The organism is Thalassospira sp. CH_XMU1448-2 (assembly GCF_037027285.1).
In the GTDB taxonomy this organism is placed as follows: domain Bacteria; phylum Pseudomonadota; class Alphaproteobacteria; order Rhodospirillales; family Thalassospiraceae; genus Thalassospira; species Thalassospira profundimaris_C.
In genome coordinates, this window is record NZ_JAYMEA010000007.1 from 1 (window position 1) to 115343 (window position 115343).

General features: G+C 54.5%; 98 protein-coding genes, 2 tRNA genes and 2 pseudogenes (1 of these 102 running past the window's edge). 55 read left to right on the forward strand and 47 right to left on the reverse strand.

What is annotated here, in order from left to right; genetic code table 11:
- From WA318_RS19180 to soxR, 7 genes and pseudogenes are all read right to left on the reverse strand, one after another.
- A pseudogene (locus WA318_RS19180) lies at nt 1-1874 on the reverse strand (hypothetical protein); the annotation flags it as partial.
- Nucleotides 1875-2020: 146 nt separating this feature from the next.
- Entirely contained in the window at nt 2021-3376 is a 1356-nt protein-coding gene (locus WA318_RS19185; protein WP_336083745.1) for an HlyD family type I secretion periplasmic adaptor subunit, read from the reverse strand.
- Nucleotides 3373-5514, reverse strand: coding sequence for a peptidase domain-containing ABC transporter (locus tag WA318_RS19190; protein ID WP_336083747.1), 2142 nt, complete (start codon nt 5512-5514; stop codon nt 3373-3375). The genes WA318_RS19185 and WA318_RS19190 overlap by 4 nt, the downstream gene beginning before the upstream one ends.
- The gene (locus tag WA318_RS19195) at nt 5511-7232 is read right to left on the reverse strand and encodes a peptidase domain-containing ABC transporter (RefSeq protein ID WP_336083749.1); all 1722 of its coding nucleotides are present in this window, start codon (nt 7230-7232) and stop codon (nt 5511-5513) included. The genes WA318_RS19190 and WA318_RS19195 overlap by 4 nt, the downstream gene beginning before the upstream one ends.
- A gap of 202 nt (nt 7233-7434) precedes the next feature.
- Complete coding sequence (locus WA318_RS19200; RefSeq protein WP_114098252.1) at nt 7435-7848, reverse strand: RNA-binding S4 domain-containing protein; 414 nt, start codon at nt 7846-7848, stop codon at nt 7435-7437.
- A 91-nt stretch (nt 7849-7939) separates the two neighbouring features.
- Nucleotides 7940-10804, reverse strand: coding sequence for a helicase-related protein (locus WA318_RS19205; protein WP_336083752.1), 2865 nt, complete (start codon nt 10802-10804; stop codon nt 7940-7942).
- A gap of 184 nt (nt 10805-10988) precedes the next feature.
- The gene (gene soxR / locus WA318_RS19210; protein ID WP_114098250.1) at nt 10989-11450 is read right to left on the reverse strand and encodes a redox-sensitive transcriptional activator SoxR; all 462 of its coding nucleotides are present in this window, start codon (nt 11448-11450) and stop codon (nt 10989-10991) included.
- Nucleotides 11451-11566: 116 nt separating this feature from the next.
- On the opposite strand from soxR, the gene WA318_RS19215 reads away from it, so the two are divergent.
- Both WA318_RS19215 and WA318_RS19220 read left to right on the forward strand, forming a co-directional pair.
- A complete protein-coding gene (locus WA318_RS19215) occupies nt 11567-12157 on the forward strand; it encodes an NADPH-dependent FMN reductase (protein ID WP_336083755.1) in 591 nt (196 codons plus the stop codon).
- Complete coding sequence (locus tag WA318_RS19220; protein WP_336083757.1) at nt 12154-12480, forward strand: putative quinol monooxygenase; 327 nt, start codon at nt 12154-12156, stop codon at nt 12478-12480. The genes WA318_RS19215 and WA318_RS19220 overlap by 4 nt, the downstream gene beginning before the upstream one ends.
- Before the next feature lie 156 nt (nt 12481-12636).
- On the opposite strand, the gene WA318_RS19225 is transcribed toward WA318_RS19220, so the two are convergent.
- Nucleotides 12637-12963, reverse strand: a complete 327-nt coding sequence (locus tag WA318_RS19225) for an HPF/RaiA family ribosome-associated protein (RefSeq protein WP_033067024.1) — start codon at nt 12961-12963, stop codon at nt 12637-12639.
- Between the two features lie 283 nt (nt 12964-13246).
- On the opposite strand from WA318_RS19225, the gene htpG reads away from it, so the two are divergent.
- The 3 genes from htpG to WA318_RS19240 all read left to right on the forward strand — a co-directional run bounded on the left by htpG (nt 13247) and on the right by WA318_RS19240 (nt 16853).
- Entirely contained in the window at nt 13247-15127 is a 1881-nt protein-coding gene (htpG, locus tag WA318_RS19230; RefSeq protein WP_336083761.1) for a molecular chaperone HtpG, read from the forward strand.
- Nucleotides 15128-15284: 157 nt separating this feature from the next.
- On the forward strand, nt 15285-16619 hold the full coding sequence (locus WA318_RS19235; RefSeq protein WP_258548694.1) for a deoxyguanosinetriphosphate triphosphohydrolase: 1335 nt from the start codon (nt 15285-15287) through the stop codon (nt 16617-16619).
- A 3-nt stretch (nt 16620-16622) separates the two neighbouring features.
- Nucleotides 16623-16853, forward strand: coding sequence for a hypothetical protein (locus WA318_RS19240; RefSeq protein WP_336083763.1), 231 nt, complete (start codon nt 16623-16625; stop codon nt 16851-16853).
- 97 nt (nt 16854-16950) lie between these two features.
- On the opposite strand, the gene WA318_RS19245 is transcribed toward WA318_RS19240, so the two are convergent.
- From WA318_RS19245 to WA318_RS19265, 5 genes are all read right to left on the reverse strand, one after another.
- Nucleotides 16951-17148 carry a YqaE/Pmp3 family membrane protein gene (locus WA318_RS19245; protein ID WP_114098245.1) on the reverse strand — a complete coding sequence of 66 codons (198 nt, stop codon included), beginning with the start codon at nt 17146-17148 and terminating at the stop codon, nt 16951-16953.
- 30 nt (nt 17149-17178) lie between these two features.
- A complete protein-coding gene (locus WA318_RS19250) occupies nt 17179-18027 on the reverse strand; it encodes an OmpA family protein (protein WP_114098244.1) in 849 nt (282 codons plus the stop codon).
- A 473-nt stretch (nt 18028-18500) separates the two neighbouring features.
- Nucleotides 18501-19343: a hypothetical protein gene (locus tag WA318_RS19255; RefSeq protein ID WP_336083766.1), complete on the reverse strand. Its 843-nt coding sequence runs from the start codon at nt 19341-19343 to the stop codon at nt 18501-18503.
- 196 nt (nt 19344-19539) lie between these two features.
- On the reverse strand, nt 19540-20337 hold the full coding sequence (gene xth / locus WA318_RS19260; RefSeq protein WP_114098242.1) for an exodeoxyribonuclease III: 798 nt from the start codon (nt 20335-20337) through the stop codon (nt 19540-19542).
- 76 nt (nt 20338-20413) lie between these two features.
- Nucleotides 20414-21100: a fumarylacetoacetate hydrolase family protein gene (locus WA318_RS19265; protein ID WP_336083769.1), complete on the reverse strand. Its 687-nt coding sequence runs from the start codon at nt 21098-21100 to the stop codon at nt 20414-20416.
- Between the two features lie 257 nt (nt 21101-21357).
- Here WA318_RS19265 and WA318_RS19270 point away from each other — a divergent pair, with 257 nt between their 5' ends.
- On the forward strand, nt 21358-24078 hold the full coding sequence (locus tag WA318_RS19270; protein ID WP_336083771.1) for a cation-translocating P-type ATPase: 2721 nt from the start codon (nt 21358-21360) through the stop codon (nt 24076-24078).
- 56 nt (nt 24079-24134) lie between these two features.
- On the opposite strand, the gene WA318_RS19275 is transcribed toward WA318_RS19270, so the two are convergent.
- Nucleotides 24135-25121: a 2-hydroxyacid dehydrogenase gene (locus WA318_RS19275; RefSeq protein WP_114098239.1), complete on the reverse strand. Its 987-nt coding sequence runs from the start codon at nt 25119-25121 to the stop codon at nt 24135-24137.
- Between the two features lie 201 nt (nt 25122-25322).
- On the opposite strand from WA318_RS19275, the gene WA318_RS19280 reads away from it, so the two are divergent.
- The gene (locus WA318_RS19280) at nt 25323-25838 is read left to right on the forward strand and encodes an SH3 domain-containing protein (protein ID WP_336083773.1); all 516 of its coding nucleotides are present in this window, start codon (nt 25323-25325) and stop codon (nt 25836-25838) included.
- 124 nt (nt 25839-25962) lie between these two features.
- Here WA318_RS19280 and WA318_RS19285 read toward each other — a convergent pair whose 3' ends face one another.
- Both WA318_RS19285 and WA318_RS19290 read right to left on the reverse strand, forming a co-directional pair.
- Nucleotides 25963-27006 carry a flagellin N-terminal helical domain-containing protein gene (locus WA318_RS19285; protein WP_336083775.1) on the reverse strand — a complete coding sequence of 348 codons (1044 nt, stop codon included), beginning with the start codon at nt 27004-27006 and terminating at the stop codon, nt 25963-25965.
- A 260-nt stretch (nt 27007-27266) separates the two neighbouring features.
- A complete protein-coding gene (locus WA318_RS19290; protein ID WP_336083777.1) occupies nt 27267-28655 on the reverse strand; it encodes a class I SAM-dependent RNA methyltransferase in 1389 nt (462 codons plus the stop codon).
- Nucleotides 28656-29048: 393 nt separating this feature from the next.
- Between WA318_RS19290 and WA318_RS19295 the strand changes: the two genes are divergently transcribed.
- The gene (locus WA318_RS19295; RefSeq protein WP_336083779.1) at nt 29049-31673 is read left to right on the forward strand and encodes a bifunctional diguanylate cyclase/phosphodiesterase; all 2625 of its coding nucleotides are present in this window, start codon (nt 29049-29051) and stop codon (nt 31671-31673) included.
- Between the two features lie 137 nt (nt 31674-31810).
- Here the strand turns inward: WA318_RS19295 and mgtE are convergent, their stop codons facing one another.
- From mgtE to WA318_RS19310, 3 genes are all read right to left on the reverse strand, one after another.
- Nucleotides 31811-33214, reverse strand: coding sequence for a magnesium transporter (mgtE, locus tag WA318_RS19300; RefSeq protein ID WP_114098234.1), 1404 nt, complete (start codon nt 33212-33214; stop codon nt 31811-31813).
- Between the two features lie 157 nt (nt 33215-33371).
- Nucleotides 33372-35663, reverse strand: a complete 2292-nt coding sequence (locus WA318_RS19305) for an NADP-dependent malic enzyme (protein WP_114098274.1) — start codon at nt 35661-35663, stop codon at nt 33372-33374.
- A gap of 388 nt (nt 35664-36051) precedes the next feature.
- Nucleotides 36052-36138, reverse strand: a tRNA-Leu gene (locus tag WA318_RS19310).
- A gap of 127 nt (nt 36139-36265) precedes the next feature.
- Here WA318_RS19310 and lipB point away from each other — a divergent pair.
- The 3 genes from lipB to WA318_RS19325 all read left to right on the forward strand — a co-directional run bounded on the left by lipB (nt 36266) and on the right by WA318_RS19325 (nt 38818).
- Nucleotides 36266-36928, forward strand: a complete 663-nt coding sequence (lipB, locus tag WA318_RS19315; protein ID WP_114098233.1) for a lipoyl(octanoyl) transferase LipB — start codon at nt 36266-36268, stop codon at nt 36926-36928.
- A gap of 65 nt (nt 36929-36993) precedes the next feature.
- Nucleotides 36994-37941, forward strand: a complete 948-nt coding sequence (locus WA318_RS19320) for a diguanylate cyclase (RefSeq protein WP_336083783.1) — start codon at nt 36994-36996, stop codon at nt 37939-37941.
- Between the two features lie 337 nt (nt 37942-38278).
- The gene (locus WA318_RS19325) at nt 38279-38818 is read left to right on the forward strand and encodes a hypothetical protein (RefSeq protein WP_336083785.1); all 540 of its coding nucleotides are present in this window, start codon (nt 38279-38281) and stop codon (nt 38816-38818) included.
- Between the two features lie 361 nt (nt 38819-39179).
- Here the strand turns inward: WA318_RS19325 and WA318_RS19330 are convergent.
- From WA318_RS19330 to WA318_RS19340, 3 genes and pseudogenes are all read right to left on the reverse strand, one after another.
- Nucleotides 39180-39335, reverse strand: a pseudogene (locus WA318_RS19330) (GTP-binding protein); the annotation flags it as partial.
- A 92-nt stretch (nt 39336-39427) separates the two neighbouring features.
- Nucleotides 39428-39760, reverse strand: coding sequence for a DUF4169 family protein (locus WA318_RS19335; protein ID WP_336083787.1), 333 nt, complete (start codon nt 39758-39760; stop codon nt 39428-39430).
- Between the two features lie 140 nt (nt 39761-39900).
- The gene (locus WA318_RS19340) at nt 39901-41019 is read right to left on the reverse strand and encodes a hypothetical protein (protein ID WP_114098229.1); all 1119 of its coding nucleotides are present in this window, start codon (nt 41017-41019) and stop codon (nt 39901-39903) included.
- A 336-nt stretch (nt 41020-41355) separates the two neighbouring features.
- On the opposite strand from WA318_RS19340, the gene WA318_RS19345 reads away from it, so the two are divergent.
- A tRNA-Arg gene (locus tag WA318_RS19345) sits at nt 41356-41432 on the forward strand.
- 86 nt (nt 41433-41518) lie between these two features.
- On the opposite strand, the gene WA318_RS19350 is transcribed toward WA318_RS19345, so the two are convergent.
- Nucleotides 41519-43174 (reverse strand): methyl-accepting chemotaxis protein, encoded by a 1656-nt coding sequence (locus tag WA318_RS19350; protein WP_443082652.1) that lies wholly within the window; start codon nt 43172-43174, stop codon nt 41519-41521.
- Nucleotides 43175-43883: 709 nt separating this feature from the next.
- Here WA318_RS19350 and WA318_RS19355 point away from each other — a divergent pair.
- Entirely contained in the window at nt 43884-44405 is a 522-nt protein-coding gene (locus WA318_RS19355) for a glycine cleavage system protein R (protein WP_114098227.1), read from the forward strand.
- Between the two features lie 56 nt (nt 44406-44461).
- Here WA318_RS19355 and WA318_RS19360 read toward each other — a convergent pair whose 3' ends face one another.
- Nucleotides 44462-45622, reverse strand: a complete 1161-nt coding sequence (locus WA318_RS19360; protein WP_336083793.1) for a GGDEF domain-containing protein — start codon at nt 45620-45622, stop codon at nt 44462-44464.
- A gap of 381 nt (nt 45623-46003) precedes the next feature.
- Here WA318_RS19360 and WA318_RS19365 point away from each other — a divergent pair, with 381 nt between their 5' ends.
- Complete coding sequence (locus WA318_RS19365; RefSeq protein WP_114098225.1) at nt 46004-46990, forward strand: HpcH/HpaI aldolase/citrate lyase family protein; 987 nt, start codon at nt 46004-46006, stop codon at nt 46988-46990.
- Nucleotides 46991-47052: 62 nt separating this feature from the next.
- On the opposite strand, the gene WA318_RS19370 is transcribed toward WA318_RS19365, so the two are convergent.
- Complete coding sequence (locus WA318_RS19370; protein WP_114098224.1) at nt 47053-47892, reverse strand: NAD(P)H-dependent oxidoreductase; 840 nt, start codon at nt 47890-47892, stop codon at nt 47053-47055.
- A 95-nt stretch (nt 47893-47987) separates the two neighbouring features.
- Here WA318_RS19370 and WA318_RS19375 point away from each other — a divergent pair, with 95 nt between their 5' ends.
- A complete protein-coding gene (locus tag WA318_RS19375; protein ID WP_336083795.1) occupies nt 47988-48902 on the forward strand; it encodes a LysR family transcriptional regulator in 915 nt (304 codons plus the stop codon).
- A 100-nt stretch (nt 48903-49002) separates the two neighbouring features.
- Here WA318_RS19375 and WA318_RS19380 read toward each other — a convergent pair whose 3' ends face one another.
- Nucleotides 49003-50025 carry a zinc-binding alcohol dehydrogenase family protein gene (locus tag WA318_RS19380; RefSeq protein ID WP_336083797.1) on the reverse strand — a complete coding sequence of 341 codons (1023 nt, stop codon included), beginning with the start codon at nt 50023-50025 and terminating at the stop codon, nt 49003-49005.
- Nucleotides 50026-50203: 178 nt separating this feature from the next.
- Between WA318_RS19380 and WA318_RS19385 the strand changes: the two genes are divergently transcribed.
- Nucleotides 50204-50572 (forward strand): winged helix-turn-helix transcriptional regulator, encoded by a 369-nt coding sequence (locus tag WA318_RS19385; RefSeq protein WP_114098221.1) that lies wholly within the window; start codon nt 50204-50206, stop codon nt 50570-50572.
- Here WA318_RS19385 and WA318_RS19390 read toward each other — a convergent pair.
- Nucleotides 50569-51063, reverse strand: coding sequence for a GNAT family N-acetyltransferase (locus WA318_RS19390; protein WP_336083801.1), 495 nt, complete (start codon nt 51061-51063; stop codon nt 50569-50571). The genes WA318_RS19385 and WA318_RS19390 overlap by 4 nt on opposite strands.
- A 159-nt stretch (nt 51064-51222) precedes the next feature.
- Between WA318_RS19390 and WA318_RS19395 the strand changes: the two genes are divergently transcribed.
- From WA318_RS19395 to WA318_RS19430, 8 genes are all read left to right on the forward strand, one after another.
- Nucleotides 51223-52179 (forward strand): acetyl-CoA carboxylase carboxyltransferase subunit alpha, encoded by a 957-nt coding sequence (locus WA318_RS19395; protein WP_114098273.1) that lies wholly within the window; start codon nt 51223-51225, stop codon nt 52177-52179.
- A 131-nt stretch (nt 52180-52310) separates the two neighbouring features.
- Nucleotides 52311-53129, forward strand: coding sequence for an ion transporter (locus WA318_RS19400; RefSeq protein WP_114098219.1), 819 nt, complete (start codon nt 52311-52313; stop codon nt 53127-53129).
- Nucleotides 53130-53261: 132 nt separating this feature from the next.
- Nucleotides 53262-54041, forward strand: coding sequence for an MBL fold metallo-hydrolase (locus WA318_RS19405; protein WP_258548692.1), 780 nt, complete (start codon nt 53262-53264; stop codon nt 54039-54041).
- A gap of 89 nt (nt 54042-54130) precedes the next feature.
- On the forward strand, nt 54131-57346 hold the full coding sequence (locus tag WA318_RS19410; protein WP_114098218.1) for an ABC transporter transmembrane domain-containing protein: 3216 nt from the start codon (nt 54131-54133) through the stop codon (nt 57344-57346).
- A 29-nt stretch (nt 57347-57375) separates the two neighbouring features.
- A complete protein-coding gene (locus tag WA318_RS19415) occupies nt 57376-57618 on the forward strand; it encodes a hypothetical protein (protein WP_336083802.1) in 243 nt (80 codons plus the stop codon).
- Between the two features lie 117 nt (nt 57619-57735).
- Complete coding sequence (locus tag WA318_RS19420; RefSeq protein ID WP_336083803.1) at nt 57736-58584, forward strand: class I SAM-dependent methyltransferase; 849 nt, start codon at nt 57736-57738, stop codon at nt 58582-58584.
- A 202-nt stretch (nt 58585-58786) separates the two neighbouring features.
- Nucleotides 58787-60274, forward strand: coding sequence for an NAD-dependent succinate-semialdehyde dehydrogenase (locus WA318_RS19425; RefSeq protein ID WP_336083805.1), 1488 nt, complete (start codon nt 58787-58789; stop codon nt 60272-60274).
- A 42-nt stretch (nt 60275-60316) separates the two neighbouring features.
- Nucleotides 60317-61717 (forward strand): aspartate aminotransferase family protein, encoded by a 1401-nt coding sequence (locus WA318_RS19430; RefSeq protein WP_336083807.1) that lies wholly within the window; start codon nt 60317-60319, stop codon nt 61715-61717.
- A gap of 121 nt (nt 61718-61838) precedes the next feature.
- Here the strand turns inward: WA318_RS19430 and WA318_RS19435 are convergent, their stop codons facing one another.
- Together WA318_RS19435 and WA318_RS19440 are read right to left on the reverse strand one after the other, a co-directional pair.
- On the reverse strand, nt 61839-62192 hold the full coding sequence (locus WA318_RS19435) for a hypothetical protein (RefSeq protein WP_114098215.1): 354 nt from the start codon (nt 62190-62192) through the stop codon (nt 61839-61841).
- Nucleotides 62193-62375: 183 nt separating this feature from the next.
- The gene (locus tag WA318_RS19440; RefSeq protein WP_114098214.1) at nt 62376-62984 is read right to left on the reverse strand and encodes a TetR/AcrR family transcriptional regulator; all 609 of its coding nucleotides are present in this window, start codon (nt 62982-62984) and stop codon (nt 62376-62378) included.
- 227 nt (nt 62985-63211) lie between these two features.
- On the opposite strand from WA318_RS19440, the gene WA318_RS19445 reads away from it, so the two are divergent.
- On the forward strand, nt 63212-63592 hold the full coding sequence (locus tag WA318_RS19445; RefSeq protein ID WP_336083811.1) for a hypothetical protein: 381 nt from the start codon (nt 63212-63214) through the stop codon (nt 63590-63592).
- 120 nt (nt 63593-63712) lie between these two features.
- On the opposite strand, the gene WA318_RS19450 is transcribed toward WA318_RS19445, so the two are convergent.
- Nucleotides 63713-64732, reverse strand: coding sequence for a TRAP transporter substrate-binding protein (locus WA318_RS19450; RefSeq protein ID WP_114098212.1), 1020 nt, complete (start codon nt 64730-64732; stop codon nt 63713-63715).
- 219 nt (nt 64733-64951) lie between these two features.
- Between WA318_RS19450 and ehuR the strand changes: the two genes are divergently transcribed.
- From ehuR to WA318_RS19495, 9 genes are all read left to right on the forward strand, one after another.
- A complete protein-coding gene (ehuR, locus tag WA318_RS19455) occupies nt 64952-66349 on the forward strand; it encodes a MocR-like ectoine utilization transcription factor EhuR (RefSeq protein ID WP_114098211.1) in 1398 nt (465 codons plus the stop codon).
- A gap of 155 nt (nt 66350-66504) precedes the next feature.
- A complete protein-coding gene (locus tag WA318_RS19460) occupies nt 66505-67086 on the forward strand; it encodes a TRAP transporter small permease (RefSeq protein ID WP_258548691.1) in 582 nt (193 codons plus the stop codon).
- 13 nt (nt 67087-67099) lie between these two features.
- Complete coding sequence (locus WA318_RS19465; protein WP_336083817.1) at nt 67100-68383, forward strand: TRAP transporter large permease; 1284 nt, start codon at nt 67100-67102, stop codon at nt 68381-68383.
- A gap of 106 nt (nt 68384-68489) precedes the next feature.
- The gene (locus WA318_RS19470) at nt 68490-69293 is read left to right on the forward strand and encodes a maleate cis-trans isomerase family protein (RefSeq protein ID WP_114098208.1); all 804 of its coding nucleotides are present in this window, start codon (nt 68490-68492) and stop codon (nt 69291-69293) included.
- Entirely contained in the window at nt 69290-70279 is a 990-nt protein-coding gene (eutB, locus tag WA318_RS19475; protein WP_336083820.1) for a hydroxyectoine utilization dehydratase EutB, read from the forward strand. The genes WA318_RS19470 and eutB overlap by 4 nt, the downstream gene beginning before the upstream one ends.
- 5 nt (nt 70280-70284) lie before the next feature.
- The gene (gene eutC / locus WA318_RS19480) at nt 70285-71277 is read left to right on the forward strand and encodes an ectoine utilization protein EutC (RefSeq protein WP_336083822.1); all 993 of its coding nucleotides are present in this window, start codon (nt 70285-70287) and stop codon (nt 71275-71277) included.
- Between the two features lie 57 nt (nt 71278-71334).
- Nucleotides 71335-72516 (forward strand): ectoine hydrolase DoeA, encoded by a 1182-nt coding sequence (doeA, locus tag WA318_RS19485; RefSeq protein WP_114098205.1) that lies wholly within the window; start codon nt 71335-71337, stop codon nt 72514-72516.
- Between the two features lie 109 nt (nt 72517-72625).
- Nucleotides 72626-73624: a N(2)-acetyl-L-2,4-diaminobutanoate deacetylase DoeB gene (gene doeB / locus WA318_RS19490; protein WP_114098204.1), complete on the forward strand. Its 999-nt coding sequence runs from the start codon at nt 72626-72628 to the stop codon at nt 73622-73624.
- A gap of 2 nt (nt 73625-73626) precedes the next feature.
- Nucleotides 73627-74118: an Lrp/AsnC family transcriptional regulator gene (locus WA318_RS19495; protein WP_114098203.1), complete on the forward strand. Its 492-nt coding sequence runs from the start codon at nt 73627-73629 to the stop codon at nt 74116-74118.
- Nucleotides 74119-74186: 68 nt separating this feature from the next.
- On the opposite strand, the gene WA318_RS19500 is transcribed toward WA318_RS19495, so the two are convergent.
- The 11 genes from WA318_RS19500 to WA318_RS19550 form a co-directional block, all read right to left on the reverse strand.
- Entirely contained in the window at nt 74187-74372 is a 186-nt protein-coding gene (locus WA318_RS19500; RefSeq protein ID WP_114098202.1) for a hypothetical protein, read from the reverse strand.
- On the reverse strand, nt 74372-75724 hold the full coding sequence (locus WA318_RS19505) for an amidase (protein WP_114098201.1): 1353 nt from the start codon (nt 75722-75724) through the stop codon (nt 74372-74374). The genes WA318_RS19500 and WA318_RS19505 overlap by 1 nt, the downstream gene beginning before the upstream one ends.
- 12 nt (nt 75725-75736) lie before the next feature.
- Nucleotides 75737-77158 carry a TRAP transporter large permease gene (locus tag WA318_RS19510; RefSeq protein WP_114098200.1) on the reverse strand — a complete coding sequence of 474 codons (1422 nt, stop codon included), beginning with the start codon at nt 77156-77158 and terminating at the stop codon, nt 75737-75739.
- 57 nt (nt 77159-77215) lie between these two features.
- The gene (locus WA318_RS19515) at nt 77216-77788 is read right to left on the reverse strand and encodes a TRAP transporter small permease subunit (protein WP_114098199.1); all 573 of its coding nucleotides are present in this window, start codon (nt 77786-77788) and stop codon (nt 77216-77218) included.
- 101 nt (nt 77789-77889) lie between these two features.
- Nucleotides 77890-79047: a TRAP transporter substrate-binding protein gene (locus WA318_RS19520; protein ID WP_336083829.1), complete on the reverse strand. Its 1158-nt coding sequence runs from the start codon at nt 79045-79047 to the stop codon at nt 77890-77892.
- Nucleotides 79048-79255: 208 nt separating this feature from the next.
- Nucleotides 79256-80221, reverse strand: coding sequence for a 2-hydroxyacid dehydrogenase (locus WA318_RS19525; protein ID WP_114098198.1), 966 nt, complete (start codon nt 80219-80221; stop codon nt 79256-79258).
- A gap of 531 nt (nt 80222-80752) precedes the next feature.
- Entirely contained in the window at nt 80753-81916 is a 1164-nt protein-coding gene (locus tag WA318_RS19530; RefSeq protein WP_114098197.1) for a Gfo/Idh/MocA family protein, read from the reverse strand.
- Nucleotides 81917-81975: 59 nt separating this feature from the next.
- Entirely contained in the window at nt 81976-83031 is a 1056-nt protein-coding gene (locus WA318_RS19535; protein WP_336083832.1) for a sugar phosphate isomerase/epimerase family protein, read from the reverse strand.
- Nucleotides 83032-83135: 104 nt separating this feature from the next.
- Entirely contained in the window at nt 83136-84092 is a 957-nt protein-coding gene (locus WA318_RS19540; RefSeq protein ID WP_114098195.1) for an ABC transporter substrate-binding protein, read from the reverse strand.
- A gap of 65 nt (nt 84093-84157) precedes the next feature.
- Nucleotides 84158-85171: an ABC transporter permease gene (locus WA318_RS19545; RefSeq protein WP_114098194.1), complete on the reverse strand. Its 1014-nt coding sequence runs from the start codon at nt 85169-85171 to the stop codon at nt 84158-84160.
- On the reverse strand, nt 85164-86717 hold the full coding sequence (locus tag WA318_RS19550) for a sugar ABC transporter ATP-binding protein (RefSeq protein WP_114098193.1): 1554 nt from the start codon (nt 86715-86717) through the stop codon (nt 85164-85166). Before WA318_RS19550 ends, WA318_RS19545 begins: the two co-directional genes overlap by 8 nt.
- A gap of 176 nt (nt 86718-86893) precedes the next feature.
- Here WA318_RS19550 and WA318_RS19555 point away from each other — a divergent pair, with 176 nt between their 5' ends.
- Nucleotides 86894-87928, forward strand: a complete 1035-nt coding sequence (locus WA318_RS19555) for a LacI family DNA-binding transcriptional regulator (protein WP_336083835.1) — start codon at nt 86894-86896, stop codon at nt 87926-87928.
- A 29-nt stretch (nt 87929-87957) separates the two neighbouring features.
- Here WA318_RS19555 and WA318_RS19560 read toward each other — a convergent pair whose 3' ends face one another.
- Nucleotides 87958-88446 carry a VOC family protein gene (locus WA318_RS19560; protein ID WP_114098191.1) on the reverse strand — a complete coding sequence of 163 codons (489 nt, stop codon included), beginning with the start codon at nt 88444-88446 and terminating at the stop codon, nt 87958-87960.
- A gap of 617 nt (nt 88447-89063) precedes the next feature.
- On the opposite strand from WA318_RS19560, the gene WA318_RS19565 reads away from it, so the two are divergent.
- Together WA318_RS19565 and WA318_RS19570 are read left to right on the forward strand one after the other, a co-directional pair.
- Nucleotides 89064-90161, forward strand: a complete 1098-nt coding sequence (locus WA318_RS19565; RefSeq protein ID WP_114098190.1) for a carboxynorspermidine decarboxylase — start codon at nt 89064-89066, stop codon at nt 90159-90161.
- Nucleotides 90162-90237: 76 nt separating this feature from the next.
- Complete coding sequence (locus WA318_RS19570; protein ID WP_336083838.1) at nt 90238-91485, forward strand: saccharopine dehydrogenase family protein; 1248 nt, start codon at nt 90238-90240, stop codon at nt 91483-91485.
- A gap of 188 nt (nt 91486-91673) precedes the next feature.
- Here WA318_RS19570 and WA318_RS19575 read toward each other — a convergent pair whose 3' ends face one another.
- On the reverse strand, nt 91674-92111 hold the full coding sequence (locus WA318_RS19575) for an Lrp/AsnC family transcriptional regulator (RefSeq protein WP_114098188.1): 438 nt from the start codon (nt 92109-92111) through the stop codon (nt 91674-91676).
- Nucleotides 92112-92325: 214 nt separating this feature from the next.
- On the opposite strand from WA318_RS19575, the gene WA318_RS19580 reads away from it, so the two are divergent.
- Entirely contained in the window at nt 92326-92559 is a 234-nt protein-coding gene (locus WA318_RS19580; RefSeq protein ID WP_114098187.1) for a hypothetical protein, read from the forward strand.
- A gap of 132 nt (nt 92560-92691) precedes the next feature.
- On the opposite strand, the gene WA318_RS19585 is transcribed toward WA318_RS19580, so the two are convergent.
- Both WA318_RS19585 and WA318_RS19590 read right to left on the reverse strand, forming a co-directional pair.
- The gene (locus WA318_RS19585) at nt 92692-93834 is read right to left on the reverse strand and encodes an alpha-hydroxy acid oxidase (protein ID WP_336083840.1); all 1143 of its coding nucleotides are present in this window, start codon (nt 93832-93834) and stop codon (nt 92692-92694) included.
- A 4-nt stretch (nt 93835-93838) separates the two neighbouring features.
- Nucleotides 93839-94456 (reverse strand): helix-turn-helix domain-containing protein, encoded by a 618-nt coding sequence (locus tag WA318_RS19590; RefSeq protein ID WP_114098185.1) that lies wholly within the window; start codon nt 94454-94456, stop codon nt 93839-93841.
- Nucleotides 94457-94863: 407 nt separating this feature from the next.
- On the opposite strand from WA318_RS19590, the gene WA318_RS19595 reads away from it, so the two are divergent.
- From WA318_RS19595 to WA318_RS19675, 17 genes are all read left to right on the forward strand, one after another.
- A complete protein-coding gene (locus WA318_RS19595) occupies nt 94864-95898 on the forward strand; it encodes a TRAP transporter substrate-binding protein (protein ID WP_336083843.1) in 1035 nt (344 codons plus the stop codon).
- 135 nt (nt 95899-96033) lie between these two features.
- Entirely contained in the window at nt 96034-96552 is a 519-nt protein-coding gene (locus tag WA318_RS19600) for a TRAP transporter small permease (RefSeq protein ID WP_336083845.1), read from the forward strand.
- 8 nt (nt 96553-96560) lie between these two features.
- Nucleotides 96561-97865, forward strand: coding sequence for a TRAP transporter large permease (locus WA318_RS19605; protein ID WP_336083847.1), 1305 nt, complete (start codon nt 96561-96563; stop codon nt 97863-97865).
- Nucleotides 97866-97895: 30 nt separating this feature from the next.
- Nucleotides 97896-98795 carry a 4-hydroxy-tetrahydrodipicolinate synthase gene (dapA, locus tag WA318_RS19610; RefSeq protein ID WP_114098180.1) on the forward strand — a complete coding sequence of 300 codons (900 nt, stop codon included), beginning with the start codon at nt 97896-97898 and terminating at the stop codon, nt 98793-98795.
- 82 nt (nt 98796-98877) lie between these two features.
- Nucleotides 98878-100236: an FAD-binding oxidoreductase gene (locus tag WA318_RS19615; protein ID WP_336084052.1), complete on the forward strand. Its 1359-nt coding sequence runs from the start codon at nt 98878-98880 to the stop codon at nt 100234-100236.
- 292 nt (nt 100237-100528) lie between these two features.
- The gene (locus tag WA318_RS19620; protein WP_336083849.1) at nt 100529-100990 is read left to right on the forward strand and encodes a (2Fe-2S)-binding protein; all 462 of its coding nucleotides are present in this window, start codon (nt 100529-100531) and stop codon (nt 100988-100990) included.
- Nucleotides 100991-100993: 3 nt separating this feature from the next.
- Entirely contained in the window at nt 100994-103162 is a 2169-nt protein-coding gene (locus tag WA318_RS19625) for a xanthine dehydrogenase family protein molybdopterin-binding subunit (RefSeq protein ID WP_336083852.1), read from the forward strand.
- A gap of 83 nt (nt 103163-103245) precedes the next feature.
- Nucleotides 103246-104241: an XdhC family protein gene (locus WA318_RS19630; protein WP_336083854.1), complete on the forward strand. Its 996-nt coding sequence runs from the start codon at nt 103246-103248 to the stop codon at nt 104239-104241.
- A 12-nt stretch (nt 104242-104253) separates the two neighbouring features.
- The gene (locus WA318_RS19635; protein WP_336083856.1) at nt 104254-104862 is read left to right on the forward strand and encodes a nucleotidyltransferase family protein; all 609 of its coding nucleotides are present in this window, start codon (nt 104254-104256) and stop codon (nt 104860-104862) included.
- 92 nt (nt 104863-104954) lie between these two features.
- Complete coding sequence (locus WA318_RS19640) at nt 104955-105635, forward strand: response regulator transcription factor (RefSeq protein WP_336083858.1); 681 nt, start codon at nt 104955-104957, stop codon at nt 105633-105635.
- A gap of 5 nt (nt 105636-105640) precedes the next feature.
- A complete protein-coding gene (locus WA318_RS19645; protein WP_336083860.1) occupies nt 105641-106981 on the forward strand; it encodes a sensor histidine kinase in 1341 nt (446 codons plus the stop codon).
- Between the two features lie 18 nt (nt 106982-106999).
- A complete protein-coding gene (locus WA318_RS19650; protein WP_336083862.1) occupies nt 107000-107965 on the forward strand; it encodes a LysR substrate-binding domain-containing protein in 966 nt (321 codons plus the stop codon).
- A 176-nt stretch (nt 107966-108141) separates the two neighbouring features.
- Nucleotides 108142-109302, forward strand: coding sequence for an ABC transporter substrate-binding protein (locus tag WA318_RS19655; protein WP_114098172.1), 1161 nt, complete (start codon nt 108142-108144; stop codon nt 109300-109302).
- A gap of 225 nt (nt 109303-109527) precedes the next feature.
- Nucleotides 109528-110517 carry an ABC transporter ATP-binding protein gene (locus WA318_RS19660; protein WP_114098171.1) on the forward strand — a complete coding sequence of 330 codons (990 nt, stop codon included), beginning with the start codon at nt 109528-109530 and terminating at the stop codon, nt 110515-110517.
- The gene (locus WA318_RS19665) at nt 110514-111485 is read left to right on the forward strand and encodes an ABC transporter permease (RefSeq protein ID WP_336083866.1); all 972 of its coding nucleotides are present in this window, start codon (nt 110514-110516) and stop codon (nt 111483-111485) included. Before WA318_RS19660 ends, WA318_RS19665 begins: the two co-directional genes overlap by 4 nt.
- Nucleotides 111475-112290: an ABC transporter permease gene (locus tag WA318_RS19670; protein WP_336083868.1), complete on the forward strand. Its 816-nt coding sequence runs from the start codon at nt 111475-111477 to the stop codon at nt 112288-112290. The genes WA318_RS19665 and WA318_RS19670 overlap by 11 nt, the downstream gene beginning before the upstream one ends.
- Before the next feature lie 35 nt (nt 112291-112325).
- Nucleotides 112326-113753 (forward strand): gamma-aminobutyraldehyde dehydrogenase, encoded by a 1428-nt coding sequence (locus WA318_RS19675; protein WP_114098168.1) that lies wholly within the window; start codon nt 112326-112328, stop codon nt 113751-113753.
- Between the two features lie 63 nt (nt 113754-113816).
- Here WA318_RS19675 and WA318_RS19680 read toward each other — a convergent pair whose 3' ends face one another.
- Nucleotides 113817-115037, reverse strand: a complete 1221-nt coding sequence (locus WA318_RS19680; RefSeq protein WP_336083871.1) for an amidohydrolase family protein — start codon at nt 115035-115037, stop codon at nt 113817-113819.
- On the reverse strand, nt 115030-115343 hold the 3' portion of the coding sequence (locus WA318_RS19685; RefSeq protein WP_336083873.1) for a branched-chain amino acid ABC transporter ATP-binding protein/permease. 2251 nt of this gene lie beyond the right edge of the window; only the last 314 of its 2565 coding nucleotides appear in the window; its start codon lies beyond the right edge, outside the window — the gene reads right to left on this strand; it ends in the stop codon at nt 115030-115032. Before WA318_RS19685 ends, WA318_RS19680 begins: the two co-directional genes overlap by 8 nt.

A 115343-nucleotide genomic window follows, 5' to 3' on the forward strand; every position in this document is an offset into this window, starting at 1 on the left:
AAGGAACCGGAATAGTCATCGGCTGGCGTGATCGTCAGACCTTCGAGGTCTGAGGCCGAGAGTGTCCAGGTGCCGTCGCCATTATCGGTACCGGCAGACAACTCGGCGCCATCCGGAACACCGGAGATCGTGATCGACAGAACTTCCGACGCATCAGTCAGGCCCGCGTCAATATCAAGGGCAATTGAACCCTCTTCACTACCCGAAGCGTCAGAGACTTCCAGCGTCGGCGCATCCGCGACACCTTCAACATCAACGGTGATTGAGCCCGATGTAGTTGCGGTATCATCGCCATCAGTCGAGGTAACGGTGACACCCAGATCGAACGAACCGGAATAATCATCGGCGGGCGTAATCGTCAAACCTTCGAGATCAGAGGCAGACAGTGTCCAGGTGCCGTCACCATTATCGGTCCCTGCTGACAGCACAGCTCCTTCGGGCACGCCAGAAATCGTGATCGACAGAACTTCCGACGCATCGGTCAGGCCAGCGTCAATATCGAGCGCAATTGCACCTTCTTCACTGCCAGACGCATCCGACACTTCAAGCGTCGGGGTGTCGGCGACGCCTGCAACTTCAACCTTGATGTCTTCCATCACCACGGCTGTATCATCGCCATCCTTGGTGGAGACGAGTACAGACAGATCAATTTCACCGCTGAAGTCTTCAGGCGGGGTGATGGTCAGGCCTTCGAGTTCGGAAGGATCAAGGGTCCATGTGCCATCGCCATTATTGGTCCCCGCCGACAGTTCTGCACCATCGGGAACACCGGTGATGGTGACTGAGATGCTTTCACTGCCATCAAGAAGTTCGGTGTCGATATCAAGGGCAATCGCGCTATCCTCGCGGCCCGATGCATCGGACACATCAAGTGTTGCACCATCGGCAACACCCCCGACCTCGACCGTAAAGCTTGATGAGGTTGTGCTTGTGCTGCCATTGGCCTCGCGACTGGTCGCGGTTACCGAAAGGGTGAAGCTGCCGCTATAGTCATCCGGGGGCGTGAGTGTCAGTCCCGATAGCTGCCCGGCAGATACGGTCCAGGTGCCGTCGCCATTATCGGTTCCGGCAGACAATACCGCACCATCGGGCACACCTGAGATCGTGATCGAGAGTGTTTCACTGCCACCATCAAGATCATTGAGTGCGGCGGAAACATTAAGCGAAATCGCGCTGTCTTCCGATCCTGTTACATTACTGACCTTCAAATCAGGCGTATCGGCAACCTTGGGCGCCTCGACAGTTTCTTCAACCGTCTCGGTTTCTTCGATGCTTTCGTCTTCTTCGATCAGCTCCAGAATCTCGGTTTCGGCTTCTGGCGTCTGTTCTTCGGGCGGGATGAAGTCCGGGCCACGATCATCACGACCATCCCCGCGGATATCTTCGCGATCACCACGCAAGGCATTGGTATCGTTCGTCGAAAGCGGAATTTCAGGCAATTCGATTGTGCTTGGATCGGATTGCAGCGAGATGTTATCGGCACCATCATTACCGATATTGGTGTCAACGGTGTCGGCACCGGTATCAAGATTGTTCTGAATCTCGGCCGCTTCATTCTGGGCGATGGTTTGCTTTTCGGTCGCCTCTTCGGCCTCGACACGTTCCTGACGCTGGGATGCAGCATTCTGGCGGCGGAAGGCCTGCTGCGCTTCGCCCTGCGGGTTGAAAGCCAGGTTTCCGTACTGGACCGAACCGATTTCCTGTTCGGGCGGTGTGCCAGATTCGTTCTGACCGCCCTGGGTTTCGACCAGTTCGTTCGTTTCGCTGTCCTGCTCGTCCGCGCGCATCAAATCGTCCGATGCAGCGCCCTGATTGAGGTCGCCGCCATCACCGTCACTGCGTGAATTTTCCGTATCGCGAGGATCGTCCGCCATCAAACCCATTCTCCGTAAAGTGCGAGAAGGGTTTCGCCCAACTCACACATCTATACATTAGTATAGAATCCCTAGTTTACACCAGAGAATTGTGCGGCCAGGCAGTAGAAATGACATGATCATTTCCAGCGGGACCAAAAATACGCTCATCGTTCCTTAAACGCTTGATCAAGCGAGACATATACCGGCTTCAGCAAATACTGAAGAAGGGTACGCTCCCCGGTCTGGATGTCCGCCTGGACAGTCATGCCGGGTATGATCTTCTGAGCAACTGCCCCCTCTCCAACCGTGTCAGAATCAAGGGCAACCTTGCCTTTATAATATGGACGTCCCTCTTCATCAACAAAAGTAGATGCAGAAATCGATACCAGTTCGCCGGAAATACCACCATATCGTATAAAGTCAAATGCGCTGACCTTGACCGTCACCGGCTGGCCAAGATGCACATGCCCGATATCCTCGGTTGATATCCGTGTTTCAGCAATCAGATCGTCATCTGCCGGCACCAGCTCCATGACGATCTGGGCCGGGGCTATCACCCCGCCAATTGTCGTGAATTGCAGTCCCTTGATATAACCGCGTGTCGGCGCAACAATTTCCAGACGTGCGACACGATCACGCAGTTTGCGAAGGGCCTCGCGGGTTTGGGCAATTTCACCTCCCAAACGGCCAAGCTCGGTAATGGCTTCTTCACGCTGGCTTTTTTCAAGCTCATTCAAACGCAAATTTGCCTCGGCGATGGTTTCGCGTGCGCGCGCCTGTTCGGCAACAACCCCGGAAAGATTACCCTGTGCCTCGTTCAGTTCGCGCTGGATGTTCAGGAACAGCACCTTGGAGTTCAGCCCCTGTTCATAGAGCGAACGGCGCATGGTCACTTCCTGATTCAACAGATCAACCGACTTGCGCAAGGTGGCTTCCTGTTCGGCCAATTGTGCAAGTTCGGCGTTACGTTCCTTGATCTGGACCTGAAGGATTTCGGACTGGTTATTATCAAGCTCGGTCTGGATGTTGTAAATTTCCTGCTGGTTGCGCGCCAGTTCCGGATATTGCGCAAGCAGGGTTGCAAAATCCGGTTCGCGACCTTCGGCCAAGGCGCGATAGCGTTCGGATTCAAGCTGCAAATTTCCAAGTTTGGTTTCGGTTTGCGAAAGTTCGGCCTGTGCACCATCGGCCTTAAGCCGCATCAAAACCTGTCCCGGCTCAACAAGGTCACCGTCGCGCACCATGATCTGTTCGATGATGCCGCCTTCAAGATGCTGGATCTTGTTCACCGCACCGGTTGGCATCACCTGACCAAAGGTGATGGCGGTTTCCTTGATCTGGGTGGTGGCAGCCCAGGCCACAAGTGCCAGAAAACCAACCGATAGCAGCACCATCGCCGCCCGGACAAAGATCGAAATCCCGCCTTCTTCAAGCAACACCGCGTGCGAAAGATAACGTGCCATGCGCCGGGACCGGCGGAACCGTTCAATCGCAGTATTCTGCACAGCTGCATTGCTCATAGGTAGCCTCCGTCTATCACTTGTTGCTTGATCCGTGCGGGCGGCGCATCACCGCGCAACTGCCCTGCATCAAGAACAAGAATGCGGTCGGCCAGATCAAGGTGACTTGGCCGATGGGTAATCAGGAATATCGTCGAACCGCCGCGCAGGCGGTTGACGGTATGCTGGAAAGCGCGGTCTGCGCGCTGGTCCAGACCATTGGTCGGTTCATCAAACAGAATGATCGGTGCTTCGCGGACAAAGGCACGCGCCAGTGCAAGGCGTTGCAGGAAACTGGCCGAATAACGCGATGAATGCTGATCGCCAATTCGCGTATCGAACCCCTCAGGTAGCGATTCCACTTCCTGCAAGATACCTGCCGACATGCAGGCCATGCGAAGGTCGTCCTGCGATGCCACGGGGTTTGCCAGACGCAAATTCTGTGCAATCGACCCACGGAAGAATTCAATATCCTGCGGCACATAGGAAATCGCCTGCCGCAAGGCTTGCGGGTCCATCTGACGAATATCCGCCCCGTCAATCAGAACGGCACCGGCTTGTGGCTGATACATCCCGGCAATCAGTTTGATCAGGGATGATTTCCCCGCCCCGTTCGCACCGACAACAGCAACAACCTGCCCGGGTTTTATATCGAAACTGACACCGACAAGAGCCGGATCAGAATCCGCCGTATAACGGAAGCTGACACGCGAGAACGTGATCGCACCATCAAAGCGGCGTTGCTCGACCGAGCGCGGCACAAGATCGCCTTCGGGCTGAAGGTTCATCAGACGATTGATTTGCCGGACACTGCCGCGCAGCTGCGCCAGACGCGGCAAGCCAAGAAACGCCTGATTGATCGGCCCCAAAACGCGCCAGGCCAGCATCATGGATGCGACAAGCGCACCGACACTCATCTGCGCATTCATCACGCGATCTGCACCAAATGCCAGAACCAGCGCGCCGGACGTGATCATCAATATCTGTGCGGATGTATTGATCACGTTATTGACCATCGAAACCCGGAAACCGGCATATGCCGTATCAGCCGAAATATCACGGAACCGCGCCAGCCAGCGTTTTTCCGCTGCGGTGTATTTCAGAACCGACATCTTGCCGACAGTTTCCACAAGGAATTCCTGTCGGTTGGCACCATGGCGGCCAAGTTCCGCAACCCGCCGCGACACCACCGGAAAGGTCACAATCCCGATCAGCAAAAAGACCCCGATCAGAGCGATCGGTATAAGGGCCAGCCACCCGCCAAGATAAAACATGACAATCAGGAAGATCGGCACAAACGGCATTTCAAGCATCACCAGTGCCATCGGCCCGGTGAAGAATTCACGCACGCTTTCGAAATCGCGAATACGCGAAATCTGCACACCGACCGGTGCCCGTTCGGTAAAGGCAGGCGGAAGCGATAAAAGGCGTTCGAAAATTGCGCCACTGACAAGCGTATCAAGTCGCGCCCCAAAATGGCTGACGATCTGACTGCGCAATGCGCGTAATATCCAGCCGAGCAAAATGACGATGCCAATACCGATGGAAAACTGGATCAGCATTGGAATCGACCGCGTCCCGATCACCCGGTCATAAATGCCCATGACAAAGATCGGGGTCGCCAATGCCATGATGTTGAGCACCAGCGTCATCAACAATAGCTGATAGCCAAGCGACGAAAATCTGTCGGCGATCCCGCCAAACCATCCGCGTTTGTCATCTTCGAAATAGCGCGCTCGACGATCAGCAGTTGTAAACTGGTAAACCTTCCCCGTCAGGGCCGATGAACGGATCACCATTTCACGGTCCGTCCCGCCGTCAAAGACGCGAATGCCGTTATCTTCGGGGCGAATAACAACCAGTGCCGTGCCGTTATCTGGCACAAACAGGCAGGGCATCATGCGTTCGTCGATCTGGTCAAGGGTCGCAATGATTTCACGCGACTGATAATTCAGATGCGCCAGAACGTTACGAAAATCGGTCAGATCAAGCGCCTGATCCATATGCGGCAAGGCCTCGGCCACCTGACGGGGCAGGCCGCGCCATCCCAGCGCCTGCAGCAATGGCCACAAACATGCGTCAAAGTCCGACTGGGCATCCGTGCTGGCCAGCCCCATGCGGTAGCCCAGCGCATAGTTCATATTCTCAAGCTTTTTCATTCTGCCCCCGTCTCGACTGGTGCGCCGAACGCTGATTGCGCACGCGTGATCCGTGCGTTACTGCGTTTCAGAACAGGGACAAGATGACGATCAACGATCCGGTATTGTTTGTTCGCCAAGGCAATCAGGGATGGGCGATGGGACACCATCACCAATGTGCAGTGTTTTTTAAGTTCAAGCATCAGGCTGGCCATGATGTTGTCACCGGCCATATCGAGTGAACTGTTGGCTTCATCAAACAGGACAATCCGGGGATAGTCGATCAGTGCACGTGCAACGGCAATGCGTTGTTTGACACCACGCGGAAGCGTTTCGGATGCCTGTCCGCCAACTTCGGTGTCATAGCCCTCGGGCATGCGCATGACGATGTCATCAAGACCAAGACGCCGGGAGATTTCAATCACCCGTTCGACCCCGATCTCCTTGCGGAAACCGGTGATATTTTCAAGGATGGTTCCCTTGAACATCACGCCATGCTGCGGCAGATAGGCGATCTGTCGACGGGTTGATTCGGCGCTGTAATCCTTGGGCCTTTTCCCATCAAGCAAGATGTCGCCCTCATCCGGGTGCAAAGCCCCCATCAAAAGCCACAGCAAGGTGGTCTTGCCCGTGCCGTTATCGCCGGTAATGGCAATCGAATCACCCGGTTCAATCACCAGATCAAGCCGGTCGAAGATCTTTTTGCCATCCGCATGGGCGAAACCAAGATTGCGCAACTCGATCTTGCCATTCAGCAATGGCATTTCAGGTGCACCGGGCTTGTCTTCGGGATCAATTTCAAACAGTTCCCTGACGCGCTGGCGGGCAACACGGATGTTCTGGAACTGGGTCCACAGGCTCATGGCACGTTGCAGCGGCTGAATGGATCGTCCCGACAACATCGTACAGGCCGCAAGGCCACCAACGGTAAGCTGCCCTTCAATCACCAGCACACTGCCAATGGCCGCAACCAGCACCATGGTCAGCATCGAAAAGGTTGCACTGGCATTTACCGCGGCGTGCGCTGATCGAGCTGCAAGCTGGTCATCACCGGAACATTGTTCCTGAAGCTGTTCATGACGACGCACCATCAGGTTTTCCATCGCCATCGACTTGATGGTGTGAATACCCGTCAGCGTTTCGATAATGAAATTATAGCGCCGTTCGTCAGACTGGCTGCGCTTGTCGAGCGCATTGCGCAACTGCCGACCAAGAATTGATGCCGTGACAAAAAATGCAACAAGAATGCCCAGCGGCACCGCGACAAGAACACCGCCAATAATGGCAATCAGCGCAAGAAACAGGATGATGAAAGGTAAATCGACAATCGCGCCGATTGCCTGCCCGGCATAGAAATCACGCAACAGGTTCAAGCTGTTAAGCCGTTGCAGATGAAGACCCGGCGCGGTCTTGTCATAGTCGATCAAACTTGTTGAAAGCAGATGGCCAATCGCCCTTTGCGAACTTTCATGTTCGAACTTTGCCGCGGACAGGGAAGATATATAGGCGCGCCCAAGACGCAGCATTGCCTCAACCAGCAAGGCTCCAAGCACGCCAAGAATAAGAAGCGTCAAAGTCGGGATCGAATTGTGCGGCAACACACGATCATAGACCTGCAGCAGGGTGATGGGCAGGGCAAGCGACAGCAGGTTGATTACCAAAGCGGCAATCAAAAGCGAAAAACGGCCTGCGCGCAAATGCGACAAAGTCCCGATATTCAATCCCGGCCGGCGTGTCATAAAACGAGAATGCTCCAGCTCATACAGATCAACACCATCCAAAAGAGGGTGAATTATACCATTAGATAGGATGCATAACGGATCACTAAACCCGGCGCAAGAAATTCATGCACAATTTACAACCTGATGACATTCAGATTCACGCCATCCTGGCTTTGAACCACATAGCTTCCGGTCACATCAGAACAACCTTGATAAAGGTCTATCCAACATCCCCGTCACCACGCAATCGGTCGAGCGCCCTGCGCTCGGCTTTGGTCGGCCGTCCGGCACCGGCTTCACGTTCGGCAACCGGTGCGGTTCGTATATCAGACGCCACTTCTTTTTTGGGCATTCTTGGCGGCGAGTGATCCACATAAAGTGCCTGTGCCTCAGGGGCCGGGCCGCGGCGTTCGCCAAGTGCGACAACCTCGACTACTCGCAGATGCGGCCCCTGAAAGAACTGAAGCCTGTCGCCCGCAACGACTGAAACACTCGCCTTGGAAACCGACTGACCGTTCAGAACAATGTGCCCTGACTGACAGGCCTTGCTGGCAAGCGATCTGGTTTTATAAAACCGTGCATGCCACAACCACTTATCAATCCTGAGCTTTTCAGTCTGTTCCTTCACAGCCATTCGCATCTCATAACCGTCTGATTAACTTACATTTGGAACGCAGAACGGCGACCCGCAAGGATCGCCGTTCAACAGATCAAATTTGCTGCAATCAGCCTTTGGCTGCCAGCATTTCCTTAAGCTTGGCAAAAGGCGAATCTTCGTTGATCTGGTTGTTCTTTTCGGGCGCCTGACCACGTCCGCCCGGCTTGCCACCGCGGCCACCCTTGCCGCCCTGGTTCGGACGATTATTGCCGCCCTTGCCTTTGGGGCCGCCTTTGCCACGCGTTTCCTGACGCGGGCCGCGCTGACCGCGACCGGCACCACCACGTTTGCGACGATCAACACGGACGAAGAATTTGACTTCGACCAGTTCATCACCATCGGCGTCGGTTTCGACTGCGTCGGTTGCATCAGCCGCGTCTTCGGCCTTGGCCGGTGCTGCTTCTGATGCTTCTGCCTCTGCAGCCTCTGCCGGTGCAGCTTCACTGCTTTCAGCAGCCGGTGCTTCTTCGGCTTTGACTTCAGCTTCTGCCTTGGCGGGTTCTTCGGCCTTTTTCTCGGCTTCCTTGGCAAGAAGTTCGGACTTCTTGACCTTGGTTACCTCGGCGCGCCAGCCAAGTGCGGTAAAGACGCCCTCGGCCTGTTCGACGGTGCAGCCCAGAAGCGACAGCAGATCAGGGTCCGGACGAACCTTGCCATCATTTTCACGTGCCTTCTGACGCAGAAGGGCCGCGAAACGTTCAAGCATGTCCACACGTGCGGCAAGCGGGCCGACCGGCATGTAACCGGCAGCAAGATAGAAGCCCTTGGAATTTGCACGATCATTGGGAACCGAGGTCCGGCCCGCAGGCGGCAATTCCGGAAGCGCATCGAGTTCGCGGGCAACCGCCCACAAAATACCGCGCAGCTCAACCGGATCAGGTTTGAGCGCGTCAAGCACATGGACGGTTTCAACACCAAGACGCACGCCAAGTTTGGCAAGCGCCTTGCGGTCTTCGTCCGACAGATCCTTGACCAAGCTTTCGAGTTCCGAGCGCGGAACGCAGCCCAGACCTTCGTTCAGCTGGAACAGAAGACCACGAATCGGCCCCGAAAGCTGACAATCGCGCAGACGGGTCAGCATTTTAAGGCGGGCTTCGATGTGGGCATTGACGAAATTCTGAAGACGGGTACGAACCCGTTCGCGTGTAGGACCGTCAAAGAACTCGCTGTCGATCACCTGAACGTCGGGTGACAGAACAGTGTCACCTTTTTTCAGCACACCAACCTGCGCGCCGTTCCAGAGGACATCAAGCTGCCCATTCACCGCGAATTTATCGTCTTCGTCGGTTTCAAGTTGTTTGACGCGCTGGGCGATTTCGCCAGTCAACGCGCGGCGTGCGGCACTGGCAATAGCCTTGCCTTCGAAAGCAGCATCGGTTTCATCAGGGATGAAACGGAATCCATCAAGACGGCCGACAAATTCACCTTCGACCTGTACTTCACCATTCGCAGTGATGGTAGACATGAGTTCAGACTTGTCCTTGAGACTTTTCAATAAAACCGAGGTCCGTCTGTCAACGAACCTTTGGGTCAGGCGTTCATGTAGCACATCTGAGAGCTTATCCTCAATGGCCCGCGTGCGTTCCTGCCAATGATTGGCATCTTCGAGCCAGTGATGTTTGTGCGATACATATGTCCAGACGCGAATACCTGCCAAACGTGATGACAACTGATCGATATCACCATCATAACGATCCAGACGCAAGACTTGTTCACCCAACCAGTCGATGGGCAGCTTGCTTCCGGGTTTCGCGAGATAGCGATAGATAGATGTTAGCAGTCTTGGATGGGCATCGGTATGGATATTTCTGAAATCGGGAATCTGGCAGACTTCCCACAATAACTGGACCCGATCGGGCGCCGTTGCGATCCGTGCGACATCTTCGTTATGCGAAAGATGATCAAGCATGATTTCATCAACCGGCTCACGTGCCAGAATAAGGGTCGGATCATCGGACCGGCGACGCAGAGACTTCTGCAACGCATCGACTGACCGGAAATCAAGTCGGGCATTGCGCCAGAAAACTTTGGCAAGCGGTTCGAACTCATGTGCTTCGATCTGTTCGATAATATCGGGATCAACCCCCGACAGGTTTCCGGTAACACCAAACGTGCCGTCATTCATGTGACGGCCAGCACGACCGGCAATCTGTGCGGTTTCCGCCGCTGTCAAACCACGATTGAACTTGCCATCGAACTTGGTCAGCGCCGCAAAGGCCACATGGTTCAGATCAAGGTTAAGCCCCATGCCGATGGCATCGGTCGCAATCAGATGTTCAACTTCGCCATTCTGGAACATCTCGACCTGGGCATTGCGGGTGCGCGGGCTGAGCGCGCCAAGAACCACGGCTGCCCCGCCCTTCTGGCGACGCACCAGTTCGGCCACGGCATAGACTTCCTGTGCAGAAAAAGTCACCACCGCCGACTGGGACGGAAGACGCTGAATTTTCTTGGACCCGTTATAGGTCAGTGTCGAAAAGCGTTCGCGTCGATCAAATTCGACATTCTCAACCAGCTTGCGGATAACCGGCCGAATGGTTTCGGCCCCCATGAACATGGTTTCGGAACGTCCGCGTGCATGCAACAAACGGTCGGTAAAGACATGCCCGCGTTCCGGATCAGCACACATCTGGATTTCGTCAATCGCCAGAAAGTCGACCTGCTTGGCAACTGGCATGGCTTCGACGGTACACAGGAAGTAGCGTGCCGTTTTCGGAAGGATGCGTTCTTCGCCGGTGATCAGGGCCACAGCCCCCTTGCCGACCTTTTCCACTGCACGGTCATAGTTTTCACGTGCCAGCAATCGCAACGGGAACCCGATCATCCCGGTCGTGTGCGCCAACATCCGTTCCATGGCCAAATGGGTCTTGCCGGTGTTGGTCGGCCCCAATATGGCAAGGATACGGGGACCGGTTCGGGTTGAAATCTGCATCAAACTTTTCCAATCGACAGCCCAATGATCCGGACTGTCGCAATCTTTGGGCCTTTCAACACGCGAACCGGCGGGATGTCAAGCATTCTGCCTGTGCCCGGCCATGCGCAAACTGCAGAACTGTACAAGATTTCACAGGTTCAGCAATTCAGTTGACCGGGCGATCAACGCGATAACCGGGGTCTTAATGTTCTTCAAGTTCAAGCAACCGCGCACCGGGCCCATCGACGGCAAGCTCGTCGGCCGGATTGCGCAGCGGACAATCGGAGATCGACAGGCACCCGCAACCGATACATTGCCCAAGCTGATCACGCAGCCGGGTAAGCTGTTCGATCCGCTCGTTGAGGTCATCGCGCCACTGCGATGACAGCTTTGCCCAGTCCTTGGCCGTTGGCACGGTGTTGGGCGGCAACTTGTCAAATGCATCGCCAATTTCCGAAAGCGGAATCCCGGTTTTCTGCGCGACCTTGATGATGGCAAGTTTACGCAGCACACCACGGTGAAACCGGCGCTGGTTCCCGTCCGTACGGATCGAACTGATCAGTCCCTTGCGCTCGTAAAAATGCACAGCCGATACAGCAATTCCGCTGCGACTGGCGACTTCCCCGACACTCAGATAACGCTGTAAAACGCCGCAACCCGTCATTTTCCCCCTCCTGCATTGCGCCTTGTCACCGACATGAAAATTCACCCTTGACCTTAATATTGGTTGAGGTTTTAGAAACTTACGCATTGAAGAGAAATTATCAAGGAGTCAAATCCATGAAAGAGACATTCAATGTCGCCATCATCTATGGCAGCGCACGTGAAGGCCGGTTTTGTGACGTTGTTGCCCGGTGGGCGATCGAGACACTCAAAACCGATCATGACATTTCAATTGATACGATTGATCCGGCCACCCTTAACTTGCCAGCTTTCCATGTCGGGGCACAGCATCCCGCTGTTCAGCATCTTCATGTAACACTGGCAGAGGCCGATGCTTTTATCGTCGTCACACCGGAATACAATCACAGCTTCACGGGCGAGTTGAAGCTTCTGATTGATGCCGCCAAACAGGAATGGAGACGCAAACCGGTGGCCTTTGTTTCCTATGGTGGAATGTCTGGCGGACTGCGTGCTGTTGAACAGCTGCGACTGGTCTTTGCCGAATTACAGGCCGTCACAATGCGCGACGTCGTGAGTTTCGCCAATGCATGGGACCGCTTTGACGAAGACGGACAGCCCCTGGAACCGGTTGGTGCCAAGGCAGCACTCCATAACATGACAACTGACCTGAAATGGTGGGCAGGCGCATTGCGCGAAGCCCGCTATCCGCAAAGCAAACATCAACTTACGGAGGCCGTGGCATCATGACGCCAACCAACCCGCCAAGTGACGAAGTCATCACACTTAGCAAGGTGACGCCAAAGGCCGGGCAGAAAGACAGCTTTGTTGAAATCCAGACACAATTCCAGCAAAGCGTCGCCCCGGAAATCGAAGGCCTTATTGGCGGGCGGTTTTATGCCGCCGAAGACGGAGAATCCTTTGTCATTATGTCGCGATTTCGATCCCGCGACGATCTGGACAACTGGACCGGCTCCCCGCGCTTTGCCGAACATATGAACCGCGTGCGCCCCCTTCTTGAAGCAGCAAAGCCCGGCCGCTTCACCGCGCTGTATCAGTCCGGAACTGTTTGAGCTCCCCCGCCTCCCCCGCAGCAGTTTCGGGCTGATACATTCCCTGCACCTCCCTTTGCGCCACCCTTTGCGCCACCCGTGCAAAAGTGATTTCCAAACGCAAAACGGGGCGACCATCCGGTCGCCCCGCCTGCCTTTCCATATCGAACAGGAACCTTAGTGATTACGCATCTTGTCGGCATATTCCTTGAGCTGCCGACGCGCCGCCTGGAAACTGTTTTTCAGCGCAATATAGACATCCTCATGCGCATGATCGGCGCTATCACGCTTCACCATGATTTCCTTGCCAGGCACATTAATGCCGAAATGCACGGCAAAGCGGTTTCCATGGTTATGGGAAGCATGGGGTCGTTCCACCACGACATGACAACTTGTCATGCGATCGAAGGTTTCTTCCAGTTTTTGCACCTTGAAACGGATACGCTCGTCAAGCGCATCAGACTGATCAACATCACGGTAGGTGATTTGAACGGGAACCTTCATGATACGGCCTCCTGTTTAAAGCCTTGGACGCAAAGCAGGGCGTTGCACCCTGCCGTTCACCCCCGAAACTTTTACCGTTCCGGGATTTTTAGGGGCGTTATTGTCTGGTTTGTACGCCCCTGATAAAAACCGTCTATATTTATACTTAGGATACAGGACTTGCGCTGCAAGGTGCGTTGACGCATATCAAGCTCGGTCGAAACCAGACCATTGCGTTGGTTGGCCTTCTGCCTCATCAGGGGAAGGTCCTCAGATCATTGAATTACAGGAGAAAAAAGAGGTCATGACGGAAGAAAAAATGCGGTTCGAGGCCGAGGTCAGTCGACTGCTCGATATCGTTGTCCATTCCCTTTATTCGAACAAGGACATCTTCCTGCGCGAGCTGATCTCCAATGCTTCTGATGCGTGCGACAAGCTGCGTTACGAAGCAATTGCCAAACCGGAACTGCTCGCTGGCGACGCTGAATTCAAGGTCCGCCTGCTTACGGATAATGTTCGCAATGTTCTGACGATTGCCGATAACGGGATCGGGATGAACAAGGAAGACCTGATTGACAATCTTGGCACCATTGCCAATTCGGGAACCGCGAAGTTCCTTGATGCCGTATCAAAGTCAGACAATCCCAAGGATGTTGACCTGATTGGCCAGTTTGGTGTCGGTTTCTATTCCGCCTTCATGGTGGCAAGTCAGGTCGATGTCGTAAGTCGAAAGGCTGGCGAGGATCAGGCATGGAAATGGTCATCGGACGGCAAGGGCGAATACACCATCGCCGAAACCGAGATGGAAGGCCGCGGCACACAGATCACCCTGCATCTGACTGACGAATTCAAGGAATTTACCGAGGAATATCGCCTGCGCCACATCGTCAAAACCTATTCCGATCATATCGGTATCCCGGTTGTCCTGATGAAAGCCGACGGAGACGAAACGCTGAACGAGGCATCCGCCCTTTGGACGCGCCCGAAATCAGATGTCACCGACGAGCAATACAAGGAATTCTATAAACACAATTCCCATGCCTTCGACGATCCCTGGAAAACCATCCACTATCAGGCCGAAGGCGCGATTGAATATACCGGTCTTCTGTATCTGCCGACCATGCGCCCGTTTGATCTTTATGATCCGCAGCGCAAAGGCCATCTGAAACTGTATGTTCGAAAGGTCTTTATTACCGAGGGCGCAGACGAACTTCTTCCGCCGTGGCTGCGCTTTGTATCGGGTGTGGTCGACAGTCAGGACCTGCCGCTTAACGTCTCGCGTGAGATGCTTCAGCACAATCCCGTCCTGACCAAGATCAAAAACGGCCTGACCAAGAAAGTCCTGTCCGAACTTGAAACCGCTGCCAAGAAAGACAGTGAAGGGTTCGAAAAGTTCTGGGAAAACTTTGGTGCCGTCGTCAAGGAAGGCCTCTACGAAGATCAGTCGAACCGTGCCCGCATCCTCAAGATCGCCAAATTCCGCTCGACCAAGGGTGATGGCTGGACCACGTTGGCCGAATATGTCGAACGCATGAAAGAAGGCCAGAAGGCCATCTATTATATCAGTGGCGAAGACATTGATGCGCTTAAACGCAGCCCGCAGCTTGAAGGCTTTGCAGCCAAAGGCATTGAAGTTCTGCTTCTGACTGATCCGGTTGATGAATTCTGGATGCCATCGGTTGGCCAGTTTGAAGAAAAGGACTTCAAATCGGTAACCCGTGGTGGTGCAGACCTTAATGACGTCAAAGCCGACGACAAGGATGATAGCAAGGATGCGAAAAAGGACGAGGCGGCAAGTGATGCATCACTTGATGCCCTGATTGCATCAATCAAGATCGCCCTTGGCACCGGTGTTAAGGATGTTCGCGAATCTGATCGTCTGACCAGTTCGGCCTGCTGCCTGATCGCCGATGAAACCGGTATGGATTTGCGCATGGAACGCCTGATGAAACAACACAACCGTGTTGACGAAATCAGCCCGCGCATTCTTGAAATCAATCCGAAACACAGCCTGATCAAAAAGCTGTCTGACGTTGCGATCAAGGATGCCAAGGCACCGATCCTCAATGACGCCGCTTTGCTTCTGCTGGATCAGGCCCGCATTCTTGAAGGCGAAGCCCTGCCCGACCCGGTCAGCTTTGCCCGTCGCCTTGATCTGATCATGGAAAAAGGTCTGGGTGCCTGACACCTGATAGACGACCCGACATTATCAACGGCGCATCAAAAGATGCGCCGTTTTCTTTTGGGAAATCGCAAAATTTAAAATGCTTATTTACCAACAACGGGCATAAAGGCCCCACATGTGAAAGAACCTGTGAACGAACGGGAAGGCCCGATACACCATGACCGCGATGATGAACTGGCAAAAACTGTTGTCACCCGCCCGGCTTGGCACCCGTCATTCCAGTGTCGGGGCGTTTGGTCGATCCGACTTTCACAAGGATTATGACCGCATCATCTTTTCTTCAGCTTTCCGCCGCCTGCAACGCAAGACGCAGGTTCATCCGCTGCCGGAAAATGACAATGTCCATACCCGCCTGACCCATAGCCTTGAGGTCTCATGCATCGGACGTTCGCTGGGCTTGATGATTGGTCATCGTTTACATGAAAAAGGCAGTCTTCCCGATACGATTGATCCCGACCATATGGCCGCGATCGTTCAGGCCGCCGCGCTGTGTCACGATATCGGCAACCCGCCTTTTGGTCATGCCGGGGAATATGCAATCCGCCAGTGGTTCATTGATGCCGATCCTTCTTTTACCCGCAGCCTGACCGCCGAACAGTTCGCTGATCTGACCACCTATGAAGGAAATGCTCAAGGGTTCCGGCTTCTGACCAACAAACGGACTGGTCTGTATGATGGCGGGATGCGTTTGACCTATGCGACACTGGCAAGCTTCCTGAAGTATCCCTGGTCTGCATCGGGCAGCCCCTTCCCGCAGAAAAAGAAATTTGGCGCCTTCCAAAAGGAATTTTCCCTGCTTGAAGAAGTCGCCGACGCCACGGGCCTGATCCGCACCGGTGATCAGTCATTTTGCCGCCATCCGCTGGTTTATCTGGTCGAGGCCGCTGACGATGCTTGCTATGCCCTGATCGATATCGAAGACGGGGTGGAACTTGAACTGGTCGATTTCCGGGTTCTTGAAGAAATGCTTCGTCCCTGTATCGCGGGTGATCTTCCGGCGGAATATGACCGCGAACCCAATGCCAGTCGCAAAATCTCGTTCCTGCGTGGCAAGATCATGACCGGGATTCTTGCTGCGCTGGTGGATGCCTTCGTCGCCAACGAGGACGCCCTTCTGGCAGGAGAGTGGAAAGGTGACCTTCTGGCCTGTGCAAGTGGTCCCTATAACGAGCTGATCACGACAGCAAAGTCATTCTCGGAAAAGCAGATCATTCTGAACCGCCGCAAGGTTCAGATTGAAGTGGGGGCCTTTGCCCATCTGGAAACCCTGCTTGATACCTTCTGCAAGACCGCGCTTGAGGTTCACAATGCCGGTTCCGAAGCGGACCTTCCATATCGTGCCGGGCGCGTACGCGAACTGATTGGCAATGACGCGATGCCGGTTGGTGCATCGCTTTATGATTTGTATCTGGTGATCCTTGATTATGTGTCGGGCATGACAGATGATTTTGCGGCCCGGCTGGCGCGCGACATTGGCGGCGGACAGCACTAACTGATGTGGATGCTTGGTCCCTTTATTGCCCGTTATCGCAGAAGAACAGCCTTCTTTGCCGCAACCGCAATTGCCGTTGTGGTTTATGGGCTGGTTGAACAAAGCACCCGTCCCGAGGTCGCCGCATGGTATTGGCCCGCAATAGCCGGTGCCATCAGCTTCACATTGACCCGTTTTATCGTTTCACGGCTGATTGCGCGCTTTGTGGGCGGTGTTCGCCGTCACCTGCGCTAAGGTTTAATTCAGTCCCTAAAATGCAAAAGGCAGGCCCCAAGGCCTGCCTTTTACCTGGATTTCATGTCCGGCTGCCACGCAGCACAGACAGTGTCAGTTATTCCTGACCGCCACCCATGGCACTGCTGATTTTCTTGTCAGTATTATACTGGCTAAGAGAATAGACCGCCCAGATCGCAGCCGGAACCCAACCAACCACAGTTATCTGCAAGATGAGGCAGATAATGCCTGCAATAGGACGTCCGATGGTGAAGAACAGTAACCAGGGCAGAAGAAGTGCGATCAAAAGACGCATGGATGTGATCCCCTTGTTGCTTGGACGCGCTTACATGCCGTCGCTAAAGGTGACAACGACAACACGGTTGCCCTGCTCGGCAACACCGTCATCGGTGGAAACCGGAACATTGGCTTCGCCGCTGATGCTAATCGCAAGCTTGCTTGCCGGCACACCGCCGTCACGAAGTGCTTTCACAACGGCATCAACACGCGATTTTGCAAGGATGTCGTTATACATCGCATCGCCTGCACGGTCGGCATAGGCAACCAGGCTGATCGATGCCGGTTCATATTTGCCATATGCCTCGACAATACCGTCGATGACCGACATGCCTTTGGTGTCGATTGCAGCGCTGTCAAAGCCGAAATAGACATTCATCGGAACCGGCATCGGCATTGCAGCCATCGGGGCCGGTGCGGTGTCGAGTTCAGCCTGAACGATGGCGAGTGCCTGATAGAAAGCAGAACGGCAGTTGTCGATGTCTTCCTGCTGAATGTTTTCTTCAAGTTCCTGCAACCAGCAATCGAAGCTTGACTGTGCACGCGCAGCGGCCGTTGCAGCCTTTTCACGACCACCGGCATCAAGTGCTGCCATCAGGTCGCTACGTGCAACTTCCACTTCGCCTTCGGTGCCTGCTGGCAGGGTACGTTCGGAAATCATCTGCGGGCCGGTATCCTGGCTCATCGCAGCCATTTTCGAACGGCTGGTGAAGTAACGTGCATCGCTCCAATCGGCTTCGTCATACTCGGCCTGTGCGAGATCAGCGTAATTCTGGTGAAGAGCTGCATCAAATGCCGACCCTTCGTCAGCCATGTCACGCACCCCTGGAATGTTCATATTCGCGCACGCGCTCAGAAAGGCTGCGGCGGAAACAACGGCGAGCAGTTTAGCTTTCATCGGTGTTACTCCTTGTCTGACCGACATTCTTTATCCCAATCCCAATTTCGTTTCGGTGGTTATCATCAAACCGGACTTCAATGGATTATGACGACCACCAGACAGGTCATTTTTTTGCCTGTCACTTGCACCATATCGTTGTTGCAGTCGATCAGATCACAGACCTGACCCCGAATTTTGACACGTAACTTGCACTCACGCCCCAATGCCCCAAAACGATATGAGGGGGATATAATTACCCCTATCCAAGAATATATAGAAGTCAATTTCATGAAAAAAAGCAGTGGGATAGAGAAAATTCATAATCTTTTCGGTTCCAATCCCTGCGCAGGTGCCCGCACCGCAACGGTTTAACGGCCCAATCATCGACCGGAAAACTACAAAACACTGCGCGACCAACACGAAAAAGGCCTGATCAGACTTGCCACCTGATCAGGCCCCGGATTTTCAACGCTCAATGGTGATCAGACAGATCAATCAGATGATCCGCCAAACAGTCCTTTGACTGCTCCACCAAGTGCTTCGGCACCATCCTTGACCGACGAGCCACCAGTGCTCGCAGCGCCCCCAACAGCACCAACGACACCTTTGCCAAGATCGCCAACGCCCTGCAGCAGACCGTCAACATTCAAACTCGAAACGGCCTTGAAGACTGACGCGTTGATGGCGGTCAGAATTTCACTAGCAACTTCTGCCGGAGTTGCACCGCCATCGTCCTTACCAACATCTTCAAGATGAATTTCCGGAAGGCTTGCTGAAAGCTTTTTACCCTGCAGCAAAGCGGCTGACACACCGACATTGCCGTTACGAACATATACGTCATCAATGATAATTTTGGTGCTCGAACCGGCGTCTTCGCTGGCAGCTGTATCCGTCGCCCCATCTGCACCACCTGCGCCGGTCGGTCCCGAAACACGCTGAACAAAACTTTCAACATTGCGCTGAATGGTTGCGATGTTCGAGCTGCCATTGCCAAGCTCATAGGTAACACTTGGCGCATCGACAACGACTTCGATAATACGAATGGTATCACTGGTCAGCGTTGTTCCGTCAAGGCGCACCGAAATATTGCCTAGCGAGAAGGCATAATCCGTTTTGAACCCGTCGGGATTACCAACAACCAGCCCCGTGATGCCTGCCGTATTTTGTGTGGGTTCGATCGTCACACCATCGACGGTCACTTCCGCCAGGGTCACACGTGTTCCGGCCTTTTCGATGGTCGTTTTGACGATATCGTCGAGATTGACATAGACATATACAAGTCCGCCCACGACCAGAACGATGATCGCTGCCAAACCAATCAGTATCTTTTTCATTGCCCGTATCCTGCTTAATTTGCCACCAAAACAATCCGACATTGTCCACATGGGTATATGTTTGGTTGCGTTCAAGCAAAAGAGTTGCGCCGATCAGCACAACAATCAAGTTATTTTGCCAAGTTATTTTACATGACAAAACAGCGGACTAGGTTTCCCCGGCCCGCTGTTTTCACTCAATCGAAACGCGATCTGGTTACAGGTTGAATTCCACAACCACCGGCGCGTGATCGGATGGTTTTTCCCAGTCACGTGCAAGGTCATAGACCGATGCAGTCCGGACCGTCCCGGCCATATTCGGGGTCATCCAGACATGATCCAGACGACGTCCCTTATTACTGCCGCGCCAGTCACGAGAACGATAGCTCCACCAGCTAAACAGCTTTTCGGGTTCCGGAACAACTTCGCGTACTGAATCAATGAAGTCGCCTGACTGGCGGAACTTCTCAAGAATTTCGACCTCGATCGGTGTGTGGCTGACGACCCGAAGAAGCTGCTTGTGCGACCAGACGTCGTTCTCTGACGGGGCAATGTTGAAATCGCCAACCAGAACGGCCTTGCGGTTCGGATCAGCAGCACGACGGTCGGTCCACCAGGTGGTCATCTCGTCGATAAAGGACAGCTTGTGGGCAAATTTCTCGTTGATCGCCGGATCGGGTTCATCACCGCCCGCCGGGATATAGAAATTGTGCAGCTCGACACCATTTTCGAATTTCGCCATGCAGTGACGGCGATCTTCCTTGCCACAGAAATGCTTGATGTCAGTTTCGACGAAAGGCATTCGTGAAACAATCGCCACCCCGTTATAGCTTTTCATACCGTGGTTGTGACGATGAACATAGCCAGCAGCCTCAAATGCCTCATGAGGGAAATGCTCATCAGGGCATTTCAGTTCCTGAAGACACAGCGCATCGGGTTGCTGATCTTCAAGAAATTTGATGACCTGCTCGATGCGCAGGCGGACGGAATTGATATTCCAACTTACAATTTTCAAAACGGGCTCCGTTCAAATCCTGTTCGGGAAAGGCCCCTGCCCCACGACCCCGGAAATTTTCGAAAAGTTCTGACGTCTATTTCAACGTCACTGACAGTCTAGCGACACCCTCAATCGCCAGATCCATGCGGTCACCGCGAACCACCTGACCAACGCCCTCGGGCGTTCCGGTAAACAGCAAGTCACCGGGTTTCAGTTCGATCAGGGTCGATAGATGAACAAGCGCATCAATCACCGGCCAGATCATCTTGGCTGTGGTGTCGTTCTGACGGACATCGCCATTGACCGACAGTTTCAGACTGGTCGCATGCGGATTGCCTGCATCTGCTTTGGGCTTAAGCGCAGAGATTGCGGCACAGCCGTCAAACGACTTGGCCATATCCCACGGCAGACGGCGTTCCTTGAGGCCTGCCTGAACGTCACGGCGGGTCATATCAAGACCAGCGCCATACCCGAAAATCGCATCCTCAACCGCGGCACGGTCAAGATTTTTGCCCCCCTTTGACAGGGCAACGACAAGTTCACCTTCATAATGCAGATCTTCGGTTGCTGACGGATAAGGCAGATCACCATCACCGACCACCAGACAACCGGTCGGTTTCATGAACACACATGGCGGCGTATCAGACGGGTCCGATCCCATTTCACGAACGTGATCGGCATAGTTTTTTCCGATGCAGAAAATGCGGTTAACCGGGAAAAGATCGTCGGAATCCTGAACCGGAATGGTCGTCGGTTCGGCAGGCTGGAAAATCAAACCCATGATGGCTCCTTGAAACTAACGCTGTTTGATAACAGTGATAGCCAAGCTACCCGCAAAAGAAAATGACTGAGATGTAAAACCCGGTCACAAAACGGATTTCTGTTTCTGCATTCGGGTTGGTTTTCCATCCTCACGACAGCTGTCTGACATATGGTCGCCATTCCAAATCACTTGACCACGTCAGACGCAAACTGAAAGACTGGCAAAGCCATGCCGCACGACCACCGCCCGGACCATGGTCTGCACAAGGGGTATCGATGAAAAGCTCTCCCTATCTCCAAACGGCTCATCAGGTTCTTGATACTGAAAATGTTCGTCCGGAAAACGGTCTGGGCAAAAAGGAAATCGTTGAACGCCGAAGGAGATTTGGCCGCAATGTGCTTCGACGAAGCAAGTCACGATCTGTCTGGAACATTCTGATTGATCAGTTCACCGGCCTGATTGTCTATCTTCTGGCCGGGGCAATGCTGCTTTCCTTTTATCTCGGTGACTGGACCGAAGGCAGCGCGATTGCAGTTGTCCTTGTCCTGAACGCTGCCATCGGATTTTCATCCGAATATCGCGCTGTCCAGTCAATGGAATCTCTGCGCAAACTTTCGCAAGTCAAAGCCCGTGTTCGACGCGATGGCATCGCAACCGTCATCCCGGCAGAAGATATCGTTCCCGGTGATATTGTTCTGCTTGAAGCGGGCGACATTGTTCCGGCCGATATACGCATCGTTGATTGCAACAATCTGCAATGTGACGAATCCACACTGACGGGTGAATCCCTGCCAATCGCCAAAACCAACGATGTTCTTTCTGGTGATGACATCGTTCTTGGCGACCGGTTCAATATGGTTTTCAAGGGAACGGCAGTTACCCGCGGCGATGGCTTTGGGATTGTTACCGCAACCGGGATGGCCACCGAACTTGGTCATATTGCCGATCTGGCCGAAACGGCAGATGCCGAAACAACCCCGCTTGAAAAGCGACTGGATAAGCTTGCCGGTCAGTTGATCTGGGTCACACTCGGGCTGACCCTTTTTATAACGCTAAGTGGCATCTATGCTGGCAAGGACTTCCTGCTGATGGTCAAAACCGGGGTTGCCCTGGCAATTGCCGCTGTTCCCGAAGGTTTGCCGATTGTGGCAACGGTTGCCCTTGCGCGTGGTATGGCGCGGATGGCGCGGCGCAATGCCCTGATCAAAAATCTGTCAGCCGTTGAAACGCTTGGCGCGACCACCGTCATCATGACTGACAAAACCGGTACACTTACCGAAAATCGCATGACAGTTGTCCGCCTGCGCACAAGCACAGTCATACTTGACGAGACGAATGCATTCGGGACAACCGGGGCGACCAGACCGGTTGAAACACCTAATGATCCGACACAAGAAATCGCCTTGCGAACCGCGATGTTGTGTAACGATGCAATCCTCATTTCACCAGCATCCGCAACCGGTACAAAAACGAACATATCATCCGCGCCAATTGGCGATCCGATGGAAATTGCGTTGCTCGAAGCCGTTACAAGGCAGGGATACGATCAGAAAACCTTGCTCGAAGATTTTCCACTGGTTGCGAAGGAAGCCTTTAGCGCCCAGACCCGGATGATGGCGACCTACCATCATCAACCAGACAATGACGCCCTGTTTGTCGCGGTAAAGGGCGCGACCGAAGCGGTGATTGACTGTTGTACTGATCTTCTCACGATCAATGGCAAGGTGCCGTTCGATGACAAGCTGCGCCATCAATGGACGGCATTTGCCACGGAGATGACCAGCGAAGGATTAAGGGTTCTCGGCCTGGCAATGAAAGAGGCAAGGTCGGAGGACACCGCTCCTTATGAAAATCTCACGCTTCTTGGATTGATCGCCTTGCTTGATCCGCCAAGAAGCGACGTCGCAAGTGCGATCAAGGCCTGTCACGACGCCGGTATTCGGACTGTTATGGTCACCGGTGACCATGCCGGAACCGCCCACAATATCGCCCGTCAGGTCGGCTTATGCAGATCGGACGCCCCGGTTTTGGAAGGCCGCGACCTTCAGGATGTTGGCAACGCTGCTGAACATAAACGCGAGGCCATTCTCGCGACCCCGGTTCTTGCCCGCGTCAGCCCGGAAAGCAAACTTGATCTTGTATCTCTTCATCAGGAAAGCGGCGCTATCGTTGCGATGACAGGGGATGGTGTGAATGACGCACCGGCCCTTAAGAAAGCCGATATCGGCATTGCCATGGGTCAACGTGGCACCGAAGTTGCCCGCGAAGCCGCCGACATGGTTTTACGCGATGATGCATTTCCATCCATCGTTGCCGCCATGCATATGGGCCGGGTGATTTTTGCCAATATCAGGACATTCGTGATTTATTTGATGTCTTGTAACTTCAGCGAGATCCTGATCGTCGGTCTGGCTGTTTTAAGCGGGCTTCCCCTTCCTTTACTGCCATTGCAGATTCTTTTTCTGAACCTTGTTACCGATGTATTCCCGGCCTTCGCGCTTGGTGTTGGTGAAGGCGCAAAGGGTGTCATGAAGCAACCACCACGCGACCCGGCAGAGCCGATCCTTGGTGCTTTGCACTGGATGCGGGTGATCATCTATGGCGGGCTGATTACGGCAGGAACGCTTGGTGCATTTATTCTGGCCCACACGGTCTTTGCGCTGGGCGAACAGGAAGCCCTTTCTGTGTCATTCCTGACATTGGCCGCCGCCCAGCTTTTGCACGTATTTAACATGCGCGCTTCCGGTTCGAATGCATTGATCAATGATGTAAGCCGTAACCCGTTTGTCTGGGGGGCATTGGCCTTGTGCTGCGTTCTGGTCGGGGCAACCTTGTGGATACCAAGCCTGTCGGATCTTCTGATGATCTCAAGCCCCGGTCCGACGGGCTGGATGCTGGTGGCTGGCGGCAGCATCACCCCGTTGATTTTGGGACAATTGGTACATGCATTTGTATTGCATAAAAAAATCCCGGCCCCGAAAACCACGCCCAAATGACAAATGCCGGGGAAATCCCCGGCATTTAAATCCTCACATCGTTGTCGAAAACCTGTCTAGAGCAGCCCTTCGATCACACGGTCTGGCGGTGTATGCCCATCGACAAAGGTCTTGATATTGATCAGGACCTTTTCGCCCATATCAACGCGCCCTTCGATGGTGGCTGACCCCATATGCGGCAAAAGAACCGCGTTTTGCAGATCAAGCAGTTTGGGGTTTACGGCCGGTTCATGCTCGAACACGTCAAGGCCGGCACCGGCAATCTCGCCATCGGCCAGCATCCGGGTCAGTGCCGGTTCGTCAACGATCTCGCCACGTGCTGTGTTGACCAGAATGGCATGGGGTTGCATCAGCTTGAGACGCCTTGCCGAAAGCAAATGATAGGTTGCCGGTGTATGCGGACAGTTAACAGAAACAACGTCGACATGGGCAAGCATCTGATCAAGGCTTTCCCAATAGGTTGCATCAAGCTCTTCCTCGATTTCCGGGTGAACGCGACGGCGGTTGTGATAATGAACCGACAGCCCGAACCCCTTTGCCCGGCGCGCCAGCGCACGACCGATACGGCCCATACCGACAATGCCAAGACGCTTGCCCCAGATGCGATGACCCAGCATCAATGTCGGGCCCCATCCGGCCCATTCGCCCTTGCGGATAAGGCGTTCGCCCTCGGCAAGGCGACGGGATACCGAAAGGATCAGCGCCATTGTCATGTCTGCTGTATCTTCGGTGAGAACGTCGGGCGTGTTGGTGACCGTGATGCCGCGCGACCGTGCGGTCTGCAAATCAACGTGATCCACCCCGGTTCCGAAATTGGCAATCAGACGAAGGTTCGGCCCCGCATGGGCAAGTACGGCGGCATCAATCTTGTCCGTCACAGTCGGGACAAGAACATCTGCCACTTTGACAGCTTCGATGAGTTGTTCCTTGGTCATTGCGGCGTCATCGATATTCAGACGCGCATCGAACAGTTCCATCATGCGGGTTTCAATCGCTTCCGGCAGCTTCCGGGTCACGACGACAAGCGGTTTTTTCTTGGTCATCTGCCGATCCTATGCGGTCTTTTAACTCTTTTTCTGACAAAATATGGCATGTCACATTTTTTGTGCCCTGCCGCAATGCAGTGATGCCATGCAGCAAGGTACAAAAGCAAGGATTTTGACGCATTTTTTGTAATTTTATTACGTGAAGAGGATTTCTGACAGATCCCTGTCAGAGCTCCGAAACAAGGGAATACCAACAAGATGCCGCAGTTTTTGCGCACATTTATGTATCGCTTCATGGCTTTGGCTGTTCTGGCAAGTCTGACCACCCCGATTGTGGCCAGCGCCCAAGAATCCGGTCTGCCTATTCCGCGATTTGTCGCACTGCGATCAGACAAGGTATTCTTGCGTTCCGGGCCGGGGCTTCGATATCCGAAAGTCTGGATTTATCAACGTCGCAATATGCCGATGGAAGTCGTGTCTGAATTTGATACATGGCGCAAGGTTCGCGACTGGGAAGGCAGTGAAGGCTGGGTTCATCAAAGCCTTCTGGTCGGCTCTCGACATGTGATCGTCACCGATGACAGCATCACGCTTTATTCCGCGGCTGATGAAAATGCCCGCAAGATCGCTATGGTCTCGGCCAGCGTCATCGGAAGCATCGAAGACTGCCCGGCCAATATGAACTGGTGCCAGCTGCGCTTTGGCGATTTCGAAGGATGGGCACCGCGTCACGGTTTCTGGGGCGTGTATGAAGATGAGACCGTAGAAGGCTAGACGACAGGATAGATTTCCGAAAACCACCCGTCCTTTCGATCACCTGCCCTTTCGATCAAACGAACCAAAGGCCCCGCGGAACATCCACGGGGCCTTTTAAATAGTTACAGCTTTACCCAAGATATCAGGCATCGACAGACACACGGTTTTGCGAACGATCAGCCCCGCCACCGCTGTTTGAAGTCGCATGACCACCGCTGTCATACCCGCCAAAGACCGGCGTGGAATAGGATTGTCTGGTGTTTGCATCCGGCGATTGCCCAAAGGTTTCCTGTGCCAGAGGATCACGTTTATCGGCGTTCGGGTCAAAGACCGGCCTGTCATTCTGTTCAAGGAACGGATCAGGTCGTGGTTCAGGCAAGCTGAACCCGCCAATACTGACCGTCTGACTGGCAAGCTGGGTGGCGATATCCCCAAGATAGGCCTGCAGATTTGCCGAAATACGCGACCTGATATCCTCGGCACCGGATGTTTCGGACGCCGCCAGTTGGGCCTGGACAATATTGTCGCCTGCAACCTGTGAAACGCGGTTTTGATCCTGCGCAACGGCAAGACTGCCGCGATCAGCCGACAATGAAGTCTCGCGATCACGCAATGCCTGCTGCGCTTCATCAATCAGGGCACGTGCATTTGAAACGCCCGAACCATCCGTCAGGTCAATTGATGAAAGCCCCGTCGCCAAATCCTCGGTCGACGATGCATAAAGTTCGACATTGATCCGGTTATCTGACGACGTTCCGGAACCGACCTGTACCGATATCGTTTGATCCGCATCCAGAAGGTTCCGGCCATCGAAGCTGCTGTTTGCAGCAATATCGTCAATTTCGCCCAGATAATCTTCGATCTGGCTATTAAGTTGCGCACGCTGCTGCGCCGAAAGGTCCGGGCTTTCTTCTGCGATTTCGATCAGGGATTCAATTTCGTCAAGCGCATCACCGATGCGCGACAAATCACTTGATGCCTGTGTCAAAAGGTTGCTGGCACTGCCAAGCGATCCACGAAGCTTTTCTGTGGTGTAACTCGCACCACGAAGCGAATCGGTATTGCGTTCAGAACTGCCCGATGACGTGGGATACTGGCTGCCATCAGACGCGATCAACCGGTTCTGCGGTGCAATCGCACGCGCAGTATTGGTATAGATCGTAAGCTGACTCGCAACTGGTTCCATTGCTTTTCCGCACAAACAAGCCGGCGAGGCAACTACATGCTGCACGGACAAAGAAATTGAAATCATTCAAAACTTTGTCCACCTGACCTTCCTGGTGTCCGGCGGAAATACCAGCCATTAGTATAGATTATTAGCGATGAAACATTAAGCCAAATCGCACAATCAAGGCGCGATTTTAAAAACCCCCACCCAATCTGGGCGCAATCAGCCTGTAAAGTCCGCCTGCAAACGTCAATCCGGGCTGCCCCGAACAGCCCGGATCAGACCGCTTTACGGCGCAGAACAGCAAACAGTTCCAGATGTGACGACCACAGGAACTGATCCACCGGGACGACCTTTTGAATTTCATAGCCGCCATTGCGCAACACACGCATGTCGCGCGTAAAGGTCGCCGGATTACAGGAAACCGCAAGAACCCATTCAGGTCCGCCTGTTGCCAGTTGCTCGCACTGGGCCAGTGCGCCTGCACGCGGCGGATCAAACAGCACCAGATCAAATGCCCCCAACTCAGCCGCAGTAAGTGGCTGACGGAACAGGTCACGTTTGACAACCTTGATCGGACTTCCTGACTGACCCACGGCATATTGCAAAAGTTCGACCGCACGCGGGTCACTTTCAACAGCAGTCACCGACCGGCGCTTGCCATGCAAGGCCAATGCGAATGTAAAGCTGCCGACCCCGCAGAACAGATCGGCGACCTGTCGCGGTGCAATTTCATCCAGTGCCTGCTTGACCGCATTTACAAGGGATTGCTGACCATCAAGCGTTGCCTGCAAGAACCCGGCAGGCGCAATCGACACTTCGACATTTTCAAAGGACACCAGCGGCGTATGCCGGGCTGCAACCGGTTCATCCGGACGATCCCCGACCTGCCAGCTCAGACGCGCAAGGTTCTGTGCCCCGGCGAATTCGGCCAGATCCTGACGCATATCAAGATTGGGGTCTGCACTGGCCTGGATCAGAACATCAAGTCCGTTATCGACAAGGGTAACAAAGACCTCTTTGATATCGCGCGCGTAATCTGGCGGACAGGATATCAGGAAATCGACAAAGGCAGAACGGAACGCCATCAATTCCGGGCGCAAAACAGCGCAGTCAGGAACATTCAAAACCGTATGACTGAACCGGCCATGGAAACCGACAAACACCCCGGTCGCCCCGACATGAACGGAGAAACCCGCGCGACGGCGACTTGCCGGTGGTGAAATTTCAACATCGGCAATCAGATCATCTGCATCCTCAGGATCAATCCCCGCCCGCAAAACAGCAGTTTTGGCCTTGTCATATTTCCACGCGCGGTAATCATCGTCGCTCATATGCTGAAGCGCACAGCCGCCGCATTCCTTGAAATGCGAACAGCGTGGCGGGTTGAACGCTCCGGTGCGGGCAATTTCCTCGATGACTTCGGCGCCATATCCGTCACCGCGTTTCTGACGCAGGGCAACCCGCACTTCATCCCCGGGCAACACGCAATCAACATAGACCAGAACCGCTTTACCATCCGGGGCCTGAATATGTGCAATGCCATCACCACGCGCACCAACCTGTTCGATGGTGACGGGCGCTTCAAAACCAATCAGCGGATCACGCCGGGACGGTTGACGCTTGCGTCCCCCACGGGCACGGGGATTGCGGTGATGATGTTTCATAAACTCTCTCTCGGGGGTGATCTTCGTCACACTTTTATCTGGCAAATTATCGCGGGTGCCAGAAGCCAGCCTCAGATACACCAGTTGGCGCGCCACGAACAGGGGCGAACAAAGATTTAATCCTGCTTCTGCCCGCAAAAATGGTGCAGATGCCCCGGCAACGAACTTATTGCGCAAAAAATTATATGCAAATGAACGCGACTAAACCCTTAAAATCCTGTAATAATGGCACCATTAAACATAGAGCGAATTGCTTATCGTCTGCGTGACACAAAACCGTTTGTAAGACATCATACGCATGATGCCTTTGCAAATGACGTGACGAATGCGTTTTTTTTTGCGCGCATATCCGGGTTTGGGGAACCTGTTTTGCGGGTCACGTATGGGGGAGAGATGGAAGAAGAAAACAAACAAGCTGATGAAAATGCATCCACGCAAACGGCCCGTTTGAAGAAACGGGCATTGTTGGCAGGTTTTCTGACGGCAGTTTTCCTTGGCTCTGTGACTTTCTTTTTCTGGCAAACGTTTGAAAAAAATCGTCGTACCATTCTTCTGTCCGCAGCCCAGATTACAGCCACGTCTGTAGCCCAGCAAGTCAGCCAGATTGTCACAAGCAACCTCGCCGTTCTTGAAAGCTTTGCGGATAACTGGCAGGACGGTGCGCCCGAGGATGAACGCGCATATCTCTCGATTGCCACCCCGCTGCAAAGCCGTTTCCCGGCGCTGCAGGCAATCAACTGGATTTCGCCCAATTACCTCATTTTATATGTAGCCCCGATCAAGGGGAACGTTCCGGCCATTGGTGCCGATCTGAAACGCCATCCGATGGCAGGCCCGGTTCTTGATATCGCCCTTGATCAGCGCAGAACCCAGATCACCCCGACACTTGAACTTCTTCAGGGCGGGCGCGGATTTGCGGCCTATAGCCCGGTTCTGGGCCGTGATGGCGAGATTATCGGCATCATCAACGGGGCATTCCGCATCCGCTCCATGCTGGCCTCGGTCATCAATACGGAACAGGTCGAAGATTACACCGTGCGTGTGCGCGAAGGTGACACTGTTCTGTTTGAAATCCGTGGCGAAGGGGATGACGAACAGTTGCAACGCACCGTCCCGGTCGAGATTGTCGGGCGTCAGTGGCAGGTCGATGTCATTGCCGACCCCAAACTTGCAAGCCAGCACACCATCAATCCCGAACTTATTTTGCTGTTCGGGACGCTGGTAACAGCGTTGTTTACCGTTCTGATCTTCATGCTGACCAACCGGCAGAAAACATCATCCCGACGCCATCTGCATCACATCAATGCCGGTGATGATATCAATGACCTTGCTTTGTCGATTACCAAGCTTGATGGTCATCTGAAATCAATGTCGCCGGAAACGGCCGAATTCTTTGATCTGCGCGAAGAAGATTACGGATTTATCCGCTTTTACAATCTGGCGCCGGAATTCCAGTCCGACGGAACCGCTTCGCGTCGATCCCAGGAAAAGATGCTGCTTGCCATCAATCGCGGCGAGGAAGAATTACGCCGTGAATGGATTGTCCGCAGCGCCGAAGGCGTTCATGTCGTCTGCAATCTGGCGATGAAGCCATCCGCCAGCAATCCTGATTGCGTTGATATCACCCTGCATCACAATCCGGCGGCCAACGCATCGGTTAATCGGTTGCGGTATCTGGCAACGCATGACCCGCTTACCGGGCTTCCAAACCATGCACTGTTTGAAGACCGCCTTAATCAAGCGGTTGCCCATGCCAAACGGTATGAAAAGCTTCTGTCGGTTCTGGTGGTTGATATCGACAATTTCCGCGCCATCAATGACCGGTTCGGCGCAGATATCGGTGACGAAACATTGCGCACCATATCCGGGCGTCTGCGCGCGACAGTGCGTGAAAAAGACACCTGTGCCCGGTTCTCGGGGGACATGTTTGCGATTATCGCAACCGACCTGTCAGAGGCCGAAGGCGCGGCACTGGTTGCCGAACGCGTGGTCGAAGCCATGTCACAGCCGATCCAGACCACGACAGGCGAAGAAATCCGTCTGCATGTCAGTGTTGGTGTCGCCCTGTATCCCAACGATGCGCGCGCACCGTCGCAATTGCTGGCCAATGCGGATGCCGCAATGTATCGCGCCCAGAAATCTGCGGAATCGTCTTATTGCTTCTTTGTCGAGACGATGAACAACGTGATGCATGCGCGTCTTTCAATGGAAACGCAATTGCGCCGTGCGGTTGATGAAAAGCGCTTTGTCCTTGAATATCAGCCGCGCTATCGCACATCCGACCGCACCCTGACCGGGTTTGAGGCGCTGTTGCGCTGGATTGATGACAGCGGCAAGCGCCGCCTGCCGCCTGACTTTATCGCAGTTGCCGACCGGACGGGGCTTTTGTCACCACTGGGTCAATGGATCATTGAAACCGTGTGCAAACAGATCGCCCAATGGCGTGAACAGGGCTATGTCCCGGTTCCGATTGCATTGAACGTTTCAAGCCGCCAGTTCATTCAGGCTGACCTGATCAAGAACATCATCGATCTTACGGCTGAACATGAAATTGATGCCGCCATGATCGAGATCGAGGTTTCCGAAGACATCGCCATGCGTGAACCCGAACGTGCGCTTGGCCAGTTCTATCGCTTTGCCGAGGCGGGTATTGGCCTGACCCTTGATCACTTTGCGGCGGGCAATACGTCGCTGCGCTATCTGAAACGCTTCCCGGTTCAGCGGATCAAGCTGTCAAAATCGCTGTTCAATCTGGCCCTTGATGAGCAACCCGAAAACAGCATCCTGCAACCGGCAATCCGGCTGTGCAAAAGCCTTAATCGCAAGGTGGTTGCTGTGGGTGTTGAAACCGAAGAACAGCTTGCTGTGCTTCAGGCTGCGGATTGTGACGAGATGCAGGGCTTCTTGCTGTCTGCACCACTTGATGCAATCGACACCGCCGAACTTCTGCCCCGGCAAAAGAGCCCGGCGCGCCCGAAAGCAACATCAAGTCCGGCAGAAGACGAACATTCAGGCTAGCTTTCGCAAATTGCCTGCTCATTGATTCGGCAGCCTAAAAACCAAAAGCCCCGCAGCATTATCTGCGGGGCTTTTTATTTGCAAATCCGGCAGCCTCAAACACTGCGCTTGCCAGATACCGACTGGATTATTGAGGCCTAAAGCAGGAAAATCGCCGCCAGTCCAAGGAATGCAAAGAAACCGACAACATCGGTAATCGTCGTCAGGAACACCGATGAAGATACAGCGGGATCAATACCCGCACGTTCCAGACCAAGCGGGATCAGGGCACCAAACAGCCCGGCAAAAAGCAGATTGATAATCATCGCAGCGCCAATCACACCGCCCAGCAAAAGATCATCAAACCAAAGCCAGGTTACAGCTCCGGACAAGATGGCAAATGCCAGCCCGTTCAGACCACATACAGCGACCTCCTTGCGGATCACACGCCATGCGTTGGTGCTGGTCAGCTCACGCGTGGCAATCGCACGCACCGCAACAGTCAGGGTCTGCGTACCGGCATTCCCGCCCATCGAGGCCACAATCGGCATCAGAATCGCCAGTGCGACCAGCTTTTCAATCGTCCCTTCAAACAGGCCGATGACCACCGATGCCATGATCGCGGTTCCCAGATTGACCAGAAGCCAGGTAAAGCGCGACCGGGTGGTATCAAGGATCGCACTTGAAAGGTCATCCTCCTCGCCGACACCGGCAAGGCGCATCATGTCTTCTTCATATTCCTCGTCGATAACGTCAACGACGTCATCTACCGTGATCACACCGACAAGACGACCGGAATCATCTACAACCGGTGCGGAAATAAGGTCACGCTGACGGAACAGATGGGCGACGTTTTCCTGTTCCTCGGTCACAAGGACCGTGCGCATTTCATCCGACCCCATCACATCACGCACCAGCACCGGACGGTTGGTGCGGATCACACGCGACAAAGGCACGATGCCGACCGGGCTGTAACGCGGATCAACGACGATGATGTCGTAAAAGTCATCCGGCAGATTTTTGGCCGACCGCAGGAAATCGATGGTCTGGCCGACCGACCAGTAATCCGGGATCGCCACCAGCTCGCGCTGCATGATACGACCGGCGGTATATTCCGGATAGGAAAGAGCTTCTTCAACGCGGGCACGTTCGATATCGGAAAGCGCGCCAAGAAGTTCGCGCTGTTCGTCGGCATCAAAATCCTCGATGACCTCGACAACGTCATCTGAATCAAGCTCTGTGATGGCCTCGGCCACCACATCTGTGCCGAGCAGGTTGATGACTTCCTCGCGAAGGTCATCGTCAAGTTCGGTCAGGAATTCCGGGTCAAAGTCGGGGCGGATCAGTTCGACAAGTTGCGCACGCTGGTTCGAGCTTGCCCAACCCAGCAAATCTGCAATGTCGGCAAAGTGCAATTCGCCAAGCAGTTCAGACGCAGTGTTGCTGTCTTCCTCGCCAAGGGCGTCAAAGATTTCGCGCGCATATTCAGGTGTCAGATCGACATATTCATCGCCGGTGGATGTATCCGCCGGACGGTCGAGTTCATCAACTTGACCTGCCATCTGCCCCTCCCTGAGTTACGTGCTGCTGTTTGCGCCCTGCACCAGATTGAAACTGTCTTATGAAAACGCCGCGCCGGGACGTTGATGATCAAAATCCCGACACGGCTGTTTCTGCGCTATCGCATGGCCCCGGTCAAGGGGCGCAACGACAGATATTTTATTGGCCTTCCTGACTACGCGTTACCGCATCAACAACCGCGATTGCAGTCATATTGACGATACCGCGCACCGTGATCGACGGGCTGACCACATGTGCCGATTTCGCAGCACCGACCAAAATCGGGCCAACCGGCAAACCATCACCCAGCATCTTGACCAGATTATAGGAGATGTTGGCAGCATCAAGGGTCGGCATCACCAGAAGGTTCGCAGCCCCCTTAAGCATCGAATGCGGGAAGATACGATCACGGATCGGCTGTGAAATTGCCGCATCGGCATGCATTTCACCTTCGACCTCAAGGTCCGGCGCCTGCGTACGGATCAGCTGAAGCGCGTCGCGCATCTTGCAGGCCGACTTGTTTTCGTGACTGCCGAAGTTCGAATGCGAAATCAAGGCGGCCTTTGGCGTAATGCCAAACCGCTTGACCACATCGGCTGCCATGATCGTGGTTTCCGCCACATGTTCAGGGGTTGGGTCAACCGACACATAGGTATCGGTCAGGAAGAAGGTCCCCTGCTTCATGATCATCATATTGACCGTCGAGAAGTCGGTCACGCCTTTCTGCAGGCCCACAAGATTGCGGACATAGCGCAGGTGACGCAGGAAACCGCCCTGACAGCCACACAGCATCGCATCCACTTCACCACGACGCAGCATAAGGGCTGCGATCACGGTTGGACGTGTACGCACGATGGAACGCGCATATTCCGGGTTGATCCCGCGACGTCCCATGATGTTGTGGAAGTCCTGCCAGTCCTGTTCGAAATGCGGATTGTCATCCGGATCATGGATTTCAATCTGTTCATCAGGGATCAGACGCAAGCCAAGTTCGGTGATGCGTTCCAGGATCACTTCGCGACGACCAATCACCACCGGAACGCAGACGCCGTCATCGACAAGCACCTGACAGGCCTGAAGAACGCGGCGCGATTCGCCTTCGGGATAGACCACGCGTTTTTTATGTGCGCGTGCCATGTCAAAGACCGGCTTCATCACCAGACCAGACCGGAAGACAAAGCCTTCAAGCTGCTGACGGTAATGATCGAAATCCTCGATCGGGCGTTTGGCAACACCGCTATCCATCGCAGCCTTTGCCACACGCGGCGGAATTTCAAGCATCAGACGCGGATCAAACGGTTTGGGAATAAGGTATTCCGGACCGAATTTAAGTTCCTCACCGCCATAAGCCGTCGCAACAACGTCCGAAACCTCTGCGGTTGCCAGATCGGCAATCGCCTCGACCGCGGCAATTTTCATTTCCTCGTTGATCTCGGTCGCACCGACATCAAGCGCACCACGGAACAGGAACGGGAAGCAAAGAACGTTATTCACCTGATTGGGATAATCGGTACGTCCCGTCGCCATAACGGCATCCGGGCGGATTTCCTTGACCAGTTCAGGCGATACTTCCGGGGTCGGGTTGGCAAGCGCCATAATGATCGGGCGTTCACCCATCTTGCGCAGTTCGTCCTCGCCCATGACATTGGGCGCAGACAGACCAAGGAAGATATCAGCCCCTTCGATCACGTCACTTAATGTGCGGGCATTGGTTTCAATGGCATAATCCGCTTTCCACGGATCCATTTCTTCCTGACGGCCCTTGTAAACGACACCAAACCGGTCGGTGACCGTGATGTTGTCCTTGGGCAGCCCCATCGACACCAGAAGGTTAAGACACGCAAGCGCGGCGGCACCAGCCCCCGATGTCACCAGGCGGACCTTGTTGATATCCTTGCCCGTGACACGCAATCCATTAAGAACCGCAGCCGCGACACAAATCGCCGTTCCGTGCTGGTCATCATGGAAAATCGGAATGTTGCAACGTTCGCGCAATGCTTTCTCGATGATGAAGCATTCAGGCGCCTTAATGTCTTCGAGGTTAACACCCCCGAAAGTCGGCTCGAGTGCAGCGACGATATCGATAAATTTTTGCGGGTCGGTTTCGGCGACTTCAAGATCGAACACGTCGATATTGGCGAACTTCTTGAACAGAACTGCCTTGCCCTCCATCACCGGCTTGGATGCCAGCGGGCCAATCGGGCCAAGACCAAGAACAGCCGTACCGTTGGAAATCACACCGACCAGATTGGCGCGCGCAGTATATTCCGCCGCCGTATCGGGGTTTTTGACGATTTCTTCACATGCAAACGCAACACCCGGCGAATAGGCCAGGGCAAGGTCACGCTGGTTGGCAAGTGTCGTCGTCGCCGTTACGGACAATTTCCCCGGGGTGGGATACCGGTGATAGTCCAAAGCTGCTTCACGCAGCTTGTCATTTCTATTTGCCATCATAATACCTTTTAATTTCAGGTATTTACATTAATTAACCAGAAAATGGTTAAATCCTGATAATTCGTTCTAGTGGGAAACCCAGACTAAATGAGTTTTCCCTGTGATTGAAGCACTCAGTGCAACGTTCTGCCAAAGGGCTGCATTGCATAATTTTCAACGCGGCACCGCACAATAAATCAATCGGTTGTATCGCAACCGCGTTAACCCGACCGGCCCCGCCCAGAGCTGGCTGACAAAAACATTGTAGGGGATATATGGGGAAGGTCCACAAACGAAAAAACCCGCCGTTTCTGGCGGGCTCTTTTATCGGGAAACTCCGGTTGCCTGACCCGCAATCGAAAACCCGGAAACAAAAAAGCCCCCTCTTGAAAAGAGGAGGCGTTTTTGGTGCGGTCGAGAAGACTCGAACTTCCACGGGGGTTAGCCCACAGCGACCTCAACGCTGCGCGTCTACCAATTCCGCCACGACCGCATATTGTCTGCAGCAAAGCCCGTGAGGTGTAGAAGTGGGCTTGCCTTGGCGCGGAAAGGGAGATAGCAAATTGATTACCCCTGATCAAGGGCTCATTTCACTTAATTTCATTTATTTGTCAGGAAAAATGCATTCCATCGCCCCAACCGCGCAAATCATCGAGTGGCGCACCACCCCGGAGTTGGTTCCCTACCCCGAAGCCCTTGCTGAAATGGAGGCCCGCGCCGAAGCGATCCATGCAGGCGAAGCCAATGAACTTGTTTGGTTTCTTGAACATCCGCCACTTTATACGGCCGGGACCAGCGCCCATCAGGAAGATTTGGTCGATCCGGATCGCTTTCCTGTCTATGACGCGGGTCGCGGCGGGCAATATACCTATCACGGACCGGGTCAGCGGACGGTTTATCTGATGCTGGACCTCAAGAATCGGGGTCGCGACGTCCGGGCATATGTTCATAATCTCGAAGAATGGGTGATTCGCACCCTGGCTTTGCTGGGCATCAAGGGTGAACGACGCGATGGCCGCGTTGGCATCTGGGTCGTGCGTGAAGATGGTCGGGAAGACAAGATTTCCGCCATTGGCGTGCGCGTGCGCCGCTGGGTGACCTTTCACGGGATTGCAATCAATGTTGCACCGGATCTTTCACATTTCGGCGGCATCGTGCCCTGCGGCATTTCCGAGCATGGCGTCACCAGCCTTGCCGACCTTGGTGTCGATATTTCTATGGATGAGCTCGATCGCCTGTTAAAACAAACGTTTAGTGAAGTCTTTTCCGGGCCAACTGAATGAGTGATACGTCGCAACCAGCACCGCCCAAACCCACAATACGCAGGGGCAACGACACGGGCCACAAAATGCCCGAAAGCGTTGCCGATGGCGGGATGGCTGATGCTGAACGCGACATTCTGGCCGAACTCGAAAAGGCCCTGAGCGAACATATCGCGCTCATTCTGCGCTGGAATCGCAAACTGATGCTTCCTGATTCTCCGAGTCCATCGGAACATGAAGAGGATGATCATGATTGCGATTTTGGCGCCTGGTATGCGCTTAACCGGCATAATCGGCTGATAGACCAGCCTGCAATGCATGCGCTGGCCACAACCCATCAACAATTGCACGATTCGGCACGACGGCTTTTGAGCGCGCGCGAGGTCGATGGCGAAATCGATTCGGCCGAGTTCGATATGATGGCGCTTCGTGCCGAATCGTTCTTTGCACAAGTACGACGTCTTGAACGCGCATTCCGCACCGCAAGGTCCGATGTTGATCCGCTCACCGGCACCTATAATCGTCAGACGATGCTGGGCGATCTCAATGCCGAACGCGAAAGGTCGATTCGAACCGGTGTCCCGACGGCCATTGCCCTTGTCGACCTTGATCACTTTAAATCGGTTAACGACACTTATGGCCATCAGGCTGGTGACCTTGTGTTGCAATCGGTTGCCGGTATCCTGCAATCGCATGTCCGCCCGTTTGACAAAGTCTATCGCTATGGCGGCGAGGAATTCCTGATCTGTCTGCCCAATGCAGACATGAAGCAATGCGCGCGCGTGCTTGAACGTCTGCGCCGGGTGATCGAGGCATCACCTGTCACGATTTCCGACACCACCATCCTGCCGGTCACAGCCTCTATCGGTGCCGCCCCCATGACCAAAAGCCGGACCGTCGAACAGATCATCGAAAAAGCCGATCAGGCGCTTTATGCCGCCAAGGAAGGCGGACGCAACCGGGTCCGCGTCTGGCGAAACCCGGATGGCAAGGCCCCGGCGTCAAAGTCCGCAACCTCAAAATCATCCGGCTAAATCTGCTCCTTCGACAAGAAGCATGCGCGTCGCAACAGATGCCCCGTGCCCTATGCCTGTTATCAAGACCTGAATGCGCGATTTTTTTAAGCGCGACCGAACCTGTGGCAGATGTTCAGATAAGCACATACTTTCAAGCTATTAGCCTGGATGTCTGCGTAAATTCACTTCTTTGCATAAAAAATTCTACCAAAGCGCAATCTTGTCTTCACAAGTTGGAAACATATCTGCAAACTATAATAATAAAAGGCAGCACGGTTTCGGCCCAAACGCCGACAACAAAGAATGGCTGCCTGCTTGGGAGGGAATTCGGTTCTATCTGAACGGAGGCCCCTGAATGTCCAGTTCTATGGATTTCGCGCCTGGCGATCCTGCTTTGATGCTTACGGTGCTACGCAGTGCCGAGGCCAATCTTGACCGCAACATGTTGTTGCGTCGTGTCCTTTCCCTTTTCTGCACAGATGATGATGGCAATCAGGTTGCCATTGAAGACGGCCCGGATTTGCAGCGGCGCATCGACAGTGCCATCGCCAATCTGCGACTGGCTGGTCTGATCCGCATCACGGCCGGTGACGAGCTTTCCATCACCTCGCTTGGCACGGCCATGATGATGGCCTATCCGCTTGGTATTGATGATGGTGTGCTGTGCTCTCTTCCGGCGTTCCGCAACCAGATCTACGAGACCTATGCACCGGTCGTGCATGAACGCCATCTGCCCAATTCGGCCTATGGTTCTGGTTTCTCGGCGGGTCTGGATGCGCATCGTCTGACAGAAAACCCCTACCCGTCTGATTCGCGTGATCATGAAGACTGGCTGATGGGATGGGACGAGGCCCTTGACCAAAGCAAGCGTGAAGCTGAAACACTGTTAAACTGATGACCGGTTTAACCGTGAAGTGATTTGAAGATTTGCGACCGGCACCAGATGAAAGACGATCTCCTGGTGCTGTGATTTGAATTCCCGGCAATAAGCCGGTTCTGCCGTGCATGCCCGATGTGACGGCTCAGTTCTGCCCGCGTGTATTGCAGTGTTGGCATCAGACCCTTGTCACTGCGCTTCTGACACGGGTGGCGATACCTTGCCCCCTCCTCCCCATCCAAAGCCGACCAGACCTCTCTCAAAGCGCCTGGGGGCACGCTATCCGCCCATCCATGGGATAGGAACACATGCAATAGGCAAAGCACACCAACGATCACTGAAACCGCAAGACCATTAACAGATTTCATTTCGACGAGCTCAAGGACTCTTCGTCATCAACCTGGTCAACCTTGTTCATGGACACGACCAGTGCCGGAACGCCAACCTGACGCGCAAGCAGAATGTGCTCGCGGGTCTGTGGCATCGGGCCATCTGCTGCCGAAACAACCTGGATGCCACCGTCCATCTGTGCCGCAAATGAAGAGTCCCGTCACATCCGGAACGATGCCTGTTTGGCAAACCGCCCGTGAATGCAGGTTCTCTATTGATGGCCGTTTCAGCCGAGTTTCAGGCCGGATCGTTGCTGCTTTTATCGTGTGAAAAGATCGACACGACGTTCTCCGGCTTAGCCGACGGTGATTTGGGCTTGTCAGAACTGTCGGATACTGGCGGGGTCACCGGCGTATCAGCATCTTTATCACCTGTGCTGTCACCATCGCCAACCGGCCCGGTTCGCTGATGCGCATCAAGATGCTTTTGGGCTGCCTGCTTTTCCGCATCCGAAAGTGTGCGCTCATGCCGCGTGCGCCCGTGAATCGCCCGGTTCTCGTCCGCCTTTTTGGCCTTTTCATTGCGCTGCTTGCGTTTGCGTGCCTGACGCAGATTGACGAGATCGCCCATCACTCTCTTCTTGCCCGGGGTGGATAAGGCATCGCGATCGCAAAGACCACAATGCATGATCGATCAAAAACAAACGGGTGCTTCGATTTCCCGAAGCACCCGTCAGAGCCGTTCTTAAAATCCCTTATGTCCGACCGGACTTAGCGCACGAAAACATGCACCTCGTTGGACGAAACAGATGCGCTGGTGGCATCCGATGCATGAACACGCGAGCTTGGCATGCCCATATCGGTCAGCGACCGAAGAACTGCCTGCGCATTACGCTTGGATTTGTTTGAATTCAGCGCGACTTGCGCCGGGGTACCACGATTCGGCGTTACCGCGACAACGTCAAAGCTGGCCTGCGGGCGGCGTTCCAGAACGCGGTTCACCGCGTTATAAAGCGCCTGCTCGTATTTCACGCTGGCAGTATCAAAACGGATGACGACTAGCGGGCGGTCACCGGCTGCTGCCATGCGCGGGCTAGCCGACGCCGGAGCGGCCTGTGACTGGAAAACCCGCTTGGAAAGCGAATCCCCGAAGATTTCACCGTTTTTAACAGCCAGTGCCAAAGCGTTCAGGTTCGCACGTTCGGTGCTGACATAGGATGTCTGACGCGACAGGCTTTCGCTGATTTCGTTCAGGAGACGATCAATCAGCACCGTGGTGCGGTTGGTTTCGTCTTCAAGCAGGGCGAGCTGACGATGGTCTTCGTCAACAGCACCGGAAACCTGATAGGCGGAGCGAACAGACTCAAGCAGGAAAGTCGAAAGCGTGCTGTCAGCAGCAACCTTGTTCGCCAGCGAGTTCAGTGCGGCAATATCGTCATTCACCAGGTCCAGCTCGGACTGTGCGGTGTTCCACTGCTGCACAAGAACCGGGTTACCCGGGGTCGTGCCAACCTGCAAACGTGCGCTGATCGCAGCCACAGTGCCGTGATAGGCCTGCGAATGCGAGACAGTCTGTCCGCGAAGCTGTTGCAGTTCATTGTTGTGTTGGTTCAAAGCCGCCTTGAGACGGTTGAGCTCCTGCTGCATGTTCTCGACTTTGGAACCGACAAAGGTTCCGGTCTGAGACACACCGGTCAACGGCTGTGTGCTTGCAGCAACATCGTAACTGGTGGTGGCATTAGCACCGACCGGCTCGGATGCGACCATGTTTTCCTGGGTCGTATCTTCTTCACCAGCAAGTGTTGGCCAAAGGGCCTCAGAAGAAAAAGAACATCCCCCCAGCATCAGGGCGGTGCCGATTACGGCAAGGTAGGTTTTACGAACGGCCATTTCGATCTATTACCTAAGTAGAAATATGCGAATCTCCCTGGGCCTGCTTTTTTATGTGGTGAAACAAGCCCCTGTTCCCCCGGGATTGAATGCATCTTAGTCCACGACCACTTGTGGAACAAGACGCATTTGCCCCTTTTTTGCCGAGTCTTGTCCATAAGTCCGACAAACCGGACAAAGCCGGGCAAAACAAGTGCGTAGCAGTCCCGTAAACCGCGCCTTACGAAAAAATACCTTTTTTTGAAATTTACTGCTTGCAATGCCCTGCTCGTTTGCATAAGTTCCGCTCCGCCGACGGGGAGCACACCCAAGCAAACCGCCGGAAATTAAGGCAAAGCGCCCGTAGCTCAGCTGGATAGAGCATCTGACTACGAATCAGAAGGCCGGAGGTTCGAATCCTTCCGGGCGCGCCAGTCAAAGGCCCGACGTTATCCGTCGGGCCTTTGTTCTTTTCCGGTAAAAGTCGCGGGAAACAGTGCCTTGCTTCCCGGCTCACGAATCACTTGCGCACTGCGCCAAGGAAGGTCGAAACCGATCCCTCAAGCGAGCTGCTATCATCCTGAAGATTGACCGCAGCCCCGTGCACATCCTGCGAGACACCACCAACTTCCTCGATTGACTGCGCAAGTTCACCGATGCTGCTGGCAAAGGTCTGAACACCGTCTGAAGCCTTGCCCGCGCTATTGGCGATCTCGCGGGTTGCAGCACTTTGTTCTTCAACAGCCGATGCAATTGCCGTTGAAATCCCTTCGACCCGGCCGACAACTTCGTCAATACGTCCGATGGTTTCGACAGCCGCACTTACCGATCCCTGAATGACGCTGATCTGTTCGGAAATTTCATCAGTTGCCTTGGATGTCTGGTTAGCCAGCCCCTTGACCTCGTTGGCAACAACCGCAAAGCCCTTGCCTGCCTCCCCGGCACGGGCGGCCTCAATCGTCGCATTCAGCGCCAGAAGATTGGTCTGGGCTGCGATATCCTGAATGATCGTCACGACTTCGCCAATCTGGCGCGCCTTGCCGTCCAGATCGCTGATATTGGTCGTCGCAGCACTGGCTTCCTGTGCCGCTTCGCGCGAAACGTCGGCGGCCATGGCGACCTGCTGTCCGATTTCTTCAATCGAGGCCAGAAGTTCCTCCGCGGCAGAGGCAACAACCTGCACATTCTCGCTGGCCTGATCCGCACCGCCAGTGGCGTGCGACATGCGGGAACGCGCCGTTTCGACAAGACGCCCCATCCGTTCGGTAATTTCACCCAGTGCCGCAGCAGCCGAACTGACCGATGCCACCGCCTTGCCCGAACTTGCTTCGAAATCATCAGCAACCTTGATCATTGCCTGCTTGCGGGTTTCCTCTGCGCGTTTTTCGGCAGCTTCGGCCTCTTCTTCAAGCTCCCTCGCCCGCAAGGATTTGTCCCGGAAGTTTTCAAGGGCAGCGGCCATCTTGCCCATTTCATTGCTTTGCCCGATATGGGGAATCTCGGTTGCCAGATTTCCATCGGCCATTTTGCCCATCACGGCCGCCAGGTTCAAAATCGGGCGTGCCTGAAGTTTGCCTACCATAAGGGCTGCAACAATCGCCGCCGCCAGAACAATCAACCCGATAATGATCGCTTCACGCGCAGCCGCATTGGCACTGGCAAGAACAGCATCACTCGGAACCGCCCCGATGATCGTCCAGATTTGCGGCGCATTGCCGAACTGCACAGGCAACGCCACCAGATAGCTTTCAACCCCGTCAAGCTCGGCGGTCACAAATCCCTCGGAACGGGCGGTAGCAACCTGATCAGGGCTCACACCGGTATCTTCAAGCTTCGCTGCCAGCAACTCCGGATCAGGATGGGCCACGACCGAACCGGTATCGGTCACAAGCCAAAGACGCCCGACACCGAACGGCTTTTCTTCTGCTACACGTTTCTGAAGGGCACTGAGTTCAAGATCGACACCAGAAACCGCAATAACCTTGCCATCGACAATGACCGGCGTCGTCGCCGACGTCATCACCACCTCGGAATTGTCATTCAGGGTCTCGACATAGGGTTCAAGAACCGCAGGCAGTTTGCTTGCTTCGGAAACCGCAAAGAAATCTTCGCCGAAATCCCCGGTCGCATCATAATCGGCCCCGGTATCCATGACGACATTTTCGCCATCTCGCACCCAGTAAGGGGTGTAAATCCCCGCAGAATCACCGCCAGATTTGCCGACCCAGTCCGCATCGGATCCGCCCAAAACATTGGGGCGGGCCAAAGTCCATGTACCAAACCATGCAGGATGATCAAGAAGCGACTGGCGAAGGGTTTGACTAAGAACCTCGCGGCCGTCGCTGTTGCTTGCGGCCTTGCCGTTTTCAGCAACAGCTGCGGCGGTATCGGCAAAACCGGAACTTGCGATCAGTGCGGCTTCCACCACGCCCGACATGTCATTTGCTGCAGACCGTATTTCACTTCGCATCTGTGAAATACCGCTATTACGTGCAGCATCAAACGCGCGACTGGAAGATTGTGCAATGACAATGACCAGGGCCAGTGCAACCACAATGGCAGAAAACAACGCGATCTTTGCGCCTAGTGCGAGATTGTTCATGGATCCCCCTTGTCATCCGCAGCCCGGCCTTTGTGCCCCAAGACCAGCCAGGCACCCTGCGGGATGAAGATGTTACCCCGCCAAATGGTGGAGCAATCTGATACCAAGGGATAGAGTGCCTGAAATATCGGGCTTTTTCAAATATCTAACATGCGAGAATATCCACCGGCTTTAAAAGAAATGGGCGTCGTGCCTTGCCGGTGATATGCTTTTTCCAAGGCCAAGGCCAAGGCCAAGGCCAAGGCCAAGACAAGCCCCACGATGATGTACGAGGAGTGCCGACATGAAAGCCAATACCAGAATAACGATTTCTTGCACCGACCGCGTCGGTCTTGTTTCTGATATTTCCGGACTGCTTTTTGATATTGGTGCAAATCTTGGCCCGACATCCTTCGGTTTGGATGGCAACACCGCAAAGTTTGAAACCAGCTGTGAATTGCCAGATGATTGCCCACCGTCAGAATGTGCCGCCGGCCTTGCCGAACTGTCACTTGAAAATGCCGATATCTCGGTCGAGGCAATCGCTGCTGCCCCGGAACTGGTCGGTGCGCCCGGTGCCACTCACCTGATCGAATGTTCCGGCATTGACCAGCCCGGACTGATCGCGCGTCTTTCGGAAATTTTCATCGAATATAACGCCAATATTGTCCGCATGGCGGCATCGGCAACCGATGAAAAAGATGCCCGGATTTACACGACACGCTTTGCTGTCGCCATCCCGGCCGAACGCGCAAGCAACTGCCTTGCAACCCTTGCCAATACGGCGGGCTCGATGCGGTTGCTGTTCAAGTTTGACGAACTCTGACTTCTGAAATCCGGGAACTTTGAACCGGTGTCCCAAACGGGGTGCCGGTTCCCTGATTACGAAACAACCCGGTTGCGCCCGGCCTGCTTTGCTTCATAAAGCTTTTGGTCGGCACGTTTAAGAACATCCCACGGATCGGTTGCGTCCTCATCACGTTCGGAAATGCCCACCGAAATCGTGACGGAAACGGTCTTGTTCTTTTCCGGGATGACGATCTTGTTTTCCGCAATGCGTTTGCGCAGCGCTTCAAGCGGCCCCTGCGCCTTCTCGATGCCACGTCCGGCAAAGACCACGGTGAATTCCTCGCCACCATACCGGAATGCCTTGCCACCGCCGCCAACTCGCGCCAGTTCGCGGGCCACCTTTTTCAGAACGATGTCACCGACATCATGCCCATAGGTGTCGTTGAACTTTTTGAAGTGGTCGACGTCAAGCATCGCAATTGCATACTGATTGCCAAGTTCCGCCATCGCATGACCAAGGGCGCGACGCCCCGGCAATCCGGTCAGATCATCGACAAATGCCATCCGCCATGCTTCTTGCGCCAATCCCGCCAGGACAACGCCGGTGGCCGCCAGATATCCATACTGGATAATGCCGGTGCCCATCACGGTTGCCACATCAATGGCAATAATCGCCGCAGCAAAACTTGTTTCCAACGGCTTGTGCCGGATCAAAAGCAACACAATGGCGACGAACGAAACCACCATCGCGGGATGCGGCATTGCGCCCATCAAACCGGTGCTGGCAAAGAACCGCGTATCGAGCAGATGATGAAGTGCCGATCCGACATCGGGCTGACCGGCCAGCATCAGCATGACGAAGATCTGCAATCCCAGAACCAGCATCCGGGCAATCCCGCGCGGGTTCAAAACCCCGCGTTCTGCCGTAAAGCCAAGAATCAAAAGATTGATCGGGATCAGATAAAGGGTCGCAATGCGAAGAAATGCCAGACCATCGGGCGAGAAACCCGCCCCGTTTCCCACCAGAAGCCAATAGCAAATCAGCAACAGCAACATGACAAAAACCGCACGCCCACGGTTAAACCACCATGCAATTGCACCGCCAAGCATCGCCAGTAAGAACGGACCATACCGGACAAGTCCGGACAGCTCGCCAGGCACAAGACCCGGCGATATCGCCAGAGCCAGACAGGCCCCCATGATCAGAACGGGTGCCATACCAGCCGAGACAATGATGGAATAAGCGCGACGCATGGGTCGTTTGTTCTACCTGCTGATTTGACCATCGGGGCAAATGCGGAACCACCCCCGGATATCGGCGGTAATCTAACGGCTGAGCCGTTAAGGGGCTATTGCTTTATCAGGCTTATCTCGACTTTTTCTTATTTAAACGCCTGACTTTGCCTCCATGCGTCGAAAGCACAATGAGGCACAGGCTTTTTAAGCTTGCCAGCATTCGCATATGCACCATAAATTGGGATCAGGATTACCGCGACGCACAATGATCGCGGGCCACATAACTGTCACGGCGGCCACGGTACGATCCCGAAAACGGGACGCAAAATACGCCAGGGACATTGCATGGCTTTGCTTGCGATGCCCACTTGAAATGACAGGTTCTGGAGAAACGTAATCATGAGCTTCACCACCCCGACACCGGCCCCCGCGCGCCTGAACCGATCAGAGCTTGCCGTTCCCGGCAGTCGCATCGAACTGTTTGAAAAGGCCGCGAAATCCAAGGCCGATGCCATTTTCCTTGATCTGGAAGACGCGGTTGCGCCCAGTGACAAGGAACAGGCCCGCAAGAATATCATCGAAGCGATCAATGACATTGACTGGGGTGACAAGGTCTTGTCGGTCCGCATCAATGGTCTGGATACGCATTACATGTATCGTGACGTCGTCGATGTGCTTGAACAGGCCGGTGACCGGCTTGACCTGATCATGATCCCCAAGGTCGGCACAGCGTCGGATGTCTATGCGCTTGATATGCTGACAACCCAGATCGAAGCTGCCAAGGGGCGCAAGAAACGCATCGGGTTTGAGCTGATCATCGAAACCGCACTTGGCATGCAAAACATTCACGAAATTGCCGCCGCCTCCCCGCGCAATGAAAGCCTTCATTTCGGTGTCGCCGATTACGCCGCATCCACCAAGGCCATGACGACCGGCATCGGCGGTCCGAACCCGCATTACGGTGTTCTGACCGACAAGGATGGCGACAATCCACGCGATTATCACTGGGGTGACATGTGGCATTATGCGATTGCACGCATGGTCGTTGCCGCACGCGCCAACGGCTTGCGTCCGATTGATGGTCCGTTTGGCGATTTTTCCGATCCTGACGGCTATCGCGCGCAAGGCGCGCGCGCCATGGTTCTGGGCTGCGAAGGCAAATGGGCGATACATCCCAGCCAGATCGGCCTTGCCAACGACGTCTATTCCCCGTCAGAGGCCGAAGTCACCAAGGCCCGGCGCATCCTTGAAGCCATGGCAAAGGCGCAGACAGAAGGTGCTGGTGCGGTTGCCCTAGATGGTCGCCTGATCGACATTGCCTCGATCAAGCAGGCCGAAGTCATGGTCAAACAGGCCGAAGCTATCGCCGCACGCGACGCGGGTTAAACGCTCCATATAGAGATCACATCAAAAGGGCCGGGGAAAACTCCGGCCCTTTTCAGTGTTATCTAGGATGCCAGTCGGCGCGATTGCCTGACCTGCCCGTGCAGGACTTCTTCAGGATCGCCTTCACGCACCAGATGCATGCTGATGCCATCGGATCCGCCACCCAGCCCCGGTTTCAGACGCTGTTTGCCATCATAATGGCCACCATTTTGTGTGCGATAGGGAATTGGCTCATCAGTGAACAAACCTGCGAGGCGTTCCTTGAACGCGGTCTCGATTTCTGCCCACCCGTCCTCATCCATACGATCGGTACTATAAACCGGAAATGGCGGCATGACGTCCATACCGGGATAGAAAAGTACGCCGTGCTGGATCGGCCACAACACATCATCGATGCTGCCATTGACGCCACGCTCACTGTAATGCGGCAAATGTCCGCCAATCGGTACAATCAGCATCGCCCGCCGTCCGGCAAGGGTGCCCTCACCATAGCGGTCGCCCCAGTGCTTCTCGCTATGCTCGCCAACACCATACGCAAAGCCATAGGCGAACACACGATCAACCCAGCCTTTCAGGATGGCGGGCATTCCGAACCACCACATCGGAAAGCTGAACAACACCGCATCCGCCCATAAAAGCTTATCCTGTTCGGCTACGATGTCTGCCGTCTGCAAGCCCGACGCATACGCATTTTTGGACTCTGCTACATAGATCAGCCGATCAGGATCGTGACGTTCGATAAAATCATGTGCATCTGCAAGGGGTTTCCATCCCATGGCATAAAGGTCAGAAACCTTCACGTCATGTCCGTCAGCTCGGAGCTTTTCAACCGCGACATTCTTTAATGCGCTGGTCAGGGATGCAGGTTCGGGATGGGCATGGACAATCAAGACATTCGACATTGGGTCGTCCTTCCAAAGGGGTCACATTCGATGCGTGATCATGGCCTGATGTTCTGCTATCTTTGAAATTCAATAATTTTTGATCTGGTATAAACATGACAGATATCAGCAAGCTTGACTTGAACCTGCTGGTCACGCTCGACACCTTGCTGGCCGAACGCAATGTCACACATGCGGCAAAGCGCCTGAATCTCAGTCAACCGGCGATTTCGACACGACTGACGCGCCTGCGTGACTTGCTGGGGGATCCGTTATTGCTACCGGCACAGCGTGGCATGATCCCGACCGAACGCGCACTTGAACTCCAGGAACCGCTGCATCAGGCATTGGAAGGGGTACGCAGGGTCGTTGCTGAAAACAGTCCGTTTGATCCATCGACAATCACCGCCACCATCGCCATTGCCGCCAGTGACTATGTGCAATACGCGATCCTGATGCCGCTTCTTGACGTTTTACGGCGTGACGCCCCGGGGATCAAAGTCGCATGGCGCACGATTAACACATCCATGCTTGATACCCAGATGGCGCGCGGTGATGTCAGCCTTGCGCTCTCGACGCCTGAAACTGCGCCTGAAACGCTTCGTATGCGCAAAATCTATCACGAGGAATATGTCGCAATCGCCAGATGCGATCATCCGGTAATCAGCAAACCTCTTGATCTTGACAGCTTTTGCGCACTTGACCATGTCGTCGTTTCCCCCGAAGGCGGCGGCTTCAAGGGGCCTGCGGATGATGCCCTTGCCGCACTTGGACGAAAACGCAATGTTGCCCTGTCTGCACCGGGGTTTCTTGTTGTCCCCGAAATCGTCGCACGCAGCGATATGATTGCCCTTGTGCCTAGGCGGGTTGCCCGCGGTCGCACCGGCCAAATCCGGGTATTTGATCCCCCACTGCCCGTCACCGGCTTTGACATGGCGCTGATCTGGCATGACCGCACCACAACCCATCCACTGCATCGCTGGATCCGGGATCAGATCACGGCATTGATCGGAGATGCCGCCGCCGGTTAACCGGCCTTTCCTGCACATGGAAAAGGCCGATCTGCGACATTCACGCAGATCGGCCTGAAGCCTTTGAGCTCACGGCGCCCGAAATTCTCGGGCGTGGTGATCAGTCCGCAATACCGTCAAAGGTGATCTTGCCAATTGCCTTGCCACTTTCAAGCAATGCATGTGCTTTCTGCAGGCCCTCCGGTGACAGCGGGCCAAAACTTTCATTGGCGGTATTGGTAATGGTTCCATCATCGACCAACCGGGCCACTGTCGCCAGAAGCTTGTGCTGTTCAATCATATCTGCCGTCTGGAACATCGAACGGGTAAACATGAATTCATAGGAGAAGCTGGCGGACTTGGCCTTCAGAAGATCAACATTGTGATTTTCCTTGGCCTCGGTGATGGTCACAATCCGGCCCTGCGGTACAATCAGCTTTGCCATCACGTCGAAATACTGGTCGGTTTCCGACGTACAGAAGATGTAATCCACATTCGCAATGCTCAGAGACGCCAGTTCTTCGTCAAGTGGGTTGCGATGGTTGATAACCGCGTCAGCACCCAGCTTTTTGACCCAGTCGATGGTCTCGGGACGTGACGCCGTTGTGATCACTTTCAGACCGGCAAGCTTCGCCAGCTGAATGGCGATCGAGCCAACACCACCTGCCCCGCCAATAATCAGAATGGACTTCGATGCGTTGGCGTCTACTGCCGCACGATCAATCAGCAAACGATCAAACATTGCCTCCCATGCGGTGATTGTCGTCAGCGGCAAAGCCGCAGCGGCCGCAAACCCAAGGGACTTTGGCTTAAGCGCAACGATACGCTCGTCGACCAGCTGTAACTGGGTATTCGAACCGGACCGGGTTACATCACCGGCATACCAGACTTCGTCACCCGGACGGAAAAGGGTCACGTCTTCACCAACTGCCTCGACAATACCGGCGGCATCCCAACCAAGGATCTTGAAGGAACCATCATCCTGCTTGCCCTTGCGGACCTTGAAATCAACCGGATTGACCGCAATTCCCTTTACCCGAACCAGAATATCGCGCCCCGTGGCGACCGGCGCATCGGTTTCGATCTGGGTAAACAACCCGTCTGTTTCGACCGGGGCGGATTTATAAACGCCAATGGCTTTCATCTTATGCAGTCCTTTTCATCAAAGGTTTGATTTGTGAATGTCAAAGACCTAACGCATAATGACCATGAACATAAGTACGCACAATTTCTGCATATAGTGACATTTTGTATACTAATGCAGAATTCCGGGACTGTTGCGACCTCTGCGTTGCTCGGAAGACCCTGTATGGAGAAGTTATATGGAGCTTTGCCCGCCAAATCGCAGCCCCGGCTGCCCTGTTGAAGGCGCACTTGACGCCATTGGAGGCAAGTGGAAAGGTGTTGTGCTGTTCCATCTTCTTGACGGTAAAAAACGCTTCAACGAGCTGCGCCGCATGATGCCGGGCGTTACACAGCGCATGTTGACCCGCCAGTTGCGCGAACTGGAAGCAGACGGACTTGTCCACCGCGAAGTCTATGCCGAAGTTCCGCCGCGCGTCGAATACAGCCTGACAGCCAAGGGTGAAACATTGCGCGATATTATTCTGGCGCTCAAGGCCTGGGGCGAAACCCATGTTCCCTATTTTGCCCTGTCAAAGCCGCGCTTGCCGGAAGCTGAAACCGCCTAGTCCACAATAAGATCACGCGCCATTTTCCAGAATGTGGGGCGATCATATCTATCGTGGATCCCTTCGCCGGCAATTTCAAATCCGCGCGACCGGAAGAACGCGATATTATCTTCCAGTTCCACGCGGACATGCAGACGCATCTTTTCCTTGCCGCGCTTTGCAGCAAAATCGCAGGCCGTCTCAACAAGCGCCTTGCCAATTCCGCCGCCCTTGATCGCCGGATCGACTGACAATTTATATAGATAGGCATCCTTGCCAATATCCTCGACCCAAATCTGGCCAACAACCTTACCGCTTGGGTCAATTGCCAGAAACAGGCTGTCCCGGGCAAAACGCCATTGTAATTCGGACACTGTTACCGATTTTGCAGAACTTGGCGGGTCGACAATGTCATCCTGAAAGGCAAAGGCGGCCAAAAGGATTTCAACAAGGCGTTCAAACGGAACGTTTTCAGGTACTTGCGGAACTGTGATCTCGATACTGGACGTCATGGCAACCCGTGTGCAAAATATCACTGCATGAAGTGAGAACCTTACGCCATAATTCTTACGTAAACGGAAAATATGGTTCGCTTATCGGTCAACGCTTGACGTAGCGGGTTGATCAACTATGTTCCGCCCCATTGTTTCCCAGTCGGATATGATGCCCTGATGCATAACTTCCTCGATTTTGAAAAACCGATCGCCGAGCTTGAAGGCAAGATCGAAGAGCTCCGTCACCTGACGGGCAATGACGAAGTCAACATCGCAGACGAGGTTTCACGCTTGCAGGACAAGCTGACCAAGTTGTTGCAAAGCACCTACGGAAAGCTGACGCCCTGGCAGAAGACGCAAGTCGCGCGCCATCCGGACCGTCCGCATTTCACCGACTATATCGCAAACCTGTTTGACGATTTCACCCCGCTTGCCGGCGACCGCCAGTTTGGCGAAGACGCTGCAATCATCGGGGGACTTGGTCGTCTTCAGGGACGCACCGTCATGGTTATTGGTCATGAGAAGGGCCGCGATACCGAAACCCGCGTAAAGCACAATTTCGGTTCGGCCCGTCCGGAAGGCTACCGCAAGGCGATCCGTCTGATGCGCATGGCCGAACGTTTCAACATTCCGGTCGTGACACTTGTCGACACCGCTGGTGCCTTCCCGGGTGCCGATGCAGAGGCACGTGGCCAGTCCGAAGCCATCGCGCGTTCGATTGAAGCCTGCCTTGATATCAAGGTGCCGCTGATTTCGGTCATTATCGGCGAAGGCGGTTCGGGTGGTGCTATTGCCCTTGCGGTTGCCAATACCGTTCTGATGCTTGAAAACTCGATCTATTCGGTGATCTCGCCAGAAGGCTGCGCCTCCATTCTTTGGCGTTCGGGTGACGAAGCCAAAACCGCAGCCGAGGCCCTTCGCCTCACGGCACAGGACCTGCAACAGCTTGGTGTAATTGATGACATCGTTGCTGAACCGCTTGGTGGCGCCCAGCGCAACGCCAAGGAAGCGTGCAAGCGCGTTGGTGACGCAATCATCAAGGCACTCGAAAGCATGGATGGCGTCGAAGGCGGCCTTCTCAAGGCACGTCGTCGTGACAAATTCCTTGAAATGGGTCGCAAAGGCCTGAACTGATTTCCTGTTCAGGGCGCAGTGCACTGGTGCAACTGCGCCCTTTTTCCTTTTATCCGGCGCAACGTGTCCGTCGGTGACATCCGGCAGCCCACGCGCCCTGTTTCCGACCTCGTCGGGAGGCTAGGACCTAGATGGACATTCTTCGCCGGATCGTAGAATCCAACCGCTTTAAAAACTTCATCACAGCCGTCATCGCCCTGAATGCGGTGATCCTTGGCTTTGAAACCTCGTCGACCGTGATGGAAAAAGCCGGAACGATCCTGCATTTTCTTGATCAGGTTGCCGTTGCGATCTTTGTCATCGAACTGTTGATGAAGCTTGCCGTCTATCGACTGGCATTTTTCAAACGGGCCTGGAATGTTTTTGACTTTACCATCGTCGCCATCACCCTGCTTCCGGCAGGCCAGGGACTGTCGGTCTTGCGTGCCCTTCGTATCCTGCGTGCATTCCGCCTGATCTCGACCGTGCCATCCATGCGCAAGGTGGTTGAAGCTTTGATGCGCGCCATCCCGGGCATGGTTTCGGTTCTGACACTGCTGTCACTGGTCTTTTACGTATCGGCGGTCATGGCAACCAAGCTGTTTGGTCAGGGCTTCCCGGAATGGTTTGGCAATATCGGTGCATCCCTTTATTCCCTGTTCCAGATCATGACGCTTGAAAGCTGGTCGATGGGAATTGTCCGCCCGGTGATGGAGTCTTATCCGCTGGCATGGCTGTTTTTCGTTCCATTCATTCTGGTGACGACCTTTGCGGTGCTGAACCTCTTCATCGCTATCGTGGTTGATGCAATGTCGTCCCATGTCGATGTCGAGGAAAAGCAGACCCGTGACGAGATCGAGCTTGATCATCGAGAAATCATGCAGGAACTCCGCGCATTACGTCAGGAAATGAGCAAACTTTCCTCCGCGCAAAACGCGGTAAATCCGCAACAGGATTCCGCAAGAAACTGAGTTGCAAGCAGCTAAAAGACAGACGGTCAGAGCCCGCCAATCGATAAAAATTGATACTTTGCTCATAAAAGGGGGTGGTTAAACGCCCCGTACCTCGTCTAATCTTTCGACAAAATATCGGGAGAACGGGGAATGAAGCTTACGTTTGCGGGGACAGGCTCGGCCTTTTGCATGGCCGCCGAAAACTTTCAGAGCAACATGGTTCTGGAAACGACCCCGTCGGGTAACGAACAACCGCATCGTCTTTTGATTGACTGTGGTTCAGATGCGCGCCACTCGCTGCGCAATCTCGGCTACATGCCAAATGACTTTGACGCGGTCTATATCAGCCATCTGCATTCGGACCATATCGGTGGTCTGGAATGGATGGCGCTCGCCAACTATTTCATTTTTGACGGTCACCGCGCCAAACTGCTTGCGGTCAAGGAACTGCTTGACCCCCTGTGGGAACATTCGCTTCGTGGCGGTCTTGAGACCAGTGATCACGGCAACAGCCAGTTATCGTCCTATTTCGACGTATTGCCGCTTGTTGCCAAAACCGGCTTTGACTGGCAGGGGCTGCATTTTGATATCATCCCTGTCCCACACATTGTCACCAACGAATCCACGATGTTTTCCTATGCCCTGTTCGGGCGTGGAGAAAAGAAGTCCTTTTTCCTGACAACAGATGCGATTTTCAATCCTGACGCCCATATGTCGCTGTATCGTAAAGCAGATATGATTTTTCAGGATTGTGAATTGGGGCCACGACATTCCGGTGTGCATGCCCATTATGACGAACTGGTCACATTGCCCGCCGAGGTGAAAGCAAAGATGTGGCTTTATCATTATCAGGCATATGACAAACCGGATGCCAAGGCAGATGGATTTTGCGGATTTATTGAGCCGGGACAGAGTTTCGATCTTGGCTGATCGGACCGGCTCCGCGTAATCTGCACACTACCCAATAAAAACGAGCGACAGGGACGATAAAGTTCCAATGCAACATACGGGACGTGCGAATGCCAAAATCGGTCTTTGCCTATATCTGGCGCCATAGTCGCCTTCAGCAGATCATCCTGACAGTGGTGACGCTGCTTTCGTTTCCGTTCCTGTATTACTCTCTCGACCTGCCCAAACAAATCGTCAACGAAGCGATTGGCGGGGCCGGTGCACCTTATGACATTCTTGGCGCTCCCCTGAACCAGATCGAATATCTGTTTGCGCTCTCGGCGATCTTTCTGGCGCTGGTTTTCGTCAATGGCGGCTTCAAATATTTCATCAATGTCTATCAGGGTGTCATGGCCGAGCGCATGTTGCGCCGAATGCGCTATGAGCTTTTTGATCGGGTTCTGCGTTTTCCCTTACCGCATTTTCGCAAAACCAGTCAGGGCGAAATCGTTTCGATGATCACCGCCGAGGCCGAGCCACTGGGCGGCTTCTTTGGCGAGGCATTTTCTCTACCGCTTTATCAGGGCGGCATTCTGATTACGATTTCGGCCTTTATCTTTATTCAGGACCCGTTGATGGGAATTGCCGCGGTCGCCTTTTATCCGCTGCAGGGCTATCTGATTCCCAAACTGCAACGCCGGGTAAACCTGCTTGGCAAACAACGCGTGCAAAATGTGCGCCGGATGTCGGAACATATTGGCGAGGCAGTAGGTGGCGCCACCGATATCCGCGCCAACGATACCCGCGGGTTCGAACTGACCCACTTCACCCAGCGCCTTGGCCGGATTTTCGATATCCGCAAGGAAATCTATTACCGCAAATTCTTTATCAAGTTTCTCAATAACTTTATTGCCCAGATCACGCCGTTCTTCTTCTATTCCATTGGCGGTTATCTGGTGATCATCGGTGATCTCAGCTTCGGTGCGCTGGTTGCAGCCCTTGCCGCTTACAAGGACATGTCCGCCCCCTGGAAAGAACTTCTGGCCTATTATCAGCGCCTCGCCGATGCCAACATCAAATACGACCAGTTGCATGAACAGTTCGAACTGCCCGATCTCGGCCCGGAACATCAACTGAGCGTGAAGCAATCACCGGCACTTGCCGGCCCGCTGGATGTCAGCGCCCTGTCCTGGATTGATGATGATGGCACCCGCGTTGTAGAAAACGTGTCCTTTAACATGGCATTGCCGGGCAATGCCCTTTTGACCGGTTCTTCAGACAGCGGCAAGTCACAGCTCGCGCGTTTGCTTGCACGCATTCTTGATCCGACAAGCGGACGCATTCAGTTCAGCGACCTAGACGCCACGACACTCCCGTCTTCGATCATTGGTCAACGCCTCGCCTATGTCGGGGCTGATGCCTATCTGTTTAACGGCAGCATTGCTGACAACCTGTTCTATGGCCTCAAACATCGCCCGGTCATCATTGACCAGAAGGCAGAAAAGAAAAAAACCGGCAAAGAGGTTTCCAGGCTCGAACAGAGCGCGCAACAAGCCGATGCAGACCTCAAATATCCGCTTCCGAAATTTGTTGAGGCTGTCGAACTATCTGATCCCACGGAACTGCCGTGGAAACTGACGCGTGAAATGTATGACGAGATCAGGATGTCGGGGAACATCCCTTATGATCCGTCAGCCGAGTGGATTGACTATGTAGGGCCCGGCTACAAATCCGTCGACGAATTGCAAAGTGAACTTCTGCGTCTGCTTGAAGTTGTCGGACTGGATCGTGACATTTATCGCATCGGTCTTTCACGCCGGATCAATGCCGAAGACCGCCCCGAACTTGTTGAAGCGGTTCTTGATGTCCGCCCGCGCCTTAAGGCAATCCTTGCCGAACGTCAGCTTTCCGATCTTGTCGAACCCTTTGACATCGAAAAGTACAACGACAACGCCCCTGTTGGCGTGAACCTGATGTTCGGTTCGCCGTCACGCACCGATTTCAAGCGCTTTGAATTCCTGTCCCATCCCTATATTCAGCAAAGCCTTCGCGAGAATGGCCTCTATGACAAGATGGTCAATATGGGACGCGAAACGCTTGATCTTATGATCGAACTGTTTACCGGCCTTCCCCCCGGACACGAATTTTTCGATCGCTACAGCTTCGTCTCGGCCGATGAGATTCCTGATGTCAAAAACATCCTCAAACGCACAGATGGTGTTGCGGTTGATGACATCCGTAACGAAGACCGTCTGCACCTGATTGATGTTGCCATGCAAATCACACCGGCACGTCACCGTTTGCGCGTCATCGATGATGAATTCCGTGATCTTGTCCTTAAGGCGCGACCGAAAATTCGGGCCAATCTGCCCGAAGAACTGTCCAAACATATCGACTTCTTCGAAGCAGACGGCTATGCCCCCGCCGCCCCCATCATCGACAACCTTCTGTTTGGTCGCTTCGCCTATGGCCGAGCCCATTCGGAAGAACGTGTTGGCGAGGTACTGTTTGAAATTGCCCATGAAGGCCGCCTTTATGAAGGCCTGGTCGCGCTCGGCCTTGAAAGTCAGGTTGGGGTCGGCGGCAGTCGCATGTCACAAACCCTGCGCCAGAAAATCGCTCTCGTCCGTGCCCTTATAAAAAACCCGGATCTTCTCGTCGTGGACGAAGGACTTTCTGCCCTTGATCGTGAAACCCGCGAAGGTGTTATCAATTATCTGACCGGTGAAAATGACAATACCAGTCTGATCTGGGTCGATGGTGATGATCAGGACAATGAAAAGTTCGACACATTCCTGCATATGTCGAATGGCAAGCTGGTCAAACGCCGCAGCCACAGCGAAGACGGAACAAGCGAGACCACCGAAGCCGAAGATGATGCCGCCATCTTTATGGATGGCAACATCGATCAGGAGGTCAGACTGCTTCGAACCATTCCGCTGTTTGCCGGTCTGGACCCGAGCGTCATCAAACTTCTGGCCTTTACCAGCCCGCGCCTGACCTTCAAACATGGCGAGGTTCTGGTCAAACAGGGCGACCCCGGCGATGCCGCCTTTATCGTCATATCGGGGCGCGGTGAAATCTGGCTGACCACAGAAGAACATCAGACATTGAAATTGCGCGATGTTCACGCCAAGGAAGTCATTGGTGAAATTGCCCTTCTGGTCGACGCCCCGCGGTCTGCAACCATCCGTGCGGTCGACGACATGACCGTCCTTAAACTCGATAAAACCGAGTTCCTCGGCCTGGTTCGACAGGATCAGGCGGTAGCGGTTCAGCTGATCCGTGTTCTGGCCGAAAGACTTGACCAAACCACCAGACAGCTCACCAGCCGGCACAACGATTAACGGTCATATGCGGGTCCGAAAATTTTGATATGAATAAAGTCGCCTCCATTCTGCTTGCTGCCATTCTCGCAATTGTCATGCTTGGCGGGTTTATTGCCATTCTTGGCGGCAGCATTCTGGGGGCGTTGCTGTTTGTCGTCGGAATTCCCTTTGCCTTTCCGATGTCGACCAGCATCGTTGTGCTGTTTTTTGCCGTGATCATTATTCGGACCATCATGGAAAAGCGCCGCCAGAAACGTGAAATGCAGAAATATCTGAATATACTGGAATAGCTAGGCTTGCTCCTCAGCACACAGTGATTTTCAGTTTGCACTGTCTGAATTATTTTGTGATATCTAGCGCTCATAATTTTTCTGAAGATTTTCCCGAATGACAGTATCGAGTTCACAATGCACAAATCTGAAAAAAAACAGTCCTTTGAGACAGAGATATCCAAAGGTGATCGTTTTGCATTCGGCGAGAACTGGCAGAACTTTTCGAGGCATATTTCTGAAGTGAGGATTCAGGAGGCGGAAAAATCTCTTCAACAAATGCTCAGCTTGAAAACTTTGTCTGGAAAGACATTTCTAGATATCGGCTGCGGAAGTGGTTTATTTTCACTCGCAGCGAGAAGATTGGGCGCCACAGTTCATTCATTCGATTATGATCAGAACTCAGTAAACTGTGCTCTGGTATTAAAAGAAAAATTCTTCCCGAATGATGAAACATGGATAATTGAGCAAGGCTCCGTACTAGATTCAGATTATATTAATTCTATTGGACAGTTTGACATCGTCTACAGCTGGGGCGTCCTTCACCACACAGGAGAGATGTGGAACGCTTTAAGTCTGATCCATCCTCTAACAAGACCTGATGGAAAAATGTTCATCGCCTTATACAATGACCAAGGGCGCAGCTCTGTGATTTGGGCTAAAATCAAAAAAGCCTATTGCGTATCACCAAAACCAATAAAAACGCTGATATTGGCAATTTGCATCTTACGGCTTTGGGGACCTAGAACAATCATTGATACGTTCAAAGGCAATCCATTGAAGACGTGGAATGAATACAAAAAAGACCGCGGCATGACACCTGTATATGATGCGATTGACTGGGTTGGCGGTTATCCATTTGAAGTTGCAAAGCCGGAAGAAATTTTTGATTTTTTCAAATCAAAGAACTTTAACCTCGAAAAAATTAGCACTTGCGCGGGCGGAATAGGCTGTAACGAATTTGTTTTCTCTAAGAAATCGCATTAATTCTCTGGTGACAACTTTTGATGTTTATGCGGATGAAACCGATCTGCAGAAAAAACATTCTGATTTGACCATGTGATGCGGAAAAAACCGCATCAATTGAGACAGAGTTCGGAGACCTCCTCTGAGAAACTGCTGTTAGCTTCCTTGTAGTTCAACAAACAGGCTCGACCCGATGTGTCGACCGGTTTTCAAGGAGGTCCGCATGACGGCACAATCAAAAGAACAGCGTTGCGTGTCGTTAGGCCAGCTTGCCGATCTGCGGCTGCTGCGCGAATACGCCTATATCGATGGTCGCTGGTGCTCGGCAGACAATCTTCAGGTTATCGAGGTTACCAACCCGTTCGACGGAAGCTTTATCGGCACCGTTCCGAACATGGGTGTCTTTGAAACCCGCAAGGCAATTGCTGCTGCACGCGCAGCCTTTCCGGCATGGGCAGGCTTGTTGCCACAGCAACGCGCAGAGGCACTTGGCCGCTGGCATGATCTTCTGATCGAAAACAGGGAAGACCTGGCTTTGCTGATGACCCTGGAACAGGGCAAGCCGATCAATGAAGCCCGTGGTGAAATCGATTACGCGGCAAGCTTTGTCTCCTTCTATGCCGAAGAAGCAAAGCGTGTGAATGTCGAAAACATCACATCGCACCTGCCCAATCGCAACATGACGGTCAAGCGTGAACCGATTGGCGTTACCGCCGCCGTGACGCCTTGGAATTTCCCCTGTGCAATGATCACGCGCAAGGCCGCCGCCGCATTGGCAGCAGGCTGCACCATGATTGTGCGTCCGGCAACCGAGACCCCGTTCTCGGCCACCGCCCTTGCCGAGCTGGCCGAACGCGCAGGTATTCCTGCAGGCGTGTTTAACGTCATCACGGGTGATCCGAACCCGGTCGTCGGCGAGCTGTGCGGCAACCCGCTGGTACGTGCATTGTCCTTCACCGGTTCGACCGAGGTTGGCCGTTTATTGCTGTCGCAGGGCGCACAAACCATCAAGAAAATGTCGATGGAACTTGGTGGCCACGCGCCCTTCATCGTGTTTGATGATGTCGATATCGACGAAGCCGTCTCGCATGCGATCAATGCAAAGTTCGCCACCAGTGGTCAGGATTGTCTTGCAGCGAACCGCATTTTTGTCCAGCGTAGAATCTATGACGCGTTCCTTGATAAATATGCCAAGGCAATCGCAGGCCTTCGGGTTGGCAACGGGATTGAGGAACATGTCGAAATCGGCCCGTTGATGCACGATCGTGCTGTGGCCAAGTGCATTGAACATGTCGAAGATGCGCGTGCAAAGGGGGCGCGGGTTCTGATTGGCGGCAAGAAGATGGGCGGTCTGTTTTATGCCCCGACCCTTCTTGCCGATGTCACCAGCGACATGCAAATCTATCGCGAAGAAACATTCGGCCCGGTTGCCCCGGTCATGGCGTTTGATACCGAAGCCGACGTCATTGCACAGGCCAATGACAGTGAATACGGACTTGCTGCCTATCTGCTGACCAAGGACTACGACCGTGCCGCGCGCGTATCCAACGCTCTGGAATATGGCATGGTTGCCCTTAATTGCGTGAAGATCACCGGTGCCCCCATTCCGTTTGGCGGCGTCAAGCAGTCCGGTCTTGGCCGCGAAGGATCGCGCCACGGCCTCGAAGAATTTACTGAACTCAAATATGTCTGCGCCGCTTACAACGCGTAATGCGCGCTTCTTTGACCACCGCGTTCACATGGGAGAAGCAAAATGAATGTCATCAAAAATACCACGGCCGACCTGCAGGAAATGGATCGGGCGCATTTCATGCATCCGTCGACCCACATGCGCCAGCACGCCGCAGGTGAAACCCCGAACCGTATCATCAACGGTGGCAAGGGCATCTATATTCACGACACCGAAGGCAAACAAACCCTTGATGCCTTTGCCGGTCTTTATTGCGTAAATATCGGCTATGGCCGTACCGAAGTCGCCGATGCGATTTATGCCCAGGCAAAGGAACTGGCCTATTACCACACCTATGTCGGCCATAGTAACGAGCCGATCATTCGCCTCTCGGACCGTATCGTCAAAAGTGCGCCTGAAGGCATGCAGCGTGTCTATTACGGAATGTCGGGATCGGATGCCAATGAAACAAATATCAAGCTGATCTGGTACTACAACAATATCCGCGGTCTGCCGCAGAAGAAAAAGATCATCTCGCGCTGGCGCGGCTATCATGGTTCGGGCATCATGACCGGCAGCCTGACCGGCCTTGCCGCATTCCACAATGCATTTGATCTTCCGCGCGCGCCCGTTCTTCATACCACCTGCCCGCACCATTACTGGAATGCCGAAGCAGGCGAAACCGAAGCCGAGTTCGCCAAGCGTTGTGCCGATGATCTTGAAAAAATGATCCTGCGCGAAGGTCCGGAAACCGTTGCCGCCTTCATTGGCGAACCGGTCATGGGCACGGGCGGCATCATCACCCCGCCAGAAGGCTATTGGGATGCCATCCAGGCCGTTCTGAACAAATATGATGTGCTTCTGGTAGCTGACGAAGTTGTCACCGCGTTTGGCCGTACCGGTTCCTATTTCGGGTCGCAGCATTACGGCATGAAGCCGGACCTGATCACGATTGCCAAGGGTGTGTCGTCGGGCTACCTGCCGCTTTCGGGCGTGATCATCGGCGAACGCGTCTGGAAGGTTCTGGAACAGGGATCGGATCAGATGGGTCCGATTGGTCATGGCTGGACCTATTCCGCACATCCGGTTTGCGCCGCAGCCGCCAACGCCAACCTTGATATCGTTGATGGTGAAAACCTTACAGGCAATGCCGCAGAAACTGGCGGCTATTTCCAGCATCTCTTGCGTGAAACCTTCAAGGATCATCCGCTGGTTGGTGAAGCACGCGGTGTTGGCCTGATGGCCGCACTTGAGTTTGTTGCCGACAAAACCAAAAAAGAACGCTTTGACCCGAACGCCAAGATCGGTCCGCGCGTCTCGGCGGCCTGCCTTGAACGCGGCATGATCGCACGTGCCATGCCGCACGGTGACATTCTTGGCTTTGCACCGCCGCTTTGCATCACCAAAGCCGAAATCGACAAGGTGGTCGACATCGCCAAACAGGCTGTTGATGCCGTCGCCGACGAAGTCGCAGCAGGCAAGTAGAACTGTCTGTTTCGGATAATCAAATGCCCGTCGCACCGATCTTCTTTTTGGTGCGACGGAATGACAGGGGCCGGGCCCATGACCGGCCCCTGCTTTCGTATATATCGACGATCACCGCGACCTAGCAGGTGGTCTCGTAGGTCGTACCTGTTTTGGTGGAGCTTACCTCGCAGGTGGCTTTGACACTGCCGTTCTGGCGAACTTCAATGACAAGCTCGTCCCCGTCTGGCGAGTCAGACCAGAAGGACATCACGGTCAGGGTATAACCATTCACACCCTTGACCCCGCTTGTGATCATGCGGCTGGCCGAATTGGTCAGCGCATCCCGCACCGTCACCTTCTTGCCATCGGTTGATGCTTCTTTCCATTCTGCCGAACTCAGCAAAACGCCATTTGGCGAATAAACATCCGCCATCGCCGAAGATGACGGCACGGCAAGCACCAAAGCCCCCAGCAAAAGGGGCATGAACGCCATGCCAAGCGTCCATTTCCGAAAGTTAAAACAAGTCACAGTCTTTTCCTTTCATGTCAGTTAGGCCCGTTTTGTAAAGCCCATGCCTTGCCAAAATCAGGCAACGGCCAGGCACATAAACGGGCCTCTCCATGACGGGACAGGATAGTGTGGTGTGACTGCTACTGGCGGGAAGAAGCTGGCGCCTCAGGAAACCAGTCCAAGGGCGGTAACGGCATTTTCGATACGCTGGTCCATGTCATCGGTCACAAAAACGCTTTCACCCAGACAGAAATAGGATAACTGCAGGCTACCAGTCAGCATGTTCAGAAAATATTCTCCCAGCTGTCGGGACGAAACAGCGCGCAGATGGTCGGGCAAATCAAGGGCTGCAATCAATCGCGATGCTGCCCCGTATGTCCGCTCTGGCCCGGCTTCCCAGAATATCTGTCCCAGTTCCGGATGCTTAGATGCACGGGCCACCACATAGCGATGCAGATCCATGACGTTACGGTTCAGAACCCCGTGGGCAAATGCCGTACCGATCGCAATCATCGTTGTCCGTGGATTGTCGGGATCGGGTACAATGTCTTCAAGCGGATCACGGGCGCGCTCGCAAAGCCACGCAACCATCGCACGTTCCAGTCCGGTTTTGTCTCCGAAATACCGGTAAATGGTTGCCTTGGATGTACCTGATCGCTGGGCAATACGATCAACCGCCGTGCTGTCATCGCGCATATCAAGAAGTTCCTGCGCTGCCGCCTCAAGAATACGGTCGAAGCGTTCCTGTTGTTTGGGAGTCGTTGGCAGGCGCACGGCGTTTGCCTTTCGTTAATCCGGTTGGACACATCCCCGAATGCACGGCACGGCAATGTGGGTGGTCAGTTTCGACCAGAAACGCGAAACGGGACAGTTTCGTTTTTGCAAATTCCCTTTTATTGCCATGACCGACATTGCCACAACTTATCATTTGCCAAAATTGAAACTGAACGGTACAGTTTCGAAATTGGAGATCAAAATTAACATGAATAGGGATCATCTTCATGAACAATTTACCGCGCATTTGCTGGACAAGTTCGGCTCTCATCGCACTTGCCGGAATGCTTTGGGGGCTGCAAATGGCGATTAGCGGAGACCACAGCAACCTTGCCGCACATGCCCATCTCAGCCTTCTGGGATGGGTCAGTCTGGCGCTATATGGCACCTATTATCATCTGGCTGGTGTCGCCCGCCTTCGTCTGGCCCGCCTGCAGGTTCTGTTTGCCATTCCCGGCTCGATTATCATGGGAATCGGCATTGCCATCGCCCATCAGACCGGCGCCGAAGAACTGGCAAAGGCAGGATCGCTGATGGTGATCATCTCGGCCGCCCTGTTTGCTGCCATCACGCTTACGAGTCCGCTTCGCATCAATAATGGTGGCTAACTGCCCCTCCACGAGCAAACCCCGCGAACAACCCCCACGAGCAAACTCTGCAGAAAAGAAACCCCCGCAAATCCGATTTGCGGGGGTTTTGCAATTCAGGTCGTATAAGGGGCAGAACCCTTACATTGCCGTACCGAATTCCTTGCGCAGGGAGTCGAGAACTTCCTTGGTGTCACCACCAACTTCCTCAACCAGCGATGCGCCAATGCCTTTGGACGCTTCCTTGAAAGCAGCGCGCTGCTGGTCATTCAGACGAATGACTTCAATGTCAGGCTTGGCTTTCTTGATGCGCTCAAGTGCAGAATCGTTGGCTTTCTTCTGGGCTTCGTAAATGAAGTCATCCAGTTCGGCCTTCACTTCTGCAAGCATCGCTTTGCGCTCGTCCGACAGACCTGCATAGAAATCGGCATTTGATACAACGGTGGTCGTGTATTGCTGCTGACCGGCATAGATCAGGTAGTCGGTAACTTCATAGAATTTTGCACTTTCGATGAAGAAGATCGGGTTGACCTGGGCGTCGATAACGCTGGTCTGAAGACCCGAATAAACTTCGCCCCATGGCAGTGCAACCGGATCCGAACCAAACGATTTATAAGTCTCGATCAGGATCGGAGAAGTCATCACACGGAATTTCACACCATCGAAATCAGCCGGTTCCTTGACTTCTTTCTTGGTGGTCCAGACCATTTCACCTTCCGGATACATGGTATAGAGTTTAAGCCCCTTGGACTCGAAATCCTTGCCCAGACCATCATAAATGGTCGGGCTGCCTGAAAGGACTTTCTTGTTCACGTCGTTGTCCTGCGACAACAGATACGGAACACCAAAGACCTGAATTTCCGGAACGAACGTACCGAGATGGCCCGGCGACGCGTTCGAGAACTGAACCGCACCCGCGGCCGTCAGTTCTGTAATGTCATTTTCAGTACCAAGCTGACCATAGGTGTAGATGGTAACCGTCACATCACCATTGGTCTTCTCTTCCACCAGGCGTTTGAATTCCTGGGCATAAAGGTCCTGAACATCACCAGGGCTTTCCTCGTGGGCGAATTTCCATTCTTCAGCATGGACAGCGGTCCCGGCTACTGCGAACAGGGCGGCAGCAGACAGGGTCGCCTTTAAGAGTTTGTTCAAACTCATATCGAAGTCTCCCTTATTGTTACGCGCAACGACCGAGTATTGACCCGGAATCAGGGGCGTTTAGTTGGCACATCAATGTCATGAACGCGCAAAGTGTTGAAATGTTCCTGCATCAGGTCAATGTTAGTTTTGTTTCATGACAAAATAACATTGACGTCTACACATTAACCCGCAGCTCATGTTAGGGTTCGGCAAAACACAGAGGGTGGGAATCGAACCATGTGGCTGCCAGACATCAATCTCAGCGGCGAAACAGGCCCGAAATACAAGGCATTGGTCGAAGCGATCATCACCGACATCGAATCGGGTCGCTTGCGTCACGATGTCCGGATGCCGACGCATCGCGAACTGGCCTATCGCCTGAAAGTCAGCGTCCAGACAGTAAGTGCGGCCTATAAGGAAGTCGAAAGACAGGGCTATTTGCGCTCCGAACGGCGACGCGGGACCTTTGTTCAGGCCCGCCTGACCGACCGGGCTTCGACCTTCATCCTTGATAGCCGCCAGCCTGACCTGATCGATCTTTCGATCGTGCGCGCAGCCTATACCGATTTTCACAATGACCTGTCACGCCAGGTCCACGCACGCCTTGCCGAAGAACCCCATCATGGCTGGATGGAAAGCTGCCGACCGGTTGCCGGGTTCGAATATCACCGTGAAATCGGCCGCACATGGCTTGCCGGATATGGCGTTGATGTTGCCATTCCCAACCTGCTGGTGACCAACGGCGCGGCACAGGGCGTCTTTACGGCCCTTGCCACAGTTGTGCAGCCTGATGATGTTGTCCTGACCGAAAGCCTGACCGATCATGGCGTGATCGGAACGGCCAGTATCCTGCGCTTCAAGCTTGGTGCCCTGCCAACCGATGACGAAGGCATCCTGCCTGACGCCTTTGAACGGGAATGTCAGCATCGACAGATCCGTGCGCTTGTCGTCACACCGGTTTTCACCAATCCGACCAACTGTCTGATGGGTCTTGAACGCCGTAAAAAGATCGCCGAGATTGCCGAACATTACGGTGTCTATGTGATAGAAGACGACGTCTATCGCCCGCTTCTGGAACAGAACCTGCCGCCCATCACAAGCTTCCTGCCCAAGCTTGGTTTCCATGTTTCAAGCCTGACCAAGATCGTCATGCCCGGCCTTCGGACCGGTTTTCTGACCGTGCCACAGCACCTTTCGATTCGTGCCAGCAGCGTTTTGCGTGTCACCGGATGGATGGGGACTCCATTGATGGCCGAGATCGGGGCACGCTGGATTGCCGATGGAACCGTCGAACAGGCCGTTACGGTCCAGCGTGCCCTGATGCGCGAAAGACAGGCCCTTGTCGCAGAGGTTTTGGGAAGTGCAGTTGTGCGCCATCACCCGACATCGCTCAGCGCCTGGGTCCGAATTCCGGCCCACTGGCAGGAAGAATGGTTCGCCTCGGAATTGCGTAAAAACGGCATTGCCGTCACGATTTCCGACCCGTTCATGACGGTCAAGGTTCCCCGCCCGAATGCCATCCGCATCTGCCTTGGTGGTGCGCCTGACACCCCGACCCTGCATCACGCCCTGATGCAAATCCGCCATACGATGGAACAGATGCCCGGGGTCCATGCCTTCGACGTTATGTATTGATTTTTGTGTCATGACAAAAATCTGATTGAACCGCGACAAAGCGTTTTTATTCTGACCAAACCGGCGCGAAGCGAACGACAACACGTGTGGGAGGGAACCATTCACCGCACAGCACGTTCTGCAACAATGTCTCGCACGCGCATCAAGGAGGTCGTATGTCAGGTTCTAACGGGGAGACCCCCGCCCCGAGTGGCGGGGTGCTGGGCATTCTGAAACATCTTGATGACGGATTATCCGTGATCGAGCGCCAGCTTCTGGGGTGGAGCATCGTGATCATGGCGGTCAATACCGTCGCCAACGTGATCATGCGTCTCGGGTTCAGTTCGAGCATCTTCTTTTCCGAAGAGCTCAATCAGTTTCTGATTATTCTTGTTACTTTTGTCGGCATTAGCGAGGCGGCCCGCATGGGGCGCCACATTCGCATGTCGGCCTTTACCGATATGCTTGGCCCGAAGTCGGGCAAGATCATGATGATTATCATCACCACGGGCACCGCATGCCTTCTGTTCCTGCTGGCCTGGTATTCTGTTGATTATGTGATGTCGCTGATCAAGTCGAACCGACTGACACCGGCCTTGCGCATTCCCTATTACTTCACCGTCCTCTGGGTTCCGTTCGGTCTGACCGTTACCGGCATTCAGTTCCTGTTCGCTGCTGCGACGAACATCTTCAAACCCGGCACGCATCTGTCCTATCGGGTCGAAGACACGTTCGAAGCCGAAGATCATCACCTGTAAGGAGGACGGAAAAATGGATTTAGGAACCTCAATCCTTCTGGTGATGCTGGTCCTGCTGGTACTCGGCTTCCCGATGATGGTCCCGCTTGCGACTGCCAGTGTTGTGGCATTCGCCTTTTACATGCCCATTCCCGAACGCATTCTGATCCAGCAAATGGTGACGGGCATCTCGCCTGTTGCCCTGATTGCCGTGCCGATGTTCATCTTCGCCGCTGACATCGTGACAAAGGGCCATACAGCCAACCGGCTGATTGATCTTGCCATGACCTTTGTCGGCCATGTCCGGGGCGGTCTTGCCGTAACCACCGCACTTGGTTGCACAATGTTCGGCGCGGTGTCTGGTTCAACGCAGGCGACTGTGGTCGCCATGGGCGGACCGCTGCGTCCCAAGATGCTCAAGGCCGGTTACGAAGACAAATTCGCCATCGCACTGATCATTAACGCCAGTGACATTGCCTTTCTGATCCCGCCATCCATCGGCATGATCGTCTTTGGCGTTGTTGGCAAAGTCTCGATTGGCGAGCTGTTCCTCGCAGGCATTGGTCCGGGCATTCTGATCCTGATCATGTTCTCGCTTTACTGCATGTATTACGCCAAGAAGCACAACATTCCGACCATTCCGCGCATGACCTGGGCGGAACGCGGTCGTGCTGTGGTCAATGCCGGTCCTGCCATCATGTTCCCGGTTCTGATCGTCGGCGGCATCTATCTGGGCTGGGTCAGCCCGACCGAGGTCGCAGCGGTCGCCGTGGTCTATGCCATCATCCTTGAAGTGATCATTTTCAAATCGGTCAAATGGTCCGAGCTTCTTGAAATCGCGCGATCAACCGGCCTGATCACGGCTGTTGTGTTTATTCTGGTTGGCGCAGGCACGACATTCTCGTTTGTGATTTCCTTTGCCCAGATTCCGCAACATGTGATCGGTGCCCTGGGTCTTGAAGGGGCACATCCCTATGTCATTCTGGCGGCGATCTGCATCGCCTTCTTTGTCGGCTGCATGTTCGTTGACCCGATTGTCGTCATTCTGGTTCTGACCCCGATCTTCATGCCGCTGGTCAATGCTGCCGGTCTGGATCCGGTTCTGGTCGGTACACTGGTTACCTTGCAGGTCGCCATCGGGTCAGCCACACCGCCATTCGGGTGCGATATCTTTACGGCAATTGCGATCTTCAGGCGACCCTATGCCGAGGTCATTCGCGGAACGCCACCTTTCATTTTCATGCTGCTGCTTGCAGCCGTGATTCTGATTTTCATTCCGCAAATCGCATTGTTCCTGCCCGAGCTTGCCTTCCACTAGGCAAAGCCGGAACAGGACCGGGACGTCCCGGAAACATACTCGATAACAAGTGAAACCGGGGTGGTCCCCACGTGCCAGCAGGACCACCCCATCCATGGAGTTCAGGATGATGTCCGTATCCCCAGCGGTCACGCCAGAGCCGGTAGACCTGCCCTATTTTCCAGACCCCGTTGGACCGGCGGGAAAGATCGGGCTGATCACACTGGCGACTGACTTCAATAGCGAGGATGACCTGCGCAACATCCTGCCCGATGATGTGCGCCTGTTCACCACACGCATCGAAAATGCCAATCCGGTCACCGTTGAGAACCTGCGTTCAATGGCAGCCGATCTGCCGCGCGCGGCACGGACCCTGATGCCCGGTTATGGTGTTGATGTTGTCATTTTCGGCTGCACATCGGGAACGGCGGTTACCGGATCGGACAAGATCGCCGAACTGATCAATCAGGGAATGCCCGGCGTGCGCGTCACCAATCCGATGCTTGCAAGCGAACTGGCATTGCGTGCTGTGGGTGCGCAAAAAATTGCCATCGTCACCCCCTATCTTGCCGAAGTAACGCAATCGGTTGCCTCTGGCTTTACCGCCAGAGGCTTTGAGGCCACCCGGATGATGGGATTTGGCCTTGATAGCGATCTTGATATGACCGCTTTGCCGCCAAGTGCCCTGCTTGAAGCAGCCTTGAAGGTCGATACACCCGATGCCGATGCTGTGTTCATTTCCTGCACCGCCATTCGGTCTGCCGAAATTGCCGCCAAAGCAGAACAGCAACTGGGCAAACCGGTGATCACCAGCAATCAGGCCCTGATCTGGCATGCGCTTCATCTGCTTGGCTATGACAAACCGGTCACAGGGTTCGGAACCCTGTTTGACCATGCCCCACAACCCGAAGAACAAGTCGAGGCCTCATGAAAGACCCCATCACATTTGCGGATGTTCTTTCTGCCCGCAAAACCATTGCGGGTCATGTGATCCATACGCCGTTGCGTCCGTCCACCGCCCTTTCCGAACTGGTGGGCAGCCCGGTCTGGCTCAAATGTGAACAGCAACAATATACCGGCAGCTTCAAGCTGCGCGGTGCGGCCAATGCCGTATTGCGCTTGAGCGATGCCCAGAAGGCCAAGGGCGTGGTTGGTGTATCCACGGGCAATTATGGTCGCGCCCTTGCCTATGCGGCGCGCAATGCCGGGGTGCGCTCGGTGATTTGCATGTCCGAGTTGGTCCCGCAAAACAAGGTTGATGGTATCCGCGCCCAAGGGGCAGAAGTCCGCATCATCGGCCGGTCACAGGATGAAGCCCAGCACGAGGTTGATCGCCTTGTTAAGCAAGACGGCATGACCATGCTGCCGCCCTTTGACCATGCCGACATCATTGCCGGTCAGGGGACATTGGGCCTTGAGGTGATCGAAGCCCTGCCAGACGTTGACACCCTTCTGGTGCCATTGTCAGGTGGCGGGCTTCTTGCCGGTGTGGCGCTGGTGGCCAAATCGATCAATCCGGGCATCCGGGTGGTTAGCATTTCGATGGAACGCGGCTGCGCGATGATCACAAGCCTTCAGGAAGGCAAACCCACCGCAGTCCGGGAACTTCCGACCCTTGCCGACAGCCTTGGCGGCGGCATTGGTGAAAACAATCAATACACCTTCGATATGTGTGCTGATCTGACCGACGATTTCGTTCTGGTCAATGAAGCCCAGATTGCCGATGGCATTCGCGCCGCCTACCACGATGACCAGCAGGTGATCGAGGGGGCAGGTGCCGTTGGTATCGCAGCCCTGCGTGCCGGACTGGTTGATAATCCCGGCCAGACGGTTGTTCTGACCACGGGCTGCAATATCGACATGGCATTGCATAAACGCATTGCTGGCGGCGAAGACGTCGACCTGATGGCGGAGTAACCGATATGCCCCAAATCAGAATTCTGACCGAAAGCGACCTTCGCAAGGTGATTGATCTTGATATGGATGCGATCACCTGTGTCGAAAACGCCTTTCATGCGCTGGCGACCAGGGATGTCCGGATGCCGCCGATCCTGCGTCTGGATATCGACGAATATAATGGCGAGGTCGATGTCAAAACCGCCTATGTTCCGGGCCTTGACGGCTTTGCCATCAAAATAAGCCCGGGCTTTTTTGACAATCCGAAACTGGGTCTGCCATCGGTCAATGGCATGATGAACCTGTTTTCATCAAAAACCGGCATGCTTGAAGCCGTCCTGCTCGATAACGGCTATCTGACCGATATCCGCACCGCCGCCGCCGGTGGTGTGGCGGCAAAGCACCTTGCACGACCTGATGCCAGACATGCCGCAATTTTCGGCGCCGGTGTTCAGGCCCGCTTGCAGCTTAAGGCGCTGACGCTGGTGCGCGACATTACATCGGCAACCATTTGGGCCCGTGACATCGCCAAGGCCGAAGCCTGCGCCAAGGCAGCTTCACGGGAACTTGGCATTCCGGTAACGGCCACCACCGATGGCAAGGACGCGGCATCGGGTGCCGACATCATTGTCACCACTACCCCGGCCCGTGAACCGGTTCTGATGGCCGACTGGGTTGCCGCTGGCACCCATGTCACCGCCATGGGGTCGGATGCCGAACACAAAAACGAAATCGATCCTGCCCTGATTGGCAAGGCAGACCTTTATGTCTGCGACAGTCAGGCGCAAACACGCATCCTTGGCGAACTTCATCATGCCATTGATGCCGGAATTGTCGGTACGGACGACACATTCCCCGAACTTGGACAGGTCATCGCCAAATCTGCTGCGGGAAGAACATCTGCCCGCCAGATGACGGTCTGTGACCTGACCGGAACCGGTGTCCAGGACACCGCAATCGCCACCCTCGCCCGCGAACGCTGTGACGCAGCCAACGCTGGTGTCGAGATATCGTCTTAACAACACAAGGAACATGGGTCAGGAAAAACTGAAACCCGCCTTTTTTGGAGGCCTGCGATGAGCCAGGTTGAATTGAATTTCACGCGCGAGGAATATGCCGAGCGTCTGGAGAAAACCAAAAACGCCATGGTGGAGAAGGGTCTCGATCTTTTGATCGTGACCGATCCGTCAAACATGGCCTGGCTGACCGGCTATGATGGCTGGTCCTTTTATGTCCATCAATGTGTGCTTGTCCCGATCGAAGACGACCCGATCTGGTTCGGGCGATCCCAAGACGCCAATGGCGCAAAGCGCACGGTCTATATGACCCATGATCGCATCATTCCCTATGCCGATTACTATGTGCAATCAACCACCCATCACCCGATGGATTACCTTGCCGAGGTGATCGAGCATCGCGGTTGGGGCGCGCGCAGGATCGGTGTGGAAATGGATAACTACTATTTCTCTGCCAAGGCTTTCCTTCAGCTTCAAACGCATCTGCCAAACGCCAAATTCACCGATGCAACCGCACTGGTGAACTGGCAGCGCGCCGTAAAATCCGAGACCGAGATTTTCTATATGCGCCAGGCCGCACGCATCGTCGAAAACATGCATGAACGCATTTTCGAAATCGTCGAGCCGGGCATGCGCAAGAACGAACTGGTTGCTGAAATCTTCCGTACCGGCATCGCCGGCATTGACGGGATTGGCGGGGATTACCCGGCAATTGTGCCGTTGCTGCCATCCGGACAGGATGCCAGCGCCCCGCATCTGACCTGGGATGAAAAACCCATTCCGGGCAATGCCGGGACATTTTTCGAGATTGCCGGTTGCTACAAGCGCTATCACGCGCCGCTTTCGCGCACGATCTATCTTGGCGATCCCGATCAGCGTTTCCTTGATGCCGAAAACGCCCTGATCGAAGGCCTTCAGGCCGGGCTGGAAGCCGCAAAGCCGGGGAATGTCTGCGAAGATATCGCACTTGCCTTCTTTGGCGTTCTTCAGAAATACGGCATCGAAAAAGACAGTCGCTGTGGCTATCCGATCGGTCTTTCCTATCCGCCAGACTGGGGCGAACGTACCATGAGCCTGCGTCCCGGTGATCGCACGGTTCTTGAACCGGGCATGACATTCCACTTCATGCCGGGCCTCTGGTTTGATGACTGGGGGATCGAGATCACCGAAAGCATGATGATCACGGAGACCGGCAGCAAAACACTGACCAGTTATCCGCGCCAGCTGTTCGTCAAGAACTAGCCCGATCAACGCCGCACCGGATTATTTGTGCAACACCAGATATCCGGTGCCCGATACCACAGCCCGGGAACGACGGTCGCGTGACCGGGCTTTTTTCAAGGATACGGCCATGACAAAACCATCACCCATCAGCCCGACGATCCCGCTTGATCAGGATGGCGTCCATCACGGCTTTTTAAAGCTGCCCTATTCGCGCGACGATTCCGCATGGGGGGCCGTGATGATCCCGATCACGGTTGTTCAAAATGGCGATGGCCCCACTGCCCTTTTGACCGGTGGCAACCATGGTGACGAATATGAAGGGCTGGTATCGCTTTTCAAACTGGCAGGGTCGCTTGAACCCGCGGATATCCGCGGACGCGTGATCATCCTGCCTGCCATGAACTATCCGGCATTTCGCAGTGCGTCGCGCACCTCCCCGATTGATGCAGGCAACATGAACCGGTCCTATCCCGGCAAGCCTGATGGCACCGTGACGCAAAAAATTGCGGATTATATCCTGCGCTATCTGGTGCCCGGGGCCGATATCGTTCTTGATATCCATTCCGGCGGCAAGACGCTTGATTTCATCCCGTTTGCGGCGGCCCATGTCCTGCCTGACAAGGAACAGGAAGCCCGTTGCGTTGCCGCGATGAAGGCTTTTGGCGCCCCCTATGCCATGATGATGCTTGAACTTGATGCGGTTGGCATGTTTGACACCGTGGTCGAGGAAGCAGGCAAAACCTTTGTCACCACCGAACTGGGGGGTGGCGGGTCAACCACCGCAGAACGGGTTGCCATTGCCGATCGCGGTGTGCGCAACATCCTGATCCATGCGGGCATCATGTCAGGTGATATCGATCCTGCACCGGATGGCACCACAATGCTTGATATGCCTGATGACAATTGCTTTGTCGCATCCGAGGCAACCGGCCTGTTCGAACCCTGTGTTGATCTGGGTGCCATGGTCAGGAAGGGTGATCTGATTGCCCGCATCTATGATGTTGAACGCACTGGCACAGAACCACGTGAATATCATGCCCCGCGCGATGGTATTCTATCGTGTCGTCACTTCCCCGGGCTGATCAAGACGGGGGACTGTCTGGCCGTGATTGCCGAGGTACTCTGATCATGGTCAGGCTGGATGAGCTGGATCTGAAAATCCTCAAAACCCTGCAACGCGAAGGGCGCATCACCAAGGTCAAGCTGGCCGAGGCGGTGAACCTTTCGCCAAGTCCGTGCTGGGAACGCCTGAAACGCCTTGAAGACCTTGGCGTCATTTCCGGATATCACGCCCATATCAATCTGGAAAAACTGGTCAAACCGACATTGGTGATGACCGAAGTCACCCTGCGTCATCACCAGCATGCCGATTTCGAAATCTTCGAAAAGGCCGTGCAGGACATCCCCGAAATCATCGAATGCTATGCACTTGGCGGCGGGGTCGATTACATGCTCAAGGTGCTGTGCCATGACGTTGATGCCTATCAGCGCCTGATCGACCGGTTGCTGGTGTCCGATATCGGGATTGACCGGTATTTCACCTATATCGTCACCAAAAAGGTCAAGGTCACATCAATCCCGCCGATTGAAAACCTTGTCACCACCCCTGACCGGAAATAACAAAAAAGAGGCAGGAACATGTTCCTGCCTCCTCAGTTTTCTTGCATCTTTCGGGTTTCCCCGACAGATCAGTGCTTGTCTTCCTTGTGGCCCATCGCAACATGCCAGATATCCCATCCGGCAAGCCCGACGCACAATGCGACCATGATGCCAAGATCCCAGCGCGGCACATAGACCACCAGAATGCCGACAAATCCGACAAGGACGACAAAGGCCAGCAAGGCCATGACACGATTTAAAAGACTGTTTTGCATCACGCGTCCTCCTGAGCTTTCAGAAATTTGTTCAACCAGTTCGCTGTGCGCATCAACCGCGCATCATCGCCAATCCGCCCGACAAGCTGAACACCGATCGGCATACCGTTTTGCGACCATAACAGCGGAATGGTCACAGCCGGGGTGCCACAGAATGTCCAAAGCCCGTTAAAGATCGGGTTGCCCGTGGTCCTGAGGCTTGCCGGGGCGGGTCCGGGTGCCGCCGGGGTGATAATTGCATCACACCGCTTAAACACTTCGTCCAGTCCCGCATTCAACACCTTGCGCCAGTCAAGGGCCGCCAGATAATCACGGGCCTTGACGTCATTGCCCTTGTCAATTGCCTCAAGAATTTCAGGCGACAACTGATCGCGGCCACGCTTTTCATAGCCGTAATAATCTTTGGCCATTTCGGCAAAATTGATTCTGGCCCGAAGCGAAGCCGCATCATCAAAGGCCTTTGGCAATGGTGTTTCAAAGCATTGATCACCAAGCATGCTGGTAATTTCGCCAAACGCCAGAATGCTTTCCTCGTCCGCGACCTCCTCGAATTGCGGCGGACGGACAAAGGCAAACATCGGGGTCACCAGCGGATCGCTTTTGGCAATATCAAGCAAGCGCGGCGTCGGGCTTGGTGTGGTTGCCGGGTCTTTCGCGTCATAGCCAAACAGGCTTTCCGCAACCATCGCAGCCCCGTTGATCGAACTGGCAAAAACACCGATTGTATCAAGGGTCGGACTTTGGCTTAGCACACCGGTTCGGGCAATTGCCCCGAATGTCGGTTTGAACCCGACCACACCGCAAAACGATGCCGGACGGATGACCGATCCGCCGGTCTGGGTTCCCACCGCCAATGGCACCATGGCTGCGGCCACCGCTGCTGCCGATCCGGCGGATGATCCGCCCGGTGTATGTTCCGGGTTGTGCGGGTTGCGGGTTTTGGACGGATGCATAAAGGCAAGCTCGGTCGAGACCGTCTTGCCCATAATGATCGCACCGGCCGCCTTAAGACGCGAAACCAGAACAGCGTCTTCCTCGGGCACCCGGCCCTCATCAAGTGGTGTGCCATTTGATGTCGGGATTTTTGCCGTATCAATAACGTCTTTCAGTCCTACCGGCAGACCATGAAGCGGGCCGATCGGGGCACCTGATTGACGACGGGCATCAAGGGCACGCGCCTGGGCAAGGGCATGATCACCGTCAAGCCATGCCCATGCCTGCACCTGTGGCTCGACCTCGGCGATCCGGGCAAGACACGCCTCGACATATTCGACTGCACGGACCGCCCCGCTGGCAAGGCGGTCCCGCAATTCGACGACATCAAGTGTCAGTAACGGATGAATGCTGCTCATCAATCGATCCCCTTACCGTGCGCCATAGAACAGATCGGGCAGATGGAACACGATTTGCGGGAACGCATACATCAGAACCATGCTGACAATCACCATGAACAGGAACGGCATGATCCCCTTGAAGATATCGGTCAGCAACAACCCGCTTGGTGCCACCCCTTTGAGGTAATAGGCCGACATGGCCATGGGCGGGGTCAGGAACGAAGTCTGAAGGTTCAGGGCAACAAGAATGCCAAAGAACAGCGGATCAATATCAAACAGCGGCAACAGCGGCAGGAAGATCGGAACAAAGATGATGATGATTTCCGACCATTCCAGCGGCCAGCCCAGCAGGAAGATGATCAGCTGTGCAAGCAACAGGAACTGAAGCGGCGTCAGGTCAAGACCGCCAACGAATTCGGCAATCACATGTTCCCCGCCAAGATAGGAGAACACAGACGAGAAGGTATAGGAACCGACAAACAGCCAGCACACCATGGCCGATGTCCGAACGGTCAGATAAACCGACTCACGCAGACGATCAAAGGTCAGCGCGCGATATGCCGCCGCAAGGATCATCCCGCCAAGCGCACCAATCGATGCTGCCTCGGTCGGAGTGGCCAGACCAAACAGGATCGAACCCAGAACCGCCAGAATAAGGAACGCCAGCGGGAAGAACGATGTCGCCAGCATCCAGAGGACTTTGGGCAGCGGAACTTCCGGGATTTCATCACTGGTCGGGCGCGGGGCGGCTTTGGGCTGCAACATTGCGCGGCCCATCACATACAAAAGATACAAACCGACAAGGGTCAGGCCCGGCAAAAGCGCACCGGCATAAAGACGCACAATCGACACACCCGATGCTGCGGCATAAACAATCAGCATGATTGATGGCGGGATCAGGATACCAAGCGTCCCGCCGGCACAAATGATGCCCGCAGCAAAGCTTTTATCGTAACGCGCCTTAAGCATCGCAGGCAGGGCGAGCATCCCCATAAGGGTCACAACCGCACCGACAATCCCGGTTGCCGTCGCAAACAGCGCACAGGTCACAAGTGCGGCAACGCCAAGCGATCCGGGAATGTTGCGTGCGGCAATGTTAAGTGTGGAGAACAACCGGTTGACGATATTGGCACGTTCAACGATGTACCCCATGAACAGGAACAGCGGCACTGCGGTCAGCACCTCGTTGGACATCACCGTATATGTCTGGTTGATAAACAGATCGAATATTCGGTTGTTAAACGCCCCTTCAACCCACGTTATCGCAGATGTAAGGGTGTCACTGTCTTCGGCAAGCCGGTTAAAGGCCCGCCACATGCGGCCGTCGTCGAAATAGGCGTAATAGCCAAATCCGATCCCCAGCGCCATCAGGGTAAAGGCAACCGGAAAACCCAGAAATACCAGTATAATAAAGATGCCCAACATCATAAGGGCGACATGTGCGTCAATCACTTTGGAAGCTCCGTTCGGGGGCGTATCTGGCGTATGGCTGGCAAAGGCTGAACATCATCAGTCTTCTTTGACCACGCGCTGCTTGATCAGCAGTTCTTCGGTTTCTTCAACATCATCATCTGCATTGCGCCAGTACCCTTCACGGATACAGAGAATACAGCGCATCACCTGTGCGATGCCCTGGATGAAAAGAAGAATACCGGCCGCGACCATCACCGCCTTGAATTGGAAAATCGGAACACCCGCCGGGCTGTTCACACTTACTTCGCCATATCCCCACGACCGGATGGCATATTTGCTACCGACCAGAATAAGGGCGGTCACACCGGGGAAGAAGAAGAAGATATAAAGCACCAGATCGACCATCGCCTGCGTCTTGGGCTTCCAGAGACGGTACAGGAAATCCCCCCGGACATGCCCGCCGCGTGACAGGGTATAGGCCCCGCCCATCATGAACAGCGTGCCATACATGATGAATGAAACATCAAGCGACCATGTCGTGGGTGCGTTAAAGAGGTATCGCGCAGCAACCTCATAGCTCATGCCGACCGTCATCAGAATGATCAACCAGCCAAAAGCCTTGCCAAACCAGCCAGAAAGCTTGTCCGCGAATTCAATAAATCCAATCATGAAACCCTGTCCGTTAGCCTATGAACCACCCCGCCTGATGCAATCGCACCAGACGGGGCAGTCAGATTTCATCGCAACACTGAAAAACCTTGGCTGGTTGATCAGAGTTTCAGTTTGCCCGGGAAGTAGTGATCGTAGGCAAGCTGATAATCAGGCGAGTTCATCAGTTCGTAATAGGTTACGCGTTCAACCCACGCGCGCTGGCTGTCCAGAACACGCTTCATGAACGGATCAGCTTCAAGTGTCGGGATCAGTTTGTCCCAAGCCTCAAGCTGTGCTGCGAGGATCTCTTTCGAGGTCCGGTGGACTTCAACACCTTCGTCCTGGAGTTTCTGCAAGTCGGCAGAATAGTTATCCATCGCCAGCGCAGTGTTCGAGGTCGAAGCTGCTTCGACTGCGTGACGCAGAATTGCCTGCAGATCCGGATCAAGGTCTTCCATCAACGATTTGTTGAACAGGAATTCGAAGCTTTCAGATGCCTGATGGTACGAAGACAGATAATAGTTCTTCGCAACGTCCTGCGCGCCGAAACGCATATCCGATGACGGGTTGTTGAATTCGAACGCATCAATCACACCGCGTTCCATCGCCGGGACGATCTCGCCCCCCGGAAGCTGTGCGACAGACATGCCCATCGACTGCAGAAGGTCCGCTGCCAGACCAACGGTGCGGTATTTGAAGCCCTGAATATCAGCAACCGAGTTCACCTGGCCCTTGAACCAGCCGAACGGCTGTGCCGGCATCGGGAAGCCAAGAAGACCAACGATATCAAGACCCATAACGTCCTGGATCAGTTCGCGATAGAACTCTTCGCCGCCCCCCGCATAGAACCAGCTCAGCATCGTGGTTGCAGAACCACCAAAGACCGGACCGGTGCCAAACAGGGAAGCCGCCTTGTTCTTGCCGTACCAGTAAACCGGAACGGAATGGGCGATATCGATAACACCGTCATTCACGCCATCCAGAACCTGGAAGGCAGCAACAACCGCACCGGCCGGAAGAAGGTCGATCTTCAGACGACCACCGGACATGGCTTCTACGCGGTCAACATATTGCTGGGCAAACGTCATCCAGATGTCGGATGACGGCCAGGAAGTCTGCATTTTCAGCACCATCGGTGCCTGCTGTGCATGAACGGCAGGTGCGGCAAACAGCCCTGATGCTGCTGCACCGCCGGCAACGACCCCGGTCGCACCTTTGGTAAGGAACGAACGGCGGGATACTTCCTTGGACTTCACGTCTTTTGACTTGGTCTTCATATCCATTATTTCCTCCCAGATTTATCGCTTTTTCCGACAACCATTGCCGGAAAACCAACGATAACTGTCAGCCTTCAAAAGTCCCTGACCTCAGTAATGAAAGTCATTGATCATGCGCTTATCCCGTTTCGGGACCAGAAAAACGGCACGCATTTTCTTATTATTAGAACTTGTGAACTAACTGATATCCGGCGGTTTTCCCGCCTTTTTATGCCACCCGGTCGCCCGGTTCACGGCCAGAAAAATACGCATCAAGATTATCAAGCGCGCGATATCCCATCGCATCGCGTGTTTCTTCGGTAGCGGAGCCTATATGTGGCAACAGAAATACGTTTTTCAACGCGCTAATCCGTTGATTTCCACCGGGTTCACTCCGAAACACATCAAGTCCGGCGGCAAAAAGCTTGCCGCTTTCAAGCGCATCAACCAGCGCATCCTCGTCCACCAGATTGCCGCGCGCGGTATTCACAAGGATCGCCCGGTCCGGCAACAATCCGATGGTCCGGGCATTGATGATGCCGGTGGTTTCCGGTGTTGATGGACAGTGCAGTGACAACACATCGGAATTGGCAAACAGCCCTTCAATGGTGTCATGGTAGATTGCACCCTTGGCCAGATGATCCGGGACCGGCTGGCGATTGTGATAATGAACAGTCATTCCAAAACCACGCGCGCGTTCGGCCGCCACCTGCCCGACACGTCCCATCCCGAGAACGCCAAAACGCTTGCCGGTGACCTGCCGCCCGACCATAAAGGCCGGTGACCAGAAATCCCATTTCCCGGCCCGCACCATGGCGTCCCCCTCGGCCCCGCGACGCGCAGCCCCAAGCATGCACAGCATGGCAATTTCCGCCGTGGCATCCGACAGGACGTCGGGCGTGTTGGTGACCACAATGCCCGCATCCCTGGCCGCTGACAGGTCAACGTGATCGACACCGACCGAGTGATTGGCAATGATCCTGAGGCGCTCGGGCAATGCCGCGATCACCTCGGCCGAGAAATGTTCGGAATGGCACGGCAATACCGCATCAACATGCTGACATTTCTCAATCAGCTCGTCGCGGGTAAAGACACGGTCTTCATCATTTGTCAGCACCTGATAGTCACGCGCCGCACGTGCCTGAACGGCATCGCGGAGACGGCGTGTAATCAGAAGCCTTGGCTTTTCGGGCATGCGAACGCTCCCGGTTTTTCCCTGAAGGTAGATTTATTTATTATCTTTCAAGCAAACACCCTTACGAAAAAACCATCAATAGGGGATCAATCAACTGGTAATTCTTTTTCACTTCGTGGAAAACCAGCGGTGGTGTGAACTGCGGCACACCCACGTCAAACGTTCATCAAGTTTATGATTTCAATAAATAAAAAGGCTCTCGGAGCTGGGAATTTTCAAACCGGACATCTGGCCTCTCGCCCCGGATATCACACCATCCAGAAGTATAAACCGGGCTACATGCCGTGAGAGAATCGCACGTAAAAATTCACATTCCGTGACAAATCACCCCGGATTTCGTGAACGATCCGACGTTTTCGCACCCCCGTTGCAATGATCGAAAGCAATAATTTCATCCAAAGCAGCGCCGAAAAAAAAGCCGCTGCCATTGAGGCAGCGGCTGCGACGCCGACAAGGTGCCGGTCGGGAAGAATCCGTATCATGTGATCGGCTGGTATCTGTAATCCCCAGATGAACAGATCCGCACGGCAATCACATCTTGACCCACACGGCCCCGTCCCGCCCGGACCGCACGACGGCCTCGACAAATTTCATACCCTTAAGACCCTCAACCACGCCGGGTACCAAAAGCGATCCGGCATCGGGTTTGGTCCCGCTGATATGGGCGTTCAGCTGATCGGCGAAGTCCGTGTAAAGGTTCGCAAAGCCCTCAAGATATCCTTCCGGGTGTCCCGGCGGGACGCGCACCCCGCGCATCCCCTCCGCACCGATGCCCGCCCCGCCACGCGTCATCAGTTCCGGACGACCGTCAAGCGGTCGGAAATGCAGGTGGTTTGGATGTTCCTGGGCCCATTCAATACCGCCCTTGTCCCCATAGACCCGAAGACGCAGGCCGTTTTCGTGGCCAACGGCAACCTGGCTTGCCCACAGCATGCCACGCGCACCATTGTTATAGCGCAGCAGGATCTGCACATTGTCATCAAGCTTGCGCCCCGGCACCAGCGCATCGACATCCGCACAAAGCTCGCTGATCTCAAGCCCGGTGACAAATTCGGCAAGGTTATGGGCGTGCGTTCCGATATCACCAAGCGCACCACCCATGCCAGCCTTTGCCGGATCAGACCGCCAGGCAGCCTGTTTGTTATCGGTATCCTCAACCCGTGTCGCCATCCAGCCTTGCGGATATTCAACCTGCACCAGACGGATATCGCCAAGCTTGCCGTCGGCGACCATCTTGCGGGCTTCGCGCACCATCGGATAGGCGGTGTAATTGTGGGTCAGCGCAAACAGAAGCCCCGTTTCCCTGACCTTGGCAGCGATCTGTTCGGCCTCATCAACCGTTAGACAAAGCGGCTTGTCACAAATCACATGAATCCCGGCATTCAGCATCGCCATCGTTGCCGGGAAATGCACATGGTTGGGCGTAACAATTGCGCAAACATCCATGCCGTCTTCACGCGCCGCTTCGGCCTTTGCCATGGTTTCAAAACTGTCATAGCTGCGATCCGGCGCAATGAACAATTCCGCAGCTGATGCCGCCGCAACATCGGGTTTCGATGACAGCGCACCGGCAACCAGTTCATAACGATCATCAAGACGGGCCGCTATCCGGTGTACGGCACCGATAAACGCCCCCTGACCACCGCCGACCATGCCAAGGCGAATGCGACGACCGGGATTGGAAGGATTGCTCATAACTGTCTCCAGATGTCTTTTTGACTGTATGCGAACGGGCTGGCCTCAATCAGGCCGCCTTAACCAAGACCAAGAATGCGGCGATTTGCGGCTTCGTCGGTGCCACCATCGGCAAAATCGTCAAAGGCCTTTTCGGTCACGCGAATGATATGGTTTTTAATGAATTCGGCCCCCTCGCGGGCACCGTCTTCGGGATGTTTAAGCGCACATTCCCATTCCAACACGGCCCAGCCATCAAAATCAATCGCCGCCAGTTTCGAGAAGATTGCGCCAAAATCCACCTGTCCGTCGCCAAGCGATCTGAACCGCCCGGCCCGTCCGGCCCAGCCTTGATATCCGGAATAAACGCCTTGCCGCCCGGTCGGGTTGAACTCGGCATCCTTGACATGGAACATGCGGATACGATCCGCATAAATGTCGATAAAATCAAGGTAATCAAGCTGCTGTAAAACAAAGTGGCTCGGATCATAAAGGATATTGGCGCGCGGATGGTTCTTGACGCGTTCAAGGAACATCTCGAATGTCGCACCATCAAACAGGTCCTCGCCCGGATGGATTTCATAACAAACGTCAACACCTGCATCCTCGGCAGCATCAAGGATCGGCGTCCAGCGTTTTGCAAGCTCGTCAAAGGCGGTCTCGATCAAGCCTGCCGGGCGCTGCGGCCAGGGATAGACATAAGGCCAGGCAAGTGCGCCTGAGAATGTCGCATGGGCGTTGATACCCATATGGTTTGATGCCTTGATCGCCGCTTTGACCTGGTCAACGGCCCATGCCTGACGGGCCTTGGGGTTGCCGCGGACTTCCGGTGCGGCAAAGCCGTCAAACATTTCGTCATAGGCCGGATGAACGGCAACAAGCTGACCTTGAAGATGGGTAGAAAGCTCGGTCACCTGCACGCCATGCGCAGCAAGGGTGCCGGTAATTTCATCGCAGTAATCCTTACTGCTTGCCGCCTTTTCAACATCAAACAGGCGCTTGTCCCAGCTGGGGATCTGAACCCCCTTATATCCGAGCGATGCAGCCCAGCGACCTATGGAATCAAGGTTATCGAACGGGGCTTCATCGCCTGCAAACTGGGCAAGAAAGATTGCCGGTCCCTTAAGCGTTTTCATCACGGGCCTCTTTGACTGCAATAGGATGGATAGTTCAGGAAAATGGCGGTGTCGGGCGGGCTTCCGCCCGACACCAAGGTTTGCCGATCCCAATCAAATATTGATTAGAACGGGCTGTCCGGGAAATAGAAGTTCTCGGCGTTTTCCTGGGTCACGACAGTCGCACCAAGGATGTAACGGCCTTCGACCGGCGCGTTCGAGGTAAACTTCATCACGGTAATATCAATCGCGGTTGCGATCATTGCCGGCGGATAAAGCACATCAATCGGGGTCAGTTTGTCGCCATCCATCACGCGCTTGATGATGTCTTTCATGCCAGCACCGCCGACGATGAACATTTCATCTGTACGATCAGCCTGTTTGACAGCCTCGATCACACCAAGGGCGATGTCATCATCCTGTGCCCAGACTGCATCGATTTTCGGGAAGCGCGACAGGAAGTCCTGCATGACTTCATAGCCGTCATCGCGGTTCCAGTTGGCGTGCTTCATATCAAGGATTTCGATCTTGGAGCCATCAAGCGTATCGACGAAGGCATCCACACGTTCGGTGTCAATGGTGGTCGGAATACCGCGCAGGACAACGATCTTGCCCTCGTCATTCAGACGATCACGGATATATTCGCCCGACACACGGCCAAGTTCCGGGTTGTTACCGGCAACATAAACGTCCTCGATCCCCGGAATTGAAAGCCCGCGGTCAACAACCGTTACAAACTTGCCTGCTTCCTTGACCTGCTGGACCGGAATCGTCAGCGGATCGGATTCAAACGGCAGAACCACCAGCGCATCGATGTTCTGCACAGACACCAGATCTTCAAGGTCGTTGGCCTGTTCGGATGCACCATTTGCACTGACGACGATGACATCAATATTCGGATAGGTCGCCTCAATGCGCTTTTCAGCTTGTTCGGCGTGCCAGTTCAGACCACCGGCCCAGCCATGCGTCGCCGCAGGAATAGAAACCCCGATCTTGATTTTATCTGCTGCGAGTGCAGTCGTGGATGCAAGGCCAAGACCCAGCACGCAAGCTGCCCCCAGATATTTTGTAAACGTTTTCATCAACGCTTCCTCCTGATCAAAAAAAATGATGCGTTTTCACATTCTTCCCGGACGTTGATCGCCGGTTATTTGCTCTTTTTGCGTCGCCAGTCCCCGCGTTGCAGGAACACGGCAACGATAATGATCAGCCCCTGAACCGCTCCGTTCAGATAATTACTGATCGCATCCGTCAAATTCAGAATATTGCCAATGGTGGTCAGCATGATTGCGCCAACAACCGTGCCCCAGATGCGGCCATAACCGCCTTTAAGCATCGTGCCGCCAATAATCACCGCAGCAATCGCTTCAAGTTCCCACAGAACACCGGTCGAACTTGATGCCGACCCAAGACGCGGCACATAGATGATGGTGGCAAGCGACACACAAAGTCCCTGGATCACATAGGTCAGGGTCTTGACCCGGTCGACATGGATCGCCGAATAGCGCGCAACCTGCTCGTTTGATCCGATGGCAAAGCATTTCCGGCCAAACGGCGTCATATTCAGCAACACATAACCGGCGACCGCCACAGCAAAGAACACAATCACCGGCACCGGAATACCCAGTACATCGCCATAATAAACCGGGCGATAAACACCGCGCATTTCGAAATCAAGCGACAGGGTCCCGCCATCGGCCATATAGGTCACAAGCGACCGGTAAATCCCCATTGTGCCAAGGGTAACGATAAAGGCTTCGATCTTGCCCTTGGTGCTGACCAGTCCGTTGACGGCACCCGCCGCAACCCCCAAAACCACGCTCAGCAACACGCCAATCAGGACCGTCTCGATCCCCGCGCCAAGGGTTGCGACCAGCGTATTCATCACAACAATCATCGCACCCGAGATGAATGCCGCCATCGAACCAACCGAAAGATCAATTCCCCCTGCCGTGATCACAAAGGTCGCACCCACGGCGATGATCCCGATAAAGGCCGCGCGGGTGAAAATATTGGCAAGGTTACCACCACTGAGGAACGCATCATTGATGGCTGCACCCAAAACAAACAGGGCAACAAGGGCCAGAAACGGCCCCAGGGCCTTGAAATCGATTTGGAACCGGCTTGACGATGATGCTTCGGTTCGCTCAAGGCTATTCATGAACAGACACTCCCTGCTTGCCTGAAATTCCTGTCGCGTGCCGCATGATTTCATGCTCATTACGGTCGTTACCTTCAAGAATGCCGGTAATGCGTCCGGCTGCCATGACCGCAATACGGTCAGACAGGCCAAGCATCTCCGGCATTTCAGACGACAGGAGGATGACGGATTTTCCGCGATTGGTCAGATCGCCGATGAAATGATAGATCTGGCTTTTGGTGCCGATATCGATGCCGCGTGTCGGCTCGTCGATGATCACAATCTCCGGGTCGGTTTCCATGACCTTGGCCAGCAAAAGCTTCTGCTGGTTCCCGCCGGAAAAATCGCCGACCTTGGATTTGCGGTCGGCTGCGCGAATATCAAAAGCCTCAATTGCGGCTTCAAGTGCTGCTTCCTCGGCCTTGCGGTCGATAATCACACGCCCGAATTTCTCAAGCGCCAGCAAAGTCAGGTTGGGCCGCATATCCATATTCAAAAGCAGCCCACTGCCCTTGCGGTCCTTGGTCAGATAGGCAATTCCGCAATTTTTGGCGTCCTGAAGATCCTTGATTGTGACCGGCGCACCGTTGCGCTCAATCGTCCCGGCGCTGCGTTCACGCAGACCAATGATCGCCTCCATCAGGGCCGTGCGCCCCGCACCGACAATCCCGGCAAAGCCAAGAACCTCGCCGCGTCTCAGATCAAAACTGGCATCGCGAACTTGCCCGTCAACCGACAGATTACGCACCGAAAGGGCGATATCACCGGCATGTCCCGGCGCACGATCAGGAAACATCTGCTTGATATCACGCCCCACCATCAGGCGCGCCATGTCATCTTTTTCAAGACCGGCAACCGGTTCGGTGGTGATGTGCCGTCCGTCACGCAGAACCGTGACCCGATCAGCAATCGCTTTGATTTCATCAAGCTTGTGGGAAATATAAAGGATCGCGACACCCTGATCGCGCAGGCGCTTGATCTGATCAAACAGGATATCGACCTCGCGCCCGGTCAGAACCGCCGTCGGCTCATCAAGAATAAGAATCTCGGCTTTCTTTGACAGCGCCTTGGCGATTTCAACCATCTGGCGGTCGGAAACCGAAAGATCACGGATGCGCGTGCGCGGATCAACATCACATTGCAACTGATCAAGAAGCTTTTTGGCTTCAAGGCGCATCGTCGTCTTGTCAAGGAACCAGCCGCGCTTGATTTCGCGCCCCAGGAAGATGTTCTCTTCAACGGTCAGCTGTTCGGCAAGGTTAAGCTCCTGATGGATCAGGATCACACCATGACTTTCCGCAACTTCGCTGTCATGAAATTCGACCGGCGCGTCATCAAGAAGCAGCGCGCCACTTGTTGGCTGATGATAACCGGACAGAATTTTTACAAGTGTGGATTTACCCGCGCCGTTCTCCCCCAGCAGCGCATGAACCTCGCCCGCTTTCAGATCGATGGAAACATCGAAAAGAACCTGCGCAGAACCGAATGACTTGCAAATTTGCCGCCCCGACAGGCGTGTTTGCGCCCGCAGATCGGCATTAACGGCGTGAACGGCCGCATCCGTCATGAATATATCCTCCCTGGCGTCGCATTTTTTGCGATCAGCTCTTGATTACCCTCTGTGTAAACGTTTTCATTTTCAATGTAAACCTTTACATTTGACTGATTGTGACCAAAATCACCCCCTGCAATGACGCATAGAATGCCGCTGGACAGGGTTTATCCGGCGGAGTAGGAAGAAGCATGAGTGAAAAAATCGCGACGATTGAAGATGTTGCCCGTCATGCCGGAGTGTCTATCGCCACTGTCAGCCGGGCCCTGCACAAACCCGATGTGGTTTCCGAAACCACACGTGAAAAAGTGCAAACTGCAATCACCGCCACCGGCTATACTGCCAATGTCATGGCACGGAACCTGCGCCTGAACCGTTCAGGCATGATCCTTTTGCTGGTACCTGACATTGGAAACCCGTTCTTTTCGGCGATTCTGTCGGGAATCGAAAAAGGCGCAAGCCAGGCAGGATATAACGTCCTGATCGGTGACACTCAAAACGATCCGGAACGCGAAGCAACCTATGCCGCCTATCTGCGCAGCAATCAGGCCGACGCCATGATCCTGCTGAACGGGCGTCTTCCGGCGTCGCTTGCCAATGCGCCTGCCAATGCAACCCCGCCGGTTGTTGTTGCCTGCGAACGTATTCCGGGATGTGCCCTGCCGACCGTGATCATTGATAATGACGAGGCATCCTTTATCGCCAACCGTCATCTGACCGATCTGGGCCATCGGCGCATCGCCCATGTCAGTGGCCCCTCGGGCAATATCCTGACCATTGACCGTGTCACCGGATATCGCCGCGCGCTTGAGGCCGCCGGTATCGCCCATGATCCGTCACTGATTTATCGCGGCGATTTTTCGATTGATTCGGGAATTGCCGCAGGCCGCGCACTGCTTGGTGATCCGAGAACCCGTCCGACGGCTGTGTCCTGTGCAAGTGACGGCATGGCAATCGGCGTGATTGTCGCGGCAAAGGAATATGGATTGCGCATCCCGCAAGACGTCTCGGTTGTCGGGTTTGACGACATCCCCCATGCGGCTGCCTATGACCCGCCGATTACCACGGTACGTCAGCCGCGCCGCCGATTGGGCGAACAGGCCATCACCCTGCTTCTGGATCGTCTGGGATCAAAGGGCCTGCATGACCCCCGCGACACCGGCCCGGTCATCATTCCGACCGAACTGATTGTCCGGCAAAGCAGCGGCCCCTGCCCAACCCTCTGATCGCGGGCACCCTGATCAGATGTTTCTGATCAGCTCCCTGAAATCCTTTGCCATTCACCCATGACGGAACGCGCATTTCCTTCGTGCTCCTGCCCCGATTTGGCCGTTTCAGACGCAAAGATCTCATAGCGGATACCATTCGGGTCGCGAATGAACAGGCGGCGCGATTGTCCGTCATCCTCGCTATGATAGACAACCTTGTGCTGGAACAGATGGTTCTGCCAGGCAATCACGTCGCGTGGCGCGGCACAGCGCAGCCCGATATGGAACACATCATCGGGCATGTGCGGATCATCGGGATATGGCCCGGTATCGGCAGGCCAGTCAAAAAACGAAATCCGCGTGCCGTCCGGCAAGGCATAGGTAATCAGCAAGTAATCGCTTTTCCATGACGGGCTGTATCCGCTTTCGGCATGAACAAGTCTGGCCGCCATGACCTTCGAATAAAAATGGTCGGTTGCCTCAAGGTCGCGGGTTGGAAACGCAAGATGGTCGACACTGACAGCTGCAGGTGACATGGCCCCCTCCGTCTGAGTTTATCCTTACTGCCCCAACGCCTGTGCGCCACATTTGATCCACAAGGGACATCAAAATTTCCCGATCATTGAATACCAGTGGTTTAGATGTCACACTTGCCACAGGATCGGCATGGTTTTGGGGGCGTGCTCGTTGCCCGGACGTCCGCATTAACCGGTGCGTTTGCCCTTAAATATCAGATGGTGAATAACAAATCGAAATCAATGCGACGGACGTTCGTGTAAAGCTTCATGAAACGACAACATGCGCGGAATGACGAAATCGCATTAGATAGGGGTCAATGCGGTATTGACCCCCATGCGCCCCGCTGCTATTGGGTCGCGGAAGATACGCAGAATCACGCGCAGCCGTCCGGTTGACCCGAAACGGGTTTTCCCACCGGCTGATTTTGGCAACAACTTTTAGACGGAGAAGAAGTGATGAATGAACACAGTTTATCTGTCTCTGTCTATTGGATCACGCATCGTCTTGCTGATCACTAGTTGATCTGTTGATTTCCACCATATTGGTGACTGCCCGAAACCCGAAATTGGCGTAATGCGCCACTGATCGCGTTTCATCCGTATTTTTCCCGTGACATCGTTATAGAGAGCCGCCCATGCCCGCGACGCCCTATTACCTCATTGATAAGTCCAAGCTGCTGCGCAACATGGAAAAGATCGCCTATGTGCGCGAACATTCCGGTGCGAAGGCGCTTCTGGCACTTAAATGCTTTGCCACATGGTCGGTGTTCGATTTCATGTCCGACTATATGGATGGCACCACGTCTTCGTCGCTGCACGAAGTCAAACTCGGGCGTCAGAAGTTCGGCAAGGAAACCCATGCCTATAGCGTGGCCTATTCCGACGGTGAAATCGCCGAGGTCATCGAAAATGCCGACAAGATCATTTTCAACTCGATCAGCCAGCTGACCCGATTCAGCGCGCAGGCATCGGGCATTGTGCGCGGCCTTCGCCTGAACCCGCAGGTATCGACATCAAGCTTTGATCTTGCCGATCCGGCACGCCCGTTCTCGCGTCTGGGCGAATGGGATGTCACCAAGGTCGAAGCGGTGATGGATCAGATTTCCGGCTTCATGATTCACAATAACTGTGAAAATGCCGACTTTGATCTGTTTGACCGGATGCTTGGCAATATCGAGGAAAAATTCGGCTCCCTGCTGTCGCGTGTGGAATGGGTAAGCCTTGGTGGCGGCATCCATTTCACCGGTGAAAACTACCCGCTCGATAAATTCTGCGCGCGCCTTAAGGCATTCTCCGAAAAGTTCGGCGTGCAGGTCTATCTGGAGCCGGGCGAAGCATCGATCACCAAAAGCACGACCCTTGAAGTCACCGTGCTCGACACCCTGTTTAACGGCAAGAACCTTGCCATCGTCGACAGCTCGATCGAAGCCCACATGCTTGATCTTCTGATCTATCGCGAAAATGCCAAGGTGCTGCCCAATAAAGGCGATCATCACTATATGATTTGCGGCAAGTCCTGCCTTGCCGGTGACGTCTTTGGGGAATTTGATTTCGAAAACGAGATCAAGGTTGGCGACCGTATCTCCATTCAGGATGCGGCCGGTTACACCATGGTCAAGAAGAACTGGTTTAACGGGGTCGGCATGCCGTCCATCGTGATCCGGGAACTGGACGGAACTGAACGCGTTATTCGCGAGTTCACTTTTGATGACTACGTATCGAGCCTTTCGTAAATCGAAAGCGCACTTTTCATAGCGAACCGGGGCACGGGTGCCCCACCTCTCAAAGCAAGGGAGTTTTTGGCCCGACATGAAAAAGAATGTTCTGATTATCGGCGCAGGTGGCGTCGCACAGGTAGTGGCACATAAATGTGCGCAGCATAATGACGTGCTTGGCGATATTCATATCGCTTCGCGCACGGCTGCGAAGTGCCAGGCAATCATCGACAGCATCCATGAAAAGAAAAACCTCAAGAACCCGGGCGTTCTTGAAGGTCACGCACTCGATGCAACCAATGTCGACGCGACTGTCGCCCTGATCGAAAAAACCGGTTGCGAGATCGTCATCAATGTCGGGTCTGCCTTTATCAACATGCCGGTCATGTCGGCCTGCATCAAGGCAGGTGTCGCCTATCTCGATACGGCCATCCATGAAGAGCAGGACAAAATCTGCGAAACCCCGCCATGGTATGCAAACTATGAATGGAAACGCCGCGCCGAATGCGAAGCCGCTGGCGTCACCGCCATTCTGGGCGTCGGCTTTGATCCGGGTGTGGTGAATGCCTATGCCAAGCTGGCAGTCGAAGACTATTTCGACAAAATTGACTCGATTGACATCATCGACATCAATGCCGGCAGCCATGGCAAATATTTTGCCACCAACTTCGATCCGGAAATCAACTTCCGCGAATTCACCGGCACGGTCTATTCCTGGCAGGATAACGAGTGGAAATCGAACAAGATGTTCGAGATCAAAAAGATCTGGGACATGCCGGTTGTTGGCGAAAGCCAGACCTTCATGACCGGCCATGACGAGGTCCATTCCCTGTCCCAGAATCTTGACGTTCCCAATGTTCGTTTCTGGATGGGCTTTGGCGACCATTACGTCAATGTCTTCACGGTTCTGAAAAATATCGGCCTTCTGTCCGAACAGCCGGTCACCACGGCTGAGGGCCTCGAAGTCGTCCCGCTCAAGGTCGTCAAGGCCTGCCTGCCGGACCCGAGCTCGCTGGCACCGGACTATACCGGCAAGACCTGCATCGGTGATCTGGTCAAGGGCACGAAGGACGGCAAGGAAACCGAAGTCCTGATCTATAACGTGGCGGATCACAAGGACGCCTATAACGAGGTCGGAAGCCAGGGTATTTCCTATACCGCGGGTGTGCCGCCGGTTGCGGCGGCCATGCTGATCGCCACGGGCGAATGGGATGTCAAGAAAATGGCCAATGTCGAAGAACTTCCGGCCAAGCCGTTCCTGAACCTGCTCAATGGCATGGGTCTTCCGACCCGCATCAAGGATGCCGATGGCGACCGGGCGCTGGATTTCTCCGCAGCCTGATCGCGATAGCGATCAAGGACGAGGGTTAAATCCTCATACAATTATATTTGCAGCAAAATGGCGGGCTTCGGTCCGCCATTTTTGTTGGTTTTGATTAACAGGAAAAATTGAATAATAAGCCTGATTATTAGATATGATCTAACAATCAGGTCAGGCAGACCGGGCGCCAATCTGCCCGCGCAAAATCGCTATTTCAGCGATCCCAGCACCGCAAGGCTCTCATATCGCTTGATATAGGGTTCATGAAACACCCGTTCGACAAAGGCGCTGTATTCTTCCATGTCACTGACCTGAATACGCAACACAAAATCATGTGCCCCGGTCACATGATGGCACTGCACCACTTCGGGCATTTTGGCGAATTCCTCGCGCATCAGTATGTAACGATCCGGGCGATCACGTTCCATGGTCAACAGCACGATCACCATCATGCGCTTGCCAAATACCTTGGGGGAAACCACCGCAACATCGCGTTCGATCACGCCGGTTTCGCGCAAACGCTGAACACGGCGCAGGCAGGCCGCCGACGAAAGGCCAACCTTGTCTGCCAGTTCATTGCCCGTCATGCGGCTGTTTTCCTGCAACAGCTCCAGCAGGCGATAGTCGAATTTATCGAGTTCCGCCACGTTTCGATTTCCCGGTTCGTGATGATGTAACACCCTGCAAACAAACATGACCGAAGCCGCAAACGAAAGAAAATCGTTTTTGCAGAATTTTTGCGAAAATCTCGCACGAATTTGCGAAGTTTGCGCGCCATTTAACAAAGTGCAGGCGTAGATTGCTTGTGGGTCAGACGAAACTTTGACCCCTTATTAGCAAACAAACTAGCGAGCCAGCATCATGCCAGCACAGTTTACGAATGACTCCCTCGTCGCCACCACCAATGTAGCGCCGGTTTCGGGCGCATCCATCTGGCGCTGGCTCGTCCTTTTGCCCCGTAAATGGGCACAAGCCACCAAGGTCGCCCGTGACACCGAAATGCTTCGCAACGCCCCGCGCGAACTTCTTGATGATATCGGCATTGCCCGCAGCGACGTCGCCTTCATTTGCGAACATGGACGCGCACCGCGCTGACAAACGCTTCACGCCCCAAATGATGGCAGGCCGACGCCCCAACCGGCCTGTCCATGTAAAAAAGCCTGTCAGTGCATCGCGCATCGACAGGCTTTTTTTTTTCGAAATATGTCCTGATCGGTATCGGGGACGCTATGCAATCCCCGCCGTGCGCAGTGCATCAATATCCTTGGCACCGGCAAAAACCAGATTGCTGTGGATCTCGTCGATCAGCATGGTCAGGATATCAAGTGCCCCCTGCTCGCCACCGGCGGCAAGCCCGTAAAGGGGTAACCGCCCGACCATCACCGCACGACTGCCAAGTGCCAGATATTTAAGGGCATCACTCCCACGGCGAATGCCACTATCAGCCATCACCAGCATCTCTGCGCCGACCGCATCGACAATTTCGGGCAACACATCTGCCGGGGCCAGCGCCACATCAAGGTTCCGTCCGCCATGGGCAGAAACAACGATGCCATCAATTCCCATGTCGCGGGCCCTGATTGCGTCATCAACCGACAACACACCCTTTATGATGATCCGGCCAGACCAGCGTTTCTGGATTTCGGCAATATCGGCCCAGCTGATCGCACTTTCGATTTTGACATCTTCGGCAATCGCGGCGCGGGTGATGGCTGTTTTGAATTCTGCCGGATAATGGGCATAGGTCGGCATACCGCTTGTCATCAGATAGCGCAGCATAACCGAACAAAGCCACTTGGGACGGGTCGCGACATCCCAAACCCCGCGAAGGGACGGGACGAACGGCACGGAAAACCCGTTGCGCTGGTTATAATCGCGCTTGGGCGAAAGCGGTGTGTCCGCTGTAATCACAAGCGTTGAAACATCTGCTTTCTGCGCCCGGTCAAGCAGCCCCCAGGTCAGATCCCGATTGCGCCAGACATAAAGCTGCAACCACAATTCGGCCTCAGGTGCGCCTTTGCGAATATCGTCAATCGATGTCACGGACTGGGTTGAAACGCAGAACGGCATGCCAAGCTTACTGGCAACCCGCGCCAGCTTGGTTTCCCCGTCATGGGATACCAAACCCGCAAGCGCGGTCGGTGCAATGATCAGCGGGCTGCAATAGGTCCGGTCAAACAGCGACGTCGTCATGTTGCTGTCCGAATGCCCGGTCAGAACCGATGGACGAAACCGGATATTATCAAGGGATCGACGGATATCTGCTATCGCAAGCTCTGCTTCGGTGCCGCGATCAATATATTCAAACAATCCCTTGGGCAGATGCCGTCTGGCAGCCGCCCGGTAATCGTCAGCATTGAGCAACTGCATCGGATCAGCTCGTCAGCACCCAAAGAACAACTGCTTCTTCCGGCCCCTTGCGAGTCCAGACATGTTCGGCACTCGCATCATAATACATCGAGTCCCCTTCATGGAGCTCAAGCGGCTCATAGATCTTGCTGTGAACAACGACGGTGCCACTCAGGATCGTCATGAAAATCTCGGCGTCGGTTTTTGGCCAGACGTCATATTCCTCGACATCACGGGCAACCACACGGGTCTTTATCGGAGTCATCCGCTTGTTTTTGAGTTCGGCACATAAAAGCTTGTTATCGCAATTGCCCGAAAGATGCGGCTTGCCTTCATTGGCACGTGTCACACTGCGACGCCCCAAAAGGGTTGGCTGCGCTTCCGGATCGGAAAGCAGGCTGACCACATCCATATCAAACCCGCGTGCTATACGCTGGATGGTCGAGATTGTCGGCGACAGTTCACCACGCTCGATCTTGGAAAAGGCGGATGCCGATATTCCCGATGCCTTGCTGGCATCCTGCAAGGTCCAGCCGCGCCCTTTGCGCAGATGATGCAACCGGGGTCCGATTTCATCAGACTGGTTGCTTGTGACGCTTACTTGTCGTCGGTTGGCCTGAAAATCTTCCAGATCGACATTCATCCTAGCTCAATCCCCTTCGCAAACACCTTGCTTTTATTTCCGGCACTTATTGGTCTGACAACCATAAATTGCACGTGTCCAGATTCTTCTTATGACACACCATAATATACCATCTTGCACATTATGCCATATTTGAGAAAAAATATACTATAGGAAATTTTTTGTCATATTGTGTTGACTTGCATCATATCGGATATATTTTGGTTTTACCGGATGCGATCGGATCCCTTGATGTTCTTCTCGCCCAATCATCATTGCACAACCGTTCGGTCCGCATCCGGTAACAACGCTAACGTCAGCGATCTGGCACCCGATAAAGCCTGACGCCGTCGTTAAAACCTTATCAGGGAAACCAGGCAACCTTCGAAGCGCCACTGCTTTGTGCGTCGCCCGGCAAAGGAGTAAAAATGACGATTCTTCGTAAAATTCGGCATGTCACCCTCGCCGCCACCATCGGCCTGAGCACCGTACTGCCTGCATCCGCCTACGCACAAACCATTGTCAAATTCGCCCATGTCGATGGCGAAGGCAATCTGCTGGACAACCCGTACTGGACCTTTACCGAGGTCTTTGACAACGCCCTTCAGAACCAGTCCGGTGGCCGCTACAAACTCGAAGTTTTCCCGAATGGACAGCTTGGTGATCTTGAATCCCTTGCCGAACAGAACTCCATCGGCCTTGTCGATATGGTTGGCGGATTGAATGCAGGCCACCTTGCGGCTTATTACCCGCCGGCACAGATCCTTGAAATGCCTTATACCTTCCCGACCACCGAGGTCGCGCGCGAGGTTCTTAACGACGGCCCGTTTGGTAAAAAACTTTCGGACATGATCGCCGAAGGCAGTGGCGTTCGCATCCTCAGCTACCTGACCGGCGCATTCCGCAACTTCTCGAACTCGGTGCGTCCGATCCGTACGCCCGAAGACATGAAGGGTCTGAAAATCCGCACCCAGACCGTTCCGCTGCATATGGAAATGGTCAAGGCCCTGGGCGCATCCCCGACCCCGATTGCATGGGCGGAACTTTACAGCGCGCTTCAGACCGGTGTTGTTGATGGTCAGGAAAATGCGCCTTACACCATGCTTCTGACCAACCTTCAGGAAGTCCAGAAGTACTACACACTTGATCACCACCTGATCAACATGCCGCTGATCACGATCAATGATAAGTTCTATCAGGGCCTGAGCGCCGAAGATAAGCAGATCTTTGACAATGCCACCCGCGAAGCAACCTTTGCGATGCTTGGCATTATCGCGGCCAAGGAATCCCAGGATCTCAAGGTGATCCGTAATGCCGGTGTCGAGATTTATCAGCCGACCCCGGAAGAATTCCAGAAATTCGTTGATGCCACCAAGGGCCCCATTCGTGCCTTCATGGAAGAAAAGGTCGGTGCCGACCTGATCAACGAACTTGAAGCAGCCGTCAAAGCGGCGCAGGAATAATCAGTCAGGGCCCGGGCAGTTTCTGTCCGGGCCCAACTGTTTCCCGCTTGATTTGCGAATTGTGACCGGTCCATTCGCACGCCGTTCTGTGATTGATGTTTCCAGCGCGAAACGCAATCCGAGAGAGGACCTTCCATGCTCCAGACCCTCGACAAACTTTCGTTGTCCGTCGCCTATATCACATCCGTTGTGGCCAGGCTGATGCTGGCATCCGTTGCCGTCGTCCTGTTCATTCAGGTTGTTTTGCGATTTGGCTTTAATTTTTCCCTGCCTTGGCCCGAAGAGGCATCGCGCTTTCTGATGGTCTGGGTGGTGATGCTGGGCGGCAGTCTGCTTGTTCGCGACGAACAACTGGTCTGCGTCGATTTCTTTGACAAGTTCTGGCCTCGCAGATGGCTTGGCTATCGTAATGCCCTGTTCCGGTTGCTGCTTGCCATCCTGCTGACCGTCCTTCTCATCAAGGGAATTGATTCGGCAATATTCGGCATGAGACGCACGTCAGCCGCCCTCAATCTTTCGTGGTTCTGGATTTATCTTTCGGTGCCGGTCGGTGCCGCGCTGATGCTGTTCCACATGGTCATTCTTGCCATTCGCGATCTGGTCAAGGGACCAGAAGCCGAGCAGGAAGCGTCCCTTCTTCGCGCAGAGCTCTGAGGAACATTATGGATTACGCACTTATCACCATGATCGGGTTGCTGCTGTTGCTGATGTTCCTTGGCAGCCCGGTAATCTTCGCCATCGGCTTTGCCGGTCTTTCCTATTTCTTCGTCAAGCCCGGCATGACCGACATGCTGCACATGTATTCCCATAAATTCTTTACCGGGATGGATGTGTTTATCTGGCTTTCGATCCCGCTTTTCATCATTGCCGGTGAAATCATGACATCGGTCGGCATGACAGAACGCCTTGTTCAGTTTTCCCGTCTTCTGGTCGGTCGCTGGCGCGGTGGTCTGGCCTATGTCAACGTGGTCGGATCGATGATGTTTTCAGGCGTATCGGGTTCTGCCCTTGCCGATATCTCGGCCCTTGGTCCTGTCGAAATCGACATGATGAAGAAGGATGGATATCGCGCCGATTTCGCAGCCGCCGTAACGGTCAGTTCCGCCATTCAGGGACCGATCATTCCGCCGTCCATTCCGCTGATCATCTTTTCGAGCCTGACCAACACTTCGGTTGCAGCCCTGTTCCTTGGTGGTGCCGTCCCCGGTGCGCTGATGGGGATCGCGCAGATTGTCGTGATCTATTTCATCGCACGCAAAAACAACTTCCCGGCCAACCCGATCAAGGCCCTGACACTCGGTCTTGCCTTCCGCATTTTCTATAATGCGTTCTGGGCTTTGTTCATGCCGCTGATCATCATTGGCGGGATTATTTCCGGTATCTTCACCGCAACCGAGGCGGCTTCGATTGCCGTTGCCTATGCCATTGTTGTTGGTATCTGCGCCTATCGCACCCTGTCTCTTAAACAGGTCTGGGATATTCTGGATCGCGCAGTACGCACATCGGCATCGGTTTATCTGATTGTCGGCTTTGCCAGTGTCATCAGCTGGATTCTTGCGACCGAACGCGTTCCTTCCGAACTGACCGAACTGATTGCAACACTTGATATGCAGCCATGGATGTTGCTGCTGTGCCTGAACATCTTCTTCCTGATCAATGGTCTTTGGATCGGGGATTCCGTTCAGTTGCTTTTGTTTGCACCGCTTTTCACCCCGATTGTCGCGGCAATGGGCGTCGACCCGGTGCAGTTCGGCGTGATCATGGTCGTCAATGTCATGATCGGCCTGATGACACCGCCCTATGGATTGGGACTTTATCTTGGATCGGCCATCAGCGGACAGCCCCTTGCCGCGATCGTCCGCAAAAGCTTCCCGTTCCTGGTTTCAAACATCGTCGTGTTGCTGATCGTGACATACATCCCGGCAGTCTCACTGACGCTGCCACGTTTGCTCGGCTTCCTCGATTAATCGCCACCACCCAAAAGATATGAGACTAAAATGACGCTCACCAAAAACGATATCAGTGGCCTTTATACCGCCATTGTCACGCCCTTCACCGAAGACAAATCTGTCGATCACAAAGCCCTTGCAGCTCTGGTCACCCGCCAGCTTGCCGCTGGTGCAACCGGTATCGTCCCGATTGGCGGCACCGGTGAATATCCGGCGCTGTCGCGTCAGGAACGCAAGGACATTGTCAAAACCTGTGTCGAAGCCGCAGGCGACGCACCGGTCATTCCGGGTGTTCTTTCCACCGGTTTCCTTGATGCTGTCGAAGCCGGCAAGGATTTCGAAGCTGTCGGTGCCGCCGGGGTCATGACTGTTACGCCCTACTACGCAGCGGGCACCCAGGACGGCATGCGCGAATATTTTGCCAACTACCGTAACGAAATCGGTGTTCCGGTTCTTCTCTATGAGATCCCGCGTCGTACCACTGTTGCCACCAAGGCCGAAACCATTCAGGCGATGGCGGAAGACGGTTCGATCATCGGCATGAAATGTTCAAACTATGACATGCCGGAATTCATCAAGACCATGAAGCTTGCCGGTGATAAAATGGCAATCCTGAGTGGCGAGGAACCGCTGTTCGCGACCCATGTAACCATGGGGGCAAAGGGTGGCGTTCTGGCTTCTGCCAACATCTATCCGGAAATCTGGATCGAGATTTTCAATCTCGCACGTGAAGGCAAACTGAACGAAGCGCTCAAGCTTCAGACCAAGCTTGATTGTGCGATTGACGCGATCTATCGCGAAACCAATCCGGGCCCGTTGAAAAAATACATGGAAATGGCCGGTCAGCCGGTTGGCGATGTCCGCCTTCCGCTGCAAAGCCCGTCCCGGGACACGATGGCAGCCCTTAAATCTGCCTTCGATGTCACATCACTTGCCAACGTCGCCTGATTTAGCTTTCCAAGGACCAGCCATGATTGATCGTCTCCACCAAATCCTCGGCGACAAAGGTTTGATCACCGATCCTCAAGAAATGCGCCCTTTCTTGACCGATTGGCGCGATCGCAGGCAAGGCAATGCCGTTTGCGTTGCCCTTCCAGCCTCAGTTGAGGAGGTCTCCCTGACGATGAAGGTGGCTGCCGAGGAAGGGCAGCCGGTATTTCCCCTCGGGGGAAATACCGGTCTGTGCTATGGCGCCGTGCCCGAAAGCCCGTCGCCGAAAGACAAACCGGGCATCGTCATCAGCCTGCAACGCATGAAGCAGATCCGCGAAATCGATGTTGCCGCCAATATCGCAACTGTTGATGCCGGGGTGATTCTTGCCGAACTGCATGAAAAGGCCAAAACCCACAAACGTCAGTTCCCGCTTTATCTGGGCAGCGAAGGCAGTGCACAGATCGGCGGTCTGATTTCGACCAATGCCGGGGGCACCGGGGTTGTCAAATACGGTCCGATGCGCGATCTGGTGTGCGGAATCGAGGTTGTTCTGGCCGATGGCCGTATCCTGAGCGACCTTGAAGGGCTCAAGAAAAACAACACCGGCTACGACCTTAAACATCTGTTTATCGGGGCCGAGGGTACGCTTGGCATCGTTACCGGTGCTGCCCTTCGCCTGCATCCTGAAAACACCAATGATGCCCATGCATGGGTCTCGGTCGATTCACCGGAATCTGCAGTGCGCCTGTTTACAGAGTTTCAGGAAAAATGCGGCGCCTATGTCGAGGCCTTCGAACTGCTTTCAGGCACCGAGATCGACGCCGTTGTTCGCCATATCGACCGCGTTCACGTCCCGTTTGACACGGTTCCCGAATGGTCATTGATGATCGAGCTGACCTCAAATGACAGCTCGGTTGATCTGAATGGCGTGTTCGAGGAAATCCTTGGCGAGAACCTTGAAAACGGTTCGGTCCTTGATGCCTTTATCGCAACCAACTCCCAACAGGCCGAACAGATCTGGCATGTTCGTCATTCCGTGACCGAGGCCAACAAGCTTGAAGGCATGGGCATGGTGCATGATGTCGCCGTGCGCGTTTCCAAGGTCCCGGCATTCATCGCCAAGGCCAAGGAAGTCACCGCTGAGAAATTCCCGATGGCAACGCCGCTTCTGGTCAATCACCTTGGTGACGGCAATGTGCATTACATCCTGATGTTCCCGCATGATTACTGGAAAAGCCTGTCTGACCCGGATGCGGTTACCCATGATGTTCAGACCTGCGTTCATGACATCGCGGCAAGCTTTGGCGGAACATTCAGCGCCGAACACGGGGTTGGTCGCAAACTGACCGACGAACTCAAACGTCTTGCCGATCCGCTGCGCTATGAACTTATGAAAAGTGTCAAACAGACCTTCGATCCCGAAAACCGTATGAACCCGGGTGTCCTGTTTGAATAACCCTTTTTGATTACGGCAAAGTCCGACCTGCTTCTTCTCCCAAGCTTAAGCAGGATCGGCAAGAACGGGCGCAGCTGGTTTGCGCCCGTTTTTTTATTCTGTTCTTTCGCCCGCCTTAAACCCACGACGACACACCTCCATCTGCATGGCGACCAGCCGATCTGATGGCTTGGAATGCCGGGTCATCACTTTTGCGCCCGACCGATCAAAGGGTAATCGGGCGTTTACCGCTTGGTTACCTGCCCTTGCGCGAAGATCGGGCATAACAAGCCAAGAGAGAGATGAGGCGGCCATGCAATATCAGCTTAAAATCAATGGCGAGACCCGCACCGTTGATGCCGAACCCGGCACACCGTTGCTTTGGGTTTTGCGCGACGAACTTCAATTGACCGGAACCAAATTTGGTTGCGGCGTTGCCTATTGCGGTGCCTGTACCGTGCATGTGGATGGTTACCCGACCCGTTCGTGCCAGACCTTTGTCGAAGACGCGGTTGATAGCGAAATCACCACCATCGAAGGCGCGACCGACAAGATCGCACAGGCCGTTCAGGAAGCCTGGCGCGAAAAAGACGTCGTACAGTGCGGCTGGTGCCAGTCCGGTCAGATCATGTCGGCTATCGGTCTTCTGACCGAAAACCCGAACCCGACCGATGACGAGATTCGCGATTACATGAACGGCAATGCCTGCCGTTGCGTCACCTATGTCCGCATCAACGAAGCCGTCAAGCTCGCATCCCAAAAGCTGGAGGCCTAAGTCATGACAATCAATGTATCTCGTCGCGGCTTCCTTAAGGCAAGTGCGGCGGGCACCACCGCCCTTCTGGTTGGCGTCAATGCCAAGGGTGTTCTGGCCGCCGGTTCCGCTGCTGCGACTGCGACCGATCTTAACCCGTTTGTCAAAATTGATGCCGATGGCACAGTCACCGTCATCATCAAGCATTTCGAAATGGGTCAGGGCACCACAACCGGCCTGACCACACTGGTTGCCGAAGAACTTGATGCCAACTGGGACACGGTGGCCACTGATTTCGCGCCAGCAGATAACAACCGCTATGCCAACCTGTTCTTTGGCGCACAGGGAACCGGTGGATCAACATCCATTGCCAACTCCTTCATGCAGTATCGCGAAGCCGGGGCTGCTGCGCGCGACCTTCTGGTACGTGCTGCCGCACAAAGCTGGGGTGTTGAGGCATCAACCATCACGGTTGAAAACGGCATGCTGAGCTCTCGTGGAAAATCCGGTCATTTCGGCGAGTTTGTTGCCATTGCCGCAACCCTTGAGGCTGTCGCAAAACCCGCTGTGAAAACCCCTGATCAGTTCAAACTGATCGGAAGCTCCAAACTTCATCGCAAGGACAATACCGGCAAGACCAATGGCACCGCCATGTTTGCCATGGATGTCAATCTGCCCGGCATGATCTATGCCGCCATCATGCGCAGCCCGAAATTTGGCGGTACCGTTGTCTCGTTTGATGACAGTGCTGCCAAGGAAGTCGGTGGCTTCATCGCCGCACAGGTTCTGCCAAACAAGGCTGGCGTGGTTGCCTTTGGCAAAAACACCTGGGCCGCGTTTCAGGCCCGTGATGCCCTGTCGGTCGAATGGGATTTCAGTGCCGCGGAAACACGCAGCACGGACGCCATGATTGCCGATCATATTGCAATGCTTGATGCCCCGCAATTTGATGCCAATCACCAAGTTCCACTGGCATCGGTTGCGTCTGTTCTGTCGGGTGCGGCCAAGACAATTGACGCCCAGTTTACCTTCCCGTTCCTTGCCCACGCGCCACTGGAACCGGAAAACTGCACCATTGAACCGGTAGGTGATGGCGTGCGCGTTCATGACGGCTGCCAGTTCCCGACCCTGACCCGGCCAATGGTTGCGGCAACACTTGGCCTTGATCCGGCCAAGGTTGAAATTAAAACCCTGTATGCCGGTGGCTCCTTCGGGCGTCGCGCCAATGCGGCATCCGATTACAATGTGGAAGCCGCCATGGCCTTTGCCGTTTCGGGACGCAAGGTTCCGGTCAAGCTGGTCTGGAGCCGCGAAGACGATATCAAGGGCGGTTATTATCGCCCGATGTCAGCCCATCGCGCCAAGATCGGCCTTGATGGTGATGGCAAGATCATCGGATGGGACCATCGACTGGCGGTCAAATCCATTGCCAAGGGTGGGCCGTTCGAAATGATGGTCAAGGATGGCGTTGATCCGACCTCGGTCGAAGGTGTGGCCGAAAGTCTTTATCGCCTGCCCAATATGGGGATCGGTCTCAGCGACTTTACCACCGCTGTTCCGATCAACTGGTGGCGTTCGGTTGGTCATACCCATACCGGTTTTGTTATGGAAAGCCTGATGGATATGGTCGCGACCGAAACCGGTCAGGACCCGATTGAAATGCGCCTTGCCATGCTTGATCCCGCTGGTGCCAATCAGGCCCGCATGATCGAGGCCATCAAACTGGTTCGCGAGATTTCCGGCTGGAAGGCGGGCGATACGCGCGGCTTTGCTGCCCACTACTCGTTCAATACCTGTGTGGCGGTGGTTGCCGATGTCACGGTCGAAGACACAAGTGTTCATGTCAACAAACTGTTCATGGCGGTTGAATGCGGTGTTGCCGTGAACCCGGACGTGATCCGCGCACAGATGGAAGGCGGGGCGGGCTATGCCCTTTCGGCCATCTTCCGCAACGAGGTCACACTCACCGACGGGGAAGTCGATCAATATAACTTCCCTGATTACGAACTTCTGCGAAACATCGAAATGCCTGAAATCGAGGTCGCAATTGTTGCGTCAAACAATGCACCTACTGGCGTTGGCGAACCGGGCGTTCCCCCGACCGGTCCGGCTGTTGCCAATGCCATCTTTGCCAAAACCGGCAAGCGGATCATGGATCTTCCCATGACCAAAGCCGGTTTCGACTTCGTCTAAGGCATGACTGCCCGGGGAACCAAATCTCTTCCCCCCCTCCCCGGTTCTCCGGGCAGTTCCCCTTCTATGGAAAGGGCGATGTGATGAATAACCAGCTTTCCGCCATGCTCAACGCCTGGCAGGAAAACCGTGAAGGCACCGAATGGGTGTTGGGCACGGTGTACCGCACCGAAGGATCGGCCTATCGCAAGGCCGGGGCCATGATGCTGATTAACGGGCACGGACAGCAGTTCGGCCTGCTCAGTGGCGGCTGTCTGGAAGCCGACATCATCCGTAATGCCCGCAAGGCCATGCATACGGGACGCCCGGTCATGCTGACCTATGACGGCAATGACGAAGATGATCTGTCATTCAAGCTGGGCGTTGGATGTGGCGGCACGGTCTATATCATGCTGCAACCGATCACCGGGGGTAATGACCTTGGATTATCGGACCTGCACAGCGCATTGACCAGACGCGAAAGCGGTCTTTATTTCCAGAAGATCAACGCGGTCGAAGGGTATTTCCAGACCGGAACCCTGCACGCCAACCATCCGGCCCATATTGAAAATCGCAATGATGGTGAATGGCTTGTCACGCCGATCTCACCCGAGCCCCATATTCTGGTGGTGGGTGGGGGCATTGACGCCCGCCCGGTGATCGGGATTGCCCATAATATGGGGTGGAAAACCACACTGGTTGATCCGCGTCCGGCCAATGCACGACCCGAACATTTCCCGCAAGCGGGCACAATCCTGCGCACTATTGATCGCGATCTTGCCCGTTATGTTGCGAAGCAACGTGTCGATGCCGTCATCCTGATGGCACATAGTGTTGGCATTGACGCCAATGCGCTGGCCATTTTGCACGATGCACCAATCAAGCATCTTTCGGCCCTTGGCCCGCGCCACCGGTTCGAAGATGTACTCGAGCGTGCCGGGATCAGCCGCAATGATCTGGGTTTTGATATATCCAGTCCGGCCGGGCTTGATATCGGCGGACAATTGCCCGAAAGCATCGCACTTTCGATGCTCTCAGGCATCCATCATGCCCTGTTCAAACAGCGCGCCGCACCGGCAATGGCACAGGCTGCGGAATAGTCTGACCCTGTCATGAGCATGCACACAGATCACACCACACCCAAACTTGCGGCCCTTGTTCTGGCTGCGGGCGAAAGTGCGCGCTTTGGCGGGCGTAAACAACTTGCCGATATCAATGGCATGCCAATGATCCGCCATACGCTTGATCGCGTTGCAGCCTTGCCCGGTATCGAATGCTTTGTCGTTCTGGGTGCCTTTGCCGATGAAATCCGCCCGATCATCGGATCGGATGCCAGTATCGTCGAGAACGATGACTGGGCGTCGGGCATGGGAAGTTCGATTGCTGCGGGCATGACCGCGATCCTGGAACAGGACAGATTTGACGGGGTCCTGATTGCCCTGTGCGATCAGATCGAACTTGCCACAACCGACTATGCCAAACTGATCGGGACCTTTGACGGCAACGATATCATTGCCACCCGTCACCCCGATGGTTTGGGCGTTCCGGCCATCTTTCCAAGGGCGACATTTGACACGCTTGCCGCACTTTCGGGAACAGTTGGTGCGCGTAAAATCCTGAACGGCCCCGCTCATCACGGGATCGGCATTGATTTGCCCAATGCCCGGTTTGATATCGACACCAAAGACGATCTGAAAGCAGCCCTGAAACAACCCGCCTGAACAGGCATGCCTGCAGGTCTTGCCATTTCCGGCTGACCTGCGGGTGGAATTGCGGCATGGTATTCATGCCTGCCGATAACGAGATGACGTGAATGAAAGCAACCGCCAACATCATGGTCCTTCTGGTCGAGGACAATATGGATATCGCCGCAACCGTCAGTGACTATCTGACGATTGAAGGGGTTGAGTGCGACCATGCCTATGACGGCGAAACCGCATTCAAAATGGCTTTGACCGGGGAATATGATGTCATTGTTCTTGATCTGATGCTGCCGTTCCGCGACGGGATCAGTGTGTGCAAGTCGCTGCGCGACGAAGGGGTGGACACCCCCGTCCTGATGCTGACCGCGCGCGATACGCTTGATGACAAGATCGAAGGGTTTCATGCCGGTGCAGATGATTATCTGGTCAAGCCGTTTGCGCTGGAAGAACTTTTGCTGCGCACCCGGGTTCTGTCGCGCCGTCGCAGCGGTGAAGTCAAACGGTTTGCGCTTGGCGATCTCAGCATCGATTTTGAGAACCGCTCGGTTGTGCGTGCAGGCAAAAATATCAGTGTGTCGCCAACAGGTTGGACGATCCTTGAAGTTCTGGCGCAAAACAGCCCGCGCGTGGTAACCCGGTCACGCCTGTCGATGGCGCTGTGGCAGGGTGATCCGCCCGATACCAATGCGCTTAAAACGCATCTTTACAAATTGCGCCATCGGATCGACAAACCGTTCGAACAAAATCTGATTCACACCATTCCGGGCCAGGGCGTGGCCCTTCGCGAGTAACTGTTATGTCGTCAACCTGCTGTGCCCCAAAGACCCGATCCTTCTCGCGCTTTGTGCGCAATTACGTGTTGCTGGGTCTGGTCATCACGCTGGTTCTTTATACCGTCGTCGTGAATTTCTACATGCTTTATGGCAAGTGGATGGTGGCATCATTTCAGCTTCAGGTCATCGCCGAGCAATATGAAGACCAGCTTGCCAAGATACCCGACGCGCCGCTTCCAAACGGGTTCAATATCCAGACCTTTGACCGTTTTGACGAATTGCCTGCACAATTACGTGCGCTTGCATCTCCTGATGATCTGGAACCGGGCGAGCTTTTCTATGTCAATACCGACAAATATGCCGAGAACGAAGATCCCGAAAACCCGGTCTTTCTTCTGTTCCCCTATGCGCTGAAAGACGGTCGCGAAATCCTGATTTTGCAGACCTATCACGCTGGCGATGAAGACAACGTCTATTTCGTGCGCCTGCATAAACTGGCCTTGCTGTCGATCCCGTTTGCGATTGCCATTGTGGCGATCTTTGCCTGGTTCCTGTGGGTTATCGGCAAACGTCTGACCAAACCGTCCGAAGATTTGCAAAGCTGGGCCAACAGCCTGACCGCTGATCGTTTGGGTGATCCCATCCCCGATTTCGGGTTTGAAGAACTCAATGACGTGGCCCATGAACTTCATCGATCCGTTGACCAGATCGACAAGTTCGTTGCCCGCGAACGGGAATTCCTGCGTCAGGCCAGCCACGAATTGCGCACCCCGGTCACCATTGTTTCGGGCAATGTGGAACTTCTGGAAAAAAGCCCGCTTAACGAAACCCAGTCGCGCGTGATGTCACGCATCAAACGTGCGAACCGCAATATGCAGCAATTGCTTGAAACCCTTTTGTGGCTGGGTCGTGAAAACGCGCCGCTCGGTGAAACCGAACATATCCATCTTTCAAGTTTCATCGAACAAGAAATCAGCGATCTTTCCTATCTGACCGATGGCAAGCATGTCAGTTGCACCTTTGTCCCTGACAGCACGGAAACAGAAATCGCAACGTCGCGCGCAGCTTTGATGATCGTTGTTTCGAACCTGATCCGCAATGCGTTCCAGCACACGCCCAAAGGTCAGGTCACCATCACGCTGACCGGGACGGAACTGCGTGTCGAAAACACCATTTCGACCTGCAATGGCCAATGCACCACCCCGCAGGGCGAAGGCATCGGCTTGCAACTGGTCAAACGGATTTGCCAGCGGCTTGACTGGCACTGCACGCCAACGCATCTGCCCAATGGCGGCATGTCGGTCAGCTTCGATCCCGGTGCACGAACCCTGATCAAACCCGCCCCGGCACTGGTGAAAAGCTAGGTCATATTGCAATCTTGATTGTGGTATCGAAAAAACCGCGACAAGGGTGCAGCCATCGCCTATCGTGATGGCATCATGGCATTTACCATTCGACAGCTTCAATATTTCGTCGCCGTTGCCGAACAGGGAACTGTATCGGGGGCGGCGCATATTCTGTCGATTTCCCAGTCGGCGGTGACCGAGGCCATCAAGGAACTTGAAGCCGATCTTGGTGTGACGCTTTTTGATCGTCATTCACGGGGGCTGAACATCACCCATAACGGCCATCAGTTCCTGCGCCATGCCACCACCATCCTTGCTAATGTCTCGGACGCCAAACAGGCCTTTGAAGATACCGCCAAGACCGAACAGGGCGAGTTGCATCTTGGCGTGACCTCGCTTGTTGCCGGTTATGTCCTGTCTGACATTCTTGCGCGCTATCGCCGCGCCTATCCACAGGTCACGGTCAGCGCGATTGAAGATAACGGCGATTATCTGGAACATCTTCTGATCGGGGGTGAAATTGATGCCGCCGTCATGGTGATTTCCAACTTGCGCGACCGGCTTGCCCTGCAATCGGAAATTCTCGAAGTCTCGCCCTATCGCCTGTGGTTGCCACTTGGTCACCGTCTGGCAACCGCCCAAAGCATCACCCTTGACGATGTCACCTCCGAACCGCTGATCATGCTGACCGTTGACGAGATCGAGGAAGCAACCGGCAAGCTTCTTGGCGCCCTTGGCACGCGTCCGCGCGTGGCCTTTCGCACCCGTTCGGTCGAGGCTGTCAGAAGCCTTGTCGCAACGGGGGCCGGTTTGTCATTGCTGCCCGATCTGGTTTATCGCCCCTGGTCACTCGAAGGTGACCGGATCGAAAGCCGCGATGTATCCGGAACCCTTCCAATGGTTCAGGTTGGCGTGGTCTGGCGCAAGGGATCACCGCTTTCACAGGCAGCACGTGACTTCATCGGGCTTGCCCAGGCCCACCGCGCAACACGCCTGCGTTAAAGCACATTGCCTTAGGTCATCCAATCGCCGTGTCACCATACGCCTCAGAACGATATCGGAAAAACCGATAACGTGTTTCTGATAAATGAAATTGTGAATGCTCAGGATCAGCGTACCCTTGGCTGCGGGAAATAAAAGTCACACGAATTGACGCCCTGCAACTGGGAGACATCACAATGAAATCGTTACTGAAATCGGGCACGTCCGTGATGGTCGTGCTTGCCCTGGCGGCAAGTCAAGCCGCCGCAGCCGACATGATGACCGCACTTGGCACCCCCGAAGGCAATGTAAATATCGTTGCATGGCCGGGCTATATCGAACGCGGTGAAACCGACGCCAACTTTGACTGGGTGACCTCGTTTGAGAAAGAAACCGGATGTAAGGTGAATGTGAAATCCGCCAACACATCCGATGAAATGGTTGCCCTGATGAACGAGGGTGGTTTTGACCTTGTCACCGCCTCGGGCGATGCGTCGCTGCGCATGATTGCCGGCAAACGTGTTCAGCCGATCAATACCGACCTTATTCCAAGCTGGAACAGTGTTGATGACCGCCTGAAAAGTGCCCCCTGGCACACGGTCAATGGCGTGCATTACGGCACCCCCTATCAGTGGGGTCCGAACGTTCTGATGTATAATACCGAGGCCTTCAAGGAAGCGCCAAAAAGCTGGGATGTCGTTTTCAAGGAAATGACCCTTGCCGATGGCAAATCCAACAAGGGCCGTGTTCAGGCCTATGACGGCCCGATCCATATTGCCGATGCTGCACAATATCTGATGGCGCATAACCCGGAACTCGGCATCAAAAGCCCCTATGAGCTGAATGCCGATCAATATGCCGCCGCCCTTGATCTTCTGCGCGGACAGCGTGAACTGGTTTCACGTTACTGGCATGATGCCTTCATCCAGATGGATGATTTCAAGAACGAAGGTGTGGTTGCATCGGGTTCCTGGCCGTTCCAGGTCAACCTTCTGAAATCCGAAGGCCTTCCGATTGCATCGACCATCCCCGAAGAAGGTGTGACCGGCTGGGCCGATACCACCATGCTTCACGCCGATGCTGAAAACCCGACCTGCGCCTATCTCTGGATGGAACATTCCCTGTCGCCCAAAGTTCAGGGCGACCTTGCCGCCTGGTTTGGCTCCAACCCGGCTGTTCCGGCCGCATGTAAGGGCAATGCCCTTTTGGGTGACGAAGGTTGCGCAACCAATGGCTTTGATGATTTCGACCGTGTCAGCTTCTGGCAGACCCCGGTTTCGAAATGCGAAAGTCAGGGTGAATGCGTACCCTATTACCGTTGGGTATCTGACTATATCGGTGTGATCGGCGGTCGCTAGGACCAGCCATGTGACCGGGACCGGCTTTGGTCATCGGGTGTCTCGTACACCCGGCACCTGATGCCTTGCCTGATGTGATGATGTCTTGCGGCAAAACCGGGGGGCAAGCCGCGAATGGCACGTCATGTCCCGGTCACAAATCACCCGACTGGACGCCACCCGCCACCTTCCCTTGCTACCCGAAGCCCGCCCCGTGCGGGCGGGCTTCAAACAACTGGTTTACCCATGACGAATGCAGTTTCCTTTTCCAGTGTTTCACGTCATTTCGGCACTGTCCGTGCTGTTGATGATGTGGACCTGTCGATTGCCGAGGGCGAGTTTTTCGCCATGCTCGGCCCGTCAGGATCGGGCAAGACCACCTGCCTGCGCCTGATTGCCGGCTTTGAGCAACCGACAAGCGGTCATATCGAGATTTTCGGCACCAAGGTCGAAAACGTTCCGCCCTATCGGCGCAACGTAAATACCGTGTTTCAGGATTACGCCCTGTTTCCCCATATGAACATCATCGACAATGTGGCCTATGGCCTGATGATCCAGGGCATGGGCAAGGCCGAACGCCACAAAGCCGCCAACGAGGCCCTCGAACTTGTGGCCCTTCCGGGGTATGGCGACCGCAGACCCGGTCAGCTTTCCGGTGGTCAACGCCAGCGCGTTGCGCTTGCGCGCGCATTGGTCAATAAGCCCAAGGTGTTGCTGCTTGATGAACCGCTGGGCGCGCTTGACCTTAAATTGCGCGAACAGATGCAGGAAGAACTTAAAACCCTGCAACGCAAACTTGGCATTACCTTTGTCTTTGTCACCCATGATCAGGGCGAAGCGCTTTCGATGGCGGATCGGGTGGCTGTCTTTAACGATGGCAAAATCCAGCAGGTCGGAAGCCCGCAAGATATCTATCAGCGTCCGCAAAGCCGCTTTGTCGCTGATTTCGTCGGTTCATCCAATGTCCTTGAGCCGGGCTTTGTCAAACAGCTGACCGGCAAAAATGCCTATGCCAGCCTGCGCCCCGAGGCTGTGCGTATCGTTCAATCCGACGGTCATGCCGCAACCGTCACCGGAAGCAGCTATCTGGGTGGCACCACCCGGGTTGGTCTGGCCCTTGGCAATATGCGGATCAATGCCCTGATCCCGGCTGATCAGAGCGTTCCCGAAAACGGTGCATCGGTTCAGATCAGCTGGCAGGAAAACGAACTGCATTTGATGGAGGATGCCCAATGACGGCCGCCTCATCCGTCACCCAAACGGCTCAAAGCAGCGCCATTCTGCCCGGTCAGGGCGGATGGACCGGATCGCTGTCTGACAAGTTCTGGCGCAATCCCAAACTGCTTTTGATCCTGATGCTGACCCCGCCTGCTTTGTGGCTTGGCATCATCTATCTCGGATCGCTGTTTGCGTTACTGGCGCAAAGTTTCTTTTCCATCGATGAATTTTCGGGGATGGTTCAATACGAACTGACGCTGAAAACCTATGGCGAGCTGTTCCGTCCGGCCAATCTCGACATCATCATCCGCACCGTTTCGATGGCCGCCATCGTTACGGTTGCTGCGGCCTGTGTGGCCTTTCCGATTGCCTATTTTGCCGCCCGTTATGCACGCGGCAAATGGAAGGCACTGTTTTACATCGGTGTGATGCTGCCGCTTTGGTCGAGCTATCTGGTCAAGGTCTATGCCTGGAAACTGATCCTGGCCAAGGAAGGCATTCTGACCTGGATTTTCGCCAAGCTGCACCTGACCTGGTTGCTTGAAGCCTGGCTTGCGATCCCGATCATTGGCGGTTATTCCCTGTCGGTCAGCTATACCGGAACTTTCCTTGTATTCCTTTATGTCTGGCTGCCTTTCATGGTGCTGCCCGTGCAGGCCGCCCTTGAACGTGTCCCGGGAAGCTATATCGAGGCATCGGGTGACCTTGGTGCCACACCGGGTCAGACATTCCGCCATGTGATTTTCCCGCTGGCCTTGCCCGGCATTGTCGCGGGGTCGATCTTTACCTTCTCACTGACCCTTGGTGATTACATCATTCCGCAAATCGTCGGGTCATCGCGCCTGTTTATCGGTCAGGCTGTTTATGCTCAGCAAGGCACGGCGGGCAATATTCCGCTGGCTGCGGCCTTTACGGTCGTGCCGATTGTCATCATGGGCTTCTATCTTTGGGGCGCAAAACGCATGGGGGCCTTCGATGCGATCTGATGGAAAGCAACGCGCACCCTTTGCGCTGAAAGCCGCCGCCGGGCTTGGTCTTGCCTTTATGCACCTGCCCATTGCGCTGATCTTTGTCTATGCCTTCACGACCGAGGACAAATCATACCAGTGGCCGCCGCCCGGTTTCACCATGAAGTGGCTGGAAGTCACATGGAACCGTCCGGATGTCTGGGATGCCTTGAAACTGTCGTTACAGGTCGCAACCATCTCGACCGTGATTGCCATGGTTTTGGGAACGCTGTGCGCAGCCGCCGTATCACGGACCAAATTCTTTGGCCGGGAAACCATTTCGCTTCTGGTGATCCTGCCGATTGCATTGCCCGGCATCATTACCGGTATTGCGCTTCGATCCGCCTTTAGCATTGCCGATATCCCGTTCTCGATCTGGACGATTATTCTGGGTCACGCGACCTTCTGTGTTGTTGTTGTCTATAACAATGCGGTCGCGCGTTTCAGACGCACATCGGGATCACTGGTTGAGGCGTCAATGGATCTGGGTGCCAACAGTTTCCAGACATTCCGTCATGTCATTCTGCCCAATATCGGCACCGCCCTTCTGGCGGGTGGCATGCTGGCCTTTGCCCTGTCCTTTGACGAGGTGATCGTCACGACCTTTACCGCAGGCCAGCAATCGACCCTGCCGATCTGGATGCTTGAAGAACTTGTCCGACCGCGCCAGCGACCGGTCACCAATGTGGTGGCGATGGTTGTGGTTCTGGTCACGGTCCTGCCGATCCTTGCGGCCTATTACCTAACGCGTGATGGCGATCAGGTGGCCGGATCCGGGAAATGAACAACGCGATAATGATACAAACGGGAGAGCTTATTATGGATACCAAGATGCTGATCGGCAGCAGCCTTGAAATGGGCGTCGAAGCCGAAGAAAACATCATCAATCCGAAAACCGGCGAAACCATCATGATGCTGCCCGAAGCATCAATGGAACAGATCGACCGGGCCGTGAATGCCGCAGAACATGCATTCAAATCCTGGTCGCGTACCACACCTTCGGAACGGTCCGGTTATCTTCTGAAAATAGCCGACCGGATCGAGGCCGAAGCCGAAGAATTCGTCAAACTGGAATCCCTTAATTGCGGCAAACCGATCAATGCGGTGCGCGATGACGAAATTCCCGCCATTGTCGATTGCTATCGCTTCTTTGCCGGCGCTGTGCGCTGTATGCAGGGCTCGCTTGCCGGTGAATATATGCCCGGACACACTTCGATGATCCGCCGCGATCCGATTGGTGTGGTTGGTTCCATCGCGCCATGGAACTATCCGATGATGATGATGGCCTGGAAACTCGCCCCGGCGATTGCCGGGGGTAACACGGTTGTCTTCAAGCCCTCCGAACAGACGCCGCTGACCGCCCTTAAACTGGCAACCATTCTGGCCGATATCCTGCCCGAAGGTGTGGTGAATATCGTGCTGGGTCGCGGGGCCACCGTGGGCAATGCCCTGATCAACCATCCCAAGGTCGATATGATTTCGATCACCGGTGATGTCGCAACCGGCAAAAAGGTTCTTCAGGCTGCGGCCAAATCGGTCAAGCGCACCCATCTGGAACTGGGCGGCAAGGCACCCGTCATTGTCTTTGATGATGCCGATGTCGATGCCGTCGTCGAAGGGCTGCGCGCCTTTAGCTACTATAACGCCGGTCAGGATTGCACGGCAGCATGTCGCATTTATGCTGGCCCGAAAATCCATGACAAGCTGGTGGCGGATCTGTCATCGGCGGTTTCCAGCATCGCCTATGCCCGTGCGGACGACAGCGAAAATGAAATCGGCCCGCTGATTTCCGAACGCCAGCGCGACCGTGTGGCAAGCTTTGTCGCCCGCGCTTCTGAGCAGAAACACATTGAAATCACCACGGGTGGCAAGCTGCATGACGGGCCGGGCTTCTTCTATCAGCCGACCGTGATTGCCGGTGCCCTTCAAAGCGATGAAATCGTGCGCCGCGAGGTTTTCGGGCCGGTGGCGTCCATCACCCGCTTTACCGATGTCGACGAGGCCGTCGCATGGGCCAATGATTCCGATTACGGTCTGGCATCATCGATCTGGACCAAGGATATCTCGCGCGCCATGCAAACAAGTGCCCGCCTGCGTTATGGCTGCACCTGGATCAACACCCACTTCATGCTGGTCAATGAAATGCCGCATGGCGGTTTGAAACAGTCCGGCTATGGCAAGGACATGTCGCATTACGCACTCGAAGATTACACCGCTGCCCGTCACATCATGATCGCGCACGGTTAGTCACATCCACCAATCATCAGACAAAAAGGGCAGCCGGTTGGCTGCCCTTTTTAATTGTGTGATTTATGGCCGAAACAGCTTTGCGGCGGGATGTTCGAACGTTACCCGTCCGTCTTTCATGCCCCAAACCGGGCGGCTGATTTCGGAAACCACCTGTGCGCGACTTTGGGCGGGCAGGATGATGAAGCTTGCCGCCTCGCCCACGGCGATCTTGGTGGACCGGCCCAGAAGCTTGGCCGGGGCATCGGCGATCATGGCAAAGCAGTTTTCAAGTTCGGCTTGCGTCGAAAGCTGACTGACATTGGCATAAAGGTTCGCCATCCGGGATAACGAACAATCCCCATAAGGCGTGAACGGATTAAGCACATTGTTGGTCGCAATTGTGCAGCAAACACCATGATGGGCAATCTTGTGCGCCGGGGCCACGCCGCGCGGCACTGAATGTTCATGATCGCGCCCGGTCAGGAAAAGGTCGGTTGCCGGAAGCACGGTTAATCCAATCCCGGCATCGCGCATGAGTGCGATTGTGTCTTCAAGTTCCGCTTTCGGCAGGACCGATAGCTTGGTCACATGACCAATCATCACCCGCCCTTGCCAGCCAAAGGCAATCGACTGGCGGGCGACTTCGTCAAGATGACGCCACGAACCGTCCAGATCAAAATCAAGATGGAAATCAAGATCGACATCATATTGGCGCGCCATTTCAAACAGGCGCAGGATTTGACCATTCGGGTCCGTATCCATATAGGGACAGCCACCCAAAAGATCGGCACCGTTTTCAAGGGCCTCGCGCAGAAGTTCTTCTGTGCCGGGATAGTTGAACAGGCCTTCCTGCGGGAACACGCAAATCTCGATATCCATCGCCCAGGCGTAATCTTCCTTCAGGCATTTAACCGCATTAAATCCCGCAAGACCGATGCCCGGATCAATTTCCACATGGGTTCGGATGGCGTTGGTTCCCTCGGTAATTGCCTTTTCAATCACGCGTGCGCCGCGACGATAGATGTCATCTTCGGTAAAGCCGCTTTTGGCATTGGCAACCGCGCTGATTGCCCCGGCAAGGGTCCCGGTTTCATTCTTGGCCCGATCAAGAATACAGGCCTTGTCCAGATGCAGATGACTTTCGACAAAGCCGCAACTGATCAGCTGGCCGCTTGCATCAAAGCTCGGTGCCTCGGTTGAAATGGCCTTTGCGATCTCAACAATTTTCCCGCCCTTTACGGCGATATCAACAAGTCCGTTTTCGCCATGCAGGCAGGCGTTTCTCACCAGATAGTCAAGCATTTGCAACGGCTTCCTTTTCTTGATTTTTATCGCCCTGTTCGCTGCCACCAAGATAGGCCGCAATCAGGCGTTCATCCTGTCGCAAATCGGCCGCAATGCCCTCGGCAACCACCTGCCCCTGCTCAAGGACATAGGCGTAATCGGCAACGGCCAGCGCCATGGTCGCCATCTGATCGACCAGAAGGATCGTTACCCCGTCATCGCGAAGCTCGCCCAGAATGGCATAAAGTTCTTCGGTCATGGCGGGTGCCAGACCAAGGGACGGCTCATCAAGCAACAAGGCCTTTGGCTTGGCCACCAGACCGC

What these genes read in the sequence shown, in the direction of transcription:
- WA318_RS19220 (WP_336083757.1), top strand. Translation starts at nt 12,154, where the DNA reads ATGACGCCAACCAACCCGCCAAGTGACGAAGTCATCACACTTAGCAAG.
- WA318_RS19430 (WP_336083807.1), top strand. Translation starts at nt 60,317, where the DNA reads ATGAATGTCATCAAAAATACCACGGCCGACCTGCAGGAAATGGATCGG.
- WA318_RS19460 (WP_258548691.1), top strand. Translation starts at nt 66,505, where the DNA reads ATGTCAGGTTCTAACGGGGAGACCCCCGCCCCGAGTGGCGGGGTGCTG.
- soxR (WP_114098250.1), bottom strand. Translation starts at nt 11,450, where the DNA reads ATGACGGGTTGCGGCGTTTTACAGCGTTATCTGAGTGTCGGGGAAGTC.
- WA318_RS19205 (WP_336083752.1), bottom strand. Translation starts at nt 10,804, where the DNA reads ATGCAGATTTCAACCCGAACCGGTCCCCGTATCCTTGCCATATTGGGG.
- WA318_RS19675 (WP_114098168.1), top strand. Translation starts at nt 112,326, where the DNA reads ATGGATACCAAGATGCTGATCGGCAGCAGCCTTGAAATGGGCGTCGAA.
- WA318_RS19245 (WP_114098245.1), bottom strand. Translation starts at nt 17,148, where the DNA reads ATGCGTCTTTTGATCGCACTTCTTCTGCCCTGGTTACTGTTCTTCACC.
- doeA (WP_114098205.1), top strand. Translation starts at nt 71,335, where the DNA reads ATGAGCCAGGTTGAATTGAATTTCACGCGCGAGGAATATGCCGAGCGT.
- WA318_RS19190 (WP_336083747.1), bottom strand. Translation starts at nt 5,514, where the DNA reads ATGAAAAAGCTTGAGAATATGAACTATGCGCTGGGCTACCGCATGGGG.
- lipB (WP_114098233.1), top strand. Translation starts at nt 36,266, where the DNA reads ATGCATTCCATCGCCCCAACCGCGCAAATCATCGAGTGGCGCACCACC.
- WA318_RS19680 (WP_336083871.1), bottom strand. Translation starts at nt 115,037, where the DNA reads ATGCTTGACTATCTGGTGAGAAACGCCTGCCTGCATGGCGAAAACGGA.
- WA318_RS19390 (WP_336083801.1), bottom strand. Translation starts at nt 51,063, where the DNA reads ATGACGTCCAGTATCGAGATCACAGTTCCGCAAGTACCTGAAAACGTT.
- WA318_RS19320 (WP_336083783.1), top strand. Translation starts at nt 36,994, where the DNA reads ATGCCCGAAAGCGTTGCCGATGGCGGGATGGCTGATGCTGAACGCGAC.
- WA318_RS19275 (WP_114098239.1), bottom strand. Translation starts at nt 25,121, where the DNA reads ATGACCAAGAAAAAACCGCTTGTCGTCGTGACCCGGAAGCTGCCGGAA.
- doeB (WP_114098204.1), top strand. Translation starts at nt 72,626, where the DNA reads ATGACAAAACCATCACCCATCAGCCCGACGATCCCGCTTGATCAGGAT.
- WA318_RS19340 (WP_114098229.1), bottom strand. Translation starts at nt 41,019, where the DNA reads ATGGCCGTTCGTAAAACCTACCTTGCCGTAATCGGCACCGCCCTGATG.
- WA318_RS19445 (WP_336083811.1), top strand. Translation starts at nt 63,212, where the DNA reads ATGAACAATTTACCGCGCATTTGCTGGACAAGTTCGGCTCTCATCGCA.
- WA318_RS19290 (WP_336083777.1), bottom strand. Translation starts at nt 28,655, where the DNA reads ATGAAACATCATCACCGCAATCCCCGTGCCCGTGGGGGACGCAAGCGT.
- WA318_RS19420 (WP_336083803.1), top strand. Translation starts at nt 57,736, where the DNA reads ATGCACAAATCTGAAAAAAAACAGTCCTTTGAGACAGAGATATCCAAA.
- WA318_RS19670 (WP_336083868.1), top strand. Translation starts at nt 111,475, where the DNA reads ATGCGATCTGATGGAAAGCAACGCGCACCCTTTGCGCTGAAAGCCGCC.
- WA318_RS19640 (WP_336083858.1), top strand. Translation starts at nt 104,955, where the DNA reads ATGAAAGCAACCGCCAACATCATGGTCCTTCTGGTCGAGGACAATATG.
- WA318_RS19515 (WP_114098199.1), bottom strand. Translation starts at nt 77,788, where the DNA reads ATGATTGGATTTATTGAATTCGCGGACAAGCTTTCTGGCTGGTTTGGC.
- WA318_RS19570 (WP_336083838.1), top strand. Translation starts at nt 90,238, where the DNA reads ATGAAAAAGAATGTTCTGATTATCGGCGCAGGTGGCGTCGCACAGGTA.
- WA318_RS19380 (WP_336083797.1), bottom strand. Translation starts at nt 50,025, where the DNA reads ATGAAAGCCATTGGCGTTTATAAATCCGCCCCGGTCGAAACAGACGGG.
- WA318_RS19605 (WP_336083847.1), top strand. Translation starts at nt 96,561, where the DNA reads ATGGATTACGCACTTATCACCATGATCGGGTTGCTGCTGTTGCTGATG.
- WA318_RS19335 (WP_336083787.1), bottom strand. Translation starts at nt 39,760, where the DNA reads ATGGGCGATCTCGTCAATCTGCGTCAGGCACGCAAACGCAAGCAGCGC.
- WA318_RS19360 (WP_336083793.1), bottom strand. Translation starts at nt 45,622, where the DNA reads ATGCGTCGCGCTTATTCCATCATTGTCTCGGCTGGTATGGCACCCGTT.
- WA318_RS19250 (WP_114098244.1), bottom strand. Translation starts at nt 18,027, where the DNA reads ATGAAAGCTAAACTGCTCGCCGTTGTTTCCGCCGCAGCCTTTCTGAGC.
- eutC (WP_336083822.1), top strand. Translation starts at nt 70,285, where the DNA reads ATGCCCCAAATCAGAATTCTGACCGAAAGCGACCTTCGCAAGGTGATT.
- WA318_RS19385 (WP_114098221.1), top strand. Translation starts at nt 50,204, where the DNA reads ATGGAGCTTTGCCCGCCAAATCGCAGCCCCGGCTGCCCTGTTGAAGGC.
- WA318_RS19645 (WP_336083860.1), top strand. Translation starts at nt 105,641, where the DNA reads ATGTCGTCAACCTGCTGTGCCCCAAAGACCCGATCCTTCTCGCGCTTT.
- WA318_RS19555 (WP_336083835.1), top strand. Translation starts at nt 86,894, where the DNA reads ATGAGTGAAAAAATCGCGACGATTGAAGATGTTGCCCGTCATGCCGGA.
- WA318_RS19580 (WP_114098187.1), top strand. Translation starts at nt 92,326, where the DNA reads ATGCCAGCACAGTTTACGAATGACTCCCTCGTCGCCACCACCAATGTA.
- WA318_RS19370 (WP_114098224.1), bottom strand. Translation starts at nt 47,892, where the DNA reads ATGTCGAATGTCTTGATTGTCCATGCCCATCCCGAACCTGCATCCCTG.
- WA318_RS19565 (WP_114098190.1), top strand. Translation starts at nt 89,064, where the DNA reads ATGCCCGCGACGCCCTATTACCTCATTGATAAGTCCAAGCTGCTGCGC.
- WA318_RS19505 (WP_114098201.1), bottom strand. Translation starts at nt 75,724, where the DNA reads ATGAGCAGCATTCATCCGTTACTGACACTTGATGTCGTCGAATTGCGG.
- WA318_RS19405 (WP_258548692.1), top strand. Translation starts at nt 53,262, where the DNA reads ATGAAGCTTACGTTTGCGGGGACAGGCTCGGCCTTTTGCATGGCCGCC.
- WA318_RS19660 (WP_114098171.1), top strand. Translation starts at nt 109,528, where the DNA reads ATGACGAATGCAGTTTCCTTTTCCAGTGTTTCACGTCATTTCGGCACT.
- WA318_RS19255 (WP_336083766.1), bottom strand. Translation starts at nt 19,343, where the DNA reads ATGAAAAAGATACTGATTGGTTTGGCAGCGATCATCGTTCTGGTCGTG.
- WA318_RS19615 (WP_336084052.1), top strand. Translation starts at nt 98,878, where the DNA reads ATGCGCCCTTTCTTGACCGATTGGCGCGATCGCAGGCAAGGCAATGCC.
- WA318_RS19520 (WP_336083829.1), bottom strand. Translation starts at nt 79,047, where the DNA reads ATGAAGACCAAGTCAAAAGACGTGAAGTCCAAGGAAGTATCCCGCCGT.
- WA318_RS19595 (WP_336083843.1), top strand. Translation starts at nt 94,864, where the DNA reads ATGACGATTCTTCGTAAAATTCGGCATGTCACCCTCGCCGCCACCATC.
- ehuR (WP_114098211.1), top strand. Translation starts at nt 64,952, where the DNA reads ATGTGGCTGCCAGACATCAATCTCAGCGGCGAAACAGGCCCGAAATAC.
- WA318_RS19285 (WP_336083775.1), bottom strand. Translation starts at nt 27,006, where the DNA reads ATGGAACCAGTTGCGAGTCAGCTTACGATCTATACCAATACTGCGCGT.
- dapA (WP_114098180.1), top strand. Translation starts at nt 97,896, where the DNA reads ATGACGCTCACCAAAAACGATATCAGTGGCCTTTATACCGCCATTGTC.
- WA318_RS19355 (WP_114098227.1), top strand. Translation starts at nt 43,884, where the DNA reads ATGAAAGCCAATACCAGAATAACGATTTCTTGCACCGACCGCGTCGGT.
- WA318_RS19395 (WP_114098273.1), top strand. Translation starts at nt 51,223, where the DNA reads ATGCATAACTTCCTCGATTTTGAAAAACCGATCGCCGAGCTTGAAGGC.
- WA318_RS19435 (WP_114098215.1), bottom strand. Translation starts at nt 62,192, where the DNA reads ATGGCGTTCATGCCCCTTTTGCTGGGGGCTTTGGTGCTTGCCGTGCCG.
- WA318_RS19655 (WP_114098172.1), top strand. Translation starts at nt 108,142, where the DNA reads ATGAAATCGTTACTGAAATCGGGCACGTCCGTGATGGTCGTGCTTGCC.
- WA318_RS19295 (WP_336083779.1), top strand. Translation starts at nt 29,049, where the DNA reads ATGGAAGAAGAAAACAAACAAGCTGATGAAAATGCATCCACGCAAACG.
- WA318_RS19280 (WP_336083773.1), top strand. Translation starts at nt 25,323, where the DNA reads ATGCCGCAGTTTTTGCGCACATTTATGTATCGCTTCATGGCTTTGGCT.
- WA318_RS19535 (WP_336083832.1), bottom strand. Translation starts at nt 83,031, where the DNA reads ATGAAAACGCTTAAGGGACCGGCAATCTTTCTTGCCCAGTTTGCAGGC.
- WA318_RS19305 (WP_114098274.1), bottom strand. Translation starts at nt 35,663, where the DNA reads ATGGCAAATAGAAATGACAAGCTGCGTGAAGCAGCTTTGGACTATCAC.
- WA318_RS19450 (WP_114098212.1), bottom strand. Translation starts at nt 64,732, where the DNA reads ATGAGTTTGAACAAACTCTTAAAGGCGACCCTGTCTGCTGCCGCCCTG.
- htpG (WP_336083761.1), top strand. Translation starts at nt 13,247, where the DNA reads ATGACGGAAGAAAAAATGCGGTTCGAGGCCGAGGTCAGTCGACTGCTC.
- eutB (WP_336083820.1), top strand. Translation starts at nt 69,290, where the DNA reads ATGAAAGACCCCATCACATTTGCGGATGTTCTTTCTGCCCGCAAAACC.
- WA318_RS19195 (WP_336083749.1), bottom strand. Translation starts at nt 7,232, where the DNA reads ATGACACGCCGGCCGGGATTGAATATCGGGACTTTGTCGCATTTGCGC.
- WA318_RS19240 (WP_336083763.1), top strand. Translation starts at nt 16,623, where the DNA reads ATGTGGATGCTTGGTCCCTTTATTGCCCGTTATCGCAGAAGAACAGCC.
- WA318_RS19545 (WP_114098194.1), bottom strand. Translation starts at nt 85,171, where the DNA reads ATGAATAGCCTTGAGCGAACCGAAGCATCATCGTCAAGCCGGTTCCAA.
- WA318_RS19495 (WP_114098203.1), top strand. Translation starts at nt 73,627, where the DNA reads ATGGTCAGGCTGGATGAGCTGGATCTGAAAATCCTCAAAACCCTGCAA.
- WA318_RS19620 (WP_336083849.1), top strand. Translation starts at nt 100,529, where the DNA reads ATGCAATATCAGCTTAAAATCAATGGCGAGACCCGCACCGTTGATGCC.
- WA318_RS19185 (WP_336083745.1), bottom strand. Translation starts at nt 3,376, where the DNA reads ATGAGCAATGCAGCTGTGCAGAATACTGCGATTGAACGGTTCCGCCGG.
- WA318_RS19365 (WP_114098225.1), top strand. Translation starts at nt 46,004, where the DNA reads ATGAGCTTCACCACCCCGACACCGGCCCCCGCGCGCCTGAACCGATCA.
- WA318_RS19270 (WP_336083771.1), top strand. Translation starts at nt 21,358, where the DNA reads ATGAAAAGCTCTCCCTATCTCCAAACGGCTCATCAGGTTCTTGATACT.
- WA318_RS19550 (WP_114098193.1), bottom strand. Translation starts at nt 86,717, where the DNA reads ATGACGGATGCGGCCGTTCACGCCGTTAATGCCGATCTGCGGGCGCAA.
- WA318_RS19525 (WP_114098198.1), bottom strand. Translation starts at nt 80,221, where the DNA reads ATGCCCGAAAAGCCAAGGCTTCTGATTACACGCCGTCTCCGCGATGCC.
- WA318_RS19590 (WP_114098185.1), bottom strand. Translation starts at nt 94,456, where the DNA reads ATGAATGTCGATCTGGAAGATTTTCAGGCCAACCGACGACAAGTAAGC.
- WA318_RS19410 (WP_114098218.1), top strand. Translation starts at nt 54,131, where the DNA reads ATGCCAAAATCGGTCTTTGCCTATATCTGGCGCCATAGTCGCCTTCAG.
- WA318_RS19500 (WP_114098202.1), bottom strand. Translation starts at nt 74,372, where the DNA reads ATGCAAAACAGTCTTTTAAATCGTGTCATGGCCTTGCTGGCCTTTGTC.
- WA318_RS19425 (WP_336083805.1), top strand. Translation starts at nt 58,787, where the DNA reads ATGACGGCACAATCAAAAGAACAGCGTTGCGTGTCGTTAGGCCAGCTT.
- WA318_RS19560 (WP_114098191.1), bottom strand. Translation starts at nt 88,446, where the DNA reads ATGTCACCTGCAGCTGTCAGTGTCGACCATCTTGCGTTTCCAACCCGC.
- WA318_RS19325 (WP_336083785.1), top strand. Translation starts at nt 38,279, where the DNA reads ATGTCCAGTTCTATGGATTTCGCGCCTGGCGATCCTGCTTTGATGCTT.
- WA318_RS19415 (WP_336083802.1), top strand. Translation starts at nt 57,376, where the DNA reads ATGAATAAAGTCGCCTCCATTCTGCTTGCTGCCATTCTCGCAATTGTC.
- WA318_RS19585 (WP_336083840.1), bottom strand. Translation starts at nt 93,834, where the DNA reads ATGCAGTTGCTCAATGCTGACGATTACCGGGCGGCTGCCAGACGGCAT.
- WA318_RS19635 (WP_336083856.1), top strand. Translation starts at nt 104,254, where the DNA reads ATGAGCATGCACACAGATCACACCACACCCAAACTTGCGGCCCTTGTT.
- WA318_RS19215 (WP_336083755.1), top strand. Translation starts at nt 11,567, where the DNA reads ATGAAAGAGACATTCAATGTCGCCATCATCTATGGCAGCGCACGTGAA.
- WA318_RS19470 (WP_114098208.1), top strand. Translation starts at nt 68,490, where the DNA reads ATGATGTCCGTATCCCCAGCGGTCACGCCAGAGCCGGTAGACCTGCCC.
- WA318_RS19665 (WP_336083866.1), top strand. Translation starts at nt 110,514, where the DNA reads ATGACGGCCGCCTCATCCGTCACCCAAACGGCTCAAAGCAGCGCCATT.
- WA318_RS19465 (WP_336083817.1), top strand. Translation starts at nt 67,100, where the DNA reads ATGGATTTAGGAACCTCAATCCTTCTGGTGATGCTGGTCCTGCTGGTA.
- WA318_RS19600 (WP_336083845.1), top strand. Translation starts at nt 96,034, where the DNA reads ATGCTCCAGACCCTCGACAAACTTTCGTTGTCCGTCGCCTATATCACA.
- WA318_RS19265 (WP_336083769.1), bottom strand. Translation starts at nt 21,100, where the DNA reads ATGGGTTTGATTTTCCAGCCTGCCGAACCGACGACCATTCCGGTTCAG.
- WA318_RS19630 (WP_336083854.1), top strand. Translation starts at nt 103,246, where the DNA reads ATGAATAACCAGCTTTCCGCCATGCTCAACGCCTGGCAGGAAAACCGT.
- WA318_RS19540 (WP_114098195.1), bottom strand. Translation starts at nt 84,092, where the DNA reads ATGAAAACGTTTACAAAATATCTGGGGGCAGCTTGCGTGCTGGGTCTT.
- WA318_RS19235 (WP_258548694.1), top strand. Translation starts at nt 15,285, where the DNA reads ATGACCGCGATGATGAACTGGCAAAAACTGTTGTCACCCGCCCGGCTT.
- mgtE (WP_114098234.1), bottom strand. Translation starts at nt 33,214, where the DNA reads ATGGCAGGTCAAGTTGATGAACTCGACCGTCCGGCGGATACATCCACC.
- WA318_RS19225 (WP_033067024.1), bottom strand. Translation starts at nt 12,963, where the DNA reads ATGAAGGTTCCCGTTCAAATCACCTACCGTGATGTTGATCAGTCTGAT.
- WA318_RS19200 (WP_114098252.1), bottom strand. Translation starts at nt 7,848, where the DNA reads ATGGCTGTGAAGGAACAGACTGAAAAGCTCAGGATTGATAAGTGGTTG.
- WA318_RS19625 (WP_336083852.1), top strand. Translation starts at nt 100,994, where the DNA reads ATGACAATCAATGTATCTCGTCGCGGCTTCCTTAAGGCAAGTGCGGCG.
- WA318_RS19375 (WP_336083795.1), top strand. Translation starts at nt 47,988, where the DNA reads ATGACAGATATCAGCAAGCTTGACTTGAACCTGCTGGTCACGCTCGAC.
- WA318_RS19400 (WP_114098219.1), top strand. Translation starts at nt 52,311, where the DNA reads ATGGACATTCTTCGCCGGATCGTAGAATCCAACCGCTTTAAAAACTTC.
- WA318_RS19530 (WP_114098197.1), bottom strand. Translation starts at nt 81,916, where the DNA reads ATGAGCAATCCTTCCAATCCCGGTCGTCGCATTCGCCTTGGCATGGTC.